This window comes from Dyadobacter sp. (assembly GCF_039919315.1).
Classification (GTDB): Bacteria; Bacteroidota; Bacteroidia; order Cytophagales; family Spirosomataceae; genus Dyadobacter.
On sequence record NZ_JBDSFX010000081.1, the window covers coordinates 1 to 115,343 of the forward strand.

Below are 115,343 nucleotides of genomic sequence, written 5' to 3' on the forward strand. Positions count from 1 at the left end.
TGAGTTGGTTGAGTAGGACTGTCAAGCTGAGCGGAGCCGAAGCATTGTGCACAATGCTTCGGCTCCGCTCAGCTTGACAGTCCTACTCAACCAACTCAGCGTTCAAAGTAATCTCTGCATTCAACAACTGAGAAATCGGGCATTCTTTTTTGGCTTTGTCGGCGATCTCGGCGAATTGTTCTGCGGCTACGCCTGGAACCTTGGCTTTCAGGTCAATCGCGCTTTTAGTAACCTGGCCTTTGGCCGGATCCAATGTAACGGTTGCCGTTGCATTCAGCTCATCGGCAGTGAAACCGGCCGCGTTCAGTTCGAAGCTTAGTTTCATTGCAAAACAGCTGGCGTGCGCTGCTGCGATCAATTCCTCGGGGTTGGTCCCCTTACCTTCCGCAAAACGGGTATTGAAAGAATACTGGGTATTTTCAAGGACAGTACTTTGGGTGCTGACAGTTCCGGCTCCTTCTTTTCCGGTTCCTTTCCAGACTGCGGTTGCTTTACGATTGATCATATTCTGGCTTTTTTTAATTTAGATTTGGTTCAATATTTGATTGTCTGGTGGGAAAAGTAACATCTATCGCTCTTTTACGCAAATTATTATATTATTAAAATGAGCAATAAACAGGCATTTACCTCAGTTCCAGAGTATGCCGGTGCCGATGCCAATTTAGTTAACGAAAGTTAATAGCCTGTACCGATTTAAACTTTATTATTGCATTATCATCTAAATTCAAAATTCATTCAAATCTCAATTTAATTAGCACAATCATGAACAAGAAACTCATTCCCCTATTGCTGGTACTAGTTGCGCTCTTTCAAGGCTGTACCGGACCAGAAGGACCTCCGGGACCAGAAGGAGGAAGCATAGATGTCACAGGAGCTACCTTTGACCTGGTTGGTGTAAATTTTACCGCCGCCAACGACTTCCGGTCTACAATGACTTACACTGATGCCAAAGTTACCGTGCTAGAATCGGATGCCGTACTAGTCTACATACATTGGGAAACTGTTACCGCAGGCGGCGAAAATCTCAAAGTATTCCGTTTGTTGCCTCAAACTCATTTTTTTACCAATAATGGTATTCTCACCTACAACTTCGATCAAACAAAAAGAGATTTCTCTATTTTCCTCGATGGCAACCTGAACCTGGCCGCACTTGCTGACGACTGGACCAAAAATCAAGATTTCAGAATTGTGATCGTCCCTGCCGATCCTGCGCGTAAAAGCGGTTCTGTGGATTACAACGATTACAATGCAGTCGTGAAAGAGTTCAATATTGACGAATCTAAAATCCGCACTGTTTCCGCTCATTAATTGGCACGAATTTTTAAACAGTAGGGTTTCTGAAAAATTTTTAATAAAATCCGGTAATTTTTTACCGGATTTCCCTTTTGCTTACTATGAAAGACACTGTTAACACATTGTTTCTACTGCTTATCGTTGGTTCTTTCGCCTTTGCCCAAAGTTTTCGGGATGAAACCGATCAATATAGGGAGAAGTACCGGAAAGAATTTTTACACGCCTCCAACTCTCCATTGAAAGAGGCGGATCTTCCTTTTCTACAATTTTACGATCCGGATTCAACCTACCGCGTCACGGCACGATTTGAGAAAAGCAAAAGCGAATCGTTTGAAATGCCCACTTACAGCGGCGTCAAAAAAACTTACGTGAAATACGGCACGTTAAAGTTTAGGCTCAATGGCAGGAAACATTCGCTGAACGTATACCGAAGCCTGAGCCTGCTGGCAGTTGCCAAGTACAAGGATTATCTTTTTATTCCTTTTAAGGACAAAACCAATGGCAATGTATCCTACGGTGGTGGGCGCTACCTGGATTTGAAAACCACAGATTTAAAGGATAATACCTATGTGCTGGATTTCAATAAGGCTTACAACCCCTATTGCGCTTACAGTGACGGCTATAACTGCCCCATACCTCCCTCGGCCAACCATCTGGCCGTTGAAATTCATGCTGGTGAGAAAAACTTCGATAAAACCCATCAGGAAGCGCGTTTAAGATAAACTATTTGCTTCTTTGCCAATACACAAAAAATGCCCGGCTTGTGATTCACAGGCCGGGCATTTTCTTATTTATCAATTGTTTTAAGCTTTCAACAGATCCTTTTGTTTGAGGATTCTTTCAAAAACTTTAATGTCATGCTCAGAAGTAAAGATATTGAAGGGAAGATAAACAAACTGTCCTTTTGAAATTACAAGCACGTAAGCATCTTTATCCTTGTAACCGTCCAGGATCTGCTCCCATTTCATCACACTACCTTCCTTTTGGTTCAATTTCATCAGGATTTGACGGTTGTCGATTTCATATTGAAATCTCTCAAACATCGGTTTGTACTGGGCAAGCTGCGTGATACCTGTGAACTGGATCAGCCAGAACAAAACGTATAAGGCTGCGCCGACCAATACGGTGATATAAATCCAAAGATTAGGGTACACGCCGGTCAGGTTCAGTATCGCATTCACGAGGATCAGGGCCAGTGGGACCAATCCCCATTTAAGCTGCGTCTTGAAAAAGTAACGCATGGCCAGTGTGATGTATTTCTTGGTAGGTAAAGCGTATTTTTTGGTACGGACCGCTGCTGGGTTCGTAGGCATCTGGTAGACGGGCTGGTGTTTGTTCACCGAAACTTTGGCCATAATTCAATTTAAATTAACAATTCTGTTTTCCCGGGCGCAATGTAAATGTTGGAATTGACGCACAAAAATGAAGTGCAAAGTTAGAAAAAACCAATTGACATATCAGAAAGGTGCTGAAATAAAAAGTAGTTATGAGAATTTAGTGTAATTTGTCTTTCTTAACTACGTTGATCATTGAAACGGCTCATTACAGGCCCATATCAGTTGCGACCTTTGAACGATCATATCCAAAACTAAATGAGTTTTCTGTTTCCATCTTTTTTATGGGGTTTACTGGCTATATCTGTTCCTATCGCCATTCATATATTTAATTTCCGGCGCACCAAGAAGGTTTATTTTACCAATGTTGCATTTTTAAAGGCGGTCGAAACCAAAACCCGCTCCATTCGCCAGATCAAGCACTGGCTGATCCTGGCAACTCGTATCCTGGCCATCGCTTGTCTGGCGCTTGCCTTCGCACAGCCATTTCTTCCAGCCGAAAACAGGCTCTCGGTGGACAAAAGAGGCATTACCAGCCTTTATCTTGATAATTCGCTAAGTATGGAAAGCGAGCTCAACAACAAAAGATATCTGGACATTGCGACCAGCAAACTCAGCGATCTGTTGGGAATCTTCAAGAATGCTACTTCGCTCCAACTGGTTACCAACGATTTTTCTGCGCAAGAACAAGGTTTGTACCCGGCCGAAAAAGTTCGCGACCGGCTCACTACCATTGCATTATCCAACACACCCAGGACATTCGAACAGATCTACAAGCGTCAGGAAAATTTGATGGAGCGTCACGCTCATACCGGGAGAAACCAGTTCTTCTGGTTCTCCGATTTTCAGAAAAGTACTGCCGGAAATTTGGCCGATATTAAAACTGACAGTACTAACCAACTTTTTCTGGTGCCCGTGCAGGCGGAGGCTGAGAAGAATGTTTTTGTAGATTCCGCCTGGTTAAACACCCCCTTCATTCGCGAGCTGCAAAACAATATCCTGTTTGTTAAAGTCAGTAATTCCGGCAAGCAGGAAGCCAGAAACGTGGTGCTGAAACTAAGCCTGGACAACACGCAGGCCTCCACAGCGTCGGTCAATGTGCCGTCCAATGGCAGCGCGACTGCCAAGTTCAATTTCAATCTAAAAGGTAAAGGCTTTAAAAAAGGCCAGATCACCTTCGACGACTTCCCGGTCACATTCGACAACAATTATTACTTTGTGCTCAATGCCTCGCCATTGATCCGTATCCTGCATATTTACGGCCAAAAATTTGCGGGGAACTATATTGAGAATGTGTATGCCAATGATAGTCTGTTTTCCATGCAGAGTTACAGCGCTCAGAATGTGGATCCCGGCCTGATCAAAGATGCTGACCTGGTGGTATTGGAAGGTGTCGGACAGCTTTCGGGCTCATTACCTCAGGATTTGCAGGACTTTGTCAGGAAAGGCGGAAGTTTGGCCGTAGTTCCCTCCACCTCGCCCAATGGTGAGAGTTACAACCGTTTTCTTTCCGGTCTGGGCATCAATGGTCTGGAAGCCTTCGCCAATACGAGCCCTTCACCTGTGGCTATCGCTGCTCCTGATCGTAACAACCCTTTTTTCAGTGATGTTTTTGAAGAATCAGTCAGGCAGGAAATAAACCTGAACTTGCCCTCGGCTTCCGCGGTGTGGAACTGGGCCAATGCGGGCCAGCTACTCCTTACGCTGCGAAACGGGCAAACCTATCTTAACCAGGCGACTTCCGGTACCGGCAAGATCTATTTGTTTGCCGCCCCATTCAATCCGGAATATGGCAATGTACCTCAGCACGCGATTTTTGTGCCCGTGATGTATAAGATCGCCGCTTCCAGCGTCCGGGCGCAGCGGACTTCTTATAAATTTGACGAAAATCCCATTACACTGCCGATCGGCAACTCAGAAAGCAATTCGGTTTACAAACTACGCCGTGGCAAAGTGGAAATTATTCCCTTGCAGCGCATAGCAGGAAACCAGCTTTTACTGGAAATCCCGGAAGGCGATCAGCTCGGGGAAGGCCTTGACGCAGGCTATTTTGATCTGCTACGCGACAACAAAGTCGAGCAGATCATTGCATTAAACCATAATAATTCAGAATCCAGGCTGCAATACTATTCCCCCGGCGAGTTGCGGGCCGCTTTTTCGGGACAAAAAAATGTACAGGTTTTTGACCGGATCGATGATGATGCATTTTCAACGGCATTCCAGCAGCAGAACATGGGTACCAGCCTGTGGAAATACTTTTTATACGCTGCACTTTTCTTTTTACTGACTGAAATTGCGCTGATCAGGTTGATGAAATAGGTCGGAAAATCTGTCAGGATTTCTGAACAATTTTGTCGAAAGAATTTAGTAGGGTTTTATGTTAGCGGTTTTTACACCAATTTTGCATCATACATTCTCTTTAATAAATGCTTTCATCCCGAATAGGTATTCTTGGCGGTGGCCAGCTTGGATTAATGCTTTTGCAAGCTGCTGTGGACTGGAACCTTGACATTCACGTGCTGGACCCCGATGCTGACGCACCGTGCAGAAATATTGCCCCCCACTTCACCCAGGGTTCATTACAAGATTACGATACAGTTTACGAATTTGGTAAAACACTCGATGTGATTACCATTGAAATAGAAAAGGTTAATGTGGAGGCGCTCGAAGCGCTGGAAAAAGAAGGAAAACGGGTTTACCCACAACCTGCGGTGATCCGCCTGATACAGGATAAACGCGTCCAGAAGCAGTTTTACCGCGATCATAACCTTCCTACAGCTGATTTCATACTGACCGATAACCGGGAAGACGTCTTTCAACATACTTCATTTTTACCCGCATTTCACAAGCTTGGAAAAGACGGCTACGACGGTCGTGGCGTTCAGCGGCTGGCCAGTGAAGCTGATCTAGACAAAGCCTTTGATCAGCCCGGTTTGCTGGAAAAAGCAGTTTCGTTTGAAAAAGAACTGGCTGTGATCGTAGCGCGAAATGTCAGCGGTGAAATCACGACATTCCCCACAGTGGAAATGGTTTTTCATCCGGAATTAAACCTGGTTGAATATCTTTTTGCCCCTGCCGAAATCGCAGAAGACATTGAGCACAAAGCCCAGGAAATTGCAAACAATACCGCTGAGGCTTTCGGTATTGTCGGTCTGCTGGCCGTAGAGCTGTTTTTGACGCATGACGGCGACATACTCATCAATGAAGTTGCTCCGCGCCCGCACAACAGCGGGCATCACACGATCAGGGCCAATGCTACCTCGCAATACGAGCAACACTGGAGAGCGATCCTGAACCTGCCCTTGGGCAGCACATTGGCTTACGGGCCATCCGCGATGGTGAATTTACTGGGTGAAGCAGGATTTGAAGGGCCGGCCGTTTATGAAGGAATGGAGACGCTTTTGGCCACCGATGAGGTTTTTCCTTTCCTGTACTGGAAGGCCATTACTAAGCCATTCAGAAAAATGGGACATATCACCATTATGGATGCCAGTATTGAGGCTTTAAAAGAAAAGGTTGATTTTGTGAAGAAAAATATAAGAGTGATCAGTACAGAGGTTAAGCAATAATAGCATGGTTGGAATTATTATGGGAAGCCTTTCGGACAGAAAGGTAATGCAGCAGGCAGCTGACGCACTTTCGGAGCTGGGTATCGAATTTGAAATGGAGATCGTATCCGCACATCGTACGCCTGAACGTATGCTCGAATATGCATCCACTGCGCGCGGTCGCGGCTTGCGGGTGATCATTGCCGGAGCAGGTGGTGCGGCGCATTTACCCGGCATGGTGGCCTCGCTTACTTCGCTACCCGTCATTGGGGTTCCGGTACTATCGAGCAACTCTATTGATGGCTGGGATTCAGTACTTTCGATCCTGCAAATGCCTTCGGGCGTGCCTGTGGCGACCGTAGCGCTGGACGGCGCCAGGAATGCAGGAATTTTGGCTGCGCAGATCATCGGCGCAAGCGATCAGGAAGTTGGAAAACGCCTCGATGCATTTAAAGAAGGCTTGAAAGACAAAGTCGCCACCATGAATGAGGAATTGAGAAATCAACTTGTAAAGTAGACGCACTTTATTATTTTCGTGTAAAATTAACTCCACTAAAAATTGACTCCCGGCCACGCTATGGAAGACGAATTCCCTAAAAAAAGAAATATCCGTCCTACTGAAAAGTCCAATTTGCCCATTGTTACGCTGCTGGTATTAGTTCTTTTGGTATTGGCTATGCTCTATGTCGGCTACGAATATATTTCCGATAGTTCCTCCAATTCCGAGGAGCTGACTTCGGTGGTTGTGGACTCTACATTGGAAGAATCTGCGGTAGGCGAGCCTGTTTCTGATGAGCCAGCGCCTACCGAGGAAGCCTCAGAAGAAAAGAAGCCGCAGCCTGAAAAGGAGAAAGCAAAAGAGGTTGAGAAGGCCAAAGAACCTGAAAAAGCCGAAAAACCTGCGATATCTGCTGCTTCGATTGGCGGAGAGCAAATCACGCACACCGTTCAAAGCGGCGAGACTTTTTCGAGCATCGCATCCCGCTACAATCTCAAAACTGAGACGGTGCAGGGATTGAATTCTTCCGTTTCAGTTGTTAAATCCGGTGTTACCAAACTGAAAATACAGGTTCAAACGGTGCATACCGTCGGCCCTGGTGACGTGCTTCGGGTAGTGGCAAGCAAGTACGGAGTGACCAAAGAAGCGATCATGAAAGCGAATGGAAAGTCTAGGGATTTCTCCGAAAGAGGCGAAAAACTGATCATTCCTTTCTCTTCCAAAAAATAGGACGACATAGCACATTAACATAAAAAACCCGGCCTGATCGCTCATTCCGGGTTTTTATTTTGTACTGAGTCGAAGGATTTAATATCGTTATTCCTTAGTTGAAACTTCTTCCGCCCCGGTCTCCTCCACCTGACGGCATCCCTCCTTCTCCCCGTTCGAAGTCACGTCTGCGGTTGTTATCATTGGCTGGCATCTTGCCGAAGTTTTTCAGTGTGTAGGTGAATGTCAGCATGGCATATTGTGTCAAAACTCGGCTGGTTACATCCTGCACGTAGGTCTCAGTGACATTGCGGCTGATACTGTTGTTTTGTTTCAATATATCAAATACCGTCAGTTTGAGTTCTCCTGCATTGTTTTTAAGGAATTTCTTGCCAATGCTCGCATTCCATAAGGTAAAGTTTTGGTTATATCCCTGTCCCAAACCGCGGTACGACTGGTTGTTGATATCACTTTGCAATACAAATCCTTTTCCAAAGATCCAGTTAACCCGGCCGGTAATGCCCTGCGTGTAATAGTTGTTGTTCAGGTTGGGCTGAATGGTGTTGCGCACTACATTGTAATTCCCTGAGTAGGAAACAGTAAAGTCCAGTTTCTCGCTAATGTTGCTACTCACCACCAGGCCTTGGGAAACCGCATAGGTGTTGGAATAGTTGGAAATATCATTGATCATACCCGGCGATCTCACATAATTGAAGCCGGTCGTCAGATTAATGTTCAGCTTCAACGGTGCTACCGGTTTTCCATAGGCCAAAAACGTTCTGGCATTCCAGCTACCATCCACATTGATCGGCGTAGTGAGCTTCGAGCCGCGTTCCATCACAATACCGCTTGGCAAAGTTGTTGGCTGCTGTGCGATGAATGTAGAGTTCACGATCGCATTGTTGGTCTGGGTAACAAACACCATGGCATTGAAACTATATGGTCTGTTGGCCCCAGCCAGCGAGTAGCGCACATTGAACATATTGCGGTATTCCTGTTTCAAATCCGGGTTACCCGCAGTCAGAGATAATGGATCACTGTTGTCAATCACATTTTGCAGTTGCGAAATCGATGGCTGATTGGTAGAGCTACGGAAAAATGTCCGGAACTGAGTACCTGATTTGGATCGGTAATTCAACATAAAGTTAGGCAGCACATTGGTAAAAGACTGATCCACTTTGTTGTTGTTGGGAGCAAGCTGCTGGCTATAAAGGCCGGTGTTTTGAAAATCAACGCCCAGGTTGGCAGACCAGCTGTTTTTACGGTAGCGATATCCTATTCCAGCCCGGTTGGTAATGTAGCGGTTGTCAAAATTGTTGGAAAGCAATGTATCCAGATCCGAGTATGTATTCGAATCAAAGCTCATATTGTAGGTTTCTCTGCTCGAATTGCTGTTACTGACCGTCAATCCATAATTGAACTGCAATTGGCCGGTTGTGCTGATCGGCTCGGTGTAGATCAGGTTGCCGCCAAGTGTGATCCCATCGGATTTGGTAAAGCTGCGCTGGTCAATGGTATCTCCGCGCATCGCCGTGTCGGGCAGCGTAATGCCGTAATACATGTTTTTGGAATACAGATCACGGATACCGTCGCGGTCATTCATTTGCGTGTTGACATTCAGCGACAATGTGCGGCCTTTTTTGGCAAAACTGTGACGGAACAACAGATCATTGGAAAAGTTGTAGCCATTGTTCTGGCTGCGCTGACTGTTATCGGTGCTGTTCACATTGCTGCCATTTGCGAGCGTAGTCAAACCTGCTTTGACGCTGGTGGAATGGTTATCCTGAAAACTTAACCGCGGGGTAATGATCAGCGAGTTGTTAGCATTGATGTTGTATTCAACCCGGAAATTGAGTCTGTGATTGGAGTTGGTGCTAGACGTACGGCTGTTTTCATTGTAAAACTGGTTTCCAGTTCCTCCCGAAAGGAAATATTCCTTCTCAGTAGTCTGCGCATTGGTATTACCGGTACGGTTATAAAAGTAGCTTCCTGAAACGTCCACCTTCTTGCCGAACTTGTTGGCGTAATTCAAACCAAAAGAATTGGTACCCGTTATGCCGCTCTGGTTTCCCACCAGAAAGTTATTGGATGCGCCTCCCCCGCCTCCGCCTCTTCCACCACCGCCACCGCTACTACCGGTCACGCCCAGCAGATCCTGACTGGAAAAGTTCTGCATGTTGATATTGTTGCTCAGCCCAATCACCGAAATCCGTTGATTGCCTTTGAAGAAACTAATATTTCCTCCCGCCTGGTAGCGATTATCCAGACCATAGCCTGCGAAAACCTTTCCAAACTGGCCCATTTTACGGTCGGCCTTAGTGACGATATTAATGGTTTTTTGTCCATTGCCATCATCAAAACCCGTAAATTGGGCCTGATCGCTGAGCTTATCAAAAACCTCGATTTTATCGACAATTTCTGCGGGTAGGGATTTCAATGTAAGTGCGGCATCGTCTCCGAAAAACGGCTTACCATCTACCAGCACGCGATTCACGGTTTCACCATGCGCAGTTACCGTACCATTGGTGACGGTAATGCCGGGCATCTTCTGAATGAGATCTTCCGTGGTAGCGTCAGGATTGGTTTTGAATGCGGCTGCATTAAACTGGGTGGTGTCGCCCTTCTGTTCCATGGCTGTGACCTGGCCTACCACTTTTACTTCTTTCAAATTGGCGACGGCTTCGGTCAGCGTAATATTGCCCAGGTCTTCGATATCGTTATTGACATCGACAACCTTAGAGACGTCTTTGTAGCTCAGGTAGGAAACTTTGACCAGGTATGCAACCTGCCTGGTCAGACCGGTAAACGAGAATTTACCATTCACATCCGTCGTGACATACTCAGGCTTAGCTTCGGGCGTATCGCGGCTTACGGCCACATATGCACCTACTACCGGGGAGCGGTTCGCGCTATCCAATACAGTTCCGGTGATCTGCGCATTTTGTGCTTGTGCCAAAGCCGGAAACACCAGACTGGCAAGTAAAAGGACGATGGTGGTAATTCTGTTCATGATCTCTCAAGGTTTATTGCAGTTTAGAGCAACCTTTCCTTCAAAAGTTTAATCACTCAAAACAATAACCGTTTACAATCGACAGAAACCTATGCTTTCATAGATCAAGTCCTGCTTCCAGCCGACGAAAAAAATGGGTGCTAACCAGTGCACTTTCCTATCATTTCAGCCATTCCTTCAGCAGGCCTTCATAGTTTGCCAAAAATTTGGCGTAAGCTTTTTCCAATTTGGGAAGCGCTTCGGCGAGCGTACTGGTATCATCAGATTTCAGGCGCCACTCCGCGTCCCGGGCAATTTCGGCAACCTGCGATACCCCTACGGTTCCGCCGCTGCCTTTTAATGTATGCAGATTACTTTTGACCGTCTTGATATCCCCATTGGCAAAGGCAGTCACCGCGCCCTCCACCAGCTCATTGGATTCCGTTACAAAATCTTCAAAAACAGACCATACCAGATCGGCGCCGCCGATACCATTGAGCTGATCAATAATTTCACGGTCCAGAATAGGGAGAATGATCTCCTGGGCAATTTCCTTTTGCTTATTTTCCAGCTTCCGGCCTTCTACATTACTCATCAGGTCCTTCACCTTCAATACCAATGTCTGTGCCCTGATCGGCTTGGCAATGTAGTCGTCCATTCCCTGGCTTAGGAAGCGGTCACGATCTTCCTTCATCGAATAGGCTGTCATCGCGACAATAGGGCCCAGCGCACCGGGAAAGCGTTTTTTGAGCTCCTGTGAGGTCTCCACACCGTCCATATCGGGCATTTGAATATCCATAAAAATGATATCATAGCCCTTCTCGGCGGATGCTTCGCGAGCCTCCACCATTTCAATGGCCTTGAAACCGCTTTCCGCCAGGTCTACATAGCAACCCGATTTTTTCAAAATTTCATTCGCAACTTTTCTGTTTACCGCATTATCATCCACCAGCAATATCACCGGATGGGAATCAGCGAACACATTCTCTATCGGCGTTTCCTCCATGAGCGTGATAGTGCTCGCCTGCGCAATAGAAGTTTCCTTGGTTTCAAATGTAAACCAGAACGTACTACCCTCTCCTACTGTGGATTCCACTCCAATCTCGCCATTCATGAGGGCGCACAACTGTTTTGAAATCGAAAGTCCCAGACCGGTCCCTCCGAATGACTTACGGGAAGAATTATCCAGCTGGGTGAAAGATGTAAACAATATCTGCTTGTCCATCGCACTGATACCGATACCAGAATCCTGCACGTCGACCTTTATTTTATGAAATAAACCGTCCTTTTTAATCAATGAAAGCAGCACTTTCACCGACCCGTTTTCGGTAAATTTCAATGCATTGGAAGTCAGATTGGACAAAATTTGCAGTAGCCTAGTCTGGTCTGCGATAATGAATTTTGGAATGTCCGGCGCCAGGTGATAAGTAAGGGTATTGCCTTTACTTTTGGCTGTTTGCCCGAATAATGACACCAGCTTGAGCAACAATTCCTCCGTCGCGATCGGCGCTTCATGCAACTCCATTTTCCCTGCCTCGATCTTGGAAAGGTCCAGAATGTCGTTGAGGATGTTGAGCAGCGTCTCGGAAGAGCGTTTGATGGTCAGCACATAATCTTTTTGTTCAATGTTCAGAGGCGTTTCACCAAGCAGATCGATCATCCCGATCACCCCGTTCATGGGTGTTCGGATCTCGTGGCTCATGTTGGCCAGGAAGCCTTCTTTTACTTTCAAAGAGCGCTCCGCGTGTTCTTTCGCTTTCAGGAGTTCCTGCTCATTGCGTTTGAGCTCAGTAATATCCCTGGCCAGCACCGCCACCTCGGTCGGTTTGCCTTTATCGTTTGTAAACATCAGCATGTTGATCATAAACTGACGTTCGGTACCATCCTTGCGGTTTAATGTAATTTCGAAATTCCGAAGACTTTTGGTTTTACGCAGACGTATTAATGCCGAATGAATCCGTTTTTTATCTGAAAAGAACTCTGCTACTTTGTGTCCAATCACCTCTCCCGGTAAATATCCCAGTCGTTTCAGCACCGACTGGCTGATCATCGTGATCGCGCCGAGCCTGTTGATACGGCAATAAATGTCCTGCAGATTTTCAAATATCCCTCTGAAAAGCTCCTCGCTGTGCCTTAATGATAGCTCGGCCTCTTTTCTTCGGGTAATGTCCCGGGCGATACCCGACACTTCCTCAATGACGCCGTCCGCATAGTGAATTGGGTTCAAGTAAAATTCCAGCCACATTTCACCCTCATCTTTCTTGTCAATTTTGAATTCGAAATACTGAGGTTCGCCGCGTAATGCTTGCCGGTACTTGGTTTCAAGGGTACGTCTGTTACTGTTGCCCACCATTCGCCAGCCGAATTTCTCCGCACTGGATTGCAATGAAGGCCTTACTCCCAGCTGATTGTGGATCAGATCCGCGTAATTTCTGTTAAAAGAGGTCAGCTGCAACGATTTATTGACAGACCAGATCAAATGGGAGCTGCTATCGAAAATAGCATTCAGGCGGGCCAGGTACTTACTGAGCTCCTCCTCACTTTGTTTCCTTGCGATCGCCATTGCCACCTGCCCGGAAATAAATTCCAGCAATTCCAGGTCCCTGGTATCAAACATATTGGCATCATCATACGACTTCACACCGATAATCCCCGTAACCCTATCCCCTATCCGCAGCGGCACACATAGCAACAGTTTGGGCGTTACCCCATACAGGTACAGGCTGTTGGTTTTGGCAAGCTGCTCAATATCAGTCCCCGAAAGAAACAACGGTTTGTTGGAAGCAATCGCATATTCCGTCAACCCGTTTCCGAGGCGTCGCTTGGTGAACCTCACATTACCCTGGAAATATTGGTCAACATAATAAGGAAAATAAATGTAGCTTTTGCTGGGATCGTAAAGTGCAATGAAGAAGTTCTTTACATCAATGATCTTACCGAGTTCTTCGTGGATACTCTGGTAAAAATCGTCCAGGTTCTGCGTGTTAACAGTCCAGTTGGCAATGCTGTAATAAAGGTTCTGCGCCTTTTCTGCCCTTATTTTTTCTGTAAAATCATTTAATATGCAGCGAAATGCAGTCGGTTTGCCATATTCGAAACGGCAATTAACGCTTCCGGCCACGAAAACCTTCTTACCCTCCCGATTCAGAAAGACGGCTTCGAAATTAGGGTTTGAATTACCTTGCTCAATCAGTTTCAGCTGCGCCAGCGCCTGCTCCTTGTATTGCGGGTGCAGGATGTCTTCCATGCGCATGGAAGCTATTTCGTCCAGGCCGTAGCCCAGTACCTCACGCCATGCTTTATTGACAAATATGAATTTTCCATCAATGGCAACGAGCTGTATAAGGTCACTGGTATTGTCCACCAGATCCTGCAACTGCGAATTGGACTTGGCTATCGCCGACTCCATCCTCCGGCGGCGCGTGATGTCATCACCCACCAGCGTAACACACTCCACCTCGTCCTGATCGCTATGCATGAGCACCGAGTTGATCGAAAATGTACGTAATGTGCCTTTTTGAGCTAAAAATGGAATTTCCCTTTGTTCCAGCTTGCGTTTTCCCTGTATCCCCTCTTCCAGCATCTGCCTCACTTCCTCTTCCTCCTCTTTGGGAATAAGCTTGTCGAATATGCTGTGACCCACCAGATCGGACTCCAACCAGCCTGTTTTCATGAGCGCATGCGCACTGATATTCCTGATCGTAAAATCCGGAGAAAATGTAATTCCGATCAGATTGAGATGCTGAAGTGTTGCGTGAATAGTCTGCCAGTCGGTATGGGACAAAATCATTTCCATGGTATCAGGATAATCGCATTTTTGAGGTTCCTTCCAATTCTTTATTCGATAAATCTACGAATTAAGCCGTAATTTTGGTTCGTGAAAATAAATTATAAAAAACGGGATGATTCGAGGGTCAGGGCCAAAAAGCATTTGGGCCAACACTTTCTGAAAGACTTAAATATTGCGCAGCGCATTGTGGACGGACTGTCCGGTCACCGCGATTATGACCGGGTTTTGGAAATAGGTCCGGGCATGGGTGTACTCACTCAGTACCTGCTCACTAAAACCTCATTCAGCACTTACGTAATAGAAATTGATACTGAATCGGTTGCCTATCTGCAAAAACATTACGAAGAACTTTCCCCCAGGATCATTGAAGGAGATTTCCTGAAATTCAATCCCGAAGAATTCTTCCCAAAGCCATTTGCGATCATTGGTAATTTTCCTTACAATATTTCATCACAGATATTTTTCAGGGCATTACAGATCCGTGACCGCATTCCCGAGATCGTCTGTATGCTTCAAAAGGAGGTCGCGCAACGCATTGCATCGCCTCCCGGAAATAAGGATTACGGCATACTGAGTGTGCTGTTGCAAGCATTTTATGACATTGATTACCTGGTATCAGTTCCTCCGGGTGCATTCGACCCGCCTCCCAAAGTACAGTCCGGTGTGATCAGGCTCCGGCGCAATGCGATCACAGCACTTGACTGCGATGAAAAACTGTTTTTCAGGGTAGTCAAAACGGCATTTAACCAAAGAAGAAAAACGCTGCGAAATGCATTGAAACCGGTAGGTGAATTTCCAGACCACCCATTGCTGACCAAACGAGCGGAACAGCTGAGTGTCAATGAGTTTGTTACATTGACCCAGATAGCAGCCACGATGGCACCGCAGATCTAAACTTTCAATTTGAGAGTATATAAGTCAAGCTAAAAGCTATTTTATCAATCGCCAAAAGCTACCGAACAATGACGTTTGAATTAACCAAGCTATACGTAGACCACATTCAGGAATTAATTGAAAAGAAAGATTCTGATTCGATCAGGTCGGAGATGGAGAGCCTTTTTTCGGCCGACATTACCAGTCTTTTATCTGAGCTTGAAATCGAAAGTGCCAAATTCCTGGTTACTCAGCTCAATGTAGAAACTGGCGCTGCGATCCTGGCCGATATGGAGCCTGGCGACCGTCGGGAATTCCTGAAAGTTTTTACTTCCGAAGAAATATCCAGGTTTGTCAATCTTTTTGATTCCGATGATGCCGTGGATTTGCTCAATGAGCAACCAATCCGTGTCCGTGAGGAAGTAATTGCGTTGCTCGAAGACCGTGAACAGGCGCGGTTTATCCTCGACCTACTACATTATGATGAAGATGTAGCGGGTGGTTTGATGCAGAAAGAGTTGGTAAAAGCAAATGTTAACTGGACTGTAAACCAATGCATTGAGGAGCTCAGAAAACAGGCCGAAGACGTAGGTAAAGTATACGCCGTGTATGTGGTGGATAATTTCGGAAAACTGCTTGGTATACTCTCTCTGAAAAAAATAGTACTCGCCCACAAAAACACCAAAATCGAAAGTCTGTACGAGAAAGATGTCATTTTCGTAGAAACATACAGGCCAGCCGAAGAAGTAGCAGAGCTGATGCAGCGCTATGACCTTGACGCATTGCCGGTTGTCAATGTACAGGGCAAGTTGCTCGGACGGATCACCATCGATGACGTAATTGACGTGATCACGGAACAAGCAAGTTCCGACACGCTGGCGATGGCGGGTATTACCGGGGACGTAGAAGAAGATGACACGATCTGGCAACAAACCAAGGCAAGGCTTCCGTGGCTGCTGGTAGGGATGATGGGCGGAATTCTGGCCGCCAAGTTTATCAGTTTTTTCGAGGGAGATCTCAAAATTATCCCCGCTATGGCTGCATTCATCCCGATTATTGGTTCAACCGGCGGGAATGTCGGGATTCAGACCTCTTCCATTATTTTACAAAGTCTGGCTGACAAAACCGGGCTCGATACGACAGTCGGGCAAAGGTTGATCAGGATGTTCGCTGTCGCATTCATCAATGGATTGATTATCAGCTGCATTGTTTTCGGCTTTAATTTGCTGATCGGTAACGATATACAACTTGCCCTGGTCGTCTCCACTGCGCTGATGTCAGTAGTGTTTCTGGCTTCCTTCATGGGAACGATCACCCCTATTCTGCTGGAAAGAATCGGTATTAATCCGGCTGTGGCTTCCGGACCATTCATCACAACTGCTAATGATTTGATTGGCTATGGCGTATATTTCGGCCTGGCGCATTTGTTATTGAACCTCTGACATTATTGAAAATCAGCTGCTAACATTCGCTCAGACTGATCGGAATGTTAATGGCAAGCCCGCCTTCTGAGGTTTCTTTATATCGGTTGTTCATATCCAGGGCGGTTTCCCACATGGTTTTGACCACATTATCAAGCGAAACTTTTGCATTTTCAGGATTACTTTGAAGCGCGAGTTGTGAAGCGGTAATCGCTTTGATAGCACCCATCGTATTTCGTTCAATGCACGGAATCTGCACCAGTCCGCCTACCGGGTCACAAGTAAGCCCCAGATGATGCTCCATGGCAATTTCGGCGGCCATCAGGCATTGTTCAACAGTTCCTCCCGAAACCTGGGTAAGTCCTGCCGCAGCCATTGCGGACGACACACCTATCTCGGCCTGACACCCACCCATTGCGGCCGATATAGTGGCCCCTTTTTTGAAAATACTTCCTATTTCGCCAGCCGTCAGCATAAATCTGAAAATGTCCTCCTCGGTTCCGCCGCAAAATGTAATGTGGAATTGTAGGACTGCCGGAATTACGCCCGCAGCGCCATTGGTCGGAGCGGTCACTACCCTGCTGTACGACGCGTTTTCCTCATTCACTGCCAGCGCAAAACAGCTGACCCAGTCCAATGTGTAGTTGAAACCGGCACCACCCTTCCTAATCGCGTCGATCCATTCATCGCAGCCTGTGCATATTTTGCTTTTCAACAGTTTCTCATTCAAAGAAGCTGCACGACGCTGAACATTCAATCCGCCGGGTAAAATACCTTTGGTCTGGCATCCGTGAAAAATGCTCTGCTGCATAATGTGCCATATGTTCATCAGGTCATGACGAATCCACTTTTCTTCTTTCCAGGACTTCTCATTTTCAAGTACCATTTCCCAGATCGACAATCCCGACGCCTTATGCCATTTCAGCAGATCGCCTGCACGATCAATTGGAAACGGCAGCGCGATAGGGTTCGTTAAAGATTCTCCTTTACTATCTTCCTGTACCACAAATCCTCCGCCTATCGAATAGTACGTTTCTTCAATAGTACCGCTCGGCCCGCAATCCGCAATGAATGTGAGTCCGTTTGGGTGAAATGGTAGTGATTCAGTAAAATGGAAGAACACGTCTTTCTTTGGAGAAAAAGTGATCTTCATTTCGCCATGCAGCAGAATGGTTTCGCTGGAAGAAATTTCACTTAAAATCCTGTCGATATCAGTGGTTTCAATCGTTACCGGATCATATCCGCTCAGGCCCAATATCACTGCAATATCAGTCCCATGCCCTTTTCCGGTTTTGGCAAGAGAACCATATAAATGTGCTTTAACGGAGATAACCTCTTCCAATCCGATTCTGGATTGCAAAGATTTCAGGAATTGCTGGGCGGCGCGCCAAGGACCCAAAGTATGGGAACTGGAAGGTCCAATCCCGATTTTAAATATATCAAAAACAGAAATTTGTTCTTCTTTCATTGATACTGAAATTCTGACGAATTCCGAGATTGATATTATTTTTTAAGAGAAGATGATAATATGGCGCGTTCTTTGGACGGAAGCACGGCTTTCAAAAGTGTTGCTTTTGCAATCGCAGTTTTGGCAGGAAATAGATCTACATTTTCTAGTTTGTCTAAATTCTGATTGTATGTACCACCTTTTGCACTTGTCTTGGAAGCTGAACTGGCTTTCATAATAGATACTTTTGAAGTGAGATAAAGTTATAACAATTTTGAAACCAGGAATGACTCATAACTTATATTTTTTCTAAATCTCTCCCAACGCTCATTTCGAAATCCATGTATTTCGAACTCCTCTTGCAGGTCCTCTAAATTTTGATTTTACCTCGCTTACCCTGACTAAAGAACTCGTAAAGTTTCTCTTCCTTACCGTATTGGAAAGAATAGTGTGTTTGATTCATTGAAACTTTATTGCAATGTGTGCGTGTAACCGGTTCATTTCCCTTGAACCAAAACCTTCCCCACAACCCGATCATTCACGGTTACAATGTACAAACCTTCGGGGAGCCGCGCTATATTTATTTTCTGGTCTGGTTTTCTGATCGTTTGGGTAATGATTGTCCTGCCAGTTTGATCCAGAATTTGAATGTTGGCAGGTAAAGATTGCTCCTTCGTTTTCACTATAATATAGTCGTGCGCAGGGGACGGATACACTGCTACCGACAACCCTGATTTTCTGTAAACAGTCTGCATTTGGGAATAAGCATAGCTTCCGTCCGTATCCATCATTTTGAGGCGATAAAAATACTGGTCACCATTCAAGTTGCTATCGAGGTATCCATACGTTCCGCCGGAGAATGCATCGGGCTTGATTATGGCGATTTTCTGAAAATTTCTGGCATCCGTGCTTCGCTCCAATTCAAATTGACTAAAATCCACTTCACTGCTCGTTTTCCAGTTCAGTGCAATGTTACCAGCCTCTGTTTCGCGAGCATCAAAAGATTCCAGCACGACCGGCAACGGATTACCCAGGCAAGCGACCTGCATTTTCTGAGCCGTAGCGGCCAGTCCAAAACTGGGGTTATTAATGATCGTATTGCCATAAACTGACAAATTGGTAAAATCACCATTCAGACTGATCCTCCGACCATTAACACCTTCGCACCAGTCGTCCGTCCAGGTCCAGGCCAGCCAGCCGACATTGTTTGTTTTACAGCTTTCCAGCAGATTGGTATAGTAAGGAATCGGATCAGAGCAAGGTCCGGTCGCATCCTGAATGTTAGCAATTTCACCCAGAATAACCGGAAAAGTTGCACCGGCAATTTGCTGAACCCGCGCTTCCATCGCAGCCGCATTGTCCGCATACCAGTAAGCGTGTGCGCTCATGATCACATTGTGCAAAGGGTCCTGCGCTTTCAGCTCAGTCCCGGCCTGCAATGCGATATCCAGGCTTTGTCCGCAATCCGGCGCGTCAATCATGAGCGGAACTTCTATTCCTGCATTGCGCAGGTCAACAATCACATTTTTATAATGTGCCAACCAGGTAGTGTATGCCGTCAATTGATTGGCAGCCCATTTCACATTTCCGAATTCATTAGCAATGTTCACGATCACAAATCCCCGGTGCTTTTGGATCAGATCCAGTACACTTTGCTGCTTCCACCATGGCAGTACCACATTGTTGAATTTGGTATAGTCATTAGAACAGGTAACATCATGCAGTTCCAGCACGAAAACAATTCCTGCATTGCGAAACCGTGTAACGACTACATCCAGATCTGCGACAGAGTAGGATTTCCACCCGCTAGCGCGATTTGCATACCATTGAATGCGGACAATATTTGGCTTTGCTTTGATGATTTCCGCAGACAGTTCATCGTTAACATGGGTTGGATCACCATTGATATTGGCAGGAAACTCCCAGTCGTCGGCCAATGAATAATTCACACCCTTTGGAATAAATACATCCTCGCAGGGACTTAGTATATTTCTGCCTTGTGTATGGATAGTCCCGGCCGCATGCGTAGGCACCTCAGGCACCACTGCGCAGGACTGCGCACCGGCGATCGAGTAGTTTTTGGCAAAATCCCAGATAGCCTGAGCGGGATTGAAACCTGTAACCACGGGCCAGCCGTGGCCCGCACCCGCCACCCGAATCATCGAAATCTCCTTGGTAGCTGGCGGTGAGCCAACACAAAAAGACAGCTTGGTTACATTGGCCGCAATGGTCGCATTAGGAAGTGTGTAGGTGGTTTTATTGCAAGTATAATAGGCGAACTGAGTCAATGGCCACTCGCTCCATGCCGTCGGGACGTGATCGGGATCCGGATAGGTTACCACCGGATCCGGATCACCATGAATGTGATAAATGGCCACGGGTTTGAAATTGGGTCCGCTGAAATAAGTGTAGTTGCCATTGTTTGCGTACATGTTTCCAGCCACCGGCGCAAAAGCAGCGATCTTGTCCGGCAGGTTTACAGCCAGATTGTAAGTCATATATCCCCCTGCGGAATGCCCTGTGGTATAAACCTTTTTGGCGTCAATGTGATAAGTTGAGCAGAAGTAGTCGATCATGTCAGAGGTAAACTGCACATCCTTTGGCTGGTCAATAGCCCGGTGCCAACCATTTCCGTCATTGTCTGCATTGGGATAGACCACTATAAACTGATTGGCATCAGCGACTGCGTCAAAACCCGAATAACCTTTGATACCTGCGCCAGAACCGCCATCTCCGTGAAATACAAACAGCAATGGCAAATTCTGAGCAACGGAAGTGCCGGGAGCATGAAAAACGAAGCTTCTGGATTTGCCGGAAGAAGTGATTGTTCCATTCTGGTCTATTGCGGTGGCTGTCTGGATACTCATGCTGAATTGCACGAGCAACAGTAATTTGAGCAGAGGTAAATATTTCATCTATATCGCTGGTTAGCAAACATTTAAACTCATTCAGTAATTTAAAAATAATAATATTTTGTAGAATATATTCTATTAAAATAAATAACTTATTCTATAATTTATTTATCGGTTACAAATCTGAATTGGTTCTGGAAGGATATCTAACCCAAAAAATGACGAAAAGCTTTTGGTAGAATGGACTGTATTACGACATTACATTTTACTTTTGATCCCGGTCAAAATAATTCATTCAATAAGCATTATGATTGCAGTAATCCAGCGCGTCAGCAGCGCATCGGTAACCATTGAAGCTAAAATCCATGGACAAATAGAGGCGGGTTTTCTGGTACTATTGGGCATTACACATTTGGATACGCAGGAGGACGTAGAATGGCTGGGAAGGAAGATTACTGGTCTACGTGTTTTTGGAGATGAGGAAGGCAAAATGAACTTGGATCTCAAATCAGTGGACGGCAACATCCTGCTGATCAGCCAATTCACTTTGCACGCCAGTACAAAAAAAGGCAACCGTCCGTCATTTATCGAAGCAGCCCGACATGACGTCGCCGTGCCACTCTACGAAAATATGATCCGTTTTTTGGGAAACGAGCTGGGCAAACCCATTCAAACAGGACAATTCGGAGCTGACATGAAAGTAGCATTACTAAACGACGGTCCAGTCACCATTGTAATTGATTCCAAAAACAGAATCTAACATTCATCGCACCGGCGACCCGATCATTAACTCATTCAAACATTAACTTGTTAAACCAATGTCCATACAAGAAGCACAACAACAGGTAGACGATTGGATCAAAAGCTACGGCGTCCGCTACTTTTCGGAACTGACCAATATGACGATCCTGACCGAGGAAGTGGGCGAATTGGCCAGGATTATGGCCCGTACTTATGGTGATCAGTCTTTCAAAAAATCTGACCTGGGAAAAGATTTGGGAGACGAAATGGCTGATGTACTATGGGTCCTGATATGCCTCGCGAACCAGACCGGCATTAACCTGACCGAAGCTTTTGAAAAAAATATGGCTAAGAAAACAGACCGGGACAAGGACCGGCACAAGGAAAATCCAAAACTAAGCTAGTGTGCCCTACAACAAAAACGAGAGCCTGGTGCCAAGCTCTCGTTTTTTATTTATTTCCAAAATGATCTTACATATCAAGCAATAAACGCATTGGATCTTCCAAAAGCTGCTTTAAGCGAACCAGGAAGCTTACCGAGTCTTTACCATCGATGGTACGGTGGTCATAAGACAATGCTACGTACATGATAGGCCGAATTACGATCTGACCGTCCACCACTACTGCACGTTCTACAATGTTATGCATGCCTAAGATTGCAGATTGCGGTGCATTGATGATCGGGGTAGAAAGCATCGAACCGAAAGTTCCACCATTGGTAATGGTGAAAGTTCCGCCTGACATTTCATCCAACCCAAGTTTTCCGTCGCGAGCACGAACAGCCAAACGAACGATCTCTTTTTCAATCGCCGCGAACGACAACGTTTCGGCATTACGGATCACAGGTACAACCAGTCCGCGAGGCGTAGAAACCGCTACCGAAATATCACTGAAATCATTATAAACCAGCTCTTCCCCATCAATGTAAGCATTCACTACCGGGAAGTCTTTCAACGCCACAGTAACTGCTTTTACAAAGAATGACATAAAGCCAAGTCCTACTTCGTGTTTCTCTTTAAACTTGTCCTTGAATTTCGAACGAAGCTCCATCACTGGTTTCATATCCACTTCGTTGAAAGTGGTAAGCATGGCCGTTTCGTTTTTCACTGCTACCAAACGGCGTGCAATGGTTTTACGAAGTGATGACATCTTTTCTCTGCGTTGACCTCTCGCGCCTGCGACAGCGGGAGCAGCAGCTGGCTTAGCAGCCGGGGCACTGGCGGACTGAACGGCCGGCGCAGGTTTGCTACCCGCTTTCAGCGCGTCGTCCTTCATGATCTTTCCTCCTGATCCTGAGCCATTAACGTCCTTCGGATCAATTCCTTTTTCTGCCAATATCTTGGCAGCGACGGGGGATGCATGTTTTTCACTGTAACCTTTATCGGCCGTAGCCGCTGCTTGCGGTGCAGCAGGAGCAGCGGCAGCAGATCCGGCGCCAGCTTCAATCGTGCATATTAATGCGCCGATCGCCAATGTGTCGCCTTCTTTTCCAACGATTCTGAGTGTTCCGCCTGCTTCGGCAGGAAGTTCAAAAGTCGCTTTGTCTGATTCCAGCTCGCAAAGGATTTCGTCTACTTCCACATGATCACCATCTTTTTTGCTCCATGAAGCAATGGTAACCTCTGTGATAGACTCTCCTACTGCGGGAACTTTCATTTCATAAGCCTTACCAGGCGTGCTGGCAGCAGCAGCTGGGGTAGCAGCGACGGCCGCCGGTTCGGCTGCTTTATCCTGTATTTTTTCAGCGGCAGCTTCCACTGGGGCAGCTTCCACTGGGGCAGCTTCCACTGGGACAGCAGCTTCCTGTTTTGGAGCAGTTTCTTTCGGTGCACCATTTGACGCGGAGTCAATGGTAGCGATCAGGTCACCTATGTTTAAGGTATCGCCTTCCTGTGCTTTAATATGCAAAACACCTTCCGCCTCTGCGGTCAATTCAAACGTTGCTTTATCTGAATCAAGTCCGCAAATGACCTCATCCATTTTCACAAAATCGCCATCATTTTTGAACCAGTTTCCTATGGTAACTTCGGTAATCGACTCGCCAACGGGCGGTACTTTTATTTCAATTTCAGCCATTTTATCTGCAATCTTGTTATCGAATTAAGTGTCTTAAAATTATAGGAATAATCATTCAAAAGCTCTGTTCAAGATTTCAGCCTGCTCTTTCGCATGGATCTTCGAGAAACCAGTAGACGGTGAAGCGCTTGACTCTCTGGCGATTACCTGTAATGGCTTCGCACCTTTGTACATTCTTAACATAAACGTCCAGCCACCCATATTGAAAGGTTCTTCCTGCACCCAATATACTTTTGCATTTTCATATTGGCTCAAATGTGCGTCAATCTGTGTTTGCGGGAAAGGATGCATTTGTTCCAAACGAATGATCGCAACATCGTCACGTTTGTCGGCCTGCTGTTTTTCGTAAAGCTCATAATACAGCTTTCCAGTACATAGCAACACTTTTTTCACCTTTTTAGGATCTGCATAAGTGTCACCTATTGTTTCCTGGAATGATCCGTTTACCAGACTTTCCAATGGCGAAACGCAGAGCGGGTGTCTCAGCATTGATTTTGGAGACATAACTACCAATGGCTTCCGGAATGGGAATTTCAACTGTCTGCGTAGCAAATGGAAGAAGTTCGCAGGAGTAGTCACATTGGCAACGATCAGATTGTAATTGGCAGAAAGCTGCAAATAACGTTCCGGGCGAGCATTCGAGTGCTCAGGTCCCTGGCCTTCGTATCCGTGCGGCAGCAACATGACCAAGCCTGTCCAGCGGTCCCATTTGGTTTCGCTTGATGTAACAAACTGGTCAATGATCACCTGCGTACCATTGGCAAAATCACCAAACTGTGCTTCCCAGATCACCAGGGCATTCGGGTTGGCCATCGAATAACCGAATTCAAAACCCAGCACCCCATATTCTGAAAGCAGTGAGTTGTAAATCATAAACGGCCCCTGACCTTCCTGAATATGTTCCAAATTGCTGTAAGCCTCATTGGTTTCAACGTCTCTCAATACCGCATGGCGGTGAGAGAAAGTACCACGTTGCACATCCTGGCCACTTAATCTTACAATGTTACCGTCGGTCAGAATGGATCCATAGGCCAGCAATTCGGCTGTTGCCCAGTTCACTTCTTTTTTATCAAAGATCATTTGCTCACGATCTTTCAGCAATTTATCGATTTGTTTCAATCGGCTGAAATTCTCAGGAGTACTGATCAGTGCCTTTCCTATTTTTTCAAGTACTTCCAATGGCACACCGGTTTCGGGAGACTTCTCGAAATCTTCGGGTTTGGATTTGCGTAGGCTATGCCATTCCTGTTCAAGCTTAGGCAATGTATAAGGAAGCGCTTTTTGCTTCACCATATCCAGACGTTCCTGCAAAAGCTGCTTGAACTCCTTGTCCATACCAGCAGCCAGCTGAGCATCTACATCACCGCGATCTGCCAGCGTTTTCTGGTAGATTTCGCGAGGATTCTGGTGGTTTTCAATGGATTTATAAAGTACAGGCTGTGTAAATTTCGGTTCGTCAGCTTCATTGTGACCATGACGACGGTAGCATACCATGTCAATAAAAATGTCCTTATTGAATTTCTGACGATACTCCACTGCCAGTCGCATACAGAATACCACCGCCTCAGGATCATCTCCATTCACGTGAAGTACCGGTGCATCCACGATCTTCGCAATGTCAGTACAATAGATACTTGATCTTGCGTCAATAAAATCCGTGGTGAAACCTACCTGGTTATTAATGACAAAATGGATGGTACCACCTGTGTAGTAACCATTCAATGCCGACATCTGAGTAACTTCGTACACGATCCCCTGGCCTGCAACCGCTGCATCACCGTGAATTAAAACCGGCAGAACGCGATCGTAATCACTATCGTACATACCATCAGCACGAGCACGGATGTAGCCTTCCACAACCGGGTTAACCGCTTCCAGGTGAGATGGATTTGGAGCCAGTTTCAAATGTACTTTTTCTCCGTTTTTAGTAGTGATCTGGCTGGCAAAACCCATGTGGTATTTCACGTCACCATCACCCCAAACCTGATCTGGCAAATTACCTTCGAACTCGTTAAATATCTGTCCGTAAGTTTTTTGCATCACATTGGCCAGTACATTCAAGCGCCCCCTGTGGGCCATACCAATCATTACTTCCACCACACCCATTTCTGCCGCCTTGTTGATCATGGCATCCAGTGCAGGAATGGTCGTTTCTCCGCCTTCCAGCGAGAAACGTTTCTGACCTAAATATTTGGTATGAAGGAAATTTTCAAAAACGACCGCCTCATTCAATTTGGAAAGAATATGCTTTTTCTCGTCAATGGAGAAACTCATATTCAATGCTTCCTTTTCAATTTTCTTACGCAACCAGCTCTTCTGCTCTCTGTCGCGTATATATAGGTATTCGAACCCGATATTTCTGGTATAAATCGTTTTGAGGGAATCTACAATTTCCCGTAGCGATGCAGGACGTCCAAAAACCTCAACACCAGCCTCAAAAACCGAGTCTAAGTCCTCTGGTCCGAGATTGAAATCTGCAATGTCAAGCTGTGGCTGACGATCTTTGCGTTTCTGGATCGGGTTAGTTGTAGCAAGCAGGTGACCTCTCGATCTGAATCCCCGGATCAGGTGTACAACCTCCATTTCCTTGCGGATACGGGATGCGTCGACCTTACCGGTCGCTACTACTTCTTTACCACTGGCAGCACCATTGGCATGCCCATTACCATTCACAGGGTACTTTTGAGAGAAGTCGAATCCTTCAAAAAACTTTTGCCAGCCTTCGTCTACGGAAGCTGCATCTTGCTTATAGGAATTGTACAATTCCTCTATGTAAGCGGCGTCGGAATTTGCTATATATGTGTATTTATCCATCACAAAAGTGAGTATTTCATTTACGGCACAAAGGTACGAGACTTATGTAAACATTACGAATAAAATCTCCTTTTAACTTGGTTTAAAAACAATTTACAACCCGTCAATCGGATCAAAATTTATGAAACCCTTTCGGGTTTGGAACAAATTTGAGCATCAGCTCATGTATGCCTTTTGGGCCTGAATAGGATGTATAAATTTGTTCCACCTGGCGGGTACTGTAAAAATAGCCCAGCCGTACATTCTTGCCCACTTGAACTTCGGCCGAAATCTGCAAATAATCCACATTTGCAGAGAACGAGTTATATCCGCCGCCGACCCTGTAAGAAGCGCCTATCCCGACCTTTTCATTGAACCAAAAACGTGTTCCGAAATCGACCCGGATTTTGTGCTCCTTCTCCTGGATCAGCAGGATATGTGGCAGTATCATCACGTCAGCATTCAGGTTGTAACTTCCGCCCGCCATGATGTACAACGGTCGTCTGTAAAAGTTGTTGATCGCCTGATTTCCGAATTTTTGGGACAAAAGCTCAGGCTTCGAAATCCCTAGATAGAGCTTATCCGAACGCAGCCAGGCACCTAGTCCGAAACTTCCCAACGCGCGATTGGTGCCATTGAAAGAAAGATCCGAAACGGGCAGTACATTGATACCGCCCTGCGCGCCCAGCCCCAATTTCCATTCCTCTGATATTCCGAGATGATAGGCAAACGAGGCTGAAAAACCAGTTGTTGTAAAATAGCTCGTCTGATCATTCAATGCCTGAAAGCCCACACCAAACTTACCATTGGCAAACGTTCCGTCCGCAGCAAAAGTCTGACTGGAAGGTGAGTTTTGGATAGTAAACCATTTTCTTCTGAACATGGCTGTCATATTAAAATCACCCCTTACTCCCGTGAAGCCCGGGTTGATCGCCATCGGATTTTGAACATATTGTTCATATAATACTTCACGTTGGGCAAAGGCCCCTGACAAGCCTGACAGTAAAAGAATGCCCGAAAGGTAAATTTTGACTAACGAATGATGTGTGTTCATTGAAATTGGTTTTTGTACTTTTTACTACTATTTGTAGAAACTAAAAATGGCAGGAGAGTCGCTCTCTTGCCATCTTTATAAACGCTTTTTCTGCTTTTATACTGATCTCTTTTTATCAAAAATCGTAACCCAGTGTTACGTAAGGAATTGGCTTGTTGGTATAACCATTGTCAACTCCCCATGCATAATCAAATTTGGCGTAGAAGCCGAACAATGTGGTCCTTACCCCTGCTCCATAGCCCATCAGATATGGATTTTTGAAGTTGGTAACCGTCGCACGGAACGGATCATCCTCGCTACCGATAATCTGGGTGTTCAAACTATTATTTTCGCTAAATGGTCCTTTTCCAGTCCATGCTGTACCAATATCGCCAAAACCAACGATCTGGAAATTACGTAGGAAGCTCGAAGTAATGGCTCCGCGGTACAGGTACTTCACAAGCGGAATGCGCAGCTCGGCATTCAGCAACATGTAACTTGTTCCCGACAGGCGGTTCAGATTGAAGCCACGCAGGTTGGTAGCAAAGTCTGCAAAGAAAATATCCCGGTTGTCTTTCTGGAAATTCAATGGATTATCACCAGTCCTGGTTTCTTTCCGGTTGCCCAGCCAGTTCTCCATACCACCCAGTATATTCTGCTTTGGAGCATTGCCGCCCGAGTGACTTGCCGAAGCACGGATGGCCAGGATCAGATCGCGGTGTATTTTTTGATAATGACGGAAATCAAGACTAATTCTGTTGAAACTCTCTTTCCCGCTCGACAAGCCCTGATGCATATCATAACGCAGCTTGAACCGGGTACCTTCCATCATGTTCATACCATTGACCCGTGTATTGTCGAACACGTATTCACTACGCAAACCCCCATAGCTTGAAGCCAGGTCAGGATTTGGCAGGATATATACATCGATCATACGCGTGGAGGTGAACATCGGAGAAACCGAAAACCGGCTGGTTGTCGAGAATGGATACGACGCTGTAAACATCAGCTGGTTGAACCTGTATTTTTGCGGTGCTCCCTCAGTATCAATATAAAGGCTCTTTCTGTCGACACGGATTCCAAAGTCAATCCGGTAAGTGTTGTTAGAATATTCAGCGAAAAGATCACTGTTCCGGAAATTGGAAGAGATGAAAAGACCTGCTTTAATGACGTGGTTCTCCAAAAGATCATTCATTGAAATGGACTGCGCAAACCCAAATCCCCGGATTGGATCAATGCGCCAGTCTGAATTGGCATCATTGGTGATAAACAACCCTTTATATGGATACGGCCCTTTTACAGCAATGTTTTCACGTGTTGTTTTAGATCTCGAAAGCGCGCTTGGTGTTGTGGGGAAGGCGCCTCTCGTACGACGTGATTCAAAAGCTTTCAGAACATCCTCGTCAAACTCGTAGTTATCAGTATCCACTTCGCCGTCTTTCAATGCAAGTTTGGTGGTTTCAACAGCCTGGGCGGCCTTCGTAGCAGAATCCGTTTTTGCAGCTTGCGCTTTCACGTCGCCGGTACCATTGCCACTTGATGCATTCAGCGATGGCGTATTGACAGTTGCATTAATATCAAACGCGTTTTTGTAAGCGGCTGTGTAGTAGCCATCATTCAGATAAGTATAGGCAAGCGCACCGCCTGATTTGATCGTAACATCCGCATTTCTGATATTCTGAATATAGTTGGTAAGCTGCGAACTGCTCGCCGACGCGCGGTTATATTTGAACAAATTATTAACGCCTTTTTCATTGGAAAGATAAATCAGGTCATTTTCATCTGAATAAACGGGCGTAACCTTACTTTTCCCCTCAGCCTGTACGAGTTTGATCAGGTTGTCCGATTTCGGCGTACCGTCGTGCTCGAATATCGTAAATGAAGATGATATGGATTTATAATTCCCCTTGTCCCCGGTTCCGAGTGAATCAAGTGGCCGGTTCGAGGCAAATACAACCTTTCTGGAAGAACCCTGTATAAAGCGGGGTGAAAGGTCATCGTAAAGGTCATTGGTTAAAGGCAATGCAGAAGCTCTTGCCACGCTGATCAGGAACAAATCGTTCTGTCCACCTTTATCGGCACTCACTGCGAGCATAGTACCATCATGTGACACGTCCATGTCCACGATCTGATCCAGTCCACGAATGTTTCGTTTCAGCTTGATCTTGACCTTTTTAGTTCCGAGATTTTCATACATATAAAAATTCTTGCGATCGTTTTCGGAAGCAAGGATCGATAAGGTATTGTTTCTGGACCATCCTAACAGCGGCGGTTGCGTTTTTGCACGTCCTCCAATGAAGTCCAGTTTTCCCTGGCGAACCACTTTCTTGGAGCCGGTTTCGCTATCGAACAGATACACTTTGTACCTGCCGTTTTTGATTTCACTAACTGCTGTAAATTTCTTATCCGGCGACACCTTAATGACCGCACTGGCATCCGAAACGCTGAATTCGTTCAGCTTATACTTCCAGGTAGGACTAGGATTTGTATAAAATTGTTCCGCGTTTTTGTTTTGATTAAGGTAATATGCCCGCCAGTCACGAAGAAACTTGTTGTAGGACTGAATGCCCAATGTGCTCGTGATACTGGTTTGTTCGGTGCGGATAATTCGGGTTAGGTTCAGAATGTCGGATATTTTATCTTTTCCATAACGCTCTGCAATGTAATTCCAGATGGAGTGACCGATCAAAGTTGCATCGTTCCCGGTCATTAAGGTTGGCTTTCTTACATTACGGTTTTTGAAAAAGTCCCGCATGTAATCATTCAACTCTGGCGACCACCCTTCCGCAATGTAAGCTGCTGTACCTGACATAAACCATTCAGGGAGCGTCAAAAGCAATGAACTCTGCAAGGCTTCCTTCATATTGCCGCCGTAAAGCATGTCGTACACAAACAAAAGACTGATATCTTTCACCAATTTTTTACGAAATCCGATCTGGTCTCCCGTATAAGCCACCTCTACACGCGACTGGGAAAGATCCAGTTTTTGCTCATTCAGATTGTCCAATGTAGACAACCCCATGTTACTTTGTTCCAGCTCGGCTGGGGAGTTATATAAAAATATTTTAACGCGGCTGTAGGGTGTCCATCCCAGCACATCTGTGATTTTATCAAACTCACTTTCAGCATATTGAGCTGTCAGTTTAGCTAATGCTGTACCGCCCTGGTAATGGTATATTTCGAAGTTGGTTGTCCTGAAAATCTTCCAGTTGAAGGTTTTGTACTGCACCCTGTTTTTCCCAAAAGTTTCCTGAGAAGGATAGCGTTGTGCTAGTGATTCGGCAAATAATCCTAAAAATGCGATAAGGCCGACCGAAAAGGTAAATTTGTATATATATCTTATGCTCATAGTACTAGGGCTGACTTCAACGGAAATATAACGAAAAATACCTCTGAATATTAACTAACGGATTCAATTCTTTGCCGTTTTCCAGATGTTCAACGAGCTGATTTGCAAAAAATGGTGCAAGTGTCACACCTTTTGTTCCTAACCCATTGAAAAGAACAATATTATCATGGCTCGGATGAACCCCGATCAGCGGCCTGCGGTCCTTCACGGAAGGACGGATACCGGCACTTGCCGACGTGATACTGTATGGTATTTTGATCAACGATTTCAATTTGCTTTCCAGTTCTTCGGTTGCCTGTTCGGTCGGTTCCCAGTCCAGCGGATCCCACGAATACGTGGCCCCTACCCTGCACACATGCTCCGAAACTGGCAGCATAAAGATCCCCTGATTGACAATATACGGCTTGACGGCCTTTTCTGTGGCAATGTCAAGAATCTGTCCTTTTACCGGAGCGAAGGGAAGCCAGTTGAAAAAATCATTTTGTAATGCCATAAAACCCTGACAAAAAACGACTTTCCCAAAGCTTATATTTTTCCACGTTAGCGAATCATTTTCAAACTGCAAATCAGCGACATCGAACTTCGAGTGCATATACTGACCATTCATGCTAAAATAGTCCCTGGTCTTGTTCAGTAATAATGGTAAATCCACCCAACCCGAACGAACTACTTCCAATCCTCCAAACTCCGCATGCACGTAGTCTGTGAGGTCAGCAGCAACAGTATCCTGCGAAATGTATCGTGAAATTCCAGGGTCAGCCGTCTGAGCCAAATACGTATTCTGCTCTTCAATGGATCTGAATGGCCGGTAAATGGAGGCTGAATGAAGCAATTGGCAGTTCAGCTCCTGCCCCATGCTCGTGTAAAACGCATTGGCATAAGGAAACAGATCATCCGCCAGCCAGGTTTTGACCAGCTTTTTCCCGGTTAATGGATTGAAAATCCCTGCGGCAACTTTGGAAGAAGAAGGTAAAGATGAATCGCCTACAATCAGTATTTTTTTACCCGACTCCTTTAAATGCCAGGCTAGTGAAGTACCTGCAAGCCCCTGACCTACAACGAGGTAGTCGTAATCTGTGGTAGCCATGTAAGTATTATTGGTGTTTGCGGCGAAGCGACAATCCGATCTGTTCGTCGGCGAGCCTTACCACCAGCTCCACCTGCTCGTCGAGTGTCATCAGTGAATTATCAATGTAGATGGCATCTTCTGCCTGCCGCAGCGGGCTTTCGGCGCGGTGGGTATCAATGTGATCGCGCATTTTCAGATTTTCGGAAATTTCCTGTAATCCAATCAATTCTCCTTTTTCCATCAATTCCAATTGCCGCCTTTGCGCTCTGATTAATGGATCGGCCGTCATGAAAATTTTCAGTTCAGCGTGGGGAAACACAACAGTACCAATATCACGGCCGTCCATAACGATACCCTTTGTCTTTCCCATTCGCTGCTGCTGTGCTACCATCGCGTGCCTTACTTCGGCAATCGCGCTCACATCGCTTACTTTTTCAGAAACATACATTTTACGGATTTCGTCTTCTACATTCAGCCCGTTGAGATAGGTATCATTCCGGCCAAGTTCTGCATGCCTTCGAAAAGATATCTGAATATTTCTCAGGGCCGATTCGGTTTCTTTCGGGTTAGTCAGGCCAACGTGGTTTTGTATAAAGTACAATGTAACAGCCCTGTACATGGCTCCGGTATCGATATAGGGGTAATTAAGTTGCCTGGCAACGAGTTTCGCAGTAGTGCTTTTGCCACAGCTGGAATAGCCATCAATTGCAACGATTATTTTGGGCATATCAGTAAGACGAGGTTTTTCAACAGGCCGTGAAAGTACATCCTGCACTCCTGTGAAAATAGTAAAAGTGAACTTTGCAAAAATAAGAAAGAATCAACGGGGAAGGCTATTCCGATAGGGTTTTTAAAGCTGTTTAGAGGAATTATTATCGCGGAGAATTACAAACAAATGTTCGTCAAGCATTTGGCCGTTTTTAGTAATCGCTTTTCGGTGAATGGCTTCTAAATGATACCCTGCTTTTTCCAAAACCCGCATCGACGCATGGTTTGTTTCGAAGACCCCGGCATAAATACGATGGATACTGGTGTTTGCAAAGACCCAGGAAGTCATTTGCTGCACAGCAGCAGTCATGATATTGAGGCCCCAGTACGGTTCTCCGAGCCAATAACCGATCTCCGCGTTATATCTGTGAATGTCCTCCTGCCGCAACACACCAATGCCACCCACGAACTCATTACCGTAAAAGACAGCCCGGTGAAAGCTGTCGTCATTTCGCCTGCTGTTGCAGAAATCAATCCAGTAATGCGCGTCGGAAAGGGTGTAGGGAAAGGGAAAATTATCGCGGACCTGGGCAACCACATTTTCATTATTGGCAAGAACCGCCAAACGTTCCGCTACTTCCCGCTGAAATGGCTTGAGTGTTACCATTTGATCCTTTCTGATTTTTTATTCTTCGTCTTCCAACAAAAAGATTACCATGCTACGTGCACCATGCGCACCGATCACCAGCGACTGCTCTATATCGGCAGTTTTGGAGGGCCCTGCTATGAAACAGCCCCAGCCAGTCGTGTCCTGCAAACGCTCGTAAGCATCATGCATGTTGTTGACCAATGCTTTTCTCTGTATCACAAATGCAAGGTTTTGAGTAATAAATGGCAAAGCCCGGTGTGACAGGTATCGATCTGAAATCCAGACTGCGCCATTCTCCGCTACACCGAACTCAGCCTGCAAAATAGCGATTTCGATCATTTCAAGCTCATGTGGGTCGGAAACATTTAAACTAAAATCTGCCCAGGCACCCAGTTCAGGAATGGTAGTAGCGCGGTTCACAACCGAAGCATACAGCTCCCCCACCTTCGCTACCAATGCCTCTTTATTTTTAACCACGATCACTTCCGTGTAAATGGCGGTCAGTGTTTCGATAAACTTGTTTTCCGTGCTTTCGAAGTTACTGTCGAAACGAATGCTCAGCGGCATAATGGTTTCAGAAGGCTTATTCACCCTGATCTGCTGCAGTATTTTTTCCCTGGAAGTCATTACTTATTCTTTTCTGTTACGAACATACCAATCCCTGAAACTTTCCTTTGGAGGCTCCGGCATTTCCCTTTGTTTATACCAAGGGTTCATACCATTATTGACCATAAATGGCATCGTACGCATCACAGAGCGTCCAAGCCTGCCCGACCATTGATAAAATCTCGGCTGCGAAAGTACGATCGACATGGCTTTGATCCCTATCTCTTTCGCCTGCGGTACATGCCCGCCTTTGACGAGTACCTGCCTCCATTTGTAGAGCTGATCATGAATGTCAATTTTTACGGGGCAAACATTGGAACAGCTGCCGCATAATGTGCTTGCGAAAGGCAGGTCAGCATTCTTCGTCATATCCAGGTTTGGCGCCAGGATAGAACCGATAGGACCAGCGACGGCATTATGATAGCTATGTCCGCCACTTCTACGGTACACCGGGCAAGTATTCATGCAGGCTCCGCAGCGGATACATTTCAATGAATTTCGAAAATCCTCACGCCCTAGCTGTGTACTTCTGCCATTATCTACAATGATAATGTGCATTTCCTGGCCTTCCCGCGGCTTTTTAAAATGACTGCTGTACGTGGTAATCGGCTGGCCGGTAGCACTTCTTGCCAATAACCTAAGAAAAACACCCAGATGTTCCTGCTTTGGGATTATTTTCTCAAAACCCATACAGGCAATGTGTATATCAGCCAAATGTGCACCCATATCCGCATTACCTTCATTCGTGGAAACCACAAACCCGCCCGTTTCGGCAACTGCGAAATTAACGCCCGTCAATGCTGCTCTTCTGGTCAGAAACTTATCTCTTAAATGCTGTCTTGCGGCCTCCGTCAGGTATTGCGGATCAGTAGCACCTGCCTCTGTACCCAAATGTTCATGAAAAAGATCGCCGATGTCTTTCTTTTTTAAATGGATGGCCGGAAGCACAATGTGACTTGGCGGCTCATTCCTCAGCTGTACGATCCTTTCACCTAGGTCGGTATCGATCACTTCGATACCATTTCGGCTCAGAAAGTCATTCATATGACATTCCTCGGTCAGCATGGACTTGCTCTTGACCATTTTGTCAATGTTGTGCTGCCTCAAAAGCCCTAGTACGATCTCGTTATGCTCTGCGGCATCTGCAGCCCAATGTACATGGACACCATTCGCTTTCGCCTTTTCTTCAAAAGACACGAGCAACTCGTCCATATGAGACAATACGTAGTTCTTAATTCCCGATGCTACCTCTCTTAATTGCTCCCATTCCGGTAACAATTTGGAAGACTTATCCCGTTTCTGGCGCACAAACCACAGCGTTTCATCATGCCAATCCACATAGGGTTCGTCTTTATTGAATGTTTCCGAAGCAACTGAATGCTCAATAATTGCCTTAGACATAGTTATCTTAACAATTTGATAATAGTATTTTATAAAGAATAAGAATTGTACTTTTCACATTCGTTGTACTATTCTAAGTTTGCAATTTGTTTAATAAACAACTTTTTAAAATTCCTTAAAAAGCTATTTTATTGTAATGCAATATCTTATAATTTTGAATCACAAAGTTTTTCGATCGGGGCATCGGAGTCTGAAACAAGTTTATTTTAACTTTTTTTAGACACAATTAAATTTTAACTCCTATGAAAACCAAAAACACTCTTATCATCGCAGCCTTGACTGGCTTGTTACTATCAGGTTCAGCATTTAATTCAAATGCTCAGGACAACATCGCTACTTCAGACAAAACCGAAACAGCTTCTACCAAGCTGAACATTCTGCAAGTTAAACCTATGCAATTCCGCGTTTCATATAAAAATCCGATTTCAAAAAATGTAGCTGTTCGTATTTTGGATACTGACAAAAATGTTTTGTTCTCGGAAAACAAACGTACTGAATCAAACTATTTGAAATATTTCGATTTATCTACCCTGATGGATGGTACTTATACCTTTGAAATCACGGACGGTAAAGAGAAGGCTACACAATCGTTTGATATTTTGACTACAACCAGCCGCGCTGTTTCTTCAATTAACTAACGACTGGTTCTTCTCAGATTCTGACTTCCGTAAACTTTGTAAAATACCGGTGCTCATATAATGGGCTCCGGTATTTGTTTTTTAATGGCAGAGTTCAATATTTCCGCAATGTGTTTGATCTGTACATTGGAATTGCCACGTCGCAGAATCCCTCCCAAATGCATCAGGCAGCTCATATCTGAGCCGGTAATGTACTCCGCATTGTGCCGAATGTGGTCTGCTACCCTATCCTTGCCCATTTTGACAGAAACCGCTTCTTCACTCACACAAAAAGTCCCGCCAAATCCGCAGCATTCGTCCGTACGGTCCAGATCAATCAATTCCAGACCCTTGACTTTTTGCAAAAGCGTGACCGGTTTGGAAAATGGTTCTGCATTCAGTTCCGACATTTGCGAAAGGTAAAGCCCCCGCTGCCCGTGGCATCCCTGATGCAGGCCTACCCGGAATGGAAACTCGGCCTGAATGGAGTCAATCTTTAATATATCGGTGATAAATTCCACCAGCTCATAAACTTTCTTTCTCAGCACCTTGGACTCGTCGGCCTTATTTTCGACTTTCAAATGTTCCTTGATGTGCAGCACGCAGCTACCGGAAGGAGAAACGACGTAATCACAATCGGCAAATTGGTCGTAAAACAGTCTGTCACAATCCTTAGTCAGGTGCTCAAATCCCGAGTTGGCCATCGGCTGGCCGCAGCAGGTCTGGTTGAGCGGAAATGTGACGGTACATCCCAGTTTTTCAAGCAATTCCAATGTCGCAATCCCAACCTGCGGATAAAACTGATCGACATAGCAGGGAATAAATAATCCGATCTTCAAATTTGAGTAATTCATTGGTCTACCAAAATTCAATGGTGGCAAGTATGGGATAGTGGTCAGAAACCTTCGGGTAATTCCTTACCACCTTATAATTTTTGACGCGTACCTTATTATTGAGCAATATGAAAATGTAATCGAGCCTGTCGCCCGGTAAGCCTTCATTCCATGTCTGCATCTGCGATCCCTGGGCCGCGTCCTGCCATTTGGTCCGGAACGAAAAGTAGGGCTGCTCATTAGGCTTGGCCCCCATATCCATCCCCAGTACCACGGGCTGCACACTATTCACAAGCATTTGATTGATATAAGCCGCCTGCAATGCCCTGTCCATCACGGAAGCATATTCAAGCCTGGCATTACAGAATCTGAAAGTCAGTCCGCGGGCCGGTTTGATCAGGCCACACAAGAGTATTTTTGGATCCGCACCGGCTGTTTTGGGGAGATCAATGGTCTGTGAGTTTTCAAACGGCCAGGCCGAAAGTATCCCCACTCCCTGTGATCCGTTGTCAGATTTGTCCGCAACACCGTACAAGTAATGCATACCGGTTTGCACGGCGATCTGCCTCAACTGGAACTGGACCTTGCTTTTGTCAACCAGACTATCAACCGCCTGCAATGCGATCAGATCTGGCTTATGTTCTTTAATGATCCTTAATATGTCAATCAGATTCGGTTCGTCCGCTACATTCAGGCCGTGCCGGATGTTGAAACTCATTACCTTAATTTCAACGGCCCGCCGGGGCTGTGATGCAAGTAATGCGAATGAAAAACCAACAATGAGTATTAAATAAGCTAATCTCCTCAATCTGTTCGAATGCTAGTTCACGAATCTTCCAATTATTCTTTGAGGGCAAATATTTGATCTAGCAATACCCACTTCTCTCCCGGCTTGGCCGTGGGCAAGGCTTCTTGATACTTCCACATCAGCTGCTCCCATTCCTGAACTTTTGGGTTGGAAGCATCCATTTGTGCTTTATTTTCAAAACTGAAATCGTCCTCCGTCTCCATGATCATAAACAGGCGGTTACCGCTCCGGAAAATGTCCATCCTGGTGATACCTGCATCGGTAATGCTCTTCTGAATATCCGGGTGTACCCTTGTATGATAGTCCTCGTATTCTGCAATCATCATCGGATCATCCACCAGATCCACCGCAAGACAATACTGTTTCATTAGTGCCTCATAAATCGAGATTGTAAAAACGGGCAGCATTCGTACCCATAACCTGCTTTATTTCAGAATCTGAAAACATACTGAGGTAGTCGGTCAATATCCCTTTTACTCCCTCGTATTCAGCAGCTACCAGGCACACAGGCCAGTCGGAACCAAACATAAGCCGCTCTGTACCGAATGCCTCGAAAACCACATCCAGGTAAGGTCTGAAATCTGCCTTTTCCCAGTTTTGCCAATCACCCTCGGTAACCATTCCAGAAACTTTGCAATGAACATTGGGCAGTTCCGCGAGCTTTCTGATATCGTCCGCCCAGGGCTGAATTTCTCCGTTTTTGATCAACGGCTTGGCAATGTGGTCCAGTACAAAATGTACATTAGGCAGTTTCACCGCAAAATTAAACGCCTCCTGAACCTGACGCTGATGGATCAAAATATCATATGTAAATCCAAAAGCTACCAGCTGACCTACGCCTTTAATAAAATTTGGCTGCAATAAAAATCCCTCTGGTTCGCCCTGCACTACATGCCGGAAACCTTTCAGTTTTTCAAATTGTGAGTACTTTTCAAGTTGATCGTACAAATCCTCCGCACGCAAATCAACCCAGCCTACTAGTCCTTTTACAAAACCATTCGCCTCAGCCTGTTGTAATAAAAAATCAGTCTCGGATTCCGATTGTGAGGCTTGTACCGCCACGCACCCGTCCACATCATTAGCTTTCAAAATCGGCCGCAAGTCATCCGCAAGGAAGTCTTTGCGAATCACCTTCATATCCTGCGTGATCCATGAATCCCGCGCCTCGTCGTATATCCAGAAATGCTGATGCGAATCAATAACCATATTTATAACGGCTTCCAGGCAATCGCTTCCTGCTTTTGCGTCCCCAATTTTTCAATTCCCAACTCCACCACATCACCGGCTTTCAGGTAAACTTGCGGCTTCATACCCAATCCTACGCCAGCGGGCGTTCCTGTTGTAATGACGTCTCCCGGAAGCAAAGTCATGAACTGGCTCAGATAGCTTACTAAAAAAGGAATGTGGAATATCATATCAGAGGTATTGCTGTCCTGTATTTTCTTTCCATTCAAAATCAGCCACAAATCCAATGCATTAGCGTCACCCACTTCGTCAGAAGTAACAAGGTAAGGCCCTAGTGGCGCGAAGGTATCATTGCTTTTTCCTTTCACCCATTGTCCGCCCCGCTCCATTTGGAACGCTCGTTCTGAATAGTCGTTGTGCACTGCATAACCTGCCACATAGTCCAGCGCATTGGCCTCGTCCACATAGCTGGTTCTCTTGCCAATCACCACCGCCAGCTCCACTTCCCAGTCGGTCTTCTCAGAATTTCTTGGGATAATGACCTGATCAAATGGCCCGCACAGTGCGGATGTTGATTTAAAGAAGATAATTGGCTCCTTGGGCAATTCCGTCGCACCCGATTCATACGCATGCTTGGCGTAATTCATGCCAATGCAAACAATTTTAGAAGGGCGGGCCACGCAGGAGCCATATCTGAAACCTTCGACAACTTTGGGAGAACTGTCAGCATTACTGACCAGCCACTCGCTCAATCTGGCCAGGCCTTCGGTAGCAAAAAATTTCTCATTATAATCTTCACCAAATGCGGATACGTCCAGTTTTGTACCGTCTGCAAGTTCTACGCCAGGTTTTTCCTGTTCAAAAGCACCAAATCGAAAGAGTTTCATGGGTGTTGGCTTTTAGCCGTTGGCTTTTAGCTTTTAGTGGTTAGCTATTAGCTGTTAGCCATTAGCGGTTAGTCTATTTAGGTATATAAAAAATCGTTTTCAATACTGAAAGAAAGAGCTAAAAAAGCTAATAGCTAATGGCTAACAGCTTTTACTCCCCTAATTATTCAACTTCTCAAAACCTCCGTCAATCAAATAATCGCACCCTGTAATGAAGCCCGCTTCGTCAGAGCAGAGGTACAATGCCAATGCGCCAATTTCCTCCGGCTTGGCCATTCTTCCGATCGGCTGTGTTTTGGAAAGTTTTTCAAACATTTCTGCTTCTTTTCCAGGATAATTTTTGGATATAAAACCATCCACAAAAGGCGTATGGACGCGGGCAGGTGAAATGCTGTTGCAACGAATACCGTCTCCCAGATAATCCCGGGCCACAGAAAGCGTCATCGAATAAACCGCTCCTTTTGCCGTAGAATAGGCAAACCGGTCGGGTATACCAACAGTTGCTGCAATGGATGCCATATTCAGTACCACACCACCACCGTTGGATTTCAAATGTGGAATAGTGGCCATCAGGCAGTTGTAAACTCCTTTTACATTGATATTAATGACCCGGTCGAAATCAATTTCCGCAGTGGTATCTGCTTTTCCAATATGCGCAATGCCTGCATTGTTGACCAAAATATTGATTGGCGTTTCAGCTGCTATTGCATTGACCACATTCACTACATCAGCCTGCTTTGAGATATCCAGCGCATGCGCAGCAGCCTGTCCACCTTCCGCAACAATGTCACTCACAACCTGATTGGCCAGGTCTATATTCAGTTCAAGAATATGAACAAAGGCACCTTGTTTCGCAAAGGTTTTGGAAATCGCCAGCCCAATTCCGCTAGCTCCTCCGGTTACCAATGCTGTTTTTCCACTCAAATCAAACATGTACTTTGTATTATATGATTGTAAGAAAAGTTCTTTCCTGCCGGGGTTTACTGCCTTGATATGTACCTGCCTCCGGTGCAGTGAGCTCCCAGACACCTACACCCGGCCAGACGCGGCTCGGGCCCAGGGTTGAAACCCTGGGTTATAGGGATACGCCTCGTTTCCAGGGGATGAAGTCGTCTTGGCCTAGTTGCTGGGCTTTCGTGAGGTCGCCGCTGGCCACTTTGATCACGTATTCCAGCAAGGCTTCTGCATTCTGCTCGATACTTTGAGTTCCGTCAACGACTGCGCCGCAATCGAAATCGATCACATCCGGCATTCTGTTCGCTAATGCTGTATTGGTAGCAACTTTAGCAACCGGACAAATCGGGTTACCGGTCGGTGTACCCAAACCAGTTGTAAACAGAATGATGTTCGCTCCTGCGGCAGTTTGCCCCGTAGTCGCTTCTACATCATTACCAGGAGTACACACTAGTTGCAGACCGGGATCAGTTGCTCTTTCCGTGTAATTCAAAACATCAGAAATAAATGCATTTCCACCCTTTTTCGCCGCTCCGGCCGATTTAATAGCGTCCGTGATCAGGCCGTCTTTGATATTTCCCGGAGAAGGATTGAAAGCAAATGCAGAACCTACTGCTTCCGCTTTGCCGGCATAGTCCCGCATGAGTTTCTCAAATTTGGCGGCTTTTTCTTCGGTCACGCAACGGTTCAGCAACTCCTGCTCTACTCCGTTCAATTCGGGGAATTCTGCCAGCAATGTTTGTCCGCCCAATCCTACTACAAGGTCCGACAAATGTCCCAGTACCGGGTTAGCTGAAATGCCAGAGAACCCGTCAGAACCGCCACATTTTAGTCCTACGGAAAGTTTAGACAATGGTGCGTCGCTGCGTTCAAACTCATTGACCTTTGTAAGACCCATGAAAGTTTCCTTAATCGCACCCGACATTAACGAGTATTCAGTTCCTTTCTGATGCTCAAAAGCAAAGAATGGTTTGTTGAAATGCGGGTCTCTTTTTTTGATCTCGTCTTCCAGTGTTTTCAATTCTGAATTCTGGCAACCAAGGCTCAAAACCGTAATTCCCGCTACATTCGGGTGAACCGCATATGCTGCGAAAAGAGCGCACAATGTATTCGCGTCCGCTCTCGTACCGCCACAGCCGCCTTCATGTGTAAGGAATTTGATGCCGTCGACATTGGCAAATGGTCGTTCTGGCTTTTTCCTCGCCACCGGGCTTTCAATATATGTTTCGAGGCTTTTGATTTTACGCATATCCCCGGCCTGATATAAATGCAAAAATTCTTTAACCTGCTCGCGGTACATATCCGTTTGCGCATAACCCAGCTCCCGCTCGAAAGCATCCTTCATGATCAGCACATTGCGGTTTTCACAAAATACAAGCGGTACTACCAGCCAGTAATTGTAAGTTCCTACCCTGCCATCTTCCCGATGATATCCCTTGAAGGTCCTGTTTTGCCATTTGCTAACATCAGGCTGCGTATAGGAATAAGGTTGACGGTTTGCAGTGCTATAATCGTGAGAATCGTGTTTCAGATTAAAGGTCGTGATCGGCTCGCCTTTTTTGATCGGCTGGGTAGCCCGGCCTACGAGTACGCCGTACATAATGATGGCGCCACCTGTATCAATGTCTTCGGTAACGAATTTATGTTTTGCCGAAACACCATACTGCAACGCATAATGGTTGCCATCCCATGCCACGTCCGCGCCTGCCGGCAGATCGCGTAAAGCAACAATTACATTATCGGAAGGATGGATTTTTAAAAGCTGGGACGCCATAGTTAACTTCAATGATTTTATTTTAAAAGGATATCCTAAATAGAATATATCAACAAATGAACAGAATTATTTCAATACATCGAACTGGAATAATAGCAAATTTTTCAACTATATTGGCATATATTTCTCATTTGAGCAATAAACGTGTAAATATTTGTGAAACCGCAGCTTCTTAAAGTCCCAAAAGGATTACAAAAATCGTTCAGTATAAGGCAAGACGTGGTGCTTTACTTTTATAACAGGTGGCACTATCATCCTGAATTAGAGCTGATTCACATTGAACAAGGCTCGGGAACCCAGTTTGTTGGTGATAACATTCAGAATTTCCAGAGCGGCGACCTGCTCCTGATTGGCCCTAACCTGCCACATTACTGGCGATGCGATGAAAAATACTTTCAGCGCGAAAGTAAACTCTACGCACAAGCCACGGTCGTTCACTTTTCAGAAGATATTTTTGGAAAAGCATTTCTCGAATTGCCGGAGAATAAAGCGATTTCCGAGCTACTTTTTAAGGCAAAGTTGGGGATGAAACTCTCCGGGGAAGGTACTGAGAAAGTGAAGGAGCTTTTGCGAAACCTGTTGAACCAAACCAGCGGTAACCCGGTCATTTCCCTGCTTCAGATACTGGAAACGCTGGCGCAATGTTCCGAAGTGAAACTGCTGTCCAATACCCAATACCAGCACGAATACGACCAATACGACACAGACCGCATTAACCAGATCTACCAATATTCGATCAGCCATTTTCAGAAAAAAATATCCATTGAAGAGATATCGGAGGTCGCTAATATCAGTCCGCATTCATTTTGCCGGTATTTCAAAAGCCGCAGCAGGAAAACCTATTCTCAATTTTTGCTGGAATTACGTATCGGTCATGCGTGCAAGCTCTTGTCTGAGACCAAGTTGCCCGTCGCGCAAATATGTTTTGAAAGTGGTTTCAACAATTTTGCCAATTTCAATAAATATTTCAAAGTACATACCGGCAAAAGTCCATTGCTTTATCAAAAAGAATTCCGGAAAATCCCGATCAGTCATTTACCCAATCTTTCCCCCGTCGCATGAGAGCCAATATTGTCGATATTATAAAAAAAGTTACCTACGAAGCCGAGTTAAGCATCGAAAATTCGCTGATCAAGGAGGTGAGGCAGCTTGGTCCGGAGAATCCTGCGCTAACTTATATCATGCCCGGGTTCGTGGACGCGCACGTACATATAGAGAGCTCCATGCTCACTCCCGCGCAGTTTGCCCGGCTGGCAGTCGTCCACGGAACGGTCGCTACGGTTTCAGACCCGCATGAGATAGCGAATGTATTGGGTGTGGAAGGTGTGGAATTTATGATTGAGGATGGAAAACGGGTGCCTTTCAAATTTTGCTTCGGTGTACCATCCTGCGTTCCTGCCACTGTTTTTGAAACTGCCGGTGCTACCATTGATGCTGCCCAGGTCGGAGAATTGCTGGCCAAACCTGAAATAGGGTACTTGGCCGAAGTAATGAATTTCCCCGGCGTGTTGCACCAGGATCCTGATATGATGGCTAAAATCGCCTGGGCTAAACATTATAACAAGGTAATAGACGGACATGCACCCGGACTGAGAGGCGAGGATGCGAGAAAGTATGCATCTCATGGCATTACCACCGATCATGAATGCTTTACGTATGATGAGGCCAGAGAAAAGATCGGTTATGGCGTCAAAATCCTGATAAGGGAAGGAAGTGCTGCGCGAAATTTCGCTGCATTGATCCCATTGATTGCGGAGTTCCCGGAACGAATTATGTTTTGCTCCGACGACAAGCACCCCGACAATCTGGTGGAAGGGCACATTAATATACTGGTAAAACGTGCATTGCTGGCAGGTTATGACATTTGGAATATCCTGCTTGCCGCCTGCATTAATCCGGTGTTACATTATTCATTGCCGGTAGGTTTGCTGAAGCCCAATGATCCCGCGGATTTTATCGTCGTTGACAATCTGATTGATCTTAACGTCCTGGAAACCTGGTTAAATGGAGAGCGGGTTGCAAAAGATCAAAAGTCATTGATCCCGGATCTCAGAAGCGTTCGTCCGAATCAGTTTAACTGCCAGCATAAAACCTCCGAGGATTTTAAATATTTAACAAAAAACGATGCTTCCCAAGTAAGGGTAGTCGAAGCATTGGAAGGTCAACTGATAACGAATGAGCTGATTAGCTCTGCCAAATATCAAAATGACGAGCTAGTCGCTGACCCGGACAATGACATTCTGAAAATTGTGGTCGTGAACCGCTATCAAGATGCAAAACCAGCTGTCGCTTTTATTAAGAATTTTGGTCTCAAAAAGGGAGCAATTGCATCTTCCATCGCCCATGATTCGCATAATATTATTGCGGTTGGCTATGATGATGACAGCATTGCCGAAGCGGTTAATCTGGTAATTAGCGTTAAAGGCGGGGTTTCGGCAGTTGGAAATGGGGAAAGGCATTTGCTACCGTTACCCATCGCAGGGCTCATGAGTGATGCCGACGGCTACGAGGTCGCAACATCTTACACCAGGCTCGACAGATTTGTAAAAGATCAGCTAATGTCCACATTGCAATCACCGTATATGACCCTCTCGTTCATGGCATTGCTGGTGATACCTTCATTGAAATTGAGTGATAAAGGGCTTTTTGATGGTAAAGATTTCAAATTTATCTCATTATGTATTTGATTAGTTACATTTTTTTAGAAATTGCATCATTAAACTTTGAAATATAATTTTATGATGAATATATTTTTTAAATACGTTTTTTTATAAATATATTTACAAGTGTAATAATGACCCTTATTAACATACATTCCTAACCCCAATCAAAATCCTTTCCAAACAATGGCTCACCTACGCTACAAGCAAGAAGAAGAACTCTGTTTTTGGGATCAGTTCAGAAAAGGCGATGAAAATGCTTATGCATGCCTGTACCGCTCTTACGTTCACATTCTTTACCAGTATTGTTCACAGTTCACGATTGACAAACCACTGATTAAAGACTGTATTCACGATTTATTTGTTGAATTATGGAGAAACCGAATGACGCTGGGTGACACCACTTCCGTTCGGTTTTATTTGATGGCGTCCATCAAAAGGAAGCTGGTTCGCCATTTAAATGCGCAGCAGAAGCACACGAGCAACGAAGATATACCGGTTGAATACTGGCATATCAACACTCCTTCTCACGAAAACCATCTTATTTCGGAAGAAGAATTCGAAGCAACCAACCAACATTTGAATGTAGCGATCAACGGATTGCCACGCCGCCAGAGAGAAGCCATTTTCCTGAAATTTTATATGAACCTGAACAATCACGAAATCGCTGATTTGATGAAAATCAACATTCAGTCGGTTTATAACCTTGTTTTTGGTGCATTGGGAAATCTAAAAAAACAAATGACGCTGGAAAGGCTAACATTCTAAAACCTTTACCTTACGACATACGATTACAAGCGTGGCGAACTATGCCACGCTTTTTTTGTGTTAGATCACCATATCATTAACAAACAAATAAACCTATCTGAATGACGCTCATGTCCACTCCCCTTGCCGAACGTCTTCGCCCGAGAGTATTGGATGATTTTGTAGGTCAGGAAAAGTTATTGGGAAAGAATGGCCCATTGCGACGCGCGATCTTGCAAAACACCATTCCTTCCATGATTTTTTGGGGACCTCCCGGTGTTGGAAAAACTACATTGGCTTTACTGATCGCTGAAACTACGAAGAGACAATTTTACAACCTCAGCGCGATCAGCTCCGGAGTGAAGGATCTCCGGGAAGTACTGGCACGTCCATCCGGCCTCTTTCCGGCTATTTTATTTATTGATGAAATTCATCGCTATAACAAGAGCCAGCAGGACTCTTTATTGGGTGCGGTTGAAAAAGGGCAAGTTACCCTCATCGGCGCAACTACTGAAAATCCTTCATTTGAGATCAATTCAGCACTTTTGTCCCGCTGTCAGGTTTACATTCTGGAAGCATTCGGAGAAAGTGAATTAAAGGATTTGATCGCCCGCGCATTGTCCAAAGATTCCTGGCTGAAAGAAAAGCACATTACATTCACTTCTTACGATGCGCTCTTGCGGCTGTCTGGCGGTGACGGCCGAAAGCTGCTGAATCTGTTGGAACTGGTCGTTTTAGGAAAAGGCGAAGTGACTGATATTGAAATCAACGACGAATGGGTTACCGAAGTAGCTCAGCAAAATATCGCACGGTACGACAAGTCCGGCGAGCAGCATTACGACATTATTTCTGCGTTTATCAAGTCATTGAGAGGTAGCGACCCGAATGGAGCGGTATACTGGATGGCGAGAATGATTGTTGCTGGTGAAGATCCTTCGTTTATCGCCCGTCGCATGCTGATCATGGCATCAGAAGACATCGGGAATGCTAACCCTACTGCCATGATCATGGCCAATGCTTGTATGCAGGCGGTGAATGTGATAGGTTACCCGGAGTGCCGCATTATCCTCTCGCAGGTAGCCATTTACCTGGCAACTTCGCCGAAAAGCAATGCAAGTTACCTGGCGATCGCTGACGCCATAGAGGCGGCCAAAAATACCGCGCACCTGCCTGTGCCCCTACACCTGCGCAACGCTCCTACGAAGCTTATGAAGCAGATTGGCTACGGCAAGGAATACAAATATTCACATGATTTCGAAGGGAATTTTGCAAAGCAGAACTTCCTTCCGGATGAAATCAAGGGCAGCAAATTGTTTGAACCTGGCTTCAATGCACGCGAAGAAGAAATCCGCAAAAAACTCCAACACTGGTGGGGAGACTGGTACGGTTACTGATCTTTAGCTTTTTTAAGTTTGTCTAAGAATCCGGAAAATGGCAGGCTGGGGGTTTCGTTATCCCTGACGGGCTTTTCCCATTCTTTTGCCAATTTTTTCGAGAGCTTTTCAACATTTTCATCTTTTTCCATCTCCTCTGCCAGTGTAGAAAGTAGCTCTGGATCAGGCACTTCGTTTTCTGACTTGATGGATTTGTTCTGGTGTTCCGTTGAAGAAGGTCGAGTCTTCATGCGATCTGGTTGAAAGGAAAATAAGTATGAAAGAGCATTGAGTTAAAACTTCTGTAAAGATGCGTTTATCAATTGAAAAATTCAGAAAGATTACACACAATTATGCAGGGAAATTGAAATTTATGAAGTTAAATTGCTTAAAAATTGACCTATTAACCTCATGATTCCTGAAAGTATACCTCTGCTAGAAAGACAAATATTAATTAACCAATGCAAGATCCTTTATCTCAACAGCGATGAAAAGGAGCGCGAGATTCTGGAAAGACGCATTGAAATTTTGGAGAAAGGCTACACGGGACTGTATCCGAAAGTTTTCAATACACTATACGACGAGGTACCTATTAGTGTATACAACGAAATTTCGGATATTATGAGAATGTACTCCCGGATCAATGAATCCATCAGGCTCCTTTCTGATTCGGATAAGGAGTTGCTTGATCTTGCTTCTCTGGAATTTGAGGGTTTTGATGCGGACAGCGGGATGTATTACTACATGATGTCGTACCTCGTGGATCGGATGGACGAGCATGGAGAATATAAAGGCAGACAGCTCAAAGCTCACAGCAGTTCCTGTATGATAAAATATGGAAAAATGCTGTCCGTGTTTTCTGATTATGAATCATCAGAAAAACTGGAATACTCCTCTTCTGACTTACAAAAGTTTATTGACTCGGTGGTAGCCATCAATGAGCTTTCCAAAACTGAATAGCTATTCAAAACCGCTAAATAAAAAAACGAGTGATTTTAGCTATAAAAAATATTATTTGTCGGTCAAAAGCGAGAGATATATAAAGAAATGATTAAATTTGTTACTGAAAGCCAGTCAAATGGTTATCAATAACGTTGAGTAAAATCGAACATCCCATGTACTTTGTATACGGGATGTTTTTTTATATCGCAATTATAAATATTTCAAGAATTAGTGAAGTTGCATTTTCCTCAATCTCTCAGCATTCCGCTTTATAAACAGCGTATCACCTACTGAAAAATGTTGCGAGTTGCCCGGCTTCCTCAATTGCAGGATCAACCAGATACCACTACCGGTCGCGCCGATCAGCACAAGTGAGAATATATAAGGAGCGAGCAAATAGATGTTCTGAAGGAGCTGTGTCATGATTTCCAATGTTTAGCCAGGTCTACAATTATCTGACAACATTAGATAAAATAACCGTACCAGCAGCCACTGTGTTATTTAGTGGTAGAACTAATACGTGAACGGTTAAATTTGTGGAATTGAGATAGTTAAATGTAGAAAATAGACCTCTAAATGACCCGGACGATTACCTTCTACAATGTAGCGTTCACCACCTTGATATCACAGCCAACTACCGCGTTGTTTACATATCCCACACTCACACCCGAAATCTTGGTAGATTTCTTGGCTGGAAGCGGCGTTTTTAATGTAATGATCTTGGAAGTAAGGATTGATTGCGTATCAGAGAGGTATTTAAATTCAACCTCTAAATTTTTGATGAGCTTATCGGACGAGTTCTCGATCACCAGACTGTGAATCGCGATCCCACCCACGGAATGCCATTCGTTTTCGAGTACCTTCACTTTCTTCAGTAATGCTTCCTTCTCGCTGCTGACAAAGGAAGTTGACGAGTCGGCCTCTCCGATGATCTTCGTCTGTGACTGGACAACAGCTTTGGGTTTTAGGAAATCAAACTGCTTGTAGTAATAAAGAATGTAGATAAATGCACAAACCGGGACAATGGCGCTGATCCATTTCAATAAGGGGATAAGTATCTTCTTGAATTTGGCCTTTTTGCCTCTTCTTCCTGCCATAGATATTTTGTTAATGTTACTCGAAAGGTGCGAGATTCTGATCTTGACGCAAATATACTACTCGCGGGTACAAATTAACGCTAACTGGATTTATTTGACATACTATAAGATATAAAAAAACAAACCGCTGATGAATCCCAGCGGTTTGCATGTGTATCGTGCAGAACAGGACTATTGCCTTACAAACTTATGAGTGCTTACCGAACCGTTTTGGTGGATCATCTTCAGGACATAAGTGCCAGCAGATAGGTTTCTGGTGCTGATTCCGCTAGATAATGCGTTCGATGATTCGAAAACAGTTTTACCTGTCGCATTGACCACTTTCACCATTTTGATATTACTCCAGTCGGTTAGGTTGATGCTCAGGTTTTCGTTAGCGCTCACTGGATTTGGATATAGGTAGTCGGAGTTCGCGAAATTTACATTTTTGATTTGGCTGTAACTGAATGTTTCGTCCAGGTCAATCATTTTTAGCCGGTAAAGGTTCTGGCCATTCGAAGGCTTGCCGTCAACAAAGCTGTAATATTGCAGGGAAGTACTTTCGTGGTTCGAACTAACGGCGCCAATTTTAGACCAATTTTTACCAGTCAAACTGCGCTCTATCTCGAACCGGTCGCTGTTGGTTTCAGCCGAAGTTGACCAGGTTAATGAGGTTGTTTTACCCTCAGCAGCGGCATCAAATTTTACAAGCGTTACCGGCAAGTTTACTTCAATGGTGATAATAAAAGGTGTAAATGTACTTTGCCCAAATTGGTTGACTGCAAGAACGTCGAAATTGTAAGTACCAGCTTGATTTACTGCCGGATTTCCGGTCAACTGCCCACCCGTACTCAAAGCGAAAGAAGGAGGTAGGCTTCCAGCCAAGGTCCTCGCAGACTGATCAACATTATATAGGCTGTAAGTATGCTGTGCAGGAGTGCTGCAGCCAATACTAAATCCGGCTAAGTCAGGTAAAGTGTTAACTGTTGCCACCAAAATGCTGCTACTTATTGGTATGCCGGCCAAGCCACCCGCGACGCGCCCGCCTGTAAATGCGATCGGAGGGCGTGAGCCAATCTCGTGAATACGAATACTAGTCAATACATCTGCAACCGCAGCCGATGTTATAACGATTCTGTTGTGCGCTGCTCCCGGAGTAAAGGTGATAGTCCTAGCCGTAGTTTGAAAGTCAAGAAGCGTCAATCCTATTAGGTAACTTGAAAGCGCCTGCGGCGTGCCAACAGCGGTAGATCCATTGTAAGCCTGAATGGTGATCCCTGATAACACGGTAAGATCTACAAGGCCCGGAGATGCTGAGAGTGTGGCTACAACCTCATTGCTCGCAGGTGCAGTTTTCGCCATAAAGAACGACTGCGATATACTGGAAGCCGCACCAATGTTACCGTTTTGGAGAATTGAGAAAGTACTTAGATTACCGTCAATCGCGTTAGTTGGATTTTGAATGGCATTGGTTAATGTCAACTGCAAAACCGGATTAGTAACTGTGCCTGACGTGATAGTAAGATCGGGATCTATACCGACGTACGAAAACTCTTGGGCCGCACAATCTGCTAGCACGCTATTTTCATAAGTTAAAACATGGTAAACTTTCAAATTTAGAGTTCCTACTTCTAGAAGGGCTCCTAGCAAACCCTCACTTCCCGCAAAGTCAACCTCGACTTTAATGGTGTTGTAAGCAGCTGACGATGTAACCTGAAAATACAAGTTACCATCTTTATCCCTTACCAAATTCTTCTGAGCTGTTCCTGCGCTTGTAGTTACAATGATAGAGTTACTTTCCAGAAGTCCAAGCAAATTTACCAAGGAACTGAGATCGACGTTCAAACCAGTTTGAGTGGGAGCGTCAATTCTTACAAAAGAATTTTTCCCGGCAGCCACCGAAGTGGGGAGTGTCATTGTGATAGAAGCCTTCGCTGAAATCTTTATAGCACCCAACACGTTAACTCCCTCCGCAGAAATAGTTGCAAAATTTGCATCCGGAGCGCCCGTTACATTGGCGGCGTTGGTGACCGTCCCTACAACGTTGATTGTAGGACCCAAAGGTGGTATTGTGAATGAATCATTAACATGCGCGTTGGTCTGGCTGGACGCATACTCCTGCCCATATGATACAGTACTGAGCAAGAACGCCATGATCATTGCTAAAAAGTGACTTCTATTTGCTTGGAATGTTAGACCTCGGATCAGATGGCTGATAGAACTTTTCATAATAGTAGAGATTTGAGATAAATAAATAATCGTTTAAGTGATATGGGACCGTTTGAAAAATGCTTCGCAAATGCTTATAAAAAACACCTCAACCATTTGTATTTCAAATAGTTAAAAGGACTTACCAAATTCTTATTTCGAGTGAATGGGCAACATTCTTTCCTAACCGACCTTTATATACGTCAGCATTCAGAATTATTCTCTAATTTTATTGTAGAGGTATTTATAAGTCTGTCATGCAACCGAAGAAGTGGGTTGTGACAGCGATTATCATCAGCTATAAATCCAAGTAAAGTTGTTTCGTTTTTGTCGGGTTTTGATTGTAAGATGATCTCGAAAAAAATGTAGTAGTAACTTTATTAAAAGTGCCATTTTCACTCCATAGAATACTACTTGTTACAAATGTATCTATAAATATATCAAAACAAACCCACAAAATATTACTATTAATTACCCCCTAAGAATTAGCGGGTGTAGAACTAATTTTGGCTACACTGCTTTTCGTTTACGATGACGAGATTTACCGTTAAATAGCAATTAGATCCATTTTATAGCCAATACTATTCTTTATTTTGTAAATAATAGTATTGATCAAAGAAAATGCTATATTACTGTTGCGATTTTTTTAGAGTGATGGACACTTTCCCCAAAAACACATTAAGCGCATTAGTTTGAAACGAACCAAACTAGGTGGATAATAGCACAAATTAGTTTTATGAATATAGTTTTAGTCGATGAACACCAGCTTTTAACAGATACGCTACGGAATTTACTACTTCTTATGCCGGAGGTAGATGATGTGGAGACGTATACAGAAGGCAAGGAATTTCTGGCTCTTAGAAGCTTCTCCCCGCCGGATGTATTGATCATGGATCTGATCATGAACGGCGTGAACGGACTTGAACTGCTGGATGTGTGCAAGGCCCGGTTTCCCAAAGAGATGAAGGTGATCATTCTCTCCTCGGTAGTAGATGTTCAGACGATCAAACATACCATGAGACGTGGCGCCAATAGTTTCCTGTCCAAGTCCATGACCTTTCAGGAATTCAAAGAATGCATATTGCAGGTGATTGCCGGCAAGCAATATATCGGAAAAGCGATCAGAGATAATCTCATCAATAGCGTTTTTACCGATGAGCAAATTGTGTTGCACCTCTCTCCCAGAGAAAAAGAGGTGCTCCAAAAGGTGTGCAGCGGCCGTACCATCAAGGAGATCGCATACGACCTGAAACTCAGTGCCCATACCGTCCAATACTACCATCGGAGCGTGATGGACAAACTTAAAGTAAAACGCACCACTGACCTGATCGTCTACGCCATGCAGCATGGGTTGTACATTCCCGAGATGAGGTAATGGCCTAATCCACAACTATCTGAGTTTTCCGTAAAAATCAGGCAATGGATTCAATGCCAAATTATTATGCTGATGCCAGTATGGATAAATCGGTGCCTTGTCGCTTGCAGCATCCAATTTTTGAACTTGTTCCAAAGTGAGGTTCCACCCTATCGCACCCAGGTTTTGTTGCAACTGCTCTTCGTTTCTGGCACCAATGACAATATTGCTGATGGTGGGTCGCTGTAAAAGCCAGTTTAACGCCACCTGCGCTACTGTTTTTTGAGTTTCAGCTGCTATTTCGTCCAACACATCAATCAAATGGTAGAAAAAATCGTCAGGAACAGTGGGACCTTCCCCACCTCCCTGCGCGATGCGCCCATCGGGTGGAATAGGTTGATTGCGTCGGTACTTGCCTCCCAGCCTGCCGGCAGACAATGGGCTCCAAACCAGCGTCCCGATTTTTTGGTCGATGCCCAGCGGCATCAGCTCCCACTCGAACTCCCTGCTTAGCAATGAGTAATGTGCCTGGTGCGCAATATATTTCGCCCAACCGTATCGTTCAGAAACAGAAAGCGACTTCATGAGATGCCAACCTGAAAAATTAGAACAGGCAATGTAACGCACCTTCCCACTTTTTACCAGATCATCGAGCGCGCTCAGAGTCTCTTCCACAGGTGTGTTCCCATCGAAACCATGCATGTGATAAATGTCAATATAATCGGTTTGAAGTCTTCTGAGGCTATCTTCGCAAGATCTGATCAGATGGAAACGCGAGGAACCGAAGTCGTTCGGTTTGTTCCCCATGCTAAAAGTTGCTTTGGTGGATAACAGGATTTTATCCCTCAGGCCGATAATTGCTTTGCCCAGAATTTCCTCCGAAAGGCCCTGCGAATAGACATTAGCAGTATCGAAAAAATTAAGCCCGGCATCCATGCAAAGATTTACCATCCTTGCCGCCTCATCAACCTGCGTATTGCCCCAGGCCTTAAAAAAATCCCCTCCTCCCCCGAAAGTACCAGTCCCAAAGCTTAAAACGGGCACTTTTAATCCTGATCCTCCTAATTGTCTGTATTCCATTTGAATGATTGTTTGCCAGCGAATGCCGTGAGTCGCATAAAATGTATAATTAATTCTACTATCTGTAAGTAAATTTTGTCACCGTTTGTTATATAGTTCTTGCCATTTGATAACTGCTTTTGGAGAAGCAGCGTTTGAATCGTTCATTTAGTCGGTTATACATCAACATCTAAATATAATGGATACCCTATTCTATTACAGTACCTATGCCCCACTGCTTGTCGTTACAGTGTTTATCGTAGCTTCCTCGGCGCGAGAATGCTTTTCCGGCAAAAAAGTCTGCTTCATTAGTCAAAACGGCGTGGAGTCCGATGCGATAATATTAAATATAGAACTTATAAAGCCCAAAGAGGTCGGGTCTTTAGAGAAAATAAAATTTCGGGTGCACGTTCGACCTCATGATAAAAGAAGCTACGTGACGGAATTTGATCAGGCGACAAACAGGATCGTATATCACCATTTGGAGGTCGGCACAAAAATAAGGATCAAGTACGATCCGAAAAGTCCCAAAAACGTCCTGCCTGTCAAAGGCATCAGGCCATTTTCAGGCGCAATAAAAAAGGCCGGGAAAATTTCCCGAGCCCTTTAATTAACACACACCGTGTAACATTTTTCTTGTCACATAGTTTAGACGCATATGGGTGCGTTTCGTCACAAGCATTATTTAGTTAGGTTTATTATGTCGTGATCAGATTGATAAAAATGCCTTCTTGTAAAAGATTAGGATAAAAAAATAGTGTGTTCAAAAAAATATCTTTCCTGAAATTTCAGGAAAGATATTTGCATTATTTACTCAACGTTCCTCTATTACTTAACCTTTAACTTGAAGATCAGACCGAGATCTGATACTTCGCCTTAGCCTCGGTTCAGAATATTAATCAAATGTGCAAATTCCATTTCGATCACAAAGAATGCGATGAGCAAACGGTACGATTCAGTTAATTTATGGAAAAACACCCCCATTTTTGCTGCTTTTGGAGCCCTTTTCGATGGCTGCAAACTTAAATCTGATCACCACAATGTGGGAAAAGGAGTTTCGGCCGTTTTCTTTCTTGTTTAACCGTGCGGTAAGACGGCCGATCATTATTATATTTATAAGTTAAATTGTTACATATTTTATTTCCTGACTTAAATCCTTAATCAATGAACCGTAGAGAAGCAGTTCAAAAAATAACCTTTCTGCTGGGAGGAACGATTTCCGCCCCGCTGATGGCTGGCATAATGGGCGAAAAGCTAAATTTCGGCCCGTCCCTGGCGATTTCTGATCAGCAAGAAGCATTGTTGGCAGACGTTGCAGACGTCATTATTCCCACAACCAGCACCCCTGGCGCCAAAGCTGCCGGTGCAGAAAAATTCATTACCAGGCTCATGCGTGATTGTTACGTACTGGAAGACCAGAAAAAATTCTACTCCGGCCTTGACAAAATCGATGCCCTGGGCAAAGAAGTCTATGGAAAGGGTTTCTCCGCACTGGACGTTACCCAGAAAAACGACATCGTCAAACGCACAACCGTTTCCGATAAGCCATTCTTCCTGCAATTAAAAGGCCTTACTGTGACTGGCTATTTCACGTCTGAGATCGGTGCAACGCAAGCACTGGATTACCTGCCGATCCCCGGCAGATTTGACGGCAGCTGGCCGATGCCCAAAGGCCAGAAAAGCTGGGCGCTATGATCCTAAATGACTTAACCTCAATGAAATAATAACAGTTTTGAAAATGGCGAACTTAAATATAGATGCAGTAAAAGAAATTACCTATGATGCGATCGTGATCGGATCAGGGGTATCGGGCGGCTGGGCAGCCAAAGAACTGACCGAAAAAGGTCTGAAAGTATTAATGCTTGAAAAAGGCAGAAACCTGGAACACGTTACAGGCTATGAAAACGCACTGAAAGCGCCCTGGGAATCGCAATACAATGGCCGACTGACCGTAAAACAAAAAGAAACACATCCATTCCTGTCCAGAGACTACCCGTATAATGAAATGACGGAAAAATACTGGATGAACGATATGGATTCCCCATATGAAGAGAAGAAACGCTTTGACTGGTTCCGTCCCAATATCGTGGGTGGCAAATCCATTATGTGGGGCCGCCAGTCGTATCGTTTGAGCGACATAGATTTTGAAGCCAACCTGAAAGACGGTGTTGCTGTGGATTGGCCCATCCGGTATAAGGATGTTGCGCCATGGTATTCCTATGTTGAGAAACATGTAGGGATATCCGGGGAAAAACTAGGCCTGGCTCAATTACCTGACAGTGATTTTATTGCGCCAATGGATATGTACTTTGTAGAAAAAGAGGTACGTAAGAGACTGGAAAAAGAATTTCCAGGCCGCAATATGACTATTGGCCGCGTTGCCAACTTGTCGCAACCAACTAAAATACAGCTGGATGGAGGGCGTTCTCCATGCCAGTACCGTAACCGCTGCTCGCTGGGATGCCCTTATGGCGCCTATTTCAGTAGCCAGTCCAGCACGCTTCCACCGGCGTTTAAAACAGGTTTGCTTACGCTGCGCCCGGATACAGTTGTAAGAGAAATTATTTACGATGCGAAAAAATCTGGTGGTAATGGAGGAGGAAATGGCCGCGCTACCGGTGTTCGCGTAGTGGATTCGGTGACTTTGCAGGAAAAAGAATATTTCGCAAATCTGATATTTGTTTGTGCCAGTTCGTTGGCCTCTACTGCACTTCTGCTAAATTCTACATCAGAACGTTTTCCAAACGGAATGGGTAATGATTCAGGCGAACTGGGCCATAACCTGATGGATCACCATTTCCGAACAGGAGCAAGTGGTGTATGGGAAGGTGATCTGGACAAGTATTATTTCGGACGTCGTGCCAATGGTATCTACATTCCTCGCTACCGCAATATCGGTTCCGACAAACGCGATTACCTGCGTGGATTCGGATATCAGGGTGGTGGCGGTCGTCAGGGATGGCAGCGTAATGTGGCTGAACTCGCCTTTGGAGCAGATTTCAAAGAAGAACTGACTACACCAGGTGCCTGGACGATGGGTTTTGGCGGTTTTGGTGAAACATTGCCTTACCATGAAAACTACATGTATCTGAGCAAAGAGAAAAAAGATAAATTCGGAATTCCTACCGTTGTTTTCGACGCCGATCTGCGTGAGAATGAGAAAAAAATGCGGAAAGATATGATGAATGACGCTGCCGAAATGCTTGAAAAATCGGGTTTAAAAAATGTAAAAACCCACGACAATGGCTCATACCTTGGAATGGCCATTCACGAAATGGGAACTGCCCGGATGGGGCGCGATCCAAAAACATCGGTATTGAACGGCAACAACCAGCTGCACTCAGTGAAAAACGTATTCGTTACGGACGGCGCTGCAATGACTTCCGCTTCCTGCGTGAATCCATCGCTAACCTACATGGCGCTCACCGCCCGTGCCGTTGATTTCGCAGTGAAAGAATCGAAGAAGAAGAATATCTAATAGTAAAGGAGACTTTCTGGGTTTTGAAAACCTGGAAAGTCTTTTTCAAAAAATCTCCAATAAACCAAATGTTTCAGATTGGTAGAACTGCTCTACGTCAGACCATTTGCTAAATAATATCTCTGCAATATTCTGTGTTGATGAATTTCCGACCCGGAGCAGGACCACTTTGGGAGGAAAGCCGTTCAAGTGAGACAAATCCTGAAAATCCTCATCAAAAGAAACTAGTACAAAACCTTTCTTCTTCGCAAAATTCCAGATATCCAAATCTGAGGCAGGTTGCGTTAGCCCGATGCGGCTAACGTGTAAACTTTGAGGGGCAAGCGTGCTGATTTTCTTTAATATTCTGTAAGAGATGTTTTCATCGAAAAGAAATTTCATTAGGCCGTTACGAGGATTTTAGTGTTTTCTTCACGATTGGCAGCAAATGCAAGCGCCGCTAATATATCTTCTTTGGTCAGGGCAGGAAAATCTTCAATCACTTCCTCATAGGTCATTCCACTAGCAAGCCAGCCCAAAATATCCCAAACAGCTATTCTGGTACCGGTAATACAAGGTTTACCGAAACGAATTTCATGATTGATATTAATCCTTTGCTGCCAGCTTTGCATAATTCCTTTTCGTTTTATTCAAATTTACAATTTTCACAGAATTTTCACGCCCAGCCTTTTAAAACCCTCGAACTTTTTGTCATTTGCGTCGACTTCCGTGACGATATAGTCCAGGCTTTCGATCGGACATACACGGTACGATTCAAATGTTCCCACTTTTTCGAAAGTGCTCAATGCGACTGCCATTCCGGAATGTGCCAGCATCGTCTGTTTCAACTCAGCCTCTTCATGGAAACTGGCCGTAACACCCTTATCCGTGTCAAGCGCACAGATCCCCATCATATACAGGTCAGCCTGAAAGTTCTCTACCATTTTGACCGCCTGCAATCCCACGATTGTCTCAGATTCCTTGAAGTAAGTCCCGCCCAGAATGATCAGTTTGATACCACTATAAGCCGAAAGTGCGGGAATAATGGCCGTATTATTGGTAATGACCGTCAATGTAATATCAGTTGGTAACAGGGAAACCAGCGTAAATACCGAAGTCCCTCCATCCAGAAAAATAGTCTGCCCGCTTTTTACCAGGGATTGCGCCTTTAATGCAATGACTTCCTTGTCATCCTTCAAATACCCGATCCTTTCTTTGAAACTGAGCGGATTATGAGATCGAGGAATAGCCCCTCCTCTGATTTTAAGAAGTAAGCCACTATTACTCAATGCATCAATATCCCGCCTGACTGTATCTTCCGATACATCCAGCTCGCTGCTTAGCTGCGCGAAACCGACTTCATTTGCATCGCGCAGTCTTTCCAGGATGTACGCAAATCGCTTTTCCTTAACCATTCTAATTTATTATTTTGCAATTTTATGCAAATTTGCATTTATTTGCAAATCAGTTAGTAGTAATGTATTTGAAAGCATGGACGAGAAATTAAAAATAAGCGCCGCACGCAGGGCCACACTACTCATTTTTCTGGTCTGCGGGATCGGACTATCCAGCTGGGCGCCTATGGTTCCTTTTGCCAAGATAAAACTTGGTCTCAATGATGCTGATCTTGGTGTCGTATTGCTTTCATTAGGCGCGGGCGCCATATTTACGATGCCCGTGACAGGTTTGCTGATCAACAAATATGGAAGCCGTCGCATGGCACTCATTTCAGCACTGATCATTGCATCTACATTACCGCTACTGCTGATGGCGCCTACTTCCTACCTGCTAGCCGTTGCACTATTTATATTCGGCGCGGGCATTGGTTCTGTGGACGTAGCCATGAATGCACAAGCGGTACTCGTGCAGGAGCGCCATGGAAGTCATATCATGTCGTCATTTCACGGACTGTTCAGCGTAGGCGGCTTGCTTGGTTCCATCGGTTTGGGTTTTCTGATCAAAGCCGGATTATCTCCTACGGTCGCGGCGGTCAGTATTTCAGGTTTATTGGTTTTAATCACCGTAACACAGTTCAAATACCTGCTTCCACATGCCGAGGAGGCCAAAATGGATAATACCAACTTTGTGCTACCAAAGGGTGCTGTACTGGTTTTGGGTTTAATGTGCTTTATATTGTTTCTGGCAGAAGGCTCATTACTGGACTGGAGCGCAGTGTTTTTACAGTTTTCAAGAGATTTTGATCCGTCACTTTCCGGCGTAGGCTATGCTGCATTTTCGGTAGCCATGGCGGTTATGCGACTTACCGGAGATGGCCTCATTCATCGTTTGGGGTCGGCAAAAGTGGTATTTTACGGCACATTACTGGCTGGTTCAGGATTCCTGATAGCTGTACTAACTCCCTGGGCAGCAGCTGCTATCATCGGGTTCGTGCTGGTAGGCCTTGGTGCAGCCAATGTTGTTCCTGTATTCTTCTCGGCAGCAGGCAGCATACCGAATGTGCCGCCCAGTATCGCGCTATCAGCCGTCACCATTTTGGGATATTCAGGACAGCTCGCAGGTCCCGCATTGATTGGAATCATAGCGGAATTCACTTCTCTTTCTCTCGCGCTGGGTCTGGTTGGCGCGCTGCTATTTGTCGTCGCATTCACGTACAGGCACAGGGAATAAATTTAAATCAGAATGCCTCTCCCGTAAATAAATAGAACCCCGGCCCATCCTTCGTAAAACCGACATCCAATCTTAAAAAGATATCCTTTTTCGGAAATAACAGGTATCTCAACCCGACACCACCCGATGGCCGAACGTGTTTAAATGTAAATGCATTGATTTTCGGTGCGACTACAGCGGTGCCTGCAAACACTACTGCGCCAAAGCGTTTGCTAAATCCAAAAGGCAACCAGCGATGCTCTACCTGGGTAGCGATCATGTTTTTGTCCCGGTACCTGCCGTAATAGTAACCCCGCATAATCATTTCCCCGCCCATCAGCGCGAGTTGGTTAAACGGGACATTGCCTGAATAGAAGTTACCATATACCTGCCATGCGAGCACATTCCGCACGCTCACGGGATGTGAGGATCTTACATCCAGATTAATTCCCTGAAAATTAAAGTCACTACCCAGCTGAGGGCTGTATTTCAGAAAAGAAATTTCACCAAAAAACCCTTTCCTGACATTCAACACATTGTGACGATCATCATAGACCAATGCTGCTCCCAGCCCGATGTTGCGGGTCCCGTCGCTACCCAACGGCTTGTCGTAAGTGTGATTATCAGGCTGCTTGAATGCGGTATTATATAATTGCTGATAATCAACTTCGGGGCCAATGAAGAGATTAGGCCTTATTTTTCTTAAAACCCGCTGGCGTAGCAGTAAGTAATTGGCGTCGATCAATGCGGGATCTTTTTCCGGTGTTTCCGGGCCGATACCATAATAGAGCAGCGGAAATCTCTGAAACCTGGTCCTTCCGAGAAAAAACCATTTGTCCTTATCCCCATAAATCGCATTGTCAAACCATAGCCCATATTGCCCTTCGAGTGTAATGAATGTGAAAGCAGCGACTTCGCTCAACCGGTTCAATGTGTCTTTTTTGGCTTGAAAAATCAATAGCGATGATAGCCCGAACTCAAAACTGGTTTCAGGAGAGTAACCCAACGTGGGGTAAATGCGGAAGCTAGGCTCACCCGGTGCGGTAGTGTCAGAAATGGTCTTGTTAACAAAACGCCTGAACCAGCTTTCCTGCGCGCTCGCGATGTCGCTCATGCCCAAACTACCCATTGTGAAAAGAAACAGTATCAGTTTGTTCTTCAAATTGCTGTATATTTTGATGGCGAAGTGTTGATGACGTAACGTTTATTAAAAAATTGAGCCAGTAATAATTGGAGTCCTGAAAGCCTTTAATTCATTCAGTAGAACCCGAATGCTTACTCACTTTCCCCTTAAACGACATTTACTCCATCATGAAAAAATTATCTGCACTGATTTGCCTTCTGATTTTTACCCAAAACGTGATGGCTCAAAAACCTGTCGGAAAAGATTTGTGGTGGAAAAGGAATAATCTCCGGGTTATTCAAATGAACCTGCCTTCCTATGAAGGCGCGACGATTAATGCAGACTCCATTGTGACTGACCTTATTCATTTTTCAGCGAATACGTTGCTGATTAATGCAGGCGGCATCATGGCTTTCTATCCTTCCAAGCTCGATTTTCATTATATCAATCCGTATATGAGGCCGGGCGTGCTGGCTGACATTGTTAAAAAATGCCACGAAAATGATATCAAAGTAATTGTTCGTTTTGATTTCAGCCGGGTGCATGAAAGTATCTATAACGCTCATCCCGACTGGTGCTATATCTCTCCAAAAGGTGAGCGCATCATTAATACCGATATGTATGTAGTATCGATTAATGCGCCCTACGTGCAGGAAAAAGCATTCAGGATCATCGAAGAGGTGATTGAACAATTTCCGATAGACGGAATTTTTCTCAATATGCCCGGGTACCAGGTCAATAATCCATACGAAGGCAAGTACCACGGTATTGATCAGAATGATTATGATAAAAAACGGTTCGCGGAATTTTCAGGAGGACAAATACTTCCGACTGAGGAAAATAAAGCAGATCCTTTATTTCAAAAATATTTGGAATTCAAAAAAAATACCATTGAGGACTGGTCGGAACGTTTGCATAAGCTGGTTAAATCTAAAAACGACCAAATTGCGATCTGTACCTATTCGGATAAATTCGTTGACATTATCAGGCACGAGTCGCAAAGCATGACCACATTACCCTACTGGCCTTATACTGCTTCTGATAATGTAGGTAATGCGGTCAATTCGTTTCCAAACCACATTAACAGCAATGCGAGCATTCAGCAGATCTCATTCCAATCGCGTTACAATGCCGTCGAACCTCAGGAAGTTCAGATCCGGCTTTATGAGAACATTGCGAATGGTTCCGGGCTGGATATGAGCATGATGGGCGACATGCGGGGCTATGAAGACGAGCGCAATTACGAGGTTTTCAGAAAAGTTTATGCATTTCACAAGAAGCATGAACCCTATTTTGGCAAGTATAAATCTGTGGCGAAAATTGCCATTATAGCACCGGGAGCCTGGCCAAACGGAGAGCCCATGCAGGAGTACCGCGGTATTCAACTCATGCTAAGAGAGGCGCACATTCCTTTTGACATCATTGAAGACGGCCAGATCGACAACCTGACTGACAAAGTGAAAGCCTACAAGCTGCTGATACTTCCTGAAATTACATATTTGAAACCCGAGGCCATTGACGTCCTGAAAGAAGCCAGCAAACTAGGTACCCATCTCATAGCCACCAGCAGAAGCCTCTTCGACAATCCGGAAACATTGTATCAATTGTTTGGCGCGAAGATTGAAAAGAAAGATAATGATGGGGCTGGAAACTATCTGGTACCTGATAACCGTCAGATTTTTAAAAGCTTTCCAGGACAATCTATGCTTTTCTGGAAATTCAACCTGGGGTTATATGATCTCAGTGATACCGACGCAAAGTACCTTCCCATATTGGCCAAAGGTCGCCCCGGGCCTCCAGAGATCATCGGTGGTCACGAACCGACCGGCTTTTACGGAATGGGCATTAAAAATCATGCAAAAAGCAAAGCATTCATTTTTCCGATGAGCCTTGGGCGCATTTACTATATGCATGGCTACCAAGAGCATAAAAATCTACTGCTGGACGCGATCAACTACATTTTACCAGATGCTTCACAAACGATTCAAACCAATGCCCCGGCAAGAGTTGAAACGATTTTAAAGGAATTTACCCGTAATACCGTCATTAATAAAGAGAAGACTGCGAGCGATGGAATGATCCTGCACCTGGTGAATCTGACGGGTTTTAGCGGCAACACTTATTTTGAGCCTTTACCACTTTACAAACTCAAATTCAGGGTACGTTCCGAAAAGCAGCCGAAAAAGATATTTGGCTTAACTAACGGACAACCAGTGAAATTCACTTACAAAGGCGGATATATTGACTTAGAAATACCAAAGCTCGAAGGATTTGAAGGTATCGTAATGGATTGGAATTAAAGCTATTAAAAACAAAGACATTGTCATGAAAAATGATCAGATCAAAATTCCTAGCCTATATGAATGGGCGGGAGGTATGCCGGTATTCGAAAAGCTGACCGACCTGTTTTACAAAAAAGTATTGTCGGACGAACTTCTGGAACCTGTTTTCAAGCATATGTCCCGCGAACATCAGCTGCACGTTGCGCATTTTATTGCAGAAGTTTTCGGAGGCCCTGAAATGTACAGTACCAGCGAAGGAAGTCATTTTAAAATGATTCAAAAGCATTTGTCCAAGCACCTGACAGAGCAACATCGCCAGCGCTGGGTTTCGCTGCTACTGCAAACGGTTGATGAAATAGATTTACCCGCCGACCCCGAATTCCGGTCCGCCTTTGTAGCCTACATTGAATGGGGCACCCGCATCGCTGTGATCAATTCCAATGTGGACGATTTGTCCATGAACCCCGATGAGCCCATGCCAAAATGGGGCTGGGGCGTACCGGGTGGGCCTTATTTGGGGTAAATTATCATTGCTCAATCAAACTAGCTCCTCAAATATATTTTTTTCGTCAAAATCAACTTCCCACTCTTTCAGCATGTCCATGTATTCGGCCCTGAATTGAATGTTTTGATGGTACTGATCCTGGTTAATGAAGTATTTGACCTGACGATCAATGCCCGACAGGCTGATTGAAAAAGCACCATAGCCGCTTTGCCAATGAAATTTGACAGGTGTAAATTTATTTTTGTTAATAAATTCCGAACTGTCCCCTTTCACCAACCTCATGAATTCAGCAACAGCCTGTGTAACATTATAACCGACCAACATATGCACATGATCCGGCATTGAATTGATTGCCATCAATTTGTGCCCGTTATTATGAGTAATTCCGGTAATGTATTTATGAAGGGATTCCTGCCAGTCCGCCGAAATAGCAGCATTTTTAAATTTTACAGCGAATACAAAATGAATGTAGCATTGCGAATAGATACCGTCCATTAGAAGTTACATTTAAATGGTTAATATCATTTAGACGTAGGCAAAACAAAATGGTCACATGCGGCGACAATATATGCAACGATGGTGGCATCAACAATAACAACATCCATTTTGGTAGCAACAGGTAGCCCCCACGGGGCATAAACAATAACGATACCCATTTTTAACAACAGGTAACCCCTACGGGGCATTAACATTAATGATTTCCATTTTTCTAGTAACAGGTAGCCGCTCTGCGGCATTGCTTTGCCGCAGAGCGGCTACCTATTGCTAGAAAAATGGTTGGTCAAAATTGTTAAATGCCCCGGAGGGGCTACCCTATTCCCAAACGTCATTTTGCAAACGCGCCGTTGATTTACAATTTTGGCGCATCGGGTTTATTGGGTACATCCCAGTTATTAGCCCCTTTTGCCTTCAATTTTCGGCAATAAACCTTATCGTTCGCGGTCACATAAAGAATGTCAAAGTCTTTCCCACCGAAGGCCACATTGGAAGCGGCCCCGTTTGGTGTGGGCAGGATTGAGTTGACACGCCCTGTCTGATCAAGTACCTGTATGCCAGCGCGTGTAGCTACATATATACGGCCATCGCGGTCGCAGGTAATGCCGTCGGCCCAGGCATTTTCCTCAGTATCACGAACATGCAGCCACCCGAATTTTTGTTTGTTGGTCAATGTTCCGTCGGGTTTGATCTGATATGACCATACCCAATGTGAAGTCGATTCAGTCACATACAAAAGTGTTTGGTCGGGAGACAGTGCTGCGCCGTTGGCGTAAAGGATTCCCTGGTCTGCAATGACTTTTTCACCACTAGGTTTGATCAAATAAATAATACTCGGCTTTTCCTTGCCGTCAGGAGACGTCACGTAAATGTTGCCACTGGCCGAAATAGTCAGATCATTTCCTGAGATTTCTTTGACAATGTCTTGCTTTTTGTTTTGGGCATCATATCGGGCGATCGAAAGTGATTTTTTAGCAACTTCCAACCGGTTTCCGTTTTTATCAAATTCCGTCCCACTGGCATTCTGCGAATCTTCGTTGACAATAACTGGCTTGCCATCGGCACCCACTTTATAGGTTTTGGAGTTGGGAATATCCTGGTAAAAAACTTCTCCCGCCTGATTAGCGGTGGGGCCTTCCGTGAATTTGTAGCCCTCTCCTACCAGTTTCCATTCTTCCCCCGGAAGCAATATCGTTGAAAGTACCTGGTTTTGTGAAGCCCCGGATTTAACAGCCTCGGGCCATCCTTTCCATAAAAACCGCATCGCTTCGGGAAACAATGCGGTTCCCTGCTTACCATTGTGCCCGCCTTCTCCCCATTGATGCGTCACTTCATATCCTGCAAATGTCAATGCCCGTAACATCGTCTGGTTGGCCATCCACCAGTCGCCGGCATAAATATTGAGATCGTTGGCTCCATCCTGCATATAAATTCGGATCGGTTTGGGCTCATATTTCCTTACCAATATGGGGTAGCGATCGGCGCCGCGCAGGCCTACATACGTGCCTATCGCACTATACACACGGGTAAATGCGTCCGGGCGCTCCCATGCGGCTGTGAATGCGCACACGGCCCCACTGCTTGATCCTCCGATGGCGCGGTCATTGCCACTTTTGGATAAACGAATGGCCCGCCCGTCGCTGGTTTTCTGCTTTTCAACCTCTGGTAATATTTCATCGAGTATAAACTTCGCGTAGGCATCCCCCAGTCCGTCAAATTCAAAACTGCGGTTGAAACGGTCATTTGCCTCCGCTGGATTGGCGGCTTTTACGCGGCCGTGCATCACGAAAACACCGATCGTTACCGGCATTTCATTTTTATGAATGAGGTTATCAAATACTACCGGAGCATTCCATTGGATCCCGTCCTGGTTAACATATACGCACGCTGGCTTGTCAGCTTTGTATTGCGCAGGCACATATACCCAGTATTCGCGCCAGGTACCCGGGAATATTTTGGACTGATCAAATGTAAATTTCAAAACCTCACCTTTCGGTACGCCGGCCTGTTCCGCAGAAGCAGGATCGACCGGGTAAGTTTCGGTAGGGGCCTGAGCGGCAACCACGTGAACAAAAAGGCAAAATGCGATCAGTAAAATATTTTTCATAAATCAATTGGAAAGGATTCTACAAATAACTCAGCCACCATGCTTTATGTCTTGCCCTGTACGTGCCAAACCATTTACAGGGTACGTAAAGCGAGGCAACGATCAGTATCCAGATGATGTAAACGGTACCTAACTCATAACCAAAATCAATTGGCCGGAACTTAAAAAAGAGCTTATCATCCGTAGCCTGCTCCCAGGTGTACCCGGAAGAAAGCACTGCAATCATGGTAAGAATATGTATGATATAAAAATGCAGCATGAAATAGAAGAATGGCACTTTTCCATATACAGTACATATTCTTGTCAATGCGTTATCGACTTTTTCCGTCAAAGCGAGAATGATCAAAACCGGCCCCAGCGTCATAAATGTAAAAAGCAGGGAGGGAGGATATTTGCTGACATTCATAAATGACAGGAATGTCTGGAAACCCGTTTTTTGTTCGGTCCAATGTGAAGGGTCGCCGTATCCGTTTATCAATCTTAAAACAACAAAAAGGAGGATTATCACAAAGCCTGAGATCAATAGCCTCTTCCTTCTGTTCTCCTGCGGAAAACCTTTTTTATACAACGTACCCAGCCCGTAACCCGCCATCATTATCCCCGACCAGGGCAGAATTACATACAGAAATCCAATTGTACCTCCGTCGCCTCTGGGAAGGAATGTTCCCCTACCCGTAAAAAATATACGCAGTACGACATCCAGGGTGGAGTTTTCTGCCACCTTCACATAATCTAAAAAATTGTGTCCAAAAATGAGAATGCAGCCTATGACCAAAATGGTTTTGGGGGAAACGAAACGCACCAGTAGGCCTAGCAAAATCATACTGCATCCCAGCGCCCACAGTACTGCGAGGAAAATGGTTTTGAATGTAATATCAAAAGAAAAACCAAACGTCATGAAAACGATTTCCACCAAAATAAGCCAGAAACCGCGTTTGATCAGGAATGTAGAAGTGTCAGCAACTGTTTTGTTTTGCCCTGAAAGATAGGCGGAGATGCCTGATAACATCATAAATGAGGGAGCGCAGAAATGGGTGATCCATCGGGTGAAGTAAAGTGCAGCGGTAGCACTCTGTGGATCCAGTGGATCGGCGGTAAACGCAGTAATGTGAAAGTAATCGCGGACGTGATCGAGGGCCATAATGACCATAATAGCACCGCGAACTGTATCAATGGATTTAATGCGCTGGAGCGTACCGGCTGTTGTCATACCGCTTGGCTTGGGTTTCAATGTTAGTTACCCCTAAGAAGTGCTCTAAAATACTGATTTACTGTCTGATGACTCACTAACAGTGACAAATTGCATAAAAAAGGGATGACCAGCATCCCTTCCCCCATTCAATCGTATTTTTCTTCGCAAACTATCTATAACAGCGCTGCGCCGAATACCCCCGCGCTGTCGCCCAGCTTAGGTTTAAGTATAGGCGTGGTCACCACACCTTTGTTGAAAATATACTTTTTGATACGTTCGTAACCCGCCGTGTAAAGCAGCTCAACATTCCCTACGCCCCCTCCGATCACGATCAGTCCCGGATCCAGCACATTAATAAGCGTCGATATGGCTCTTCCATAATATTCCAACAGTCGCTCGATCGTAGCATTTGCGTGCTCATCGCCGCCCGCGTGGTAACGTTCCAGAATCACTTTCATAGTCAATTTTTCACCACTGACACGCTCGTAATAACGTTCCAGCGCCGGGCCAGAAATCACTTGTTCTACGCAGCCGGCTTTTCCACAATAGCATGGTTCGCCTCCCTCTTCCAGAATATTATGACCCCATTCACCACCGATACCGTGATGTCCGGCAATGATTTTATTGTTCACTACCAATCCTCCACCAACACCTGTTCCCATGATCACACCGAAAACAACCTCCGCCGTCGGATGCTCTTTACCGGCACCGATCAATGCCTCTGCCAGTGCAAAGCAGTTGGCATCATTGGCCAGCTGGCATGGCACGCCCAGTATTTTTTCAAGATCTGCTTTCAATGGTTGTCCATTCAGGCAGATCGTATTGGAGTTTTTCATCAGGTGCGTTTCGGGTTCCAGCACGCCCGGAGTCGCAAAGCCAACCTTGGAAGGCCTCTCGCCTACCTGCTCAGCCACCATATCGATCAGCCTTTTGATCTGAGATAAAATATGCTGGTAACCATTTGCAGACTCAGTTGGAAGCCGCATGCGGACCACTACTTCCAGGTTGCGATCTGAATCTAGAACCGCGCATTCTATTTTTGTACCTCCTAAGTCAATTCCCCAGAGTTTCATATGCTTTTTTAATCCCTTATGATTTGTGACAATGTTGGTGCTTTTTTAGCTTTTAGCGATTAGCTAAAATGCCCAAAGCTAAAAGCTAATCGCTTTACTGCACTTTATAATATTTGTAACCGAACAAGAAGATCACTGCATAGCAGATGATCGGCAGATAATAGGCGTGGGCTACGTTTGTTTCGGCCACTGCGCCCATTGCAAAAGGGAAAAACGCCCCTCCTACTACACCCATTGAGATAAAAGATGAGGCTTGCTGCGTATGAGCACCCAAATTTTTTAAACCAAGACTAAAAATGGTTGGGAACATGATACTGAAGAAGAAATTCAGCATTAGTAATGCGATAAATGACGGCCAGCCCCAGCTTTGCGCGATAATAAGGCACATGACAATATTGCAGGCTGCAAAAATCGCAAGTAAAGAATTTGGCGCAATAAAACGCATCAGGAATGTTCCTACAAAACGACCGGTCAACATCAACACGAAGAAAAGGATCATGTAGTTACCAGCCACTGCGTCGGTGAAGCCCATTTTCTCGTGACCGTAATTGATAAAGAACGCCCAGGTTCCGGCTTGTGCGGCTACGTTGAAAAACTGCGCTAAAACAGACCATTTGAAATGCCTGTGCTCGAAAAGACCTTTTTCAGGATGTGTATCCACATTGGCAGCGGCAGGATCTACGGCGCCATGCGGATCAATCAAAGTTGGCACTTTTACGAATGAAAATAACACCGCGATCGTGGCGATCACACTTCCGATCACGATATATAATGTTTTGACCGAAGTAAGGTCCGTACTGCCTTCTACATTATTTCTCAATAAAAAATAAGAACCGACCGCCGGTCCGATAATGGTACCTAATGCATTGAATGCCTGAGCAAAGTTAATACGCATATCACTGGTACGCTGATCACCCAGCGACGCAACAAATGGGTGAGCAACCGTTTCCAGCGTCGAAATACCGCAACCGAGAATGAATAACGCTCCACCAAAAAATGGAAACGAAGCAGCAGCAGCAGCCGGTACAAACAAAAACGAACCGATCGCAAAAAGCGTCAGTCCGAAAAGTACACCATTTTTATACCCGAAACGCTTCATAAAAAGACCGGCCGGGATACCCATGACTCCATAAGCTCCGAAAATGGCGAATTGCACGAATGCAGACTGCGTTTTGGTCAGACTTAAAACGTGTTGAAAGTGCTTATTTAGAACATCTCCCATCGTAATGGCAATTCCCCAGAACATGAACAGCGAGGTCACGAAGACCAGTGTGATGAGGTACTTATTCTCTGTAAATCGGGGGGGTGTTGTGTTTACTGTGCCGGAAGACGGGATGTTGCTCATTTAGTTGAATAGTAAAATTAAATATTAGGTCAGGTCTATTTCTGCAAATGTAAATCAGAGAAATTTAAAAACTGTATCCAGTCGAACATTTTAACGTCATGCCCACCCGGGCGGATGTGAAAGCCTATTTGGCCGGAAATGGGCTCATTTAATGCAGGAAATGTGGTTCCTGCAAATCCATTGGTACCTAAAAACTTGTAAATCCCATCCGAAGCCTTCGCCGTTTCGAACTCTCCCGCAGGATCCGCATTCCTATCTTCCTCAGCAGTAGCGAGATAAACCGGCCTCGGCGCGATCAGCGCCATCACAAAATGCTGATCGAACGGAAGTTCTGAATCTTTATCCATATATTTTCTCAAACTTTTGGCATACCAATGCGGAAAAACCGTGCACAGCCTTGTAATGTTCTCACCGATTCCACGCCGGAACAGCTTTCCTCCACCTGCCCCGGACTCGTTACTTAGCGCCATTGCAAAGCGCTGATCGGTTGCACCGGCCCATAATGCGGCTTTTCCAAGTCTCGAAAAGCCGAATACAGCAACTTTTTTTGAATCGATGTCCTTGTCGGTTTCAATGTAATCCATCCCCCGGCTCAATGCCCAGGCCCATGCTGCCATTGTGCTGAAATTATCATCCCGGATCTGTAATTCGGGATAAAGCGTGTGAATACCGGTCTGGAACATGGTTTCCTTCCGGTCCGAGGCGATCTCCTCCCTGTACATCGTCACTAGCGCGTAACCTCTGTCCAGAATGCTGTCCACCGCCCACTGGCTCGCATTCACGCCTCGGCACGCATCGGTAGCCTCTCCGTTTTCACCGCAGGGAAACATTTGACTGTTTTCCACCCAGGCAGTTGTTAATTTCACCCCAGGATCAGCAATAATAGCCTGGTTACCAACAAAATTGATCCCCATGATCGCAGGTACCGGATGTTTCGCTTTGTTTGGAATATAAATCAAAAGATCAAACTGCGCCTCTTTATCCTTTTCCTTAATAAAAACAGTTACTTGCTTGCGGGTAGCTTTTCCTCCCAATGCTTTCGGATCGTTATCAAAAACTTCAAAACGTATGTTTTTAGGCTTGCCAGGCGAGGTACCATACATTTGCGTAGTCATGATTTCGAGGATTTCTTTTCTCCGCGTGGGCCATTGCTTGACCGATTTTACCTTTTGGCCTTTGTTAAATAGTAATGGATCCGGTAGAGAATTATGCTGAGCAAATACATGGTGCAGACCAGCCAGGCAAAACATCAAACACAATTGGAATAGCTTCATAATGGAATTGGGAAAACTTTTGTATCTAATCGTAAAATACTATTATCCAACCAATCCCAACGCCGGTCCTGCTTTTTCAAGCCAGAATCTGGCCATTAGTTCGTGACCCGCGGGCATAGGATGGATCCCGTCCCAAATCCAGTACTCCGCCGGTGCCTTTGACAATGCATCGTTGAATGCGGACTGAAAAGGAATGTGAATGGCTCCAAACTCCTCGGAAAGTAGCTTTACGCTTTTTTGCCGCTTTGTGATTTCGGTTTGATAAGTGTCCAGGTTTTCTTTGACTCTTCCCATCGGCAGTAAAAACGGTTCGCAGAGCACTAGTTTTACATTGGGCAGTTTTTCTTTGGTCAATGTTAGTAATGCCCGATAGTCATTTTCAAACTGCTCAGGAGTACAGGATACATTGCCTTTGATAGCAGCTTCCGTGTCATTGATTCCGACCAAAATATTAAGAACATCGGGTTTCAGATCGAGCGTATCGGTCTGCCAGCGTTCCGCCAAATGGGTAACACGGTTACCGCTGATGCCACGATTAAAGAAATGCAACCCTTTGGCTGGGAAATCATACCACAGCCTACTCGCAATCATGTAGGCAAAGCCATGCCCCATTACGTGATTCCAGTCCATGTTCCTGGTTCTGTTACCGTCCGTGATCGAATCTCCCTGGAACAATACGATTAAACTTCCTTCCTCTTTTTTAATTTGGTTTAATGGATTTGAAAACAATTTTTCCGGTAAAACTGCCGAGATCGTCGCGCCGGCAAGCGCATTGAGCAGAAACTTTCGTCGGTCGTTCATCAGAGCGCTTTACGTTGAAAACCTTATTTTTTATTGAAGTAATTACTCATAAAAAGGAGCTGGTACTGCACCGCATTGGCCCAGTAGGGCCAAGTGTGCCCACCGGGACGGGTAATGTAGTCGTGCGGAATGTTGCGGTATAAAAGCTGTTTGTGCAGATTTTCATTTACCTCGTAAAAGAAGTCGTCTGTTCCGCAGTCAATGATCAGAGACAAATGATTGGGAGTGAGCAAATGCAGCATATTGATCACCGTATTTTTCTCCCAGCGCTCGGGTTCGTCAGCCAGTTTACCGAGGCGCTTGGCCATATCCCAATTGTTAGGAAAAGGCCGGATATCCACGCCACCGCTCATGCTACCGGCTGCACCAAAAACATCCTGGTGCTTCAATGCCAGATACAATGCCCCATGTCCTCCCATACTCAGCCCCGTAATCGCCCGACCTCTCCGGTCTCTGATCGTTTTATACTGCGCGTCCACAAAAGCCACGAGTTCTTTGGAAATGTAGGTCTCATATTGTGATTGCGCATCTACCGGACTATCCCAGTACCAGCTGCTATACCCGCCGTCGGGACATACGATGATCATATTATGCAGGTCCGCAGCTTTCTGAAAGCCTGCTGCCTTGGTAAGCCAGCCTGCGTGGTTATCGCTGTACCCGTGCAACAAATAAACGACGGGCAATGTAGTGGATGAATTGTAATGATCAGGCCGGATGATAACTGCTTTCAGCTTCTTTTTCATGCTGTTGCTATACACTTCCACGGTGTCTACAATCGATGCCTGTGCCCATGAATGAATAATTGCGAGAAGGAAAATGGCAAGGAAAATGCTTTTTTTCATTAGTGGTCAAAAATATGCTTTGAGAAAATTTTCTACAACTTACAGTTTTAAATGATAGCTACACCGCAAATATTGTAGAATGCGGGGAATAAAAAGGCCTTATTACCACCATGGAGACGCTGGCATTTAAATTGATATAGCATTAACATATATATCATAATGCTAACTTAAAATATTAAAACAATGGGAAATCTTCTTTATACAATAGCCGTCATCCTGGTCATAATTTGGTTGATTGGCTATTTTGGCTTCGCAAGCTTTGGAATGGGTAACATCATTCACGTTCTATTAGTGATTGCAGTAGTTGCAATAATTCTTCGGGTTATACGTGGGGACAGGGTTGTGTAGAGAATATCCATTCAATAAGAAAGGCCCGGAACTTGTTTTTATAACAGGTTCCGGGCCTTAATTTTTTGTAATTTAGTAGCCGACAAACCTCCTTCACAGATGCACCTACCTCTATCTAAAACTAGTTTTCAACTTCCGCGCAACCTATTGTTAATTTCCGCGTTTTCACTCGGCACTCACATGGCATTAAGTCAAACGTATTTGGGCAATGTGGAATTTACCAGCCAAAACGCCCTGAACTCGTGGAGTTCAAGCTGGAAATCGGTTTCGGGCAATATTTACATTACCAGCCTGGTCGACAATGTAATCACCAACCTGTCGCCGCTGCAGAACCTGGAATCCGTGGGGGGCTCCATCATTATCAGTGAAAATCACAACCTAACTACACTCAATGGTCTGGATAAATTGACCACGGTTGGCGGCATCGAATTATCATTCAATTCCACATTGACCAACATCAACAGTCTCAATAAGCTGACTCTCGTAAACGGGTCGGTTAATGTAAATGGTAACCAAAATCTGTCCAGTTTAAATGCATTAAACAATTCCCTGAGCATTACCGGCGATTTGACGATCAAAAACAATCCTAAACTTTCGCAATGCAGCGCCACTGCTGTATGTAATTTTCTGAATAATCATTCGGTGTTTAGTTACCTCAATGTTTCCAATAATTCAGGAAGCTGCTATAATGAAAGCTTACTCAATACCGCCTGCAACGGCTCACTTCCAGTGGTGTTGGACCATTTTCAGGTGATTGGTGAGGGTCCGACCGCGCTGCTTCGCTGGGCGACTTCACAAGAATCCAATGTCCGTAGTTTTGATATTGAAAGCAGCAAAAACGGTCATGAGTGGCATTATAGCGGCACGGTGAAAGCGCTTGGAGAAAGTACTACCCTGTTCCAATATATGTTTGTTGATTCGTCGCCAGGAGAAGGAAATCGCTATTACCGGCTCAAAATGATGGATATGGATGGCTCTTTTGCGTATAGCCGCGTTCGTTTCATCCGTTTCAGCGAGCCCGACATTTCATTTTTCCCTAATCCCGTCGCTGACCGGCTTTCTATCCGGGGAGCAGGCTCATTCAAGTTAATGGAAGCGTTTGATTCTCAGGGACGATCCGTTTTGACGCTGAAAGGAAATCCGTCAAAAGGCATTCCGGTTGCCAACTGGAAAAAAGGATTTTATATGATCAAAGTTGTCGGGCAGGATGGGTCCGTTAAAAATTACAGGATCGTTAAGAACTAACAGCTGTTGATTACCAATGCTTATTGTTCCAAACTGCGGTCATTCGTTTACAAAAGCCCTTTGATTTTGTCCCAGACATTTTCGGCGACAATTTTATGTCCCTCTTCTGTTGGGTGAATTCCGTCCGGCAAATTCAGTTTTGGCTCGCCACCGACACCTTCCAGTAGGAAAGGAATGAGCGTCAGATCGTTTTTCGCGGCAATGTCAGCATATACCGCCCGGAATTTCGAGGCATATTGCTGGCCCATATTCGGCGGGATTTGCATGCCGGCCAGTACCAGTTTCGCGTCGGGATATTTAGAATGCACTTTGTCGAGAATGGCTTGCAGATTCTTTTTGGTTTCTGAAACAGGTATACCGCGCAACCCATCATTCCCGCCTAGTTCGAGCACGAAAATGTCCAGTGGTTGTTTAAGAAGCCAGTCAATGCGGCTGTTACCACCCGAAGTCGTTTCCCCGCTCACACCTGCATTAATCACTTTATAATTTAATTTTAAAGAATCAATACGTTTCTGGATCAGGCCCGCGAAAGCCCGGGATGGATCGTCGAGGCCGAATCCGGCGGTAAGGCTATTTCCAAAAAACACGATGGTTTTCTTCTTTGCAGTGGAAGCCTCGGCTGTAACGGCGACAGAATCAGGCTTATCGGTGGAATCTTCTTTTTTTTCACTGGAACAAGACGCCAGAAATGTGACAACTAGCAGGTACAGGAATAATAATGGGGAGCGGTTCATAGGAATTATCAAACAGACAAAAATCAAAAACAGGATAGCAGGTGTAATAGCGCCCTTCCCCGTTCATTTAGTTTTAAACGCCGCTTACACTATATTTATGTGCAACACAAATCGAAAAGAACCAAATTAGAACAAAAGCAGTTGCCCAGACTTAGCACCACGCAAACATAAAAATAGAAACAATTGATGGATACCATACTCGATCTGCAGCATGTAAGCAAAATTTATAAAAGTGGAGACCGTTCGTTAACTGTTTTAGATAATATTAATTTTTCGGTTGAAGCCGGTTCTACAATGTCCATTGTAGGACCTTCCGGCAGCGGTAAAACGACCTTACTAGGCTTGTGTGCAGGTTTGGATCGATCTACTTCCGGCGTAGTCGAGCTGCACGGGACCAAACTCAATGGTCTCAGCGAAGACCAGCTCGCAGCAGTCCGAAACCTGTATGTAGGGTTCATTTTTCAGAATTTCCAGTTGCTCCCCACATTGACCGCATTGGAAAATGTGATGGTACCATTGGAACTACGGGGAGAAAAAAACGTCAAACCCAGAGCTTTGGATTTGCTTGATAAAGTCGGCCTGTCTGAACGTAGCCATCATTACCCTACCCAACTCAGCGGGGGTGAACAGCAGCGTGTTTCACTCGCCAGGGCATTTTCTAACCAACCTCAGATCCTTTTTGCCGACGAACCTACCGGAAACCTCGATGCCGAAACCAGCGAAAAAGTAGTCAAGCTCCTTTTTGACCTGAATAAAGAGGCCGGAACTACATTGGTAGTCGTAACCCATGACTTGGAACTGGCTGCAAAAACGCAGCGTATCATTCGGATCAAAGGAGGCAAATTGGTTGAATAGCAAGACAAAAAGACTTGCCAAGTCTTCAAGACTTGGTAAGTCTACATTCCCACTAACATGCAACAAGATAAACTGAATTTCCCGTGGCTGCTGCAAATGGCGTGGCGCGATAGCAGAAAAAACCGCTCCCGTCTGGTGCTTTTTATTTCCTCCATTATCTTGGGAATAGCGGCATTGGTGGGCATTTATTCACTCGGGGATAACCTTAGGGAGAATATCGACGAACAGGCAGCCACATTAATCGGCGCTGATTTGGCATTGTACGGAAACAAACCCGTGGAGGGGAAAGCGAAAGCATTAGTGGATTCCCTGAGCAAAACCCGGTCAGAAGAACGGAGCTTTGCTTCGATGGTTTATTTTACAAAAAATGGTGGAAACCGTTTGGCGCAGGTCAAAGCACTGTCCGGCGATTTTCCCTATTACGGAAAGCTGGAAACCATTCCCGTCGCAGCCGAGAAGACATTTCGGGCCGGAAGAGAAGCATTGGTGGACCAGACACTCATGCTGCAATACCAGGCGAAAGTCGGCGATTCTATCAAAATTGGGAATGTAACTTTCGCCATCGCAGGTATTCTGGAAAAAGCACCGGGATCGACCGGCCTCACCAGTTCCGTGGCACCTACGGTATACATTCCGATGGATTACCTGACGCAAACCGGCCTAATGCAAAAAGGCAGCCGGGTTGGGTATCGTTATTATTTCAAAATTCCACCTAAAACCGACGTCGAAAAGCTCGTCAAGCAACTGGAACCACAGTTTGAAAAATATGACCTGGACTACAACACCGTCCAAGGCCAAAAAGAAGATACAGGCAGGTCGTTTCAGGACCTGACACGTTTTCTTGCATTGGTTGGCTTCGTTGCATTGCTACTCGGCTGCATCGGTGTGGCCAGTGCCATTCATATTTACATCAGAGAAAAACTGAATTCCATTGCCATACTGAGGTGCCTTGGCGTGAAAGCCAGACAGGCATTTCTAATTTACCTTATTCAGATTACGGGAATCGGCATTATCGGGTCCGTGTTGGGCGCGCTGCTGGGCACGGCTATACAGCAATATTTACCTATTGTGATCAAAGACTTATTGCCATTTGAATTGATTACGACCGTTTCATGGATGGCGATCGCACAAGGGCTGGCGATCGGCGTATTGATATCCGTGTTATTTGCATTGCCTCCATTGCTGTCGATCCGGAAAGTTTCCCCGCTGAATGTACTGCGCGTTTCTTTGGATTCGACCAAACTCGAACGCGATCCCCTGACCTGGGGATTGTACGGTTTGATCGTCCTATTCATTTTTGGGTTCGCGTTTCTGCAAATGCGCACGTGGATCGAAGCATTGGTATTCACCGTGAGCATCCTTGCCGCATTTGTCGTGTTATATGCGATCGCCAGTCTGCTGATGTGGCTGGTTCGCAAGTTCTTCCCCACTTCATGGAGCTACCTCTGGCGGCAAGGGCTTGCCAATTTGTACCGCCCCAACAACCAGACCTCCATTCTGATCGTCTCCATTGGCCTCGGTACCTCTTTGATATGCACATTGTTTTTTGTGCAAACGATCCTGCTCACCAGAGTTAAGTTATCCACCAGCGGCAACCAACCGAACATTATACTTTTCGACATTCAGGGAAACCAGAAGGAAGGCGTACTAGCGATTGCAAAAAACCGCAATGTACCCGTTAACCAAAGCGTACCCATCGTTAATATGCGCCTCGAAGAAGTGAACGGACGCACGGCTGCGGATTTTGAAGGTGACACCACCGCCGAACAATCCCGCCGCATATTTGGACGGGAGTACCGGGTTACCTTCCGCGACTCGATCACTTCATCCGAAAAAATTGTAAAAGGAAAATGGCAGGGTGTTTACAAAAAAACAGATGCCCTGATACCCGTTTCAATAGAGAAAGGTTTCGCAGACAGGAGCCGGATCGAGCTGGGCGACACCATGGTTTTCAATGTGCAGGGTACATTAATGACCACAACTGTGTCGAGTTTCAGGGACGTTAACTGGGGCGAAGTGCAGACTAACTTTCTGGTCGTGTTCCCCACGGGCGTGTTGGAGGAAGCACCGCAGTTTCATGCTATGCTTACCCACGTACCCAACCCACACGTTTCGGCACTGTTCCAGCAGGACATAGTACGCCAGTTTCCAAACATTTCGATCATTGATCTCGCGTTGGTTTTGCGGGTGCTGGATGATATTTTCAATAAAATCGGCTTTGTGATCCGTTTCATGGCCGGTTTCAGTATTCTTACAGGCCTAATCGTGCTCATTGCCTCGGTACTGATCAGTAAATACCAGCGATTGCAGGAGAGTGTTTTACTACGAACCCTCGGCGCGAGCCGGAAACAAATATTCGCAATTACGGCACTCGAATACTTCTTCCTGGGCTCTTTTGCTGCTTTCACCGGGATTCTGATCGCATTGGCGGGAAGCTGGTCACTGGCCAAATTCAGTTTCGAAGCAGAATTCAAACCCGAGGTGTTGCCAGTCCTGGCCGTGTTTATGTTTGTATCCCTCATGACCGTTTTCATCGGACTCATCAACAGCCGAGGAATCCTCTCCCGCCCACCATTGGAGGTTTTGCGACAAGATGTTTGACCAAAGTCATCCTCTACACCCTTCTACTGAGATTTAACAATTCCTTAAAGTCCAATAATAGCCTTATTGATTGTCTAACCTCCATTTTTGCCCCAACAAAAGTGGCCAATGCCTCTTTTAGGAGGTAAATTTTAATTTTTAGGTGAACACAAGTTACTATTCCAATACGCATCAAATCAATATTAATTTCATCCAAATTATTCTTCATATTTTTTCAAACGTTTGCATAAAATTTCAAACGTTTGCATTAGGTATTGGCTATTTTCTATTATTTATATTAAAAATACAATCTGTAATCTTGTATGTGAAGACCCTTTGCCATCTGTCCCGATGGCCGCCATTCGATGGCCGCCATTCGATGGTGCGATAAATTCAGTTTTTTCCTTTTTTTAAACAGTTCAATCCAATAGTCCACGATTATGAGAAAAATTTTGACTCTATCAGTCAGAACCGGGATCATTCGAAGCTGCCTGCTGCAGGCCACAGCCATTTTTGGCTTACATGCAGTAGCCGCGGCTGAAATACCGGTTCCGGAAAGCCGACCCAGACATGTTGAAAAACACATGAATATATTGAAGGAAATCACGCTGACAGGTAAAGTCCTCACCGACGGCACCACCGATGGGCTTCCAGGTGTTACGGTAGTCATCTCGGAAGTGAACGGCAGCAACAAGCAGGGCGCAACTACCAATGAATCCGGTGCATTTACATTCAATAATTTGCAAACGGGAAGCAGGTACAACCTGGAATTCAGTTACATCGGATTTGAAAAACAAACGTTATCTGACTTCCTCCTGACCGAATCCAATAATAATTCCATTGAGATCAAGCTGAAAGAAGCAGCTTCCAATCTGGGTGAAGTAGTGGTGGTAGGTTATGGTACCACCGTAAAAAAGGATATTACAGGTTCTGTGAAATCATTGAAAAGCTCTGATTTCAACACGGGTATCATTAATTCCCCTGAGCAGCTACTGCAAGGAAAAGTATCAGGTGTGAATGTAACCTCAGCCACTGGCGAGCCCGGTGGTAAAACGAGTATTACCGTTCGCGGACCTGGCGGCGTGCGTACAGGAAGCACACCGCTTTTTGTGGTGGATGGTATGGCGCTGGACAACAGCGGAACAGGTGGCGACACCAACCCGCTGAACTTCCTGAACCCACAGGACATTGAATCCATGGACGTTCTGAAAGATGCATCGGCAACTGCGATTTATGGAGCGAGAGGTGCTAATGGTGTTATTTTGATCACCACTAAAAAAGGCAAGTCTGGCCAGGCCAGTGTGACTTATTCCGGAACGCTGGGTATTTCCACCATGGCACGCCCTCTTGATGTGCTTTCAGGGCCGGATTTCGTTTCCGAAGCTGCCAAACTAGGCGGCACGGTGATCGACGGCAAAGCGAATACAGACTGGCAAAAGGAAATTTCACGCTCTGCGACAACCCATAACCACAATATTTCCATTGGTGGCGGGACTGATAAAATGACCTATTATGGCTCATTCGGAACACAGAAACAGCAGGGAATTCTCAAAGGCAGCCAGCAGGACCGTTACACAGGACGTGTTAACCTATCTCAAAAGCTACTGAATGACCGCGTTACCCTGGATGTGAATTTAAATGCAACTAACACGAAGAACAAAAGGCCGAACATTCAAGGTATGATCGGCGGTGCTATCACGGCAAACCCAACTTATGCTCCTTATGACGCAGACGGAAACCCTTCGAGATATCAGGATGGAACCAACCCACTGATTTCGCTGATGCTTTACAAAGAACTTCTGAGCACTAACAGGGTTCTGGCAAGCATTTCTCCTTCGGTAACGATCATAAAGGGTTTGGTTTACAAACTCAACTTCGGACTCGACAACTCAACTTCTACTCAGGACAAGCAGACATTGCCAAACACGGTTCCTTTCGAAATTGGTCGTCTGGAAAATTATCAGTTCAAAAACTCCAACCGCCTGATAGAAAATTACCTTACGTATACTGTTAATAACAAGCTGCACAGTTTCAGCGCACTGGTGGGTCACTCGTACCAGCACATTTCGCTTTCAGGCAAAAATTTCAGCATCAACAAATTCCCGATTTCAGACATTGAGCCAATTTACAATCCAGGACTTGGACAAGACCTGACATTGATTTTGAATGCGCCGGGGGGCTACGCAACGATTAACGAACTTCAATCCTTTTTTGGACGGGTTAATTATAGTTTCAAAGACAAATACCTGGCTACCGCGACTTTGCGGGTAGACGGATCTTCGAAATTTGGAGCGAATAACAAATATGGTTCTTTCCCATCCTTCTCCCTGGGCTGGAGAATTTCCGAAGAGCCTTTTATGAAATCGTCTCCCTTCTCAGACCTGAAACTTCGTGCAGGCTGGGGATCAACAGGAAACCAGGAAATCCCTTCAAAAATCACTCAGGCACGGTTTACATCGGTCGTCTCCGGAACAGCAAGTTATCCGATCGGTAGCGGCGCTTATCCTGCCGGAACCACCAATACAAGGCTTGCAAACCCCAACATTCAATGGGAAGTTTCCAAACAAACGGACGTAGGGCTTGACTTTTCTTTGTTCAAAGGCGCATTAAGCGGTGAGATTGATTACTTCACCAAAACCTCTGAAAAGATCCTGCTTGAAGTGATCCCTTCCGATCCTATTCAGCCAGCCGGAACATTCTGGACGAACGTACCGAATATGAAAATCAAGAATCAAGGCCTTGAAATCGACCTTAATTACAGAAAGTCACTGGACAATGGACTGCGTTACTCATTGGGCGGAAACATTACTTTCATTAAAAATGACGTAACAGGCTCACCTTATTCGGTGATCCCATCGGGCGCAGCGCAAGGTTCAGGCCTGACATCGGCGACCATCAATGGTTACATTAACAACCAGCCGATCGGGACATTCTTCCTGAAAGAATTTATTGGTTTTGATGAAAAAGGAATCAGCAAATTCAGGGACGTGGATGGCGACGGCATTATTACCGACAAAGACCGCGTTGCCGCAGGAACAGCGCTTCCAACTCGTATGTACAATTTCAATGGTAATGTTTCTTTCAAAGGATTTGACCTGACAGCGAACTTCAATGGCGTTGCCGGGAACAAGGTTTATGACAACACGGCCAACTCCAATTTCTACAAGCTGAAACTTTCAAAAGGAGTGAACGTAACTCCTGAATCTTATGCAGATGCAGCAGAATCGGTAAACAACTCGGCCCCTGTTTCTACCAGGTATTTGAAAAATGGTGCTTATCTGAGGTTGAACAACCTGGTATTGGGTTACAATCTGAACACGACCAAGCTTGGCATTAACAAGTGGGTACAGACAGTTCGGTTGTCAGTAACGGGCCAAAACCTGGCTTTGTGGACGAAATACAACGGTTATGATCCGGAAGTGAACAATGATCGTCAGATTAACGGCATCACATCTTATGGAATCGACTATTTAAGTTATCCTAAGGCTAAAACAATCCTCTTTGGTGTAAATGTTGGCTTTTAATATTTAAAACATGAAAAAGAAATTATCACTCATATTTACGGTCGCCAGCTTACTATTTTTAGCGCCAGGCTGTACCGATCTTGAAGAGCAGGTTTTAGACGAAACGCTTAAAGCCAACCTGGCCCCGGAAGAGGCTGCAAACGGCCTTATAGCACCCGTTTACGCGCTGCTTCCGAACTTGTTCCAGCATACTACCTATTTTGCTCTTAACGAAATTTCGACCGACGAAGCAATCCTGCCGTATCGTGGCGGAACAGACTGGGGCGACAACGGAATCTATCTCGCTTTGCATCAGCACAATACGACCAGTACAGATCCTAATGTGAACAGCACGTGGGGCACATTGACGCAAGCCATTTCAAGGTCGATCACAGCGATTAGCGGATTGAAAACTTCCACTGCAACAACAGCAGCGCTTTATGGCGCGGAAGCAAGGGGAATGAGAGCATATTACAACCTGGTCATGCTCGACATGTTCGGAATTGCATTTGTAAAAGACGATCCGAATGTCGCGTCTGTCATTATCCGTGGCGACGAAGCTGTGAAATACATTGAAAGCGAACTACTTGCGATTGAGCCTTTAGTACAACCAAAATCTGTCGTTGGACCTGGAAGATTGAACCAAGTTGCAGTATGGGGACTTCTGGCGCGCTTGTATTTGAATGCACCTGTGTACCGCAACATTTATTCGCCTACATTCACCTTTCCTGCTGCAGATATGGACAAGGTGATCCTGTACACGGATAAGATCATTGCTTCCGGCCAGGCCAAATTATCAGCGGATTACTTCGCAATCTTTGGAAACCAAAATCACACGAATTCAGAACTGATCTTTGCGGTTGACCAGCGGGCGGATCTGAACGGGCATAACCGTTTGGCTTACTTTTCTATTTCCGGCGACCAGTTCCCGCTAGCCGCATTCCCGGCAGCAAACGGAACCGACGGACCAGCCATCACTTCTGATTTTTACCAGACTTGGGTGCAGGCTTATGGCGCGGTTGATCCAAAACGTGATCCACGTTTTTATAAGGAAAATATGTCTGTTTATTCCAATCAGGCCGATACTTGTATTAATGACGCCGATTATAAAATCAACCGTGGAATACTGAGAGGTCAGCAATATGGCGCTTTGCGTGTAAACGGGGCATTTGTAAGATGTCCTGATGGTAAGCTCAAAGTGGGAAAGCTGGGTTATGTAACGCGTAACAAAGCGAGTCTGGCGGTAAATTTCTCCGAGCTGATCGATTTCACAACAGCTGGCAGCAATTATAACACAGGCTACCGTGTAGAAAAGTACGAGTTTGGCAGTGAATCCAACACAGGACGGAACAAGGGAGACGCGGATATCGTGATCCTACGCCTTGCGGACATTTATATGATGCGTGCCGAAGCCAAATTGCGCAAAAGCAATGATGCGGCAAGCGCATTAGCGGACGTCAATCTGGTAAGAGCGTCCAGAACAGCCACCATACCTCCACCTGCATTAACGGCCATGGATCTGGATCTGCTTTTCCGTGAAAGAGGATTTGAGTTTTACTGGGAAATGGTACGCAGGACCGATATGATCCGGTTCGGCAAATATGAAGGTAAATGGACCGAAAAGACCAATTCCGACGTCAAGAAAAGGATCTTCCCGATTCCACAAACTGCTATCGACGGTGCCTCGAATGTGCCGGGGTATTTGGTGCAGAATGATGGGTATTGATCTATTTGTGTCCTTAACCCAGGGCCTCAGCCCTGGGTTAATCTAAAATTCTAGTTGTATTGTCACTTTCCCTCCAAGTCCCTTCTCCACAATTTCATAAAGTGTTTTCAGAGTCAAATTGCTTCCATCATTTTCAACTCTCGAAATATATTCCCTTTTTTTATTGACGATCTCACCCAACTGTGCCTGCGTGAGCGCCTTATCTTCACGGGCTTGTCTTAGAAGCAATCCAATTTTGAAGCTTTCTGTTTCTCTTTCCAAATTGTCTCTTCTTTCGGTACCAATTTTACCGTAGACATTGTCTTTTATTTCATCCCACGTCGTGATGTCCATCGTTCATGTGTTTAGTGCTGAAATACTCTTTCATTAACCTCAAAGCCTTTTCAATTTCCTTGCCTGGTGTTTTTTCAGTTTTCTTCTGAAAACCATTCAAAAGAATCACAAGCTTATTGTCGTCAAAAAAGCAAAACACCCTCCAAATGTTCGAACCTAGCGTAATTCGGGCTTCGTACAGTCCTTTAGTCCCTTCAATGAACTTTAAATAACTAGCTGGAATTCGTTGTAACGTTTCAATGGCCAGAATAATCTTGAAAATCTTATTCTGGATTTTAACTGGTTGTTGATCTACGAATTCGTTAAAATAATGCTTGTAAGCGATAACCTTTCTAATTTCCGTCACGATAAAGGTAACTTAAAAGTTACTATGACGCAATAGCGCATCATTTATCAGACGTTGTCCTCAACTAATGGTCACAACCTATTCAGGAAAAAAAATCATTTTTTTTGAAAGGCAAATCATACCCCTCCTACTAACCCTGGATTTCAAGCCTGGGGTGTCCGCAACGAAGACTCCCTGATAATCAGCTCCGAAGGCAGCACGATACTCTCGTGCAGAAAATCTCCGGAAGCATTCACCTGGTTCAAGAATAGCCGCGAAGCCTCCATACCGATTTTTCGTCCGGGCCTGCTGACCGTGGTTAGTGAGGGAAAAGTGTATGCTGAGATCGGTGAGTTATCGAAGCCTACCAAACCTACATCTTGTGGAATTCTCAGCCCTTTATCTTTCACAACGCGCATTGCACCGATCGCTACCTGGTCATTGACCCCGAAGATGGCATCAGGAGGAGAAGCTAGTTCGAGCAACCGTTTCGTCGGTACAATGGCGCTTTCCACTTTAAAATTGGTGTTAATAATCAGCTCTTCCCGAACTGACATATTATATTTTTTCAGACAATCAATGTAACCTTTCAACCGCTGCTCAGAAACTGTGAGACCATTGGGGCCTTTTAAATGTGCAATTTGCTTGTACCCGATCGTGATCAGATGCTCCACCGCTGCGAATGCCCCATGATAGTCATCCACGGTGGCGCGACTCGTCTCAAAGTCCTCATATTCACGGTCTATAAAAATTAATGGTGTCTTCCGCTGGATCACACTTTCCAAATGTTCGTAATATCCCGAGTCATAAGTCTCCTGCGAAACAGATAAGAATATACCTTCCGTCCTATTCGACAAGAGCTTGGACAGATACTCTTTCTCTAACAGGTAATTCTCATTCGTCACGCAGATATTGAGCGTGTAACCCATCGGCTGCAATACTGTGTGAAGACCTTCAATCACCGCAGTTTCGTAGTAATTGCTAATAGTCGGTACTACTACTCCCAGCGATGCCGTTTTCTTATTTAATAAACTCAAAGACACCTCATTTCGCTGATAACCCACCTCTTTTGCGTATTCCTGGATGTTTTTCCGGGTATCTTCATTGATGGCAGGATGATCGTTGAGCGCCCTGGATACGGTGGAAGGAGAGCAGCGAAAACGACGGGCAATGTCTTTAATGGTAACAGGTCGGGAGGAATTCATTTGTTGAATTATAGCAATTATTTTTTTGAAATTTTTTCAAACGTTTGCATTCAATATAAACATATTTACATTTTGTGTTTAATTTATACAACACTATCATTGTGCAAATGTAATTGAATTACCACAATGAGCGACCTGCTAATCAAACCCAAACCTGACAATAAAACCTACCATTCACTCACCAGTGAACAAGCGGGCTGGACATATTTGAACTTCGAAGCTAAAATACTGGAAGTTGATGAACAAATTTTGGGCAACACGGGAGAATATGAGTACTGCATTGTTTTATTGAGCGGAAATTTTAAAGTTGAAGCTGCGGGACAAACCTGGGAAACCAAAAATGGCCGTAAAAACGTATTCAGCGGCATTGGCCACGCCATGTACTTATCCAGAAACACAGCTTTCACGCTTATAGCACAGTCTCCCGGAACAGATATCGCCATTTGCTGGGTAGCTTCCGATGAAGACCATCCGCCACGCATGAAACGTCCCGAGGAAGCTGCTATCGAGTACCGTGGAGGGGATAATGCCAACCGCCAGATTAACAGTTTGCTCGAACCGGGTTTTGACTGTCACAAAATCGTTTGCGTGGAAGTGTACACGCCGTCAGGCAATTGGAGTTCCTTTCCCGCCCATAAGCACGATGATCGTAAGGTAGCTGCTGACGGCACACTCATTGAGGCTAATCTGGAAGAAATTTACTTCTACAAAATTGACAAACCACAAGGCTACGCCATTCAGCAGGTTTACACCGAAGACAGATCGCTCGACGAAATCGTAAGAGTTAAAAACAACGAAGCCGTACTGGTTCCAAAAGGATACCACCCCGTAGTGGCAGGACATGGTTACAATGTTTACTATCTCAATTTCCTGGCAGGCAGCGACCAATCGCTGGCCAATACCTCCGACCCTGACCACGACTGGATATATGGTTCCTGGAAAGGTTCAGATCCGAGGTTACCGATTGTGACGGCGGAGATGAATGGCTTTTAGCTTTTAGCTTTTAGCTTTTAGCTTTTAGCTTTTAGCTTTTAGCTTTTAGCCGATAATGGTTAACCTACGGCTATGGTTCCAAAATGTCAGGTAAAATATTGAATTAAAAAAAGCTAACAGCTAAAAGCTCAGCACTAACAGCTAGAAACCACCAAACCAGCTCCCAAAGCATGAAAAAATACGACCTACTGACCCTTGGCCGCTCGTCTATTGACCTTTACTCGGCCAACGTTGGTAGCCCTTTTGAAAAAATTGAAGCTTTTAATGCATTTGTTGGCGGATGTCCGTTGAACATTGCGACCGGCAGCCGTCGCCTGGGATTGGAAACTGCCATACTAACCGGTATTGGTAACGATCAGGTTGGGAATTTCATCAAACATTTCCTCGATCAGGAAGGGATCATCACCCAATGGGTGCCTACCATTGATGGAACGCGCAGCTCGGCGGTTGTACTGGGTATTGAGCCGCCTGACCGTTTTCCATTGGTTTATTACCGTGAAAATTGTGCGGACATTAACCTCAATATTGACCACGTCTCAGCCATACCGTTTCAGGATTTCCGGGCAGCAGCGTTTTCTGGAACTGCATTCAGCAAAGATCCCAGCCGTACTGCGATGTTCTATGCGTTGGAACTGGCGAAAAAGAATAATGTGATCCGATTGCTGGACATTGATTTCCGCGCCGATCAATGGTTTGATCCACGTGCTTTCGGTGTAACGATTCGCGCTGCTTTGAGCAGCTTCAATATCGTGGTTGGCACCGAAGAAGAAATCCTGGCAACATTCCTGACCGACAAAGAGCAGTTGCTCATCAAACATCAGCAGATATCAGCTCCCGAGATCAGGGGTAACATTGACAATGCTATTCAGGAAATCCTTACTTCCGGTGTTGAAACACTGGTCGTTAAAAGAGGAAAAGATGGCGCTTCTATTTTCCAGCCCGGCAAAGAAGAAGTGAAAGTACCAGGCTTCCCGGTTGAAGTACTGAATGTTTTAGGCGCCGGAGATGCCTTTTGCGCAGGATTTTCGTACGGGCTGCTTAGCGGCTGGGACCTTTACAAGAGTGTACGCATGGGCAATGCTTGCGGGGCCATTATCGTCACGCGGGAAGGTTGCGCGAATTTTATGCCAACGAATGAAGAAGTTACAGAGTTCGTCGCAAGTTACGGCGGTCTTTAAGACTTGTTAAGTCTTGAAGACGGGGACGCCTAGACTTGCCAAGTCTCTTTTACCAGTCTCAATTTCAAATAAAATGGAAAAATTACAGAATTACATCAATGGTCAATGGGTTGACAGCCATGCCGATCATTTCGTAAATGTGCTGAACCCTGCCACGCAGGAAGTATTAGCATTGGTGCCTTATGGAAATGAAAAGGACGTGGAAGATGCCGCAGACGCAGCATCCAAGGGCTTTCTCGAATGGAGAAGCACTCCTGTTTCCAAAAGGGTTCAATATTTATTTAAGCTAAAAACTTTGTTGGAGGATAACCTGGACGATATCGCGAAAACCATCGTGCTCGAATCAGGAAAGACGTTTCTCGAAGCCAAGGCTGAGATGATACGTGCCATTGAGAATGTGGAAAATGCCTGCGGGACACCATCATTGATCCAGGGAGAGTTTTCGGAAGATATCGCCAAAGGCATCGACGAGTACATGATCCGTCAGCCGTTGGGTGTTTGTGCCTGCATTGCACCGTTCAATTTTCCGGGTATGATCACATTCTGGTTTTTGCCTTATGCATTGGCCTGCGGCAACAGTTACATTATCAAACCCTCCGAAAAAGTACCACTTACCATGACTAAAATCGTGGGACTGATGCATCAGCTGGACCTTCCAAAAGGCGTGCTGAATCTGGTACAAGGCGCCCGTGAGGTGGTTGACGCTATCCTGGAACATCAGGACATTAAAGGCGTCAGTTTCGTAGGCTCATCCAATGTTGCCCGTTATGTATATTCCAAAGGCTCGGCATATGGAAAACGCATTCAAGCTCAGGGCGGGGCCAAAAACCCCGTCATTGTATTGCCCGACGCGGATATTGATATGACTTCTCAAATCGTCATCGACAGCGTATATGGTTGTGCGGGGCAGCGTTGCCTGGCCGCTTCTACGATCATTACCGTTGGCGAGCACAAGGAAATCACCGAAAGTCTGGTGGAATCTGTGAAAGGCAGAAAAACCGGTTTTGGCCTGGATGGCGACGTACAAATGGGGCCTGTGATTACACCAGAAAGTAAAAACCGCGTTCAAAGCCTGATCAATCAAGGTGTGAGTGAAGGAGGACGTTTGCTGGTTGACGGACGGAACCCTGACGTGGGTGGTTATGAGCAAGGTAACTTCATTGGCCCGACGATCATTGAAGACATTCCACTGGATGGCGAGCTTGCTACTACCGAAATTTTTGGACCGGTGCTAAGCCTTGTACATATTAATACCATCGACGAAGCGATCCAGTTTATCAACTCCGGAAGGTATGGTAACATGGCGTGCATTTTTACAAGCAGCGGTCTGAATGCGCGGAAATTCCGCCATGAAGCAGAGGCTGGAAACATTGGTATCAACATTGGGGTCGCTGCCCCTGTTGCTCAGTTCCCATTCTCAGGCTGGAAAGATAGTTTCTACGGCGATCTTCACGGTCAGGGCAAACACGCCATTGAATTCTTCACGCAAACCAAGGTGGTGATTGAGCGCTGGTTGAAGGAGTGGAATAGGAAGTTTTAATGGCTTTTGGCTATTAGCGGTTAGCTTTTAGCTGATCCGCAAACTCCTTTTCTCATCATCAATATTATTAAAGAGATTTAAAAAACACAAAAAGCTAATAGCTAAAAGCTAACCGTTAATAGCTAATAGCTAAACAAAACCATCCCCAATCAAATGACAAAGAAACTTAAAACCGGTGTGATTGGACTGGGCCGCATTGGCCAGATCCACCTTAGCAATCTGGTACATCACATGCCGGATGCAGAGGTCATCATTGCTTCCGATCTTTCCGAAGCGTCCCATGCTTTTGCGCATAAATTGGGTGTTCCTCATGTGACGACTGACGCTTACGACGTGATCAACCACCCGGATGTGGAAGCTGTAATTATCTGTTCCCCTACCCCATTCCACGTTCCATACACGGTCGCGGCAGCTGAGCAGAAAAAGCATATCTTCTGCGAAAAGCCTCTTGACGTAACGTTGGAAGCCATTCAAGCCGCTGAAAGGGCAGTGAATGATAATCATGTTAAATTAATGCTGGGCTTTAACCGCCGCTTTGATGCCAATTTCAGCAATGTTCGCAGCTTAGTAGAAGCCAACAAAATCGGCGATCCCCATATCCTGCGCATTACCAGCCGCGACCCGGCACCCCCGCCTGTCGAGTACCTGAAAATATCGGGCGGTATTTTCCTGGACATGTCCATTCACGATTTCGATATGGCGCGTTACATTGTTGGTAGTGAGGTGAAAGAGGTTTTTGTAAAAGGTGATGCCCTCATTCATCCCGAGATCAAGGAATTTGGTGATATAGACACTGCCGTGATCGTGCTGACATTTGAAAACGGTGCAATCGGCGTGATCGATAATAGTCGCAAGGCAGTGTATGGTTATGACCAGCGTCTTGAAATTTTCGGTTCAAAAGGAATGGCCAAAGCAGAGAACAACACTTCTGATACACTGGTACATTTCGATAGCAATGGTGGTCACATTTCCCTGCCCCTGCATTTCTTTTTGGAAAGATATGAAACTGCCTATCGCGTTTGTCTCAAATCATTCATTGATTGCGTGTTGAATGATACACCTTCGCCGGTTGACGCACATGATGGGCTAATGGCTACCGCTATCGGTATTGCGGCAATGAAATCACTGACGGAAGGCAGAAGCGTGAAAATGGACGAAGTTTTGCAGTATGCGGTGGTTTAAGGCGACTTAGGAGTTTTTAAGAATTGTAGATTAATGGTCAGGAAGTGGTCATTTGTAGTCATTACTAGTCATAAGGTTGTGGTAGTTAAAAATGTTACGAAAGTTTATATGTTTGAGACTAATTCGATTTCTCATTCAATTGAAAGACTCAACGCACCTGACTACAAATGACCATTCATGACAAAAAATGACCATTCATGACAAATAGAACCTTGCCAAAAAACTTTTCATTACTAATCAACTAACCCTTCATTCGAATGTCCAATACCGGTTTGCAATCGCTGGATTATATTGTATTCTTTATTTATTTAATAGGCGTTTCTGCTTATGGTTATTGGATTTACAAGAAAAAAAGCGCCAAGGAAGTAAGCTCTACAGATTACTTTTTGGCAGAAGGTTCGTTGACATTTTGGGCGATAGGAGCTTCCATTATTGCTTCCAATATCTCGGCCGAGCACTTTATCGGGATGTCGGGTTCTGGATTTGCAATAGGGCTCGCCATTTCTTCTTACGAATGGATGGCAGCTGCTTCGCTGATTGTTGTCGCATTGTTTATTCTGCCGGTTTATCTCAAAAACAAGATTTACACCATGCCGCAATTTCTCAGGCAGCGGTATAGCCCCACGGTAGCAACAATTATGGCCGTTTTCTGGCTGCTATTGTATGTTTTTGTCAACTTAACCTCGATTTTGTACTTGGGTGCATTGGCTCTGGAAGTGACGGCAGGCATTAATTTCAATTACGCTATCATCGGGCTTGGCCTTTTTGCTGTGGTTATTACGATTGGCGGGATGAAGGTGATCGGATATACGGATGTCGTGCAGGTGATCGTACTGGTTGCGGGCGGTTTGGTGACTACTTATCTTGCATTGGACCTGGTTTCTACGCATTTCAATAAGCCTGGTATTTTCAATGCGTTGGGCTTGCTGCGCGATCAGGCGGATACGCATTTTCACATGATCCTGCCAAAGGAGAGTCCATTTTATAAGGACCTGCCAGGTTTGTCGGTGATCATTGGTGCGATGTGGATTAACAATCTGGCCTATTTTGGTTGTAATCAATACATTATCCAGCGAAGCCTGGGCGCTGATTTGCCGACTGCCCGTAAAGGAATTTTGTTCGCGGCTTTGTTGAAATTGCTGATACCGATCATTGTAGTTATACCGGGCATTGCCGCCTTTGTCTTGTACCAAAACGGAATGTTCCAACAGGAAATGCTGGACGCAGCCGGGGTAGTCAAACCCGATCACGCCTATCCGGTATTGCTCAATCTTTTGCCCGCTGGCTTAAAAGGAATGGCATTTGCGGCACTCACAGCAGCCATTGTAGCCTCGCTCGCCGGAAAAGCAAACAGTATTTCGACGATTTTCACGCTCGATATTTACAAGCAATACATTGCACCTCACGCCAGTGAAAAGCAGCTCGTCCGCGTGGGCAGGTACACGATATATGTAGCAATGGGCATAGGTGTGATCATTGCGCCGCAGCTGCGTGTGCTCGATCAGGCGTACCAGTTCATTCAGGAATACAGCAGTTTTATCACGCCAGGTGTATTTGCAATTTTCATTCTGGGTATGTTCTGGAAAAGGACTACCTCCGCTGCGGCACTTACAGCTGCATTGCTTACCATTCCATTATCCATGGCCGGTAAGTTCATGGCTCCCGAAGTTCCTTTCCTGGACCGGATGGGTATCATTTTCGTGGTCCTTTGCGCAGTCATCGTGGTGATGACCTTGGCTGACCCAAAAAGCAAGCAAAACCCCAAAGGCCTCGAAATCGATCGCTCGATGTTCCAGCCGGGAAGAAGTTTTGTGGTGGGTTCCATCATGATCTGCGGCGTCATTGCTGCTCTTTATACGGTATTTTGGTAGCTAACACTCAACAAATGCTTCTTACAACCAAACAACTCTTTCAGAAATGCTACGGCCGATATGCTATTCCGGCGGTGAATGTGTTTTTTATGGAAGAAATACATGGGTTATTTGCTGCTGCTCAGGAGGCGAATGCGCCTTTTATCGTGCAGACAACCCCTTTTGCGCGGGATTATGCTAATCCTGACATGCTACTCTCCATGATCGCCGCCGCGGCGCGGATTTATCCCCAAGTGACTTTTGCCATCCACATGGATCACGGATACGAAGCCCACATCTTCGAAGCCATTGAAACAGGCGGATACACCTCGGTCATGATTGACGCCTCGCACGATGATTTTGAAAAAAATGTGGCTAGAACCCGGGAAGTAGTAACCAGGGCGCATGCGAAAAACATGAGTGTGGAAGCAGAATTGGGAGTATTAGCCGGAGTAGAAGATGATCTGACTGTGGATGCAGCCCATTCATTTTACACCAATCCACAACAAGTTGAAGATTTCGTAAAAGCCACCAATTGCGACAGTCTGGCGATTGCCGTCGGGACCAGTCACGGGGCTTACAAGTTCTCGGGAGGACAGGGATTACAGTTTCACATTCTCGAAGAAATTCAGAAACGCCTGCCTGGATTTCCTCTGGTACTGCACGGGGGCTCCAATGTGATTCCGGAAGTAGTGGAAAGAATTAATGCGGCGGGAGGAAATTTAAAGACAGACGCGAAAGGTGTTCAGGAGGATGAAATACGAAAAGCCATTCCACTGGGTGTTTGCAAAATCAACATTGCTACCGATACCCGATTACTTTGGACAATGGTGAACCGCGAGTTTTTCAGGGACAAGCCTGACGAATTCGCTCCTACCACGCCGGGGAAGATCTTTATGGAAGAATACAAAAAATTTATGCTAAAAAAATTCGATCTATTCGGATGTACCAATAAAGCAGGCGATTTCAGCCTGGTCGATGCCTGATCGTTTCATGCAAAATCAGAACACAATGACAAGACGACTCACCGTAGCACAGGCTACCATAACATTTTTAAAAAATCAGTTCATTGAACGCGATGGCGTTGAGCAGCCCTATTTTAGTGGTTGTTTTGGTATATTCGGGCATGGTAATGTCGCTGGTCTGGGCCAGGCATTGCAGGAAAACCCGGATTTTCGCTATTATCAATGTCGCAATGAGCAGTCGATGGTGCATACCGCGGTGGCTTATGCCAAAGTTAAAAACCGGCTGGGCGCATTTGTCTGCACGACGTCCATTGGCCCGGGCGCTACCAATATGATTACCGGTGCTGCATTGGCTACGATCAACAGGCTGCCCGTTTTGCTGCTACCCGGCGATATTTTCGCAACGCGTGAACCTAACCCGGTTTTGCAGCAACTTGAAAGCGCTTCTACGCAGGACATTTCTGTGAATGATTGTTTTAAACCGGTTTCCAAGTACTGGGACCGTATTAACCGCCCGGAGCAGCTCATTTACTCCTTGCCGGAAGTCATGCGCGTACTGACCTCACAGGCAGAAATGGGCGCGGTCACATTGTCTATGCCGCAGGATGTACAAACGCATGCTTATGATTTCCCAGAGTCATTATTTCAAAAAAAAGTATGGCATATCGGAAGGCCGAGACCTGATTTGACAACGCTTCAAAAGGCAGCTGAATGGATCAAAGCCGCTAAAAACCCGGTAATAGTCGCTGGTGGCGGGGCCATTTACAGTGACGCCAGCGAAGTACTGCACGATTTTGCGACTAAAACTGGCATTCCGGTTGGTGAAACATTTGCAGGAAAAGGAGCAGTTCGGTATGACGCACCTTATAGCGTCGGTGGACTTGGCGCTACCGGTACGAAATACGCTATTGAGATAGCCAATGAAGCCGACGTCGTGATCGGGATTGGGACGCGATACAGTGATTTTACGACGGCTTCCAAATCTATTTTCAAAAATCCTGCTGTGAAATTTGTCAATATTAACATCAGCGAATTTGATGCATTCAAACATGCTGCACTGCCCGTTATCGGCGATGCGAAAGTAATTCTTGAAGAACTTGGCGACTTGCTTGGAGATTATCAGGTAGCTCAGGATTACCGGGAAAAAATCGCCGGGATGAACAAAGCCTGGGACGATGAGGTGACTCAGATCTATGCCGAAGGAAACAGTACCGTCCCTCCGATCGATCAGGCGGTGGTGATCGGGACCCTGAATTCATTTATGGACGATAGGGACATCATGATCAATGCATCGGGAAGCGCACCGGGTGATTTGCATAAATTATGGCGTGCGACTGATCCCAAAAACTTTCATTTGGAATACGGTTTCTCCTGTATGGGCTATGAAATCGCGGCAGGATTGGGTGCTAAAATGGCCGATCCGACCCGCGAAATATATGTGATATGCGGCGACGGCGGCTATCTGATGAACAATCACGAGATTGTGACGTCCATTCAGGAAGGTGTGAAATTTACGATCCTGCTTTTGAATAATAATGGTTACGCTAGTATTGGGGGACTTTCTGAAAGTATTGGTAGTGAGCGATTTGGAACTATGTACAAATACCGGGACGAAAATTCCGGGCAGTTGTCCGGTGGCTTTTTACCTGTTGATCTGGCCAAAAACGCGGAAAGCCTTGGCGCTATCGTGATCAAAGCGACAGACCGGAAATCACTGGAAGAGGCGTTGGCCCAATCGAAAACCAGCGAACGCACGACTGTTATTTACATTGAAACAAGCCTGTACCGCACCGTGAAAGGATACCACGCGTGGTGGGAAGTCCCGATTGCCGAAGTTTCCACGTCACCGATCGTGCAAAAGGCTTTTGAAACCTATAAAGAAAATAAGAAAACACAACGGATATTTTTGTAAAAGGAAATTGTCAGGAGTTGTTATTAATTGTCACTTTTTGTCATCTGTTGTTTAGTCAACAGATTAAGCAAAACCTCAATTTATGACTATCAATGACAATATCTGACTACACCGAATTCTTTACGTTCAATCGATACATTAAATATGAACTTCGAAAACATTCAATTGGGCGTTGCTCCAATCAATTGGACCAATGATGATATGCCTGAACTTGGAGGTGAAAATACCTTTGAGCAATGCATCAGTGAAATGGCGCTCGCCGGTTTTACGGGGTGCGAAGTAGGAAACAAATTCCCGCGAGATACCAATGTGCTTAGAAAAGCGCTGGAATTGCGCGGATTGCAGATCTGCAATCAATGGAACAGTTACGAGCTGACGACCAAAAGCTTTGCGGAAAACAGAAAAAACTTCACCGAACTGCTGGATTTTCTGGAAACAATGGGGGCAAAGGTCATTGGAGGCGGCGAGACCGGCAACAGTTGCCAGGGACAAATGGACGTTCCCGTTTTCGAGGGCAAGGGAATGCTCAATACCAAAGGAGAATGGGACAGTTTTACATTCGGGTTGAACGAACTGGGGAAAATCGCCCGGGATCGTGGTATGAAACTGGCTTTTCACCATCATATGGGCACTTGTATTCAGACTATCGCTGAAACAGATCGATTGCTCAATGAAACCGATCCTGAAAATGTATACCTGAATTACGATTGTGGCCATTTCCATTTTGCCGGCGAAGACCCTTCCGTTGCCCTGAAAAAATACATTGGCCGGACCGCGCATATCCATTTAAAAGATGTGCGTCCAGATATCCTGCAAAGTGTTCACGATGATAAGCTAAGTTTTCTGACGGCTGTGAAGAGAGGCGTTTTCACTGTTCCGGGAGATATGGAGGGCTGTATTGACTTCCCGTCACTTTTTTCAATCATTAAAGACAGCGACTACCAAGGCTGGATCGTGCTGGAAGCAGAACAAGATCCTGCAAAAGCCAATCCACTTGAATACGCCATCATTGCAAGGAATTTCTTCCGGGGACTCACCGGGATTTGATCGTTTTTTATTTTCTAGCAACAGGAGGCCCCGATGGGGCCTTTTTTTGTTCCAAAATTCGCCACATTTCCGGGGCGAGATACGTAATGAATGTAGAATTCGTTAATGAACGTCCATTTAATCACACGCTTATGCCAAAGCAGTTTACTTAAATTTTATAAACTGACTAATATGTTACATTTGAAAAAGCTAAATCTTCTTTATGTTCTGATTTTCGGGTTGTTGGTGGCGGGGTGCAAGGACAAAAACGTTGAGCCGACCATTGAAACCGCACTTGATTCTACTACTGCTTCCGATTACAAAGCGATCAATAGCTGGCTTTACGAAATCATGGATGATGCCTACTTCTGGTACAAAGACATGCCGGCACAAGCCAGCCTCGACGCCACTATTGACCCTCATGACTACTTTGAAAAGCTTGTATATCAGAGAGAAACGGTGGACAGATTTTCGTCAGTAACCGACGACATTGATGCCTTACAGAATGAGTTCGACGGGATCAGCAAAATTTTCGGGATCAGTTATGCGCTTTCTTATATTGATGACGGAAAATCCAATATTGGCATATTCCTAAATTATGTGGTAAAAGGCAGCCCGGCGGAAATTGCAGGCCTGAAACGAGGGGACATTCTTCTGAAAGTAAATGGGACGCAGTTAACAGCGAGTAATTATACGACTTTATTAGGGAGCGGCGAAACCGCAACATTCACATTAGGAGCATTGAATGGTACTACCATTGCTGCCACAAGTACAACGATCAGCATAACCAAAGCGGAGGTGAGTGAAGATCCGGTGGCCTTTTCCAGTGTAATTTCCAAGCCAACTTATGGCAAAACGATCGGTTATCTGGTGTACACGCAGTTTGTGCCCGGTACCACTGCCGACGAGGCTAAATATGACAATGAACTCCGTCAGATCTTTGCCGATTTCAAGAGTAAGGGTGTTAATGAATTGGTTTTGGACCTTCGGTTTAATCCGGGTGGCTATATCAGTTCGGCGGAAACGCTGGCCTCGCTTATCGGCAAGAATGTGTCCGCTTCCAAGATTTTTTACAAAGAACAATGGAACGATAAATACGTTGCCTACTGGCAAAAAACGCAAGGTGCCGACGCATTGAACTACACATTCTTGAATGAAGCCAATAACATAGGAAACAATCTGAGCCGGGTGTTTGTACTTACTTCCAACGGAACCGCCTCAGCCAGCGAGCTGGTGATCAATGGGTTAAAACCTTATATGAATGTGATCACGATTGGTGAACATACCGCTGGAAAAAATCTTTTCGGTTCATTGATCAATGATGATCAAAACAGATGGAAATGGGGTGCTTATGTGATGCTCGGACAAACAGCGAATGCGAACGGAGAGTCGGATTACGGAACTGTGAATGGCATGACGCCTGACTATCTGATCGAAGATTCGAAAGTGCCTTACAAACCTTTCGCGGATGAAAATGAAACCTTATTTCGCAAAGCATTGGACATAATGGGTATCCCGGCACCGGAAGGATTAAGGATAGCGGCATCAAAAACAGTTGATCCTTTCAAGAAATCGCTGCGTGATGATCTGAAAGTCCGCAAAAATCTGATGATCAAAAAAGGGACAATCCAGTTAATTCATCCGTAAATTCCCTCATATCAATGCATGTTCTAAGAGGTCCTGGATCAGGGCCTCTTTTTTTGGCTTTCTCTGAAACATCAAAAAAGTGCCCGACCTTCACCTTATTCACTGGATTTGCCGTAATTTTATTAATAATCTACATGATACTCACGTTAAGAATGTTTCGGGCTGTGGCTGATATATGAAAATAAAATCTTTACTTCTTCTCTTTACTTTTCTTTTTTACCTGACGAATGCTTTTGGACAAACAGTCAGGCATACCTATCGTTTTTATAAGGATTTCGAAGTTGCCAAGCCGGAATGTGGGCCGAATCTGGTTCAGTCAAAGTCACTTGGTTCCTGTGCGGCGGGAGCGAGCCCCGGCACTTTCGAACAAGACGTTTTACCATGTGGCGTGCAAAGGGCCATTTATCACAATAAACTCGATTGGGGGCTGATGTACCCTAACACGGAGGGTGCTATTACCGACACTTATACGATTCAGATGTACATCAAAGTGACCGACTGGGGCAAGACCTGGGCGAGGATCATTGATTTTTCGAATGGCACATCCGATCAGGGGATTTATTTCAAGGATAATAATGGCTCAACGGACCGTTGCCTGGATTTCTATCCCTACGGACGCGCAGGCGCCTGTCCATTTTTCAATACTTCCACTTACTACCTTCTGACTTTTACCCGCAACGGGCAGACGGGCATTATGGACGTGTATGTGGATAATGTGTTGTTTGCGACGTACAACGACTCAGAAGGAAGGTATGTGGGCAAGCCAGGCACTCCGATTTACATTTTTCGGGATGATAGTTCGGTGGCATGCGAATCCGGGGAGGCGAACTTTGCTTATTTGTCTTTTACCAATCAGTATTACGGTCAAAAGGAGGTAGAGAAGGTATTTTCGGAAGTGTGCTTTGTAGCCAATATCAATGCTTATGCAGACTTTTCAATATCGCCAAATCCAAGTTGTAGTTTCCCCCAAAACATCGATATAAAATACACCGGAATCATACCGGTACCCGGAACGGGCTATAAGTTCGATTGGGACTGGGATGGTGGTACGGTCGTTTCGGGAAGTGGAATTGGGCCTTATGTAATCAATTGGAATAGCAGAGGCACTAAAAATGTAACATTAACCGTCACCAGTATTGGTTGCCCGAACCCCTTAGTCAACCGAAAACAGACACTCATCAGTAACCTGAACCTCACCACCGCGGTGGAATCGGGGAGTTGTGAAACCGGTACCGACGGCACGCTTACATTAACCGCAACCGACGGGCTCCCACCCTATCAATACTCCATAGACTCGGTTAACTACCAGGCTGACAACATATTCAAAGTGCCTGCCGCATCTTATAAGGTGTATGTTAAAGACGGAAACAATTGTACAGTTGGTAAGCCGGTTGATGTGGTGTTTAAGAGCGACATCGTGGTGGGAACCATAGCTGATACCACCATTTGTGAAGGGCAGACCGTTGAACTGAACACGACGGGTAACGCGCAAAACTTCTTGTGGTCTCCTCAGGCTGGCCTCAATGACGCTACCATTCAAGGCCCTGCCGCAACTCCGACGGCCACCACCAGCTATGTGGTCACCGCTGTACGCGGATTTTGCTCTCAGTCGGATACTGTCAACATCAATGTGGAACCAAAAATCGAGGTGAGAGTTACACCGGACGCGATCATTGAAGTGAATGTCCCTTACCAGCTCGCGGCGTCGTCACCTCAGATTAAGGACATGAGAGATGCTTCATTCTTCTGGTCCCCAGCCACCGGACTTAACAACCCCGTGAGCCCAAGCCCGATTGCCACATTACAGGACGATCAATCCTATACCGTCGAAATCACTTCCGCACTGGGTTGTAAGGGAACGGGGAATGTTAATCTTTCCGTCAAAAGGCACGAAAGCATCAATGTACCCACTGCATTCACGCCCAATGGTGACGGGAAAAACGATGTGCTTATTCCTGTGATCAATGAGATCGTTTCGATCAGTTATTTCAAGATTTTCAATCGCTGGGGAGAGGTTGTATTTTTTACGGATCAACTCAATAGCGGCTGGGACGGTTGGTTTAAGAACAAAAATCCTGTTACCGGAATCTATGTTTGGGAAATCGAAGGAAAATCATTGAAGGGAAATATGATCCGGAAGAAAGGATCGGTGATTTTGATACAATAAAAAAAACGCCCCTGTTTATGGCAGGGACGATTCAATATCAAAAACACGAAATTATATCATTTGATCCAGCTGAATTCGTATTGCAGTTCCGGAATTCTGGTCCGGTCAGCGATCCTTCTTAGTCTTGCGGGCAATGCCATCAGGTAGTCACGTGCTTTTTCCGCTTTTTCGTTAATGTCACGAACCGATCCAATCTCCCATTCTAAAAGAAGACTATCGAGAATTTCAATGTAATCCATTGTGGTGTATACACCCAATCTCTGAGCAGCATCCGAAAAATGGGCAAAAGTATCACCCATCTTCACTCCCGTTTCTCTCATAAAGTGGGCCGGCATGACGATTTTCTTTTTCATCATATCTTCCAAAGCAATGACCAGCTCGGAAGGGTCCACAGCCAGAATGCGGCTCACGAATGCTTTATAGGCTTTTGCGTGGCGCATCTCATCGGAAGCGATCACGCCGCATATTTTAGACAAATGCGGGTTACCAAACTTTTTGGCAAGCGTAGCAGTCCGGCGGTGCGATACATTGGTTGCAAGCTCCTGAAAAGAAGTGTAGATAAAATTCCTGTACGGATCCCGGTCGGTACCAATATCGAAGCCATCCGCGATCAAAAATTGAGTCGAGACTTCCATGGCACGCATGTTAACACGTCCCGACAGATATAAATATTTGTTCAGGAGGTCGCCATGGCGGTTTTCCTCGGCTGTCCAGCTGCGTACCCATTGCGACCAGCCGGAAGGATTATCCACCTGATCTACGCCTATGACATCCATTAACCAGGATTCATAAGTAGGAAGCGCCTCTTCTGTGATCGTATCTCCAATCAAAACAGCCATATAATCGTAAGGCAGATCGCGGCAGCTTTCCTGCAATAATTTAACCTCACTGAAAAAGTTTTCGTCACTGGAATCGGGCAGAAAATCAGAAGGTTGCCAATTCTCCTCGATTGGCTTTAAGTATTCAGACATGAGTCCATCCAGGTCTTTTCCTATATGCTGCATGACTTCTAGTCTTTCTGCTGAAAGTGCGATATCCATTTTAATAATATTTTAACGCTAGTTATTGTTGCACAAATTACGTGAATTTAATGTAAGTTTTGAATGATAATTGTCATTTCCAACTTCAAAAATTAGCATAACCAACCCTCATTTAAACTACTTTTGCAAAAAAAACAAGAATGAAAAAGATTCTCGATTACGTCCTGAGCAGTATTTACCTGATTCATTTTGGATTAACATTATTGGTTTTTCATATTTTCCAGGTCATTGCTTTTCACGTTTTTGGTAAAAAAGCGCACAAGGTTGTGGTAGATTATCTCAACTTTACGCTAACCTTCGGACTTTACCTGACAGGCGCCCGCATTACGCTTCGTAACCTATCCGATATTCCGGACAACCGGACCATTATTTTTGTTGCCAACCACCAGAGTACTTTTGATGTCCCGGCCATATATTGGTTTCTGAGAAAATACCATCCCAGGTTTGTTTCTAAAATAGAGCTTGCAAAAGGCGTTCCAAGCATTTCCTACAACCTGCGGAAAAGTGGTGCCGCATTGATCGACCGGAAGGACGGCAAGCAGGCGATCGCGGAAATTGCGCGGCTTGGTAAGCTCATTCATGAAGAAAAATCATCTGTCATCATTTTTCCTGAAGGTACCCGGACTGCCAGCGGGATCATGAAACCATTTGTTCCGGGCGGGGTGGCTACACTCCTCAAACGCGCCCCGGATGCGCTCATTGTGCCGGTAGCCATCAATGGTACCGGTGCTTTCAACCCAAAAGGTATATTCCCGCTGAGATCATTTTCCAACTTATCATGGACAGCCCTGCCCGGCATTGAACCAGCCGGAAGAAAAGCAGAGGAAATTCTTGCGGAAGCGCAGGAAGCAATCCGAAAAGCGATTTCATAAAAAATCCCCGGATGGATAAAAGTATGCTGGGTAAAGGTTAATCTGTTGAAAATCAGAAACCTCATTCATCTTCTAAAAGTGCTATTTTTTCACTTAACAATCATTAACAACCGCAGTTTAAACCTATATCACTGGTGGCCCTCTAACCCATGAACTTTAAAATTTATGAGTTATGAAAAAGATACTTTTTGCCGCTGCGATTCTTGCTTTTGGATTTACCTCAGCATCCGCACAATATGATTCCCGCTACAATGACCGTGATCGCAATAATAGCGAATACCACGACCGTGACCGTGATGGTCGCCGAGGAGGACATATGTCAGACATTAATTTTCTGCAAAGAGAAGCTCGTCAGCAAATCGCAACTGGTGTGCAGAGAGGTACACTTAGCTCGCGCGAAGCAAGTGCGCTGATGAACGAGTACGATAGAATAGAAGCACGGGAGAGACGGTACAGCCATCGCGGCAGAGTGTCGCCACGTGAGGCCCGCGTTCTTCGTGAAGACCTGGAAAGATTAATGGCTAACACCCGCAGAATGAGCGATCGCCGTGGCGACCACTGGGCGCGTGATCGCAGAAACAGATATTAATGGCAGTTGAAGGTTTAGGGTAATGCAGAAAGCATCGGGTCGCTGACCTGATGCTTTTTTTTTAGTTTTTATGAAAGTACCTCACCAATTTGACATGTGATTTTTCAAAACCCTCCCGCTGATAAAAGCGGTGTGCCTGTTCGCGGATATTGCGGGAGGTTACCTCCATCTGAATCGCGCCATTAGCCTTCGCATAGCCGACTACATGAGCAATCAATGCCTTTCCGAATTGCTTCGACCGGAACTCGGGCTCCACATACATCTCCTGAATTTCCGCCACCAGCGCGGCATGGTGCAACAAAGGCTGAATGTGACAGCTTACCATACCCACCGGCTGCCCCAAATATTCCCCCAGAAAATAACGGATATGGGTAGTTCCCAGGTTTTTTTTGAAAACGAGATCAAATCCGTCGCGGTCCATCACCATGTTTTCCAGTCCACATATCATGTTGTAGATAATCTCCCGGTCATTCACCGTGACCTCCCGAATGGATAGTTGGGCTTCGTCTGACATATCAGCTTTTTTGGCTAAAAATAATTATTTCTCCGGCCAAAGAATGACTTTTTTCCCGTCCTCTCTAAATAAATCGTTCTGATATTTTTCCAGTTGCTCCTGGGTATATTTGCTCCATTCCATCCGCGAGCCATCGCAATGGTAGCTCACGCACCCGATACACGACATGTAGATATATGTGAAATTAATCAATGTCTCCTCTCCTATCGTGACCGCAGCCACAGTCAGGTGCTCCGCGTTCTTGTTCTTTTTGGATTCATCGACCAAATCCCCCAACCATGGAAGATTATGTACGGGATCTTTTACGCCGCAGATGGTTTGCTCGGTAGCGGGATTTTTGTCTTGACAGCACAGCAGACAAAACAACAGCAAAATGAGTATTGATGATTTCATGGCCGGAATTCAGGAAAGTTGATTTAAATCAGTGACACGCTGGCCTTAGGAAAGTTGGAACGTTCAAAGGTTATAGAAACGACGCAACTAGCAAATACAACTCACAACAACCTAAAAACCAATAAATTACCGCTTAATAACAAAAACTCATCAACCAACTATTAACCAAATAAAAGACATAACTTCATTAACCCAACCCACCATCATAGAAACCCCTTCCTTCTAAGGTACAACCCACTTGATTTTATTGCAGTGAAATTACCAGGCCAGGTTTTGGCCTGATTAACACTGACGTATACACACTTTCGTTCTAATGCATTTCACATCATTTCACATTCAAAATCAAAAATTATGGCAAGTGTTGATCCGCACGATTTTAAGACTGACCGTCTTCTGAAAAACCTTCAGGGCAATACGATCAAGGGGCACGGAAGAGAACATACTACGCATATATTTATCCATTTTGACGCAAATAAAATCACTGCTGCCAAAGCATGGATACGCACTTTTGCCGAGGATACGCTCACCAGCGCGAAAACTCAGTTGGAGGAACGGGAACAGTTTAAAAAAGACAAAACTCCCGGTGGAATGTTTGCAGCTCTTTTCCTGAGCGCGAAAGGTTATGAGAAGCTTGGGTTCGCAGATGTCGATACCAAATTCGCCGACGACGCATTCAAAAATGGCCTGAAAGCCAGACTTGACATTACGAATGATCCTGACCCCAGTCGTTGGGAAGGAGGATTCCGCGACGAGATTCACGCAATGATACTACTAGGCGACCATGACCTTCGGCGTATGGGTGAGTTTACCAAAGGATTACTGGATATCCTTGATGCATTCAGCCATATCAATGTCGTTGAATACGGTAACGCGATTCGTAATTCTGCCGGCGCCGGGATTGAGCATTTCGGATATGTTGATGGAACCAGCCAACCGCTGTTTTTGAAGGATGAGATCGATCAATACCAGATAGATCATGAAGTCACGTTTTCACCGGCTTCTGCAAATCTAAAATTCGACCCGTCAGCCGAAAAGGAACTGATACTTATCCCCGACCCTTATGTGACTGTAAATCCTGAAAAACCAGCTTTCGGCAGCTATTTCGTTTTCCGAAAACTGGAACAGAATGTGAGGGCTTTCAAGCTTGCGGAAGAAGAGGTCGGCGAAACATTGTTTCCTAATTTGGGAGAGGAGTCCAAACGCGAGCTGGCCGGAGCGTATCTAGTGGGTAGGTTCGAAGATGGTAGTCCCGTTGTGATGGATGATGAAGACGGTGTTCCCAATAGTGACACGTTTAACAATTTCAATTACAGCGACGACCCATCTGGCGGAAGATGCCCGCATTTCGCCCACGTTCGCAAAACAAATCCGAGAACAGGCGCCTTCGACCAGTCCAAGAGAATGGCCCGGCGTGGTATCCCGTTTGGTCATCGTAATGTTGATACTGAGCTGGATCCCATCGCTCAGCAAACGCCGGAGGGCGGGGTTGGTTTGCTTTTTATGAGCTATCAGGCCAGCATTCAAAATCAGTTTGAATTTATCCAGCAGTTTTGGGCCAATAGTGTCAACTTTCCTACTGCCGACACGGGTATTGATCCCATCATTGGTCAATCGGCTACCGGCAATCCCTCGGATCGGATCTACGCATTTCCGAAAGTATATGGCAGCGCATTACCGGCCATTACTGCGGATTTTGAACAATTCGTAACCATGAAGGGCGGTGAATATTTCTTTGCCCCAAGCATCACGTTTTTGAAAGGTTTAGTTTGAAAATTCAGAGAATGCTTCTTTGATAATAAACACTATCACACATCATTATTTAACAAAAGTTAAACATACGGTTACAAAAAATAATATACATTTGGATATCTATCATCAACCTGGTATTCATGAAACTGACGATTACACTTTTACTCTTTTTTGTGGCCTTCGCATCATTTGGGCAAATAGTTTTTGTCGATAGCAGTGTAACCTGGGAACAGCTTTCTAAAAAAGCGGTGAAGGAAAAGAAACTGATTTTCATTCATTTCGAAAACAGTAAGTGTGAGCAATGTAATGAAGTGGCGTCGGATGGATTTAAAAGCACGATCCTGAAAGAGAAGTTTGCTCAGAATTTCGTTTCGATACGAGTGAATGTGGCTTCACAAAATGGTCATAAACTCTTAGAAAGGCTTGATATAAAGGGAGAGTTGCTTTCCGTTTTCGTTGATACTTCCGGCAATATTTTACAAAAACATAACGGCTCCACGAGTTCAGGAATGGTGTATGCCGAACAGGCTGACCTGGCTCTTAGCCGCAAGGGCAAAAAACAGTTGAGCGAATACATTCGGGAATATCAAGCGGGAGAAAGATCTCCCGTCTTTATGCGATCTTACATACTCGCGAGAAGGGAGTCCACGATGCCGGTGGACGATCTGCTCGACGAGTATGTCGGTAACTTGCCTGCCGACTCGTTACTAAACTTTGAAACCATAAAATTTATTTACAAGCAAGGGCCTGCATTGAATGGCAAAACCAATCGCCGCGTACAAGCAGTTACACCCAGGCGACTGATTGATAGCATATACCGATCAATTCCATTAGATGATGCGATAGCTATCAATAATAGTATTATTGGTAATTCGTTTAGAAATGCGGTTCGCGACCGAAGCGACGCGCTCGCACATCAGGTTGCATTCTTTTCACAGGGTACATACAGCAATGACCGGGCCCGGGGAATTTTGGCTTATCAGAGCACATTGACCCGGTATTATTTTGCAATCAAGGACACTGCCAATTACCTGGGACAAGCGAGAAGAATGCTGGAACGTAACCATTTGATGGTCTCCACCGATTCACTCAAAAAGATGGATGCAGAAGCATTTAAAAGAATGCAGGATCAGGCTCTAAAAGGTCCGAAAAACCAGTCAATGGCGATAAAAATCACGCCGCCATCCCAATTTATTCACATTGAAATCAATGAACATGCGTGGCATTTTTATGAAATGGCAACCAAAAAAGAAGACCTTGAATCTGCTCTCGCATGGTCCAAAAGGTCGATAGAGGTATTTGATGAGCTGAACAAGGGAAAGAATAGCAGTATGACATTGGGCAACCCTAGTTACCTCGATACTTACGCTCATATTTTATATAAAATGGGCAGAAAAGAAGAAGCCGTCGAATGGCAAACCAGGGCAGTGGAAGCTCAAAAGACAACTGGAAATGCGTATGCTTCTTTTGAAAATACACTTACTAAAATTAAAGCCGGCACCTTGTAGTCACCCCAACCGTCATTCGGGAACGGAAATTGCAGTGCATCATCAGACAACTTATTATGATGATGAAAACACAATCAAAAGCAAAACATGAGGAAGGCGGTACGCCTACGCATGGCGGTCCGAAAGGCGAAACAAAACAAAAAGACGATAGTCTGAAATCGTCGAAAACGCTGGATAAGGAATCTGTCGCGAAGTCGGAAAAAACGAACATGACCGGCAATAAAGGTTATAACGAAACGCCGCAGACAGTGCCTGTCAAGTCGACTAAGCAATAGATTTTCAGACCATAGCGGTCTGAAAATCTATTGCTTTTTTTCCATAATCGCTTCCAATGCGGTGGCCAGGTACACCAAAGGCGCATTCCAGTTGATCGCTATTTCGTTAGACGCGTAAGAACAGTCGTCGTCTGTAAATGACTCATCGGCGAATTTGCTGGTGTAAGTCGTGCATTTATCCTGCTGACCAGGATTCGGCCCGCCAGACAAAAGCCCGGGAACCGGGTCAACAATTCCGTCGGCAATGGATGGCCGATGGTGCGGGTGCATAACCCTTTTTGAACCAAAACCAGTCAGCAAACAAAATCCGGTAGCATTACGGCCCAGAATGTAATCCAGGTTACCTAATGCTGCCTGGACGTATTTCTGATCAGCAGTGATTTTATAAGCATATAGCAGGGCGATACCCTGATTCGCCGCAACTGAGCTGCTCCCCCACGAATAATCCTTCGCATTTTTGCCCATTACCGTGTGATAAGGCTGTTGTTCCAAATCTTTTAACAGCTCGTCCGCGTAACTGACAACATTGGTTTTCAGCTGTTTGGAAAATGGTGCTTCCAGTTTCAATGCTTCCGAAAACCTGATCAATGTATAGTAACCTACCGTTCTCACCTGGCTCCATGTCGGCAAAGCCATTGGTTCGATAATTTTGAACGGAATGTCTTTCATATACTCAGCTTTACCCGTCGAGGCGTACAACTCCGCAGACGCCCATACCCATTCGTCGCTCGCATCCCTGTCGCCATAGGCACCCGTGACAATGTCCGGATCAAATTTTTTGTTCAGTTCATCCTGGTTATACAGGATAGCAGGGTTCTTTTTTGCCCATTCCCACGCTTTCACCGAAGCCGTCATACAGGAGTCGGCCAGTCCCGGAAATTTATTTTCAAAACCTCGAAAAATACGGGAAGACTGAGCCATGACCGCTACAAAATCCAATGTTGCAACCGTATTTTTCTGAACTATATATCTGGGATTTTTAGCAGCGCCGGGCAAAATCATACCGTCGAACCGGGGATTGGTGAGCTTGTGATAAACCCCACCGTCAGCCGGGTCTTGCATGGTCAGCATCCAGCGCAGGTTCCATATCACTTCATCCAGCAAGTCAGGAACCGAGTTGTTACTTTCAGGAATGTTGACATTGAAATTTTCGAAATAGGAAGGAAAATCTTCATATAGTGACAATAGGGTCCCCATGGTTATCCCCGAATTGACCACATATTTATTATAATCACCGGCATCATACCACCCTTTTGCCGAGCTGATGGATGTATTTTCGGGCCGACCTTCCGAAACTGCGGAAGCGTGGATCAGCACTTTATTGTCGGGATGCCCCGCCGGACGAGCCCATTTGCCGGCAAATTTTTCGGGTAGGTCTATCGAGGCGCGCTGATAGTAAAAACCTTTCAATGCGGCTTCTGCTACATCCCGATGTACCTTTTCTTTTATTTCAAATGATGCCGATTTTCCCAGTCCAGGGATTTCAACAATGTATTTACCACGTTTCTGAATGACTGTAAAATCCGCAAAACGACTGATCTTGCCGGAATGTTGGTTAGATCGGGGTTCGCTTAGCTTGCCCTTCAAAACCGTTTTCCCACTGGATACTTCTTTAATTTCGAACAATTGGTTTTTCTCTCCTACTACCACCGCCAACTTTTGCCCTTTTGGATAAAAACCAACCTGGTTCAACCGGATATCGCCAGAAACTTGAGCCTGCGAATCTGTGGCGTAAATGACCCCTGCGACAAGCAAAAATGTATGGTAGAATTTGGTAAATGACTTTATATTCATGAACAGACCGATTGTACAATGATGTTTATAAAGTCTAAAATAGGGTTGGGATTAAAAATACTCGTTTTTGAAAATACTCATCACCTCTTCCATCATCTCGTCGTAGCTATCGTACCGGCTTTCATCGTAGCATCCCAGCGGATCCACCAACACATGAGCGAGACATTTATTACAATAGCTGCAAGGCTTCGCCGCCTCATTAAGTCCGGCGGCAAACATCAGGGGCAACGACGGATTAGCCATCAATGGACGAGCAATGGTCACGCCGTCACAAAAATTATTTTCCAGCGCATTCCCGATCAGCGAAGCAGTCTGAAAACCGCCGGTACACAATACAGGAATAGATACCGCATCCTTAATAGCCTTGCATTCAGCCAGATTAATACCTTCCATAATTTCCGGCTGCTTTCTTCGCCATAACCATTGAATCAGCGGCCAGAATATTTTGTACCTGAATGTGAGGTAATTCCAGAACGACAAATGGCCACTGGGAATCATTGCAGGATAAGTAATCGCCGCACTTTCAACGGGTAGCGGGCCTATCGGGTTACGGGGATGAGGGAACTGGCTACCCACAGACACATGCAATGCATCAACACCTGCTTTTTCCAACCAACGTGATACAGTAACGCCCTCATCCAATGTATTTCCTTTTCCAAAATTCAGGAAATAATCATCGTGATGATCTGCCGCATTCAGCTTGACCTGAAAATGGTAATCGTGGCCTGTCTGTGAACGAACGGCTTCCACCACCTCCATTAAAAACCTGGCCCTGTTTTCCAGCGACCCGCCGTATTCATCTTTTCTGTTGTTAATGGCTGAACTCAGAAATTGGGTAAACAAATAACCATTAGAAGCATGCAATTCAATGCCATCCATTCCTGCCTCCCGCGCGCGGCCAGCAGCTTCGGCAAACTTGCGAACGGCTTCCGAGATCTGTTTTTTTGACATCGCCTTGCCCGTGATGCCATGAAAATGTTCCGAACCATCCACCGAGCTCAATGGCAGCCGGTACCTGTTTTCAACGCCCTTAATATCCTGTTGATGCCCCGACATTGACAACTGACCAATAAATTTGCAATCGTACTCGTGAACACCTTTCACAACTTCCTTCCAAAACGGAATGAGGTCGTCGCGGTCTATCATCGCGTAATTGGGCAGTATGCGTTGGGCAGGATCCACCGGAATGTGTGAGCTGATGATAGCTCCTACCCCGCCCCTGGCGAACTTCTTTTCCCAATTGATCCTCGCCTGCGTACCCGATCCATCATAATGATCGATCCTTCCCGAAATACTGGAACGGAATAACCTGTTCTTAACCGTCAAATTCCGAAACTGCAAAGGTTCAAATAGAATATCGTTCATGCAGGGAGTGGGGTTACATGGAGTAGGTTCAATTATAAGAATGTATCGGACGTATGGTGTTTGCTGTCGGTACTGCGAAGGAGTGGCTTTCCAAAACTATGATCGGGAGCCAGCCCAAAACCGAGGTGCGCATACTTGTGGGCTAGTTTGCAGATCTCCTCTGCTTGCCGCATGGATGGGTTTCCAATCGAGAAATCGGTCGGATAATCGTCCAGAGCCAACAGCAAAGTCTCGGCGAGGCAGGCGAAAGAAATACCTTCCGGTAAACCAAAACGTCCGATCGTGTTGGTTTTCAGATGTGTGATCGCAGTCAGGCCTCCATCGATGATCGTCACATCGGGTCGCTCTTCGCGTAATGCTGCGCCAGTATTACGTGGCTGGGTTGCATCGAGAATAATGGCGTTGGGTTTCAAATGACAGGCTTGGATGACGCTATCAGGTGAACTTGTTACCAGCACCACGATGTCTGCCTGCGCTACATCTTCCAAATCGGTCGATACCACAACCACTACATTTTTGCTTTCGAGGGCCATGTCGTCGGCCAGTTTGTTCATGCGCCGGTCATTGCGTGCTATCAGCAGATACTGTGCGGTTGGGTTGTACTTCGCCAGCATCTTGCACACCAGCGATCCCACGCTTCCGGTAGCGCCCACCACTGCGATCACAGGCCTGCACGAGGGAAAACGCTGGATCAGCTGTACGATTTTTGCATGGAGTATCACGGCAGTGTAAGCATTGCCGTTGGTAATAGCGATATGCGGGTTCCCTGAAACCAGCTTTCCTCCCAGCGTAATAGTGGAAGTGAGTGCGCCCAGCCCCATGATCCTGGCACCTTTGTCAGCGGCCAGCTTCGCAGCTTTTTTGATCATGACATTCATTTGTTTAGGCTGCTCAATAACCTGCCTGCCCGAATACGGCAGCATGATGATGAAACCCTCAGGTTCAGTAGCACCGGGCGTCAGGGTTACCGCACTCCAAATGATCGGAGGAAGAGGGCGTCTATTTAAAATAAACCTGTAAAATGTTTCCGGGAGCCAGCCCAATGGTTTTGCCATAACACCCAAATCGGCACGGTAGTCGCGTAAATGCACTAAAAAAGCGAATTTATGCATGACGCTGTACATTAGGTGAAATGGTTTCGATACCGCGGGCTGAGCTTGCCCAACCACTACGAATTAACTTTACACGATCAAAGCCCAAGGCCTTATTTACCTGATACTTCATAGAGATTCAAAGATGATAACATGTCAGATGTCCTTTTCAGGGCATCTAAATTAGAGCTATACCCTTTACGTTTCTCGAAAAGTGAGGGAATGGTATGTAAAGATTAACAAAAGGTACGGATCGGGAACTGGCCCGAAATAGCAGCATGCTACTAATTCAAAATACTGAAAGATAGGCATTTAAATACTTCCATAGCAAACCGTAAACTCATTACATGTAGGTGGGGCGCCATCACCTAAGTAACGCCGGTAACTTGCGAGAAATAACTAGCTGAGGTGGCTAGCTACTTCGAATTTGGGTGTTTGGTGACTAGCTTACTTTTTTGGGTCCGACGGAGTCGTAAACAACCACTTTCTCCCAAAGACTTGAATATTCTTTAATAAAATCCAGGTGGATTGGATGTGTCTGGTAGATTTCCTCTTCAATGATGTTTGCGAAAAAGCACATCCATGAAAATGTATAATCTCTTACGATCACTGGTCTGCTGGTTTCAGCAGGCCTGCCGATATGCACATACTGGATTGAGGGAACCTTAGCGAGCTTATGGAGGCCTTCCAGCAACTTAGCTTCATGCTGGGCATTATTGGGCTCTTTCAGGTAAAAATAGACATGGTGAATAAAAAGCTCCTTTACTCTTTCCGGTTCGGCTGAGAGGGGGGAAACTACGGTGGAGGCAATAGCCGCCAGCCCGGTGTTTTGCAGAAATTTGCGTCTTGATTTATCTTCCATACGATCAGGCGAATACAATTATTGATGGCTTAAAACCCGCAGATTAAAAGCATTGCCGCCAAGAATACAATTTCTTTGTTCATTTTCAAAGCGTCATATCATTCCTGCCAGCTCTTCCCCCAGTCTTACCAGCTCGTTAACTGTCTTCCAGTTTCTGGTAGTTGCGTCAAGTTTAAGCTTGCTTTCGAAAAAATTGTTGTTCAGTTTCGTTTTGCCGTAGCCATTCGGGCAAAATAGATAAAGTGATTTTTCATCCGGAATAAATTCATCCGGCAGGTATTTATCCGTTTCTATTCTTCCAAGCTTCTCTTTGTCAGGCTTTTGCGCGAGGAATGTTACATGCAGTTTGGTAACGTCCTCCTGGCGGCTTTTCAGGAAAGGATTGCTTTGCTGGACTTTCCTCAGATCCTCCAATTCCAGCACGATCACCGGCACATCCGAGCCAGTACTCTTTTTGACTTCTTCCCGGATATGTTGGGCAAGCTCTTCCCTACCTGACTCTTTGTGATTAAAAAGCACATTTCCACTCTGGATATATGTTCTGACATTTTCATAGCCCGCGGTTTCGAATATTTTCTGTAAAACCGGCATTTTGATCATGTTACTGGCGCTGACATTGATTCCACGCAACATGGCGATGTACGTTTTCTTTTTCATTCTATTTCAATGTTGTGAATAAGTATTCGGTACTGGTGTTGGTTGTAAAGGTAAACCGATAGCAATGCCGTCTTTATTGTAAATAACTCATTCACAATCCTTATGATCACCAAAAGAGATCTTATCGTGGCAGGTATGACGGCTTGTTTTACGTTAACCTGTATTTTTGCCAATTCCAAGACGGACGTCCTCGACTCTTCCATTTTCGACTGGAATGATGTGACTGTCAAAAATACAAAAACAGGCTCTGTGAGGACATTTTTCAGGTCAAAAACAGCAACATTGGATGAACTGGAATGTCACGTAACGACATTAAATCCGGGGGAGACTTCGCATCCTCCTCACAAACATCCTGAGGAAGAAATACTGGTTATCAAAGAAGGAACTGTGGAGGCTTTGGTGAATGGTCAAATGAAACGCGTGGGGCCTGGTTCAGTTATATTTCAGGCATCCAATCAAATGCATTCGATCCGCAATGTAGGAACAACGCCGACGACTTATCACGTATTCAGCTGGCATTCACCTGGGACGATGAAATGATAGGCGATTACTCTTGCGTGTCTTTCCTTAGCAACTCAACGGGAACAGGACTTGCCTTTAAAATGGATCTCATCTTGTTCAACTTTTGCTCCTGAAAAGAAATACGGCTGTTAGACCCGGTTTCGGTCGTAGCTGCTTTTTTGTGTTTAATTTCAATTGTTGAAGTTGACATAACATTACAGTTTTGAATATATTCGAAGTTAGTAATCATTTGAGATAAATCAAAAATCCGTCGTAGTTAATCCCTTTTTGGAAAACATACCATTCCCCTTCACTTCCAGTCGTTTCGACATCGTCACCTGTCCGAATCACCTTATTTGCAACGAAACCCAACACCTGGTGCCGCTCTCTAATGTATTCCAAATTCTGGTTTATACCCATTTGATACTTACGTGTTCTGGCTGCTGAACTTCCGGTGGCAAAGACATATAACCTTGGATTACTCATAAGAAAGTCTATTGTCAGCTGACCTACTGTTGTTAAAAGTCGATCCATATCTCCATTTCGAATTTCCACAAGGTCATCGATCTCTCCGAGTTCCTGGTTCCAAACTCCAAAGCAAAGATTGCAAAATTGATTTTTATCGAACGTAAAAATGATTCTAAGCACGATTTTTCCGCGCGGGCCCTCACTGAAAAATTGGTAGCTCACGGCATCCAATCTCTTAACTTCATACTTTTCTATATTCATTCAAATCAACGTGTGTGAGAATTCCCCCAATATAAAAAAATAGCCCCGGAGATTCCGAGGCTATTGATCAAATGGCTTCTGCTACTTTTCAATAGGTAGTCTTGCCGTAGGATGCTGCCAGATCATTCAATGCTGCGTCTTTTAAATGTTCCGAAGCGATTACTAATCGGTAACGGAAAGTGGTTGATTCCCCTTTTTTCAGTTTGAAATTAAGCGTCTCTTTTCCATCGCTCAGCGCTTTCATTCCCAGCGGATTCACTGCAAACAGACCATAACCTCTTGCATGCCAGTAGGCTGGGTAACCAACATTTTTAGGGTGGTCAATCATCGCCACGCTGATGTTTTCATCTTTGATCTTTCCGGTAAGATTACACCAGATAGCGCGCTTACCCCACACAGCTTCACCTTCTACACCATTGCTATTACGGTAGTTTCCGGTAATTCCTTCATTGTTCAATGCAGGAACCTTGGTCGCAATACCAGCAGCATCAGTGAAAATCTCAGGCTTGTTGGATGGTAATTCCAATTCCCTCGCCACGCGGATCGCAAACATTCCGTCCTTTACATCAGGCATTGCCACTTCGTCCATCACAGCGGTCAAAGTCGTGGAGCGGTCAATGATGCGGGTATCGCCTTTTCCACTGAAAACGTAAGTAGTGGTTTCCTTCAAAGTCAGCTTGCCGTCCTTGTCCACCCAGTCAGCTGTTACTTTGAGTTCGCCTTTGTCTTTGCCACCTTTGGCAGAGGTAATGCCGGTATGAATGATCGTTCCATAGGCACGCTTGGCATGATCCACTGCATCTGAATTGTTCCAGTAGTCATTACCGTTCACATCTTCATAATTCAGCCAGATACCCACGTGGTGCGGGTGGTCCACACGCTCGCCCGGACGAGGATCCAAAGGCCAGCCACGCGTGATAACTGTGCCTCTGGCCGTCTGTACGGGGTATAAAACTGCCTTTTTAAGTGTTTTTTCTCCCGGGTAAAAATAAGATGTAAAAGGTTTTCCGTCGATCTTAACTTCTACCTTTTTCTCTTTTTCATTATTGACCAAATCAACTTTCTGCGCATTGACCAGGCTTGTCAAGGCTGCCAGCGAAAAAGTAGCGAGCGCTATGCCGGTATTTTTAAAATTCACTGTGATCTAATGGTTTAATGTTTTTTAATTGAGATTGCAGGCCAGAGGCCTGCATCTTCGTCAGCTCAAAACGATTTCCTTTTTCTTAGGATCCCAGTTTACTCTTTTACCAGTATGCAGAGCCTGAGTCGCCATAATGTTAGCCACGGAGTGGTTAAACCCAACTCTCGCAGGTGCATTGGATTCCTTACGG

The 115,343-nt window shown here is 45.3% G+C and carries 100 protein-coding genes (1 of these 100 running past the window's edge); 44 read left to right on the forward strand and 56 right to left on the reverse strand.

Going from position 1 to position 115,343, the window contains the following annotated elements:
- Positions 1-82: 82 nt before the first annotated feature.
- Positions 83-505: an OsmC family protein gene (locus ABIO93_RS21820; protein ID WP_348071590.1), complete on the reverse strand. Its 423-nt coding sequence runs from the start codon at positions 503-505 to the stop codon at positions 83-85.
- Positions 506-762: 257 nt separating this feature from the next.
- Here ABIO93_RS21820 and ABIO93_RS21825 point away from each other — a divergent pair, with 257 nt between their 5' ends.
- The gene (locus ABIO93_RS21825; protein ID WP_348071592.1) at positions 763-1,308 is read left to right on the forward strand and encodes a hypothetical protein; all 546 of its coding nucleotides are present in this window, start codon (positions 763-765) and stop codon (positions 1,306-1,308) included.
- Positions 1,309-1,394: 86 nt separating this feature from the next.
- Entirely contained in the window at positions 1,395-2,015 is a 621-nt protein-coding gene (locus ABIO93_RS21830; protein WP_348071594.1) for a DUF1684 domain-containing protein, read from the forward strand.
- An 81-nt stretch (positions 2,016-2,096) separates the two neighbouring features.
- Here ABIO93_RS21830 and ABIO93_RS21835 read toward each other — a convergent pair whose 3' ends face one another.
- Complete coding sequence (locus ABIO93_RS21835) at positions 2,097-2,648, reverse strand: YcxB family protein (RefSeq protein ID WP_348071596.1); 552 nt, start codon at positions 2,646-2,648, stop codon at positions 2,097-2,099.
- Between the two features lie 237 nt (positions 2,649-2,885).
- On the opposite strand from ABIO93_RS21835, the gene ABIO93_RS21840 reads away from it, so the two are divergent.
- From ABIO93_RS21840 to ABIO93_RS21855, 4 genes are all read left to right on the forward strand, one after another.
- Positions 2,886-4,946 carry a BatA domain-containing protein gene (locus tag ABIO93_RS21840; protein ID WP_348071598.1) on the forward strand — a complete coding sequence of 687 codons (2,061 nt, stop codon included), beginning with the start codon at positions 2,886-2,888 and terminating at the stop codon, positions 4,944-4,946.
- 107 nt (positions 4,947-5,053) lie between these two features.
- A complete protein-coding gene (locus tag ABIO93_RS21845; protein ID WP_348071600.1) occupies positions 5,054-6,196 on the forward strand; it encodes a 5-(carboxyamino)imidazole ribonucleotide synthase in 1,143 nt (380 codons plus the stop codon).
- A gap of 4 nt (positions 6,197-6,200) precedes the next feature.
- A complete protein-coding gene (purE, locus tag ABIO93_RS21850; RefSeq protein WP_348071602.1) occupies positions 6,201-6,692 on the forward strand; it encodes a 5-(carboxyamino)imidazole ribonucleotide mutase in 492 nt (163 codons plus the stop codon).
- 60 nt (positions 6,693-6,752) lie between these two features.
- A complete protein-coding gene (locus ABIO93_RS21855; protein ID WP_348071604.1) occupies positions 6,753-7,403 on the forward strand; it encodes a LysM peptidoglycan-binding domain-containing protein in 651 nt (216 codons plus the stop codon).
- A 94-nt stretch (positions 7,404-7,497) separates the two neighbouring features.
- On the opposite strand, the gene ABIO93_RS21860 is transcribed toward ABIO93_RS21855, so the two are convergent.
- Positions 7,498-10,392 (reverse strand): TonB-dependent receptor, encoded by a 2,895-nt coding sequence (locus tag ABIO93_RS21860; protein ID WP_348071606.1) that lies wholly within the window; start codon positions 10,390-10,392, stop codon positions 7,498-7,500.
- 160 nt (positions 10,393-10,552) lie between these two features.
- Positions 10,553-14,167 (reverse strand): PAS domain S-box protein, encoded by a 3,615-nt coding sequence (locus ABIO93_RS21865; protein WP_348071608.1) that lies wholly within the window; start codon positions 14,165-14,167, stop codon positions 10,553-10,555.
- 87 nt (positions 14,168-14,254) lie between these two features.
- Between ABIO93_RS21865 and rsmA the strand changes: the two genes are divergently transcribed.
- Complete coding sequence (gene rsmA / locus ABIO93_RS21870; RefSeq protein ID WP_348071807.1) at positions 14,255-15,055, forward strand: 16S rRNA (adenine(1518)-N(6)/adenine(1519)-N(6))-dimethyltransferase RsmA; 801 nt, start codon at positions 14,255-14,257, stop codon at positions 15,053-15,055.
- Positions 15,056-15,123: 68 nt separating this feature from the next.
- On the forward strand, positions 15,124-16,476 hold the full coding sequence (mgtE, locus tag ABIO93_RS21875; protein WP_348071610.1) for a magnesium transporter: 1,353 nt from the start codon (positions 15,124-15,126) through the stop codon (positions 16,474-16,476).
- Positions 16,477-16,495: 19 nt separating this feature from the next.
- Here mgtE and ABIO93_RS21880 read toward each other — a convergent pair whose 3' ends face one another.
- The 3 genes from ABIO93_RS21880 to ABIO93_RS21890 form a co-directional block, all read right to left on the reverse strand.
- Entirely contained in the window at positions 16,496-17,923 is a 1,428-nt protein-coding gene (locus ABIO93_RS21880; RefSeq protein ID WP_348071612.1) for an L-serine ammonia-lyase, read from the reverse strand.
- 35 nt (positions 17,924-17,958) lie between these two features.
- Positions 17,959-18,138, reverse strand: a complete 180-nt coding sequence (locus ABIO93_RS21885) for a hypothetical protein (protein ID WP_348071614.1) — start codon at positions 18,136-18,138, stop codon at positions 17,959-17,961.
- A 261-nt stretch (positions 18,139-18,399) separates the two neighbouring features.
- Positions 18,400-20,817 carry a cellulase family glycosylhydrolase gene (locus ABIO93_RS21890; protein ID WP_348071616.1) on the reverse strand — a complete coding sequence of 806 codons (2,418 nt, stop codon included), beginning with the start codon at positions 20,815-20,817 and terminating at the stop codon, positions 18,400-18,402.
- Between the two features lie 244 nt (positions 20,818-21,061).
- Here ABIO93_RS21890 and dtd point away from each other — a divergent pair, with 244 nt between their 5' ends.
- Both dtd and ABIO93_RS21900 read left to right on the forward strand, forming a co-directional pair.
- Positions 21,062-21,514 (forward strand): D-aminoacyl-tRNA deacylase, encoded by a 453-nt coding sequence (dtd, locus tag ABIO93_RS21895; RefSeq protein WP_348071618.1) that lies wholly within the window; start codon positions 21,062-21,064, stop codon positions 21,512-21,514.
- A 58-nt stretch (positions 21,515-21,572) separates the two neighbouring features.
- Positions 21,573-21,899, forward strand: coding sequence for a nucleotide pyrophosphohydrolase (locus tag ABIO93_RS21900; RefSeq protein ID WP_348071620.1), 327 nt, complete (start codon positions 21,573-21,575; stop codon positions 21,897-21,899).
- Between the two features lie 67 nt (positions 21,900-21,966).
- On the opposite strand, the gene odhB is transcribed toward ABIO93_RS21900, so the two are convergent.
- The 9 genes from odhB to ABIO93_RS21945 all read right to left on the reverse strand — a co-directional run bounded on the left by odhB (position 21,967) and on the right by ABIO93_RS21945 (position 35,179).
- A complete protein-coding gene (gene odhB / locus ABIO93_RS21905) occupies positions 21,967-23,571 on the reverse strand; it encodes a 2-oxoglutarate dehydrogenase complex dihydrolipoyllysine-residue succinyltransferase (protein ID WP_348071622.1) in 1,605 nt (534 codons plus the stop codon).
- A 51-nt stretch (positions 23,572-23,622) separates the two neighbouring features.
- The gene (locus tag ABIO93_RS21910; RefSeq protein ID WP_348071624.1) at positions 23,623-26,385 is read right to left on the reverse strand and encodes a 2-oxoglutarate dehydrogenase E1 component; all 2,763 of its coding nucleotides are present in this window, start codon (positions 26,383-26,385) and stop codon (positions 23,623-23,625) included.
- A gap of 112 nt (positions 26,386-26,497) precedes the next feature.
- Positions 26,498-27,418, reverse strand: a complete 921-nt coding sequence (locus ABIO93_RS21915) for a PorP/SprF family type IX secretion system membrane protein (RefSeq protein ID WP_348071626.1) — start codon at positions 27,416-27,418, stop codon at positions 26,498-26,500.
- 115 nt (positions 27,419-27,533) lie between these two features.
- The gene (locus ABIO93_RS21920; protein WP_348071629.1) at positions 27,534-30,746 is read right to left on the reverse strand and encodes a hypothetical protein; all 3,213 of its coding nucleotides are present in this window, start codon (positions 30,744-30,746) and stop codon (positions 27,534-27,536) included.
- A 16-nt stretch (positions 30,747-30,762) separates the two neighbouring features.
- Positions 30,763-31,833: an FAD-dependent oxidoreductase gene (locus ABIO93_RS21925; protein ID WP_348071631.1), complete on the reverse strand. Its 1,071-nt coding sequence runs from the start codon at positions 31,831-31,833 to the stop codon at positions 30,763-30,765.
- A gap of 7 nt (positions 31,834-31,840) precedes the next feature.
- Positions 31,841-32,542 (reverse strand): (d)CMP kinase, encoded by a 702-nt coding sequence (gene cmk / locus ABIO93_RS21930; protein ID WP_348071633.1) that lies wholly within the window; start codon positions 32,540-32,542, stop codon positions 31,841-31,843.
- 123 nt (positions 32,543-32,665) lie between these two features.
- The gene (locus ABIO93_RS21935) at positions 32,666-33,190 is read right to left on the reverse strand and encodes a GNAT family protein (protein WP_348071635.1); all 525 of its coding nucleotides are present in this window, start codon (positions 33,188-33,190) and stop codon (positions 32,666-32,668) included.
- An 18-nt stretch (positions 33,191-33,208) separates the two neighbouring features.
- Positions 33,209-33,799, reverse strand: coding sequence for an LUD domain-containing protein (locus tag ABIO93_RS21940; RefSeq protein WP_348071637.1), 591 nt, complete (start codon positions 33,797-33,799; stop codon positions 33,209-33,211).
- Between the two features lie 3 nt (positions 33,800-33,802).
- On the reverse strand, positions 33,803-35,179 hold the full coding sequence (locus ABIO93_RS21945; protein WP_348071639.1) for a lactate utilization protein B: 1,377 nt from the start codon (positions 35,177-35,179) through the stop codon (positions 33,803-33,805).
- A 242-nt stretch (positions 35,180-35,421) separates the two neighbouring features.
- Between ABIO93_RS21945 and ABIO93_RS21950 the strand changes: the two genes are divergently transcribed.
- Positions 35,422-35,817: a hypothetical protein gene (locus ABIO93_RS21950; protein WP_348071641.1), complete on the forward strand. Its 396-nt coding sequence runs from the start codon at positions 35,422-35,424 to the stop codon at positions 35,815-35,817.
- Positions 35,818-35,870: 53 nt separating this feature from the next.
- On the opposite strand, the gene ABIO93_RS21955 is transcribed toward ABIO93_RS21950, so the two are convergent.
- From ABIO93_RS21955 to ABIO93_RS21985, 7 genes are all read right to left on the reverse strand, one after another.
- Positions 35,871-36,650, reverse strand: coding sequence for a (Fe-S)-binding protein (locus tag ABIO93_RS21955; protein ID WP_348071643.1), 780 nt, complete (start codon positions 36,648-36,650; stop codon positions 35,871-35,873).
- 4 nt (positions 36,651-36,654) lie between these two features.
- Complete coding sequence (locus tag ABIO93_RS21960; protein ID WP_348071645.1) at positions 36,655-37,347, reverse strand: endonuclease/exonuclease/phosphatase family protein; 693 nt, start codon at positions 37,345-37,347, stop codon at positions 36,655-36,657.
- Positions 37,348-37,469: 122 nt separating this feature from the next.
- Positions 37,470-37,805, reverse strand: coding sequence for an L-rhamnose mutarotase (locus tag ABIO93_RS21965; RefSeq protein WP_348071647.1), 336 nt, complete (start codon positions 37,803-37,805; stop codon positions 37,470-37,472).
- A gap of 7 nt (positions 37,806-37,812) precedes the next feature.
- Positions 37,813-38,643 carry an amidohydrolase family protein gene (locus ABIO93_RS21970; protein WP_348071649.1) on the reverse strand — a complete coding sequence of 277 codons (831 nt, stop codon included), beginning with the start codon at positions 38,641-38,643 and terminating at the stop codon, positions 37,813-37,815.
- A 2-nt stretch (positions 38,644-38,645) separates the two neighbouring features.
- Positions 38,646-39,509: a fumarylacetoacetate hydrolase family protein gene (locus ABIO93_RS21975; protein ID WP_348071651.1), complete on the reverse strand. Its 864-nt coding sequence runs from the start codon at positions 39,507-39,509 to the stop codon at positions 38,646-38,648.
- Between the two features lie 159 nt (positions 39,510-39,668).
- Positions 39,669-40,442 carry an SDR family oxidoreductase gene (locus tag ABIO93_RS21980; RefSeq protein ID WP_348071653.1) on the reverse strand — a complete coding sequence of 258 codons (774 nt, stop codon included), beginning with the start codon at positions 40,440-40,442 and terminating at the stop codon, positions 39,669-39,671.
- A 142-nt stretch (positions 40,443-40,584) separates the two neighbouring features.
- Positions 40,585-42,237: an altronate dehydratase family protein gene (locus tag ABIO93_RS21985; RefSeq protein ID WP_348071655.1), complete on the reverse strand. Its 1,653-nt coding sequence runs from the start codon at positions 42,235-42,237 to the stop codon at positions 40,585-40,587.
- 156 nt (positions 42,238-42,393) lie between these two features.
- Here ABIO93_RS21985 and ABIO93_RS21990 point away from each other — a divergent pair, with 156 nt between their 5' ends.
- The 4 genes from ABIO93_RS21990 to ABIO93_RS22005 all read left to right on the forward strand — a co-directional run bounded on the left by ABIO93_RS21990 (position 42,394) and on the right by ABIO93_RS22005 (position 47,038).
- Positions 42,394-43,299: a helix-turn-helix domain-containing protein gene (locus tag ABIO93_RS21990; RefSeq protein WP_348071657.1), complete on the forward strand. Its 906-nt coding sequence runs from the start codon at positions 42,394-42,396 to the stop codon at positions 43,297-43,299.
- Positions 43,296-44,924, forward strand: coding sequence for an adenine deaminase (gene ade, locus ABIO93_RS21995; protein ID WP_348071659.1), 1,629 nt, complete (start codon positions 43,296-43,298; stop codon positions 44,922-44,924). Before ABIO93_RS21990 ends, ade begins: the two co-directional genes overlap by 4 nt.
- A gap of 159 nt (positions 44,925-45,083) precedes the next feature.
- On the forward strand, positions 45,084-45,665 hold the full coding sequence (locus ABIO93_RS22000; RefSeq protein ID WP_348071661.1) for a sigma-70 family RNA polymerase sigma factor: 582 nt from the start codon (positions 45,084-45,086) through the stop codon (positions 45,663-45,665).
- 101 nt (positions 45,666-45,766) lie between these two features.
- On the forward strand, positions 45,767-47,038 hold the full coding sequence (locus ABIO93_RS22005) for a replication-associated recombination protein A (RefSeq protein WP_348071663.1): 1,272 nt from the start codon (positions 45,767-45,769) through the stop codon (positions 47,036-47,038).
- On the opposite strand, the gene ABIO93_RS22010 is transcribed toward ABIO93_RS22005, so the two are convergent.
- Positions 47,032-47,268, reverse strand: a complete 237-nt coding sequence (locus ABIO93_RS22010) for a hypothetical protein (RefSeq protein ID WP_348071665.1) — start codon at positions 47,266-47,268, stop codon at positions 47,032-47,034. The genes ABIO93_RS22005 and ABIO93_RS22010 overlap by 7 nt on opposite strands.
- 160 nt (positions 47,269-47,428) lie before the next feature.
- On the opposite strand from ABIO93_RS22010, the gene ABIO93_RS22015 reads away from it, so the two are divergent.
- Positions 47,429-47,977: a YfbU family protein gene (locus tag ABIO93_RS22015; protein ID WP_348071667.1), complete on the forward strand. Its 549-nt coding sequence runs from the start codon at positions 47,429-47,431 to the stop codon at positions 47,975-47,977.
- Between the two features lie 210 nt (positions 47,978-48,187).
- Here ABIO93_RS22015 and ABIO93_RS22020 read toward each other — a convergent pair whose 3' ends face one another.
- The 3 genes from ABIO93_RS22020 to ABIO93_RS22030 form a co-directional block, all read right to left on the reverse strand.
- Positions 48,188-48,382, reverse strand: a complete 195-nt coding sequence (locus ABIO93_RS22020; RefSeq protein ID WP_348071669.1) for a hypothetical protein — start codon at positions 48,380-48,382, stop codon at positions 48,188-48,190.
- Between the two features lie 173 nt (positions 48,383-48,555).
- A complete protein-coding gene (locus ABIO93_RS22025) occupies positions 48,556-49,056 on the reverse strand; it encodes a hypothetical protein (protein ID WP_348071671.1) in 501 nt (166 codons plus the stop codon).
- 171 nt (positions 49,057-49,227) lie between these two features.
- Entirely contained in the window at positions 49,228-51,189 is a 1,962-nt protein-coding gene (locus tag ABIO93_RS22030; RefSeq protein WP_348071673.1) for a T9SS type A sorting domain-containing protein, read from the reverse strand.
- Between the two features lie 790 nt (positions 51,190-51,979).
- Between ABIO93_RS22030 and ABIO93_RS22035 the strand changes: the two genes are divergently transcribed.
- Positions 51,980-52,618, forward strand: a complete 639-nt coding sequence (locus ABIO93_RS22035) for a response regulator transcription factor (RefSeq protein ID WP_348071675.1) — start codon at positions 51,980-51,982, stop codon at positions 52,616-52,618.
- 15 nt (positions 52,619-52,633) lie between these two features.
- On the opposite strand, the gene ABIO93_RS22040 is transcribed toward ABIO93_RS22035, so the two are convergent.
- Entirely contained in the window at positions 52,634-53,677 is a 1,044-nt protein-coding gene (locus ABIO93_RS22040) for an aldo/keto reductase (RefSeq protein WP_348071677.1), read from the reverse strand.
- Between the two features lie 1,143 nt (positions 53,678-54,820).
- On the opposite strand from ABIO93_RS22040, the gene ABIO93_RS22045 reads away from it, so the two are divergent.
- Positions 54,821-55,351, forward strand: a complete 531-nt coding sequence (locus ABIO93_RS22045; RefSeq protein WP_348071679.1) for a gluconate 2-dehydrogenase subunit 3 family protein — start codon at positions 54,821-54,823, stop codon at positions 55,349-55,351.
- A 43-nt stretch (positions 55,352-55,394) separates the two neighbouring features.
- A complete protein-coding gene (locus tag ABIO93_RS22050) occupies positions 55,395-57,134 on the forward strand; it encodes a GMC family oxidoreductase (RefSeq protein WP_348071681.1) in 1,740 nt (579 codons plus the stop codon).
- Between the two features lie 45 nt (positions 57,135-57,179).
- Here ABIO93_RS22050 and ABIO93_RS22055 read toward each other — a convergent pair whose 3' ends face one another.
- Genes ABIO93_RS22055 through ABIO93_RS22065 form a run of 3 tightly spaced genes read right to left on the reverse strand, consistent with a single transcriptional unit; the run spans position 57,180 to position 58,528 of the window.
- Entirely contained in the window at positions 57,180-57,515 is a 336-nt protein-coding gene (locus tag ABIO93_RS22055) for a DUF5615 family PIN-like protein (protein WP_348071683.1), read from the reverse strand.
- Entirely contained in the window at positions 57,515-57,745 is a 231-nt protein-coding gene (locus ABIO93_RS22060) for a DUF433 domain-containing protein (protein WP_348071685.1), read from the reverse strand. The genes ABIO93_RS22055 and ABIO93_RS22060 overlap by 1 nt, the downstream gene beginning before the upstream one ends.
- A 33-nt stretch (positions 57,746-57,778) precedes the next feature.
- On the reverse strand, positions 57,779-58,528 hold the full coding sequence (locus tag ABIO93_RS22065) for a DeoR/GlpR family DNA-binding transcription regulator (RefSeq protein WP_348071687.1): 750 nt from the start codon (positions 58,526-58,528) through the stop codon (positions 57,779-57,781).
- Between the two features lie 76 nt (positions 58,529-58,604).
- On the opposite strand from ABIO93_RS22065, the gene ABIO93_RS22070 reads away from it, so the two are divergent.
- Positions 58,605-59,741, forward strand: coding sequence for an MFS transporter (locus tag ABIO93_RS22070; RefSeq protein ID WP_348071689.1), 1,137 nt, complete (start codon positions 58,605-58,607; stop codon positions 59,739-59,741).
- Between the two features lie 7 nt (positions 59,742-59,748).
- Here ABIO93_RS22070 and ABIO93_RS22075 read toward each other — a convergent pair whose 3' ends face one another.
- Entirely contained in the window at positions 59,749-60,882 is a 1,134-nt protein-coding gene (locus ABIO93_RS22075; protein ID WP_348071691.1) for a BamA/TamA family outer membrane protein, read from the reverse strand.
- A 149-nt stretch (positions 60,883-61,031) separates the two neighbouring features.
- Between ABIO93_RS22075 and ABIO93_RS22080 the strand changes: the two genes are divergently transcribed.
- Together ABIO93_RS22080 and ABIO93_RS22085 are read left to right on the forward strand one after the other, a co-directional pair.
- Positions 61,032-63,143, forward strand: coding sequence for an alpha-amylase family protein (locus ABIO93_RS22080; RefSeq protein ID WP_348071693.1), 2,112 nt, complete (start codon positions 61,032-61,034; stop codon positions 63,141-63,143).
- 25 nt (positions 63,144-63,168) lie between these two features.
- Positions 63,169-63,648 carry a group II truncated hemoglobin gene (locus tag ABIO93_RS22085; RefSeq protein WP_348071695.1) on the forward strand — a complete coding sequence of 160 codons (480 nt, stop codon included), beginning with the start codon at positions 63,169-63,171 and terminating at the stop codon, positions 63,646-63,648.
- A gap of 15 nt (positions 63,649-63,663) precedes the next feature.
- Here ABIO93_RS22085 and tnpA read toward each other — a convergent pair whose 3' ends face one another.
- From tnpA to ABIO93_RS22125, 8 genes are all read right to left on the reverse strand, one after another.
- Positions 63,664-64,125, reverse strand: a complete 462-nt coding sequence (gene tnpA / locus ABIO93_RS22090; protein ID WP_348071697.1) for an IS200/IS605 family transposase — start codon at positions 64,123-64,125, stop codon at positions 63,664-63,666.
- A 355-nt stretch (positions 64,126-64,480) separates the two neighbouring features.
- The gene (locus tag ABIO93_RS22095; protein WP_348071699.1) at positions 64,481-66,232 is read right to left on the reverse strand and encodes an SMP-30/gluconolactonase/LRE family protein; all 1,752 of its coding nucleotides are present in this window, start codon (positions 66,230-66,232) and stop codon (positions 64,481-64,483) included.
- Positions 66,233-66,251: 19 nt separating this feature from the next.
- Positions 66,252-67,442 carry a heparan-alpha-glucosaminide N-acetyltransferase domain-containing protein gene (locus tag ABIO93_RS22100; RefSeq protein WP_348071701.1) on the reverse strand — a complete coding sequence of 397 codons (1,191 nt, stop codon included), beginning with the start codon at positions 67,440-67,442 and terminating at the stop codon, positions 66,252-66,254.
- A 155-nt stretch (positions 67,443-67,597) separates the two neighbouring features.
- A complete protein-coding gene (locus ABIO93_RS22105) occupies positions 67,598-68,497 on the reverse strand; it encodes an ROK family protein (protein ID WP_348071703.1) in 900 nt (299 codons plus the stop codon).
- A 94-nt stretch (positions 68,498-68,591) separates the two neighbouring features.
- Complete coding sequence (gene fucP, locus ABIO93_RS22110) at positions 68,592-69,842, reverse strand: L-fucose:H+ symporter permease (RefSeq protein ID WP_348071705.1); 1,251 nt, start codon at positions 69,840-69,842, stop codon at positions 68,592-68,594.
- A gap of 35 nt (positions 69,843-69,877) precedes the next feature.
- Positions 69,878-71,116: an acetylxylan esterase gene (locus tag ABIO93_RS22115; RefSeq protein ID WP_348071707.1), complete on the reverse strand. Its 1,239-nt coding sequence runs from the start codon at positions 71,114-71,116 to the stop codon at positions 69,878-69,880.
- Positions 71,117-71,158: 42 nt separating this feature from the next.
- A complete protein-coding gene (locus tag ABIO93_RS22120) occupies positions 71,159-71,917 on the reverse strand; it encodes an SGNH/GDSL hydrolase family protein (protein WP_348071709.1) in 759 nt (252 codons plus the stop codon).
- 23 nt (positions 71,918-71,940) lie between these two features.
- Positions 71,941-72,759 (reverse strand): alpha/beta hydrolase family protein, encoded by an 819-nt coding sequence (locus tag ABIO93_RS22125; RefSeq protein ID WP_348071711.1) that lies wholly within the window; start codon positions 72,757-72,759, stop codon positions 71,941-71,943.
- A gap of 183 nt (positions 72,760-72,942) precedes the next feature.
- On the opposite strand from ABIO93_RS22125, the gene ABIO93_RS22130 reads away from it, so the two are divergent.
- Complete coding sequence (locus ABIO93_RS22130) at positions 72,943-73,107, forward strand: lmo0937 family membrane protein (protein WP_348071713.1); 165 nt, start codon at positions 72,943-72,945, stop codon at positions 73,105-73,107.
- 180 nt (positions 73,108-73,287) lie between these two features.
- On the forward strand, positions 73,288-74,352 hold the full coding sequence (locus tag ABIO93_RS22135; protein WP_348071715.1) for a T9SS type A sorting domain-containing protein: 1,065 nt from the start codon (positions 73,288-73,290) through the stop codon (positions 74,350-74,352).
- A 47-nt stretch (positions 74,353-74,399) separates the two neighbouring features.
- Here the strand turns inward: ABIO93_RS22135 and ABIO93_RS22140 are convergent, their stop codons facing one another.
- Positions 74,400-75,086, reverse strand: coding sequence for an arylesterase (locus ABIO93_RS22140; protein WP_348071717.1), 687 nt, complete (start codon positions 75,084-75,086; stop codon positions 74,400-74,402).
- Between the two features lie 186 nt (positions 75,087-75,272).
- On the opposite strand from ABIO93_RS22140, the gene ABIO93_RS22145 reads away from it, so the two are divergent.
- The 4 genes from ABIO93_RS22145 to ABIO93_RS22160 all read left to right on the forward strand — a co-directional run bounded on the left by ABIO93_RS22145 (position 75,273) and on the right by ABIO93_RS22160 (position 83,750).
- On the forward strand, positions 75,273-75,941 hold the full coding sequence (locus ABIO93_RS22145) for an ABC transporter ATP-binding protein (RefSeq protein ID WP_348071719.1): 669 nt from the start codon (positions 75,273-75,275) through the stop codon (positions 75,939-75,941).
- 57 nt (positions 75,942-75,998) lie between these two features.
- Positions 75,999-78,542 (forward strand): FtsX-like permease family protein, encoded by a 2,544-nt coding sequence (locus ABIO93_RS22150; RefSeq protein ID WP_348071721.1) that lies wholly within the window; start codon positions 75,999-76,001, stop codon positions 78,540-78,542.
- A 419-nt stretch (positions 78,543-78,961) separates the two neighbouring features.
- A complete protein-coding gene (locus ABIO93_RS22155; RefSeq protein WP_348071723.1) occupies positions 78,962-82,045 on the forward strand; it encodes a SusC/RagA family TonB-linked outer membrane protein in 3,084 nt (1,027 codons plus the stop codon).
- Positions 82,046-82,055: 10 nt separating this feature from the next.
- Positions 82,056-83,750 carry a RagB/SusD family nutrient uptake outer membrane protein gene (locus ABIO93_RS22160; RefSeq protein ID WP_348071725.1) on the forward strand — a complete coding sequence of 565 codons (1,695 nt, stop codon included), beginning with the start codon at positions 82,056-82,058 and terminating at the stop codon, positions 83,748-83,750.
- 42 nt (positions 83,751-83,792) lie between these two features.
- On the opposite strand, the gene ABIO93_RS22165 is transcribed toward ABIO93_RS22160, so the two are convergent.
- The 3 genes from ABIO93_RS22165 to ABIO93_RS22175 all read right to left on the reverse strand — a co-directional run bounded on the left by ABIO93_RS22165 (position 83,793) and on the right by ABIO93_RS22175 (position 85,613).
- On the reverse strand, positions 83,793-84,083 hold the full coding sequence (locus ABIO93_RS22165; RefSeq protein ID WP_348071727.1) for a helix-turn-helix transcriptional regulator: 291 nt from the start codon (positions 84,081-84,083) through the stop codon (positions 83,793-83,795).
- A complete protein-coding gene (locus ABIO93_RS22170; RefSeq protein ID WP_348071729.1) occupies positions 84,061-84,429 on the reverse strand; it encodes a type II toxin-antitoxin system RelE/ParE family toxin in 369 nt (122 codons plus the stop codon). The genes ABIO93_RS22165 and ABIO93_RS22170 overlap by 23 nt, the downstream gene beginning before the upstream one ends.
- Positions 84,430-84,572: 143 nt before the next feature.
- Positions 84,573-85,613 carry a LacI family DNA-binding transcriptional regulator gene (locus tag ABIO93_RS22175; protein ID WP_348071731.1) on the reverse strand — a complete coding sequence of 347 codons (1,041 nt, stop codon included), beginning with the start codon at positions 85,611-85,613 and terminating at the stop codon, positions 84,573-84,575.
- A 126-nt stretch (positions 85,614-85,739) separates the two neighbouring features.
- On the opposite strand from ABIO93_RS22175, the gene iolB reads away from it, so the two are divergent.
- The 10 genes from iolB to ABIO93_RS22225 all read left to right on the forward strand — a co-directional run bounded on the left by iolB (position 85,740) and on the right by ABIO93_RS22225 (position 100,073).
- Positions 85,740-86,606 carry a 5-deoxy-glucuronate isomerase gene (iolB, locus tag ABIO93_RS22180; RefSeq protein WP_348071733.1) on the forward strand — a complete coding sequence of 289 codons (867 nt, stop codon included), beginning with the start codon at positions 85,740-85,742 and terminating at the stop codon, positions 86,604-86,606.
- Positions 86,607-86,776: 170 nt separating this feature from the next.
- Positions 86,777-87,784: a 5-dehydro-2-deoxygluconokinase gene (gene iolC / locus ABIO93_RS22185; RefSeq protein WP_348071735.1), complete on the forward strand. Its 1,008-nt coding sequence runs from the start codon at positions 86,777-86,779 to the stop codon at positions 87,782-87,784.
- A 73-nt stretch (positions 87,785-87,857) separates the two neighbouring features.
- Positions 87,858-89,324: a CoA-acylating methylmalonate-semialdehyde dehydrogenase gene (locus ABIO93_RS22190; protein WP_348071737.1), complete on the forward strand. Its 1,467-nt coding sequence runs from the start codon at positions 87,858-87,860 to the stop codon at positions 89,322-89,324.
- 153 nt (positions 89,325-89,477) lie between these two features.
- Positions 89,478-90,506: an inositol 2-dehydrogenase gene (gene iolG / locus ABIO93_RS22195; protein ID WP_348071739.1), complete on the forward strand. Its 1,029-nt coding sequence runs from the start codon at positions 89,478-89,480 to the stop codon at positions 90,504-90,506.
- 257 nt (positions 90,507-90,763) lie between these two features.
- The gene (locus tag ABIO93_RS22200; protein WP_348071741.1) at positions 90,764-92,377 is read left to right on the forward strand and encodes a sodium/sugar symporter; all 1,614 of its coding nucleotides are present in this window, start codon (positions 90,764-90,766) and stop codon (positions 92,375-92,377) included.
- 14 nt (positions 92,378-92,391) lie between these two features.
- The gene (locus ABIO93_RS22205) at positions 92,392-93,342 is read left to right on the forward strand and encodes a class II fructose-bisphosphate aldolase (protein WP_348071743.1); all 951 of its coding nucleotides are present in this window, start codon (positions 92,392-92,394) and stop codon (positions 93,340-93,342) included.
- A 25-nt stretch (positions 93,343-93,367) separates the two neighbouring features.
- Positions 93,368-95,233 carry a 3D-(3,5/4)-trihydroxycyclohexane-1,2-dione acylhydrolase (decyclizing) gene (gene iolD / locus ABIO93_RS22210; RefSeq protein WP_348071745.1) on the forward strand — a complete coding sequence of 622 codons (1,866 nt, stop codon included), beginning with the start codon at positions 93,368-93,370 and terminating at the stop codon, positions 95,231-95,233.
- 144 nt (positions 95,234-95,377) lie between these two features.
- Complete coding sequence (gene iolE, locus ABIO93_RS22215) at positions 95,378-96,280, forward strand: myo-inosose-2 dehydratase (RefSeq protein ID WP_348071747.1); 903 nt, start codon at positions 95,378-95,380, stop codon at positions 96,278-96,280.
- Positions 96,281-96,451: 171 nt separating this feature from the next.
- Positions 96,452-97,906: a S41 family peptidase gene (locus ABIO93_RS22220; protein WP_348071749.1), complete on the forward strand. Its 1,455-nt coding sequence runs from the start codon at positions 96,452-96,454 to the stop codon at positions 97,904-97,906.
- Between the two features lie 175 nt (positions 97,907-98,081).
- Positions 98,082-100,073 (forward strand): gliding motility-associated C-terminal domain-containing protein, encoded by a 1,992-nt coding sequence (locus tag ABIO93_RS22225; protein ID WP_348071751.1) that lies wholly within the window; start codon positions 98,082-98,084, stop codon positions 100,071-100,073.
- A 56-nt stretch (positions 100,074-100,129) separates the two neighbouring features.
- On the opposite strand, the gene ABIO93_RS22230 is transcribed toward ABIO93_RS22225, so the two are convergent.
- Positions 100,130-101,113 carry an acyl-ACP desaturase gene (locus ABIO93_RS22230; protein ID WP_348071753.1) on the reverse strand — a complete coding sequence of 328 codons (984 nt, stop codon included), beginning with the start codon at positions 101,111-101,113 and terminating at the stop codon, positions 100,130-100,132.
- A gap of 140 nt (positions 101,114-101,253) precedes the next feature.
- Between ABIO93_RS22230 and ABIO93_RS22235 the strand changes: the two genes are divergently transcribed.
- Positions 101,254-101,985, forward strand: coding sequence for a lysophospholipid acyltransferase family protein (locus ABIO93_RS22235; RefSeq protein WP_348071755.1), 732 nt, complete (start codon positions 101,254-101,256; stop codon positions 101,983-101,985).
- Between the two features lie 172 nt (positions 101,986-102,157).
- Positions 102,158-102,574, forward strand: coding sequence for a hypothetical protein (locus tag ABIO93_RS22240; RefSeq protein ID WP_348071757.1), 417 nt, complete (start codon positions 102,158-102,160; stop codon positions 102,572-102,574).
- A 61-nt stretch (positions 102,575-102,635) separates the two neighbouring features.
- Here ABIO93_RS22240 and ABIO93_RS22245 read toward each other — a convergent pair whose 3' ends face one another.
- Together ABIO93_RS22245 and ABIO93_RS22250 are read right to left on the reverse strand one after the other, a co-directional pair.
- On the reverse strand, positions 102,636-103,088 hold the full coding sequence (locus ABIO93_RS22245) for a GNAT family N-acetyltransferase (RefSeq protein WP_348071759.1): 453 nt from the start codon (positions 103,086-103,088) through the stop codon (positions 102,636-102,638).
- Between the two features lie 24 nt (positions 103,089-103,112).
- Positions 103,113-103,481, reverse strand: coding sequence for a hypothetical protein (locus tag ABIO93_RS22250; protein WP_348071761.1), 369 nt, complete (start codon positions 103,479-103,481; stop codon positions 103,113-103,115).
- Positions 103,482-103,832: 351 nt separating this feature from the next.
- Between ABIO93_RS22250 and ABIO93_RS22255 the strand changes: the two genes are divergently transcribed.
- The 3 genes from ABIO93_RS22255 to ABIO93_RS22265 all read left to right on the forward strand — a co-directional run bounded on the left by ABIO93_RS22255 (position 103,833) and on the right by ABIO93_RS22265 (position 107,013).
- Positions 103,833-105,251, forward strand: coding sequence for a Dyp-type peroxidase (locus ABIO93_RS22255; protein ID WP_348071763.1), 1,419 nt, complete (start codon positions 103,833-103,835; stop codon positions 105,249-105,251).
- Positions 105,252-105,370: 119 nt separating this feature from the next.
- Entirely contained in the window at positions 105,371-106,738 is a 1,368-nt protein-coding gene (locus tag ABIO93_RS22260) for a hypothetical protein (RefSeq protein WP_348071765.1), read from the forward strand.
- A gap of 56 nt (positions 106,739-106,794) precedes the next feature.
- The gene (locus tag ABIO93_RS22265) at positions 106,795-107,013 is read left to right on the forward strand and encodes a hypothetical protein (protein ID WP_348071767.1); all 219 of its coding nucleotides are present in this window, start codon (positions 106,795-106,797) and stop codon (positions 107,011-107,013) included.
- Positions 107,014-107,040: 27 nt separating this feature from the next.
- On the opposite strand, the gene ABIO93_RS22270 is transcribed toward ABIO93_RS22265, so the two are convergent.
- The 5 genes from ABIO93_RS22270 to ABIO93_RS22290 form a co-directional block, all read right to left on the reverse strand.
- The gene (locus ABIO93_RS22270; protein ID WP_348071769.1) at positions 107,041-108,807 is read right to left on the reverse strand and encodes a glycoside hydrolase family 9 protein; all 1,767 of its coding nucleotides are present in this window, start codon (positions 108,805-108,807) and stop codon (positions 107,041-107,043) included.
- Between the two features lie 51 nt (positions 108,808-108,858).
- Positions 108,859-110,172, reverse strand: a complete 1,314-nt coding sequence (locus ABIO93_RS22275; protein ID WP_348071771.1) for an NADH:flavin oxidoreductase — start codon at positions 110,170-110,172, stop codon at positions 108,859-108,861.
- 32 nt (positions 110,173-110,204) lie between these two features.
- A complete protein-coding gene (locus ABIO93_RS22280; RefSeq protein WP_348071773.1) occupies positions 110,205-111,284 on the reverse strand; it encodes a polysaccharide biosynthesis protein in 1,080 nt (359 codons plus the stop codon).
- Positions 111,285-111,705: 421 nt separating this feature from the next.
- Positions 111,706-112,125 carry a Dabb family protein gene (locus ABIO93_RS22285; RefSeq protein ID WP_348071775.1) on the reverse strand — a complete coding sequence of 140 codons (420 nt, stop codon included), beginning with the start codon at positions 112,123-112,125 and terminating at the stop codon, positions 111,706-111,708.
- Positions 112,126-112,218: 93 nt separating this feature from the next.
- On the reverse strand, positions 112,219-112,782 hold the full coding sequence (locus ABIO93_RS22290) for a DUF1697 domain-containing protein (RefSeq protein WP_348071777.1): 564 nt from the start codon (positions 112,780-112,782) through the stop codon (positions 112,219-112,221).
- A 102-nt stretch (positions 112,783-112,884) separates the two neighbouring features.
- On the opposite strand from ABIO93_RS22290, the gene ABIO93_RS22295 reads away from it, so the two are divergent.
- Positions 112,885-113,322, forward strand: coding sequence for a cupin domain-containing protein (locus tag ABIO93_RS22295; RefSeq protein ID WP_348071779.1), 438 nt, complete (start codon positions 112,885-112,887; stop codon positions 113,320-113,322).
- 7 nt (positions 113,323-113,329) lie between these two features.
- Here the strand turns inward: ABIO93_RS22295 and ABIO93_RS22300 are convergent, their stop codons facing one another.
- The 4 genes from ABIO93_RS22300 to ABIO93_RS22315 all read right to left on the reverse strand — a co-directional run.
- A complete protein-coding gene (locus ABIO93_RS22300; protein ID WP_348071781.1) occupies positions 113,330-113,494 on the reverse strand; it encodes a hypothetical protein in 165 nt (54 codons plus the stop codon).
- A gap of 35 nt (positions 113,495-113,529) precedes the next feature.
- Positions 113,530-114,012: a hypothetical protein gene (locus tag ABIO93_RS22305; protein ID WP_348071783.1), complete on the reverse strand. Its 483-nt coding sequence runs from the start codon at positions 114,010-114,012 to the stop codon at positions 113,530-113,532.
- Between the two features lie 88 nt (positions 114,013-114,100).
- Entirely contained in the window at positions 114,101-115,129 is a 1,029-nt protein-coding gene (locus ABIO93_RS22310; RefSeq protein ID WP_348071809.1) for a PmoA family protein, read from the reverse strand.
- Between the two features lie 81 nt (positions 115,130-115,210).
- Positions 115,211-115,343, reverse strand: the end of a protein-coding gene (locus ABIO93_RS22315) for a Gfo/Idh/MocA family oxidoreductase (protein WP_348071785.1). It continues 1,208 nt past the right edge of the window; 133 of the gene's 1,341 nt are visible here — the last part of the coding sequence; the start codon falls outside the window, past its right edge — the gene reads right to left on this strand; it ends in the stop codon at positions 115,211-115,213.

Excerpts from the sequence above, each read along its gene's own strand:
- ABIO93_RS22050 (WP_348071681.1), top strand. The coding sequence starts at position 55,395 with ATGGCGAACTTAAATATAGATGCAGTAAAAGAAATTACCTATGATGCG.
- ABIO93_RS22065 (WP_348071687.1), bottom strand. The coding sequence starts at position 58,528 with ATGGTTAAGGAAAAGCGATTTGCGTACATCCTGGAAAGACTGCGCGAT.
- ABIO93_RS21950 (WP_348071641.1), top strand. The coding sequence starts at position 35,422 with ATGAAAACCAAAAACACTCTTATCATCGCAGCCTTGACTGGCTTGTTA.
- ABIO93_RS22055 (WP_348071683.1), bottom strand. The coding sequence starts at position 57,515 with ATGAAATTTCTTTTCGATGAAAACATCTCTTACAGAATATTAAAGAAA.
- ABIO93_RS21900 (WP_348071620.1), top strand. The coding sequence starts at position 21,573 with ATGTCCATACAAGAAGCACAACAACAGGTAGACGATTGGATCAAAAGC.
- ABIO93_RS22270 (WP_348071769.1), bottom strand. The coding sequence starts at position 108,807 with ATGAATATAAAGTCATTTACCAAATTCTACCATACATTTTTGCTTGTC.
- tnpA (WP_348071697.1), bottom strand. The coding sequence starts at position 64,125 with ATGGACGGTATCTATTCGCAATGCTACATTCATTTTGTATTCGCTGTA.
- ABIO93_RS22265 (WP_348071767.1), top strand. The coding sequence starts at position 106,795 with ATGATGATGAAAACACAATCAAAAGCAAAACATGAGGAAGGCGGTACG.
- cmk (WP_348071633.1), bottom strand. The coding sequence starts at position 32,542 with ATGCCCAAAATAATCGTTGCAATTGATGGCTATTCCAGCTGTGGCAAA.
- ABIO93_RS22070 (WP_348071689.1), top strand. The coding sequence starts at position 58,605 with ATGGACGAGAAATTAAAAATAAGCGCCGCACGCAGGGCCACACTACTC.
- ABIO93_RS22245 (WP_348071759.1), bottom strand. The coding sequence starts at position 103,088 with ATGTCAGACGAAGCCCAACTATCCATTCGGGAGGTCACGGTGAATGAC.
- ABIO93_RS22020 (WP_348071669.1), bottom strand. The coding sequence starts at position 48,382 with ATGACACAGCTCCTTCAGAACATCTATTTGCTCGCTCCTTATATATTC.
- iolG (WP_348071739.1), top strand. The coding sequence starts at position 89,478 with ATGACAAAGAAACTTAAAACCGGTGTGATTGGACTGGGCCGCATTGGC.
- ABIO93_RS21935 (WP_348071635.1), bottom strand. The coding sequence starts at position 33,190 with ATGGTAACACTCAAGCCATTTCAGCGGGAAGTAGCGGAACGTTTGGCG.
- ABIO93_RS21825 (WP_348071592.1), top strand. The coding sequence starts at position 763 with ATGAACAAGAAACTCATTCCCCTATTGCTGGTACTAGTTGCGCTCTTT.
- ABIO93_RS22085 (WP_348071695.1), top strand. The coding sequence starts at position 63,169 with ATGAAAAATGATCAGATCAAAATTCCTAGCCTATATGAATGGGCGGGA.
- fucP (WP_348071705.1), bottom strand. The coding sequence starts at position 69,842 with ATGAGCAACATCCCGTCTTCCGGCACAGTAAACACAACACCCCCCCGA.
- ABIO93_RS22305 (WP_348071783.1), bottom strand. The coding sequence starts at position 114,012 with ATGAATATAGAAAAGTATGAAGTTAAGAGATTGGATGCCGTGAGCTAC.
- ABIO93_RS22290 (WP_348071777.1), bottom strand. The coding sequence starts at position 112,782 with ATGAAAAAGAAAACGTACATCGCCATGTTGCGTGGAATCAATGTCAGC.
- ABIO93_RS21980 (WP_348071653.1), bottom strand. The coding sequence starts at position 40,442 with ATGTTTGATTTGAGTGGAAAAACAGCATTGGTAACCGGAGGAGCTAGC.
- ABIO93_RS21955 (WP_348071643.1), bottom strand. The coding sequence starts at position 36,650 with ATGAATTACTCAAATTTGAAGATCGGATTATTTATTCCCTGCTATGTC.
- purE (WP_348071602.1), top strand. The coding sequence starts at position 6,201 with ATGGTTGGAATTATTATGGGAAGCCTTTCGGACAGAAAGGTAATGCAG.
- ABIO93_RS21820 (WP_348071590.1), bottom strand. The coding sequence starts at position 505 with ATGATCAATCGTAAAGCAACCGCAGTCTGGAAAGGAACCGGAAAAGAA.
- ABIO93_RS22260 (WP_348071765.1), top strand. The coding sequence starts at position 105,371 with ATGAAACTGACGATTACACTTTTACTCTTTTTTGTGGCCTTCGCATCA.
- ABIO93_RS22220 (WP_348071749.1), top strand. The coding sequence starts at position 96,452 with ATGTTACATTTGAAAAAGCTAAATCTTCTTTATGTTCTGATTTTCGGG.
- ABIO93_RS22160 (WP_348071725.1), top strand. The coding sequence starts at position 82,056 with ATGAAAAAGAAATTATCACTCATATTTACGGTCGCCAGCTTACTATTT.
- odhB (WP_348071622.1), bottom strand. The coding sequence starts at position 23,571 with ATGGCTGAAATTGAAATAAAAGTACCGCCCGTTGGCGAGTCGATTACC.
- ABIO93_RS21975 (WP_348071651.1), bottom strand. The coding sequence starts at position 39,509 with ATGAAACTCTTTCGATTTGGTGCTTTTGAACAGGAAAAACCTGGCGTA.
- ABIO93_RS22010 (WP_348071665.1), bottom strand. The coding sequence starts at position 47,268 with ATGAAGACTCGACCTTCTTCAACGGAACACCAGAACAAATCCATCAAG.
- ABIO93_RS22190 (WP_348071737.1), top strand. The coding sequence starts at position 87,858 with ATGGAAAAATTACAGAATTACATCAATGGTCAATGGGTTGACAGCCAT.
- ABIO93_RS22080 (WP_348071693.1), top strand. The coding sequence starts at position 61,032 with ATGAAAAAATTATCTGCACTGATTTGCCTTCTGATTTTTACCCAAAAC.
- ABIO93_RS21920 (WP_348071629.1), bottom strand. The coding sequence starts at position 30,746 with ATGAGCATAAGATATATATACAAATTTACCTTTTCGGTCGGCCTTATC.
- mgtE (WP_348071610.1), top strand. The coding sequence starts at position 15,124 with ATGACGTTTGAATTAACCAAGCTATACGTAGACCACATTCAGGAATTA.
- ABIO93_RS22285 (WP_348071775.1), bottom strand. The coding sequence starts at position 112,125 with ATGGAAGATAAATCAAGACGCAAATTTCTGCAAAACACCGGGCTGGCG.
- ABIO93_RS22060 (WP_348071685.1), bottom strand. The coding sequence starts at position 57,745 with ATGCAAAGCTGGCAGCAAAGGATTAATATCAATCATGAAATTCGTTTC.
- ABIO93_RS22240 (WP_348071757.1), top strand. The coding sequence starts at position 102,158 with ATGAAAAAGATACTTTTTGCCGCTGCGATTCTTGCTTTTGGATTTACC.
- ABIO93_RS22105 (WP_348071703.1), bottom strand. The coding sequence starts at position 68,497 with ATGAAACTCTGGGGAATTGACTTAGGAGGTACAAAAATAGAATGCGCG.
- ABIO93_RS22175 (WP_348071731.1), bottom strand. The coding sequence starts at position 85,613 with ATGAATTCCTCCCGACCTGTTACCATTAAAGACATTGCCCGTCGTTTT.
- ABIO93_RS22200 (WP_348071741.1), top strand. The coding sequence starts at position 90,764 with ATGTCCAATACCGGTTTGCAATCGCTGGATTATATTGTATTCTTTATT.
- ABIO93_RS21855 (WP_348071604.1), top strand. The coding sequence starts at position 6,753 with ATGGAAGACGAATTCCCTAAAAAAAGAAATATCCGTCCTACTGAAAAG.
- dtd (WP_348071618.1), top strand. The coding sequence starts at position 21,062 with ATGATTGCAGTAATCCAGCGCGTCAGCAGCGCATCGGTAACCATTGAA.
- ABIO93_RS21845 (WP_348071600.1), top strand. The coding sequence starts at position 5,054 with ATGCTTTCATCCCGAATAGGTATTCTTGGCGGTGGCCAGCTTGGATTA.
- ABIO93_RS21970 (WP_348071649.1), bottom strand. The coding sequence starts at position 38,643 with ATGGTTATTGATTCGCATCAGCATTTCTGGATATACGACGAGGCGCGG.
- ABIO93_RS22145 (WP_348071719.1), top strand. The coding sequence starts at position 75,273 with ATGGATACCATACTCGATCTGCAGCATGTAAGCAAAATTTATAAAAGT.
- ABIO93_RS21945 (WP_348071639.1), bottom strand. The coding sequence starts at position 35,179 with ATGTCTAAGGCAATTATTGAGCATTCAGTTGCTTCGGAAACATTCAAT.
- ABIO93_RS22155 (WP_348071723.1), top strand. The coding sequence starts at position 78,962 with ATGAGAAAAATTTTGACTCTATCAGTCAGAACCGGGATCATTCGAAGC.
- ABIO93_RS21880 (WP_348071612.1), bottom strand. The coding sequence starts at position 17,923 with ATGAAAGAAGAACAAATTTCTGTTTTTGATATATTTAAAATCGGGATT.
- ABIO93_RS22100 (WP_348071701.1), bottom strand. The coding sequence starts at position 67,442 with ATGACAACAGCCGGTACGCTCCAGCGCATTAAATCCATTGATACAGTT.
- ABIO93_RS22135 (WP_348071715.1), top strand. The coding sequence starts at position 73,288 with ATGGCATTAAGTCAAACGTATTTGGGCAATGTGGAATTTACCAGCCAA.
- ABIO93_RS22205 (WP_348071743.1), top strand. The coding sequence starts at position 92,392 with ATGCTTCTTACAACCAAACAACTCTTTCAGAAATGCTACGGCCGATAT.
- ABIO93_RS21985 (WP_348071655.1), bottom strand. The coding sequence starts at position 42,237 with ATGGCGTCCCAGCTTTTAAAAATCCATCCTTCCGATAATGTAATTGTT.
- ABIO93_RS21965 (WP_348071647.1), bottom strand. The coding sequence starts at position 37,805 with ATGAAACAGTATTGTCTTGCGGTGGATCTGGTGGATGATCCGATGATG.
- ABIO93_RS22030 (WP_348071673.1), bottom strand. The coding sequence starts at position 51,189 with ATGGCGTTCTTGCTCAGTACTGTATCATATGGGCAGGAGTATGCGTCC.
- ABIO93_RS22125 (WP_348071711.1), bottom strand. The coding sequence starts at position 72,759 with ATGAAAAAAAGCATTTTCCTTGCCATTTTCCTTCTCGCAATTATTCAT.
- ABIO93_RS22230 (WP_348071753.1), bottom strand. The coding sequence starts at position 101,113 with ATGGATATCGCACTTTCAGCAGAAAGACTAGAAGTCATGCAGCATATA.
- ABIO93_RS22140 (WP_348071717.1), bottom strand. The coding sequence starts at position 75,086 with ATGAACCGCTCCCCATTATTATTCCTGTACCTGCTAGTTGTCACATTT.
- ABIO93_RS21960 (WP_348071645.1), bottom strand. The coding sequence starts at position 37,347 with ATGAGTTTCAACATCCGGCACGGCCTGAATGTAGCGGACGAACCGAAT.
- ABIO93_RS22225 (WP_348071751.1), top strand. The coding sequence starts at position 98,082 with ATGAAAATAAAATCTTTACTTCTTCTCTTTACTTTTCTTTTTTACCTG.
- ABIO93_RS21835 (WP_348071596.1), bottom strand. The coding sequence starts at position 2,648 with ATGGCCAAAGTTTCGGTGAACAAACACCAGCCCGTCTACCAGATGCCT.
- ABIO93_RS21830 (WP_348071594.1), top strand. The coding sequence starts at position 1,395 with ATGAAAGACACTGTTAACACATTGTTTCTACTGCTTATCGTTGGTTCT.
- ABIO93_RS21915 (WP_348071626.1), bottom strand. The coding sequence starts at position 27,418 with ATGAACACACATCATTCGTTAGTCAAAATTTACCTTTCGGGCATTCTT.
- ABIO93_RS21925 (WP_348071631.1), bottom strand. The coding sequence starts at position 31,833 with ATGGCTACCACAGATTACGACTACCTCGTTGTAGGTCAGGGGCTTGCA.
- iolC (WP_348071735.1), top strand. The coding sequence starts at position 86,777 with ATGAAAAAATACGACCTACTGACCCTTGGCCGCTCGTCTATTGACCTT.
- ABIO93_RS22115 (WP_348071707.1), bottom strand. The coding sequence starts at position 71,116 with ATGAAGCTATTCCAATTGTGTTTGATGTTTTGCCTGGCTGGTCTGCAC.
- ABIO93_RS22235 (WP_348071755.1), top strand. The coding sequence starts at position 101,254 with ATGAAAAAGATTCTCGATTACGTCCTGAGCAGTATTTACCTGATTCAT.
- ABIO93_RS22035 (WP_348071675.1), top strand. The coding sequence starts at position 51,980 with ATGAATATAGTTTTAGTCGATGAACACCAGCTTTTAACAGATACGCTA.
- ABIO93_RS22255 (WP_348071763.1), top strand. The coding sequence starts at position 103,833 with ATGGCAAGTGTTGATCCGCACGATTTTAAGACTGACCGTCTTCTGAAA.
- ade (WP_348071659.1), top strand. The coding sequence starts at position 43,296 with ATGAGAGCCAATATTGTCGATATTATAAAAAAAGTTACCTACGAAGCC.
- ABIO93_RS21885 (WP_348071614.1), bottom strand. The coding sequence starts at position 18,138 with ATGAAAGCCAGTTCAGCTTCCAAGACAAGTGCAAAAGGTGGTACATAC.
- ABIO93_RS21840 (WP_348071598.1), top strand. The coding sequence starts at position 2,886 with ATGAGTTTTCTGTTTCCATCTTTTTTATGGGGTTTACTGGCTATATCT.
- ABIO93_RS22040 (WP_348071677.1), bottom strand. The coding sequence starts at position 53,677 with ATGGAATACAGACAATTAGGAGGATCAGGATTAAAAGTGCCCGTTTTA.
- ABIO93_RS22165 (WP_348071727.1), bottom strand. The coding sequence starts at position 84,083 with ATGGACATCACGACGTGGGATGAAATAAAAGACAATGTCTACGGTAAA.
- iolD (WP_348071745.1), top strand. The coding sequence starts at position 93,368 with ATGACAAGACGACTCACCGTAGCACAGGCTACCATAACATTTTTAAAA.
- ABIO93_RS21910 (WP_348071624.1), bottom strand. The coding sequence starts at position 26,385 with ATGGATAAATACACATATATAGCAAATTCCGACGCCGCTTACATAGAG.
- ABIO93_RS21860 (WP_348071606.1), bottom strand. The coding sequence starts at position 10,392 with ATGAACAGAATTACCACCATCGTCCTTTTACTTGCCAGTCTGGTGTTT.
- ABIO93_RS21940 (WP_348071637.1), bottom strand. The coding sequence starts at position 33,799 with ATGACTTCCAGGGAAAAAATACTGCAGCAGATCAGGGTGAATAAGCCT.
- ABIO93_RS22015 (WP_348071667.1), top strand. The coding sequence starts at position 47,429 with ATGATTCCTGAAAGTATACCTCTGCTAGAAAGACAAATATTAATTAAC.
- ABIO93_RS22000 (WP_348071661.1), top strand. The coding sequence starts at position 45,084 with ATGGCTCACCTACGCTACAAGCAAGAAGAAGAACTCTGTTTTTGGGAT.
- ABIO93_RS22295 (WP_348071779.1), top strand. The coding sequence starts at position 112,885 with ATGATCACCAAAAGAGATCTTATCGTGGCAGGTATGACGGCTTGTTTT.
- ABIO93_RS22095 (WP_348071699.1), bottom strand. The coding sequence starts at position 66,232 with ATGAAAAATATTTTACTGATCGCATTTTGCCTTTTTGTTCACGTGGTT.
- ABIO93_RS22005 (WP_348071663.1), top strand. The coding sequence starts at position 45,767 with ATGACGCTCATGTCCACTCCCCTTGCCGAACGTCTTCGCCCGAGAGTA.
- ABIO93_RS22300 (WP_348071781.1), bottom strand. The coding sequence starts at position 113,494 with ATGTCAACTTCAACAATTGAAATTAAACACAAAAAAGCAGCTACGACC.
- iolE (WP_348071747.1), top strand. The coding sequence starts at position 95,378 with ATGAACTTCGAAAACATTCAATTGGGCGTTGCTCCAATCAATTGGACC.
- ABIO93_RS22250 (WP_348071761.1), bottom strand. The coding sequence starts at position 103,481 with ATGAAATCATCAATACTCATTTTGCTGTTGTTTTGTCTGCTGTGCTGT.
- iolB (WP_348071733.1), top strand. The coding sequence starts at position 85,740 with ATGAGCGACCTGCTAATCAAACCCAAACCTGACAATAAAACCTACCAT.
- ABIO93_RS22025 (WP_348071671.1), bottom strand. The coding sequence starts at position 49,056 with ATGGCAGGAAGAAGAGGCAAAAAGGCCAAATTCAAGAAGATACTTATC.
- ABIO93_RS22275 (WP_348071771.1), bottom strand. The coding sequence starts at position 110,172 with ATGAACGATATTCTATTTGAACCTTTGCAGTTTCGGAATTTGACGGTT.
- ABIO93_RS22045 (WP_348071679.1), top strand. The coding sequence starts at position 54,821 with ATGAACCGTAGAGAAGCAGTTCAAAAAATAACCTTTCTGCTGGGAGGA.
- ABIO93_RS22120 (WP_348071709.1), bottom strand. The coding sequence starts at position 71,917 with ATGAACGACCGACGAAAGTTTCTGCTCAATGCGCTTGCCGGCGCGACG.
- ABIO93_RS21890 (WP_348071616.1), bottom strand. The coding sequence starts at position 20,817 with ATGAAATATTTACCTCTGCTCAAATTACTGTTGCTCGTGCAATTCAGC.
- ABIO93_RS21865 (WP_348071608.1), bottom strand. The coding sequence starts at position 14,167 with ATGGAAATGATTTTGTCCCATACCGACTGGCAGACTATTCACGCAACA.
- ABIO93_RS22130 (WP_348071713.1), top strand. The coding sequence starts at position 72,943 with ATGGGAAATCTTCTTTATACAATAGCCGTCATCCTGGTCATAATTTGG.
- ABIO93_RS22280 (WP_348071773.1), bottom strand. The coding sequence starts at position 111,284 with ATGCATAAATTCGCTTTTTTAGTGCATTTACGCGACTACCGTGCCGAT.
- ABIO93_RS22150 (WP_348071721.1), top strand. The coding sequence starts at position 75,999 with ATGCAACAAGATAAACTGAATTTCCCGTGGCTGCTGCAAATGGCGTGG.